This is a genomic window from Sphingomonas leidyi (assembly GCF_011761945.1).
Taxonomy (GTDB): domain Bacteria; phylum Pseudomonadota; class Alphaproteobacteria; order Sphingomonadales; family Sphingomonadaceae; genus Sphingomonas; species Sphingomonas leidyi.
Map to the genome: position 1 here is coordinate 1,803,020 of NZ_JAASQV010000001.1, position 112,388 is coordinate 1,915,407.

105 protein-coding genes and 2 tRNA genes (1 of these 107 cut by a window edge) are annotated in these 112,388 nt (G+C 67.6%); 55 read left to right on the top strand and 52 right to left on the bottom strand.

The genetic code is table 11. The annotated features are described in order from the left end of the window. Positions 1 to 192 precede the first annotated feature (192 nt). Complete coding sequence (locus tag FHR20_RS08650) at positions 193 to 354, top strand: hypothetical protein (RefSeq protein ID WP_167299124.1); 162 nt, start codon at positions 193 to 195, stop codon at positions 352 to 354. Positions 355 to 417: 63 nt separating this feature from the next. Continuing rightward, positions 418 to 2,181 (top strand): single-stranded-DNA-specific exonuclease RecJ, encoded by a 1,764-nt coding sequence (recJ, locus tag FHR20_RS08655; RefSeq protein WP_167299125.1) that lies wholly within the window; start codon positions 418 to 420, stop codon positions 2,179 to 2,181. A 58-nt stretch (positions 2,182 to 2,239) separates the two neighbouring features. On the opposite strand, the gene FHR20_RS08660 is transcribed toward recJ, so the two are convergent. The 3 genes from FHR20_RS08660 to FHR20_RS08670 all read right to left on the bottom strand — a co-directional run bounded on the left by FHR20_RS08660 (position 2,240) and on the right by FHR20_RS08670 (position 4,479). Beyond that, positions 2,240 to 2,314, bottom strand: a tRNA-Glu gene (locus FHR20_RS08660). A 60-nt stretch (positions 2,315 to 2,374) separates the two neighbouring features. After that, entirely contained in the window at positions 2,375 to 2,839 is a 465-nt protein-coding gene (locus FHR20_RS08665) for a YbaK/EbsC family protein (protein WP_167299126.1), read from the bottom strand. After that, complete coding sequence (locus FHR20_RS08670) at positions 2,836 to 4,479, bottom strand: MFS transporter (protein WP_167299438.1); 1,644 nt, start codon at positions 4,477 to 4,479, stop codon at positions 2,836 to 2,838. Before FHR20_RS08670 ends, FHR20_RS08665 begins: the two co-directional genes overlap by 4 nt. Before the next feature lie 269 nt (positions 4,480 to 4,748). Between FHR20_RS08670 and FHR20_RS08675 the strand changes: the two genes are divergently transcribed. The 3 genes from FHR20_RS08675 to hppD all read left to right on the top strand — a co-directional run bounded on the left by FHR20_RS08675 (position 4,749) and on the right by hppD (position 7,474). Then, on the top strand, positions 4,749 to 5,015 hold the full coding sequence (locus FHR20_RS08675; RefSeq protein WP_167299127.1) for a DUF6356 family protein: 267 nt from the start codon (positions 4,749 to 4,751) through the stop codon (positions 5,013 to 5,015). A gap of 1 nt (position 5,016) precedes the next feature. Continuing rightward, positions 5,017 to 6,363, top strand: coding sequence for an FAD/NAD(P)-binding protein (locus FHR20_RS08680; RefSeq protein ID WP_167299128.1), 1,347 nt, complete (start codon positions 5,017 to 5,019; stop codon positions 6,361 to 6,363). A gap of 73 nt (positions 6,364 to 6,436) precedes the next feature. After that, positions 6,437 to 7,474 carry a 4-hydroxyphenylpyruvate dioxygenase gene (gene hppD / locus FHR20_RS08685; RefSeq protein WP_167299129.1) on the top strand — a complete coding sequence of 346 codons (1,038 nt, stop codon included), beginning with the start codon at positions 6,437 to 6,439 and terminating at the stop codon, positions 7,472 to 7,474. Between the two features lie 75 nt (positions 7,475 to 7,549). On the opposite strand, the gene FHR20_RS08690 is transcribed toward hppD, so the two are convergent. Further along, positions 7,550 to 8,893, bottom strand: a complete 1,344-nt coding sequence (locus FHR20_RS08690) for a dicarboxylate/amino acid:cation symporter (RefSeq protein WP_167299130.1) — start codon at positions 8,891 to 8,893, stop codon at positions 7,550 to 7,552. A gap of 162 nt (positions 8,894 to 9,055) precedes the next feature. On the opposite strand from FHR20_RS08690, the gene hmgA reads away from it, so the two are divergent. From hmgA to FHR20_RS08710, 4 genes are all read left to right on the top strand, one after another. Then, the gene (hmgA, locus tag FHR20_RS08695) at positions 9,056 to 10,336 is read left to right on the top strand and encodes a homogentisate 1,2-dioxygenase (RefSeq protein WP_167299131.1); all 1,281 of its coding nucleotides are present in this window, start codon (positions 9,056 to 9,058) and stop codon (positions 10,334 to 10,336) included. Beyond that, positions 10,333 to 10,689: a Rieske (2Fe-2S) protein gene (locus tag FHR20_RS08700; RefSeq protein ID WP_341786421.1), complete on the top strand. Its 357-nt coding sequence runs from the start codon at positions 10,333 to 10,335 to the stop codon at positions 10,687 to 10,689. The genes hmgA and FHR20_RS08700 overlap by 4 nt, the downstream gene beginning before the upstream one ends. Positions 10,690 to 10,853: 164 nt before the next feature. Continuing rightward, positions 10,854 to 11,279: a hypothetical protein gene (locus FHR20_RS08705; RefSeq protein ID WP_167299133.1), complete on the top strand. Its 426-nt coding sequence runs from the start codon at positions 10,854 to 10,856 to the stop codon at positions 11,277 to 11,279. 133 nt (positions 11,280 to 11,412) lie between these two features. After that, the gene (locus tag FHR20_RS08710) at positions 11,413 to 12,564 is read left to right on the top strand and encodes an isovaleryl-CoA dehydrogenase (RefSeq protein ID WP_167299134.1); all 1,152 of its coding nucleotides are present in this window, start codon (positions 11,413 to 11,415) and stop codon (positions 12,562 to 12,564) included. Positions 12,565 to 12,630: 66 nt separating this feature from the next. On the opposite strand, the gene FHR20_RS08715 is transcribed toward FHR20_RS08710, so the two are convergent. Together FHR20_RS08715 and FHR20_RS08720 are read right to left on the bottom strand one after the other, a co-directional pair. After that, complete coding sequence (locus FHR20_RS08715; protein WP_167299135.1) at positions 12,631 to 13,821, bottom strand: SGNH/GDSL hydrolase family protein; 1,191 nt, start codon at positions 13,819 to 13,821, stop codon at positions 12,631 to 12,633. A gap of 50 nt (positions 13,822 to 13,871) precedes the next feature. Continuing rightward, positions 13,872 to 15,941 (bottom strand): M13 family metallopeptidase, encoded by a 2,070-nt coding sequence (locus FHR20_RS08720; RefSeq protein ID WP_167299136.1) that lies wholly within the window; start codon positions 15,939 to 15,941, stop codon positions 13,872 to 13,874. Between the two features lie 127 nt (positions 15,942 to 16,068). On the opposite strand from FHR20_RS08720, the gene FHR20_RS08725 reads away from it, so the two are divergent. The 7 genes from FHR20_RS08725 (at position 16,069) to FHR20_RS08755 (ending at position 23,123) form a co-directional block, all read left to right on the top strand. Further along, on the top strand, positions 16,069 to 17,670 hold the full coding sequence (locus FHR20_RS08725; protein ID WP_167299137.1) for a carboxyl transferase domain-containing protein: 1,602 nt from the start codon (positions 16,069 to 16,071) through the stop codon (positions 17,668 to 17,670). Positions 17,671 to 17,733: 63 nt separating this feature from the next. Continuing rightward, positions 17,734 to 18,507, top strand: a complete 774-nt coding sequence (locus FHR20_RS08730) for a hypothetical protein (RefSeq protein WP_167299138.1) — start codon at positions 17,734 to 17,736, stop codon at positions 18,505 to 18,507. 55 nt (positions 18,508 to 18,562) lie between these two features. Further along, on the top strand, positions 18,563 to 19,063 hold the full coding sequence (locus FHR20_RS08735) for a nuclear transport factor 2 family protein (protein WP_167299139.1): 501 nt from the start codon (positions 18,563 to 18,565) through the stop codon (positions 19,061 to 19,063). Beyond that, positions 19,060 to 19,368, top strand: a complete 309-nt coding sequence (locus FHR20_RS08740; protein WP_167299140.1) for a DUF3088 family protein — start codon at positions 19,060 to 19,062, stop codon at positions 19,366 to 19,368. Before FHR20_RS08735 ends, FHR20_RS08740 begins: the two co-directional genes overlap by 4 nt. Before the next feature lie 154 nt (positions 19,369 to 19,522). Next, positions 19,523 to 21,454, top strand: coding sequence for an acetyl/propionyl/methylcrotonyl-CoA carboxylase subunit alpha (locus FHR20_RS08745; RefSeq protein WP_167299141.1), 1,932 nt, complete (start codon positions 19,523 to 19,525; stop codon positions 21,452 to 21,454). A 2-nt stretch (positions 21,455 to 21,456) separates the two neighbouring features. Next, positions 21,457 to 21,912, top strand: a complete 456-nt coding sequence (locus FHR20_RS08750) for a MaoC family dehydratase (protein ID WP_167299142.1) — start codon at positions 21,457 to 21,459, stop codon at positions 21,910 to 21,912. After that, positions 21,870 to 23,123 carry a flavin monoamine oxidase family protein gene (locus FHR20_RS08755; protein ID WP_341786423.1) on the top strand — a complete coding sequence of 418 codons (1,254 nt, stop codon included), beginning with the start codon at positions 21,870 to 21,872 and terminating at the stop codon, positions 23,121 to 23,123. The genes FHR20_RS08750 and FHR20_RS08755 overlap by 43 nt, the downstream gene beginning before the upstream one ends. Here the strand turns inward: FHR20_RS08755 and FHR20_RS08760 are convergent. The 9 genes from FHR20_RS08760 to FHR20_RS08800 form a co-directional block, all read right to left on the bottom strand. Beyond that, positions 23,120 to 24,586: an NAD(P)-binding domain-containing protein gene (locus tag FHR20_RS08760; RefSeq protein WP_167299144.1), complete on the bottom strand. Its 1,467-nt coding sequence runs from the start codon at positions 24,584 to 24,586 to the stop codon at positions 23,120 to 23,122. The genes FHR20_RS08755 and FHR20_RS08760 overlap by 4 nt on opposite strands. A 53-nt stretch (positions 24,587 to 24,639) precedes the next feature. Next, positions 24,640 to 28,860 (bottom strand): translocation/assembly module TamB domain-containing protein, encoded by a 4,221-nt coding sequence (locus tag FHR20_RS08765; protein ID WP_167299145.1) that lies wholly within the window; start codon positions 28,858 to 28,860, stop codon positions 24,640 to 24,642. Continuing rightward, on the bottom strand, positions 28,860 to 31,127 hold the full coding sequence (locus FHR20_RS08770) for an autotransporter assembly complex protein TamA (RefSeq protein ID WP_341786424.1): 2,268 nt from the start codon (positions 31,125 to 31,127) through the stop codon (positions 28,860 to 28,862). The genes FHR20_RS08765 and FHR20_RS08770 overlap by 1 nt, the downstream gene beginning before the upstream one ends. A gap of 110 nt (positions 31,128 to 31,237) precedes the next feature. Next, positions 31,238 to 33,271, bottom strand: coding sequence for a malate synthase G (locus FHR20_RS08775; protein WP_167299146.1), 2,034 nt, complete (start codon positions 33,269 to 33,271; stop codon positions 31,238 to 31,240). A gap of 76 nt (positions 33,272 to 33,347) precedes the next feature. Then, positions 33,348 to 33,797, bottom strand: a complete 450-nt coding sequence (locus FHR20_RS08780) for a MarR family winged helix-turn-helix transcriptional regulator (RefSeq protein WP_167299147.1) — start codon at positions 33,795 to 33,797, stop codon at positions 33,348 to 33,350. A 248-nt stretch (positions 33,798 to 34,045) separates the two neighbouring features. Then, complete coding sequence (locus tag FHR20_RS08785; protein ID WP_167299148.1) at positions 34,046 to 34,387, bottom strand: hypothetical protein; 342 nt, start codon at positions 34,385 to 34,387, stop codon at positions 34,046 to 34,048. Positions 34,388 to 34,390: 3 nt separating this feature from the next. Then, the gene (locus FHR20_RS08790; protein ID WP_167299149.1) at positions 34,391 to 35,806 is read right to left on the bottom strand and encodes a coniferyl aldehyde dehydrogenase; all 1,416 of its coding nucleotides are present in this window, start codon (positions 35,804 to 35,806) and stop codon (positions 34,391 to 34,393) included. Further along, entirely contained in the window at positions 35,803 to 36,564 is a 762-nt protein-coding gene (locus tag FHR20_RS08795) for an SIMPL domain-containing protein (RefSeq protein WP_167299150.1), read from the bottom strand. The genes FHR20_RS08790 and FHR20_RS08795 overlap by 4 nt, the downstream gene beginning before the upstream one ends. Before the next feature lie 30 nt (positions 36,565 to 36,594). Further along, entirely contained in the window at positions 36,595 to 37,362 is a 768-nt protein-coding gene (locus FHR20_RS08800; protein WP_208413448.1) for a prepilin peptidase, read from the bottom strand. Positions 37,363 to 37,481: 119 nt separating this feature from the next. Here FHR20_RS08800 and FHR20_RS08805 point away from each other — a divergent pair, with 119 nt between their 5' ends. Continuing rightward, complete coding sequence (locus FHR20_RS08805) at positions 37,482 to 38,669, top strand: acetyl-CoA C-acyltransferase (RefSeq protein ID WP_167299151.1); 1,188 nt, start codon at positions 37,482 to 37,484, stop codon at positions 38,667 to 38,669. A gap of 121 nt (positions 38,670 to 38,790) precedes the next feature. Here FHR20_RS08805 and FHR20_RS08810 read toward each other — a convergent pair whose 3' ends face one another. Further along, complete coding sequence (locus FHR20_RS08810) at positions 38,791 to 39,186, bottom strand: lysozyme inhibitor LprI family protein (protein ID WP_167299152.1); 396 nt, start codon at positions 39,184 to 39,186, stop codon at positions 38,791 to 38,793. Between the two features lie 106 nt (positions 39,187 to 39,292). Next, a complete protein-coding gene (locus FHR20_RS08815) occupies positions 39,293 to 39,769 on the bottom strand; it encodes an SH3 domain-containing protein (protein ID WP_167299153.1) in 477 nt (158 codons plus the stop codon). A gap of 98 nt (positions 39,770 to 39,867) precedes the next feature. Here FHR20_RS08815 and FHR20_RS08820 point away from each other — a divergent pair, with 98 nt between their 5' ends. Next, a complete protein-coding gene (locus tag FHR20_RS08820; RefSeq protein WP_167299154.1) occupies positions 39,868 to 40,866 on the top strand; it encodes a 2-hydroxyacid dehydrogenase in 999 nt (332 codons plus the stop codon). Between the two features lie 162 nt (positions 40,867 to 41,028). Beyond that, complete coding sequence (locus FHR20_RS08825) at positions 41,029 to 41,469, top strand: PilZ domain-containing protein (protein WP_167299155.1); 441 nt, start codon at positions 41,029 to 41,031, stop codon at positions 41,467 to 41,469. Positions 41,470 to 41,522: 53 nt separating this feature from the next. Here the strand turns inward: FHR20_RS08825 and FHR20_RS08830 are convergent, their stop codons facing one another. The 3 genes from FHR20_RS08830 to FHR20_RS08840 form a co-directional block, all read right to left on the bottom strand. Next, positions 41,523 to 42,926, bottom strand: coding sequence for an NAD(P)H-dependent flavin oxidoreductase (locus tag FHR20_RS08830; protein WP_167299156.1), 1,404 nt, complete (start codon positions 42,924 to 42,926; stop codon positions 41,523 to 41,525). Between the two features lie 66 nt (positions 42,927 to 42,992). Next, on the bottom strand, positions 42,993 to 44,126 hold the full coding sequence (locus FHR20_RS08835; RefSeq protein WP_167299157.1) for a glycosyltransferase: 1,134 nt from the start codon (positions 44,124 to 44,126) through the stop codon (positions 42,993 to 42,995). Between the two features lie 200 nt (positions 44,127 to 44,326). Next, positions 44,327 to 45,202: an alpha/beta fold hydrolase gene (locus FHR20_RS08840; protein ID WP_208413449.1), complete on the bottom strand. Its 876-nt coding sequence runs from the start codon at positions 45,200 to 45,202 to the stop codon at positions 44,327 to 44,329. 18 nt (positions 45,203 to 45,220) lie between these two features. Here FHR20_RS08840 and FHR20_RS08845 point away from each other — a divergent pair, with 18 nt between their 5' ends. The 11 genes from FHR20_RS08845 (at position 45,221) to FHR20_RS08895 (ending at position 55,442) form a co-directional block, all read left to right on the top strand. Beyond that, the gene (locus FHR20_RS08845; protein WP_208413450.1) at positions 45,221 to 46,570 is read left to right on the top strand and encodes a protein adenylyltransferase SelO family protein; all 1,350 of its coding nucleotides are present in this window, start codon (positions 45,221 to 45,223) and stop codon (positions 46,568 to 46,570) included. 59 nt (positions 46,571 to 46,629) lie between these two features. Continuing rightward, a complete protein-coding gene (gene astD / locus FHR20_RS08850) occupies positions 46,630 to 48,045 on the top strand; it encodes a succinylglutamate-semialdehyde dehydrogenase (RefSeq protein WP_167299159.1) in 1,416 nt (471 codons plus the stop codon). Between the two features lie 223 nt (positions 48,046 to 48,268). Beyond that, positions 48,269 to 48,979, top strand: a complete 711-nt coding sequence (locus FHR20_RS08855; protein WP_167299160.1) for a Bax inhibitor-1 family protein — start codon at positions 48,269 to 48,271, stop codon at positions 48,977 to 48,979. Between the two features lie 2 nt (positions 48,980 to 48,981). Next, positions 48,982 to 49,260 (top strand): TFIIB-type zinc ribbon-containing protein, encoded by a 279-nt coding sequence (locus tag FHR20_RS08860; protein ID WP_167299161.1) that lies wholly within the window; start codon positions 48,982 to 48,984, stop codon positions 49,258 to 49,260. A gap of 151 nt (positions 49,261 to 49,411) precedes the next feature. Then, complete coding sequence (locus FHR20_RS08865) at positions 49,412 to 50,728, top strand: glycoside hydrolase 5 family protein (RefSeq protein ID WP_167299162.1); 1,317 nt, start codon at positions 49,412 to 49,414, stop codon at positions 50,726 to 50,728. A 162-nt stretch (positions 50,729 to 50,890) separates the two neighbouring features. Further along, positions 50,891 to 51,310 carry a hypothetical protein gene (locus FHR20_RS08870; RefSeq protein ID WP_167299163.1) on the top strand — a complete coding sequence of 140 codons (420 nt, stop codon included), beginning with the start codon at positions 50,891 to 50,893 and terminating at the stop codon, positions 51,308 to 51,310. Between the two features lie 84 nt (positions 51,311 to 51,394). Then, the gene (cobA, locus tag FHR20_RS08875) at positions 51,395 to 52,180 is read left to right on the top strand and encodes a uroporphyrinogen-III C-methyltransferase (RefSeq protein WP_167299164.1); all 786 of its coding nucleotides are present in this window, start codon (positions 51,395 to 51,397) and stop codon (positions 52,178 to 52,180) included. After that, the gene (locus FHR20_RS08880) at positions 52,177 to 52,473 is read left to right on the top strand and encodes a DUF2849 domain-containing protein (protein WP_086129961.1); all 297 of its coding nucleotides are present in this window, start codon (positions 52,177 to 52,179) and stop codon (positions 52,471 to 52,473) included. Before cobA ends, FHR20_RS08880 begins: the two co-directional genes overlap by 4 nt. A 150-nt stretch (positions 52,474 to 52,623) precedes the next feature. Beyond that, on the top strand, positions 52,624 to 54,255 hold the full coding sequence (locus tag FHR20_RS08885; protein WP_167299165.1) for a nitrite/sulfite reductase: 1,632 nt from the start codon (positions 52,624 to 52,626) through the stop codon (positions 54,253 to 54,255). Next, positions 54,248 to 54,673, top strand: coding sequence for a DUF934 domain-containing protein (locus FHR20_RS08890; protein ID WP_167299166.1), 426 nt, complete (start codon positions 54,248 to 54,250; stop codon positions 54,671 to 54,673). The genes FHR20_RS08885 and FHR20_RS08890 overlap by 8 nt, the downstream gene beginning before the upstream one ends. Beyond that, positions 54,666 to 55,442 (top strand): phosphoadenylyl-sulfate reductase, encoded by a 777-nt coding sequence (locus FHR20_RS08895; RefSeq protein ID WP_167299167.1) that lies wholly within the window; start codon positions 54,666 to 54,668, stop codon positions 55,440 to 55,442. The genes FHR20_RS08890 and FHR20_RS08895 overlap by 8 nt, the downstream gene beginning before the upstream one ends. A 30-nt stretch (positions 55,443 to 55,472) precedes the next feature. On the opposite strand, the gene FHR20_RS08900 is transcribed toward FHR20_RS08895, so the two are convergent. Beyond that, complete coding sequence (locus FHR20_RS08900; protein ID WP_167299168.1) at positions 55,473 to 57,944, bottom strand: ATP-binding protein; 2,472 nt, start codon at positions 57,942 to 57,944, stop codon at positions 55,473 to 55,475. A gap of 97 nt (positions 57,945 to 58,041) precedes the next feature. Then, the gene (locus FHR20_RS08905) at positions 58,042 to 59,535 is read right to left on the bottom strand and encodes a replicative DNA helicase (RefSeq protein WP_167299169.1); all 1,494 of its coding nucleotides are present in this window, start codon (positions 59,533 to 59,535) and stop codon (positions 58,042 to 58,044) included. A gap of 81 nt (positions 59,536 to 59,616) precedes the next feature. Between FHR20_RS08905 and FHR20_RS08910 the strand changes: the two genes are divergently transcribed. The 4 genes from FHR20_RS08910 to dcd are packed head-to-tail and all read left to right on the top strand — an operon-like array spanning position 59,617 to position 61,842. Further along, a complete protein-coding gene (locus FHR20_RS08910; RefSeq protein WP_167299170.1) occupies positions 59,617 to 60,099 on the top strand; it encodes a UPF0262 family protein in 483 nt (160 codons plus the stop codon). A 4-nt stretch (positions 60,100 to 60,103) separates the two neighbouring features. Next, positions 60,104 to 60,796 carry a GH25 family lysozyme gene (locus FHR20_RS08915; protein WP_167299171.1) on the top strand — a complete coding sequence of 231 codons (693 nt, stop codon included), beginning with the start codon at positions 60,104 to 60,106 and terminating at the stop codon, positions 60,794 to 60,796. Continuing rightward, on the top strand, positions 60,793 to 61,233 hold the full coding sequence (locus tag FHR20_RS08920) for a cytidine deaminase (protein ID WP_167299172.1): 441 nt from the start codon (positions 60,793 to 60,795) through the stop codon (positions 61,231 to 61,233). Before FHR20_RS08915 ends, FHR20_RS08920 begins: the two co-directional genes overlap by 4 nt. 57 nt (positions 61,234 to 61,290) lie before the next feature. Continuing rightward, on the top strand, positions 61,291 to 61,842 hold the full coding sequence (gene dcd / locus FHR20_RS08925) for a dCTP deaminase (protein ID WP_086129970.1): 552 nt from the start codon (positions 61,291 to 61,293) through the stop codon (positions 61,840 to 61,842). Positions 61,843 to 61,936: 94 nt separating this feature from the next. Here dcd and FHR20_RS08930 read toward each other — a convergent pair whose 3' ends face one another. The 5 genes from FHR20_RS08930 to FHR20_RS08950 form a co-directional block, all read right to left on the bottom strand. Continuing rightward, on the bottom strand, positions 61,937 to 62,302 hold the full coding sequence (locus FHR20_RS08930; RefSeq protein ID WP_086129971.1) for a tetratricopeptide repeat protein: 366 nt from the start codon (positions 62,300 to 62,302) through the stop codon (positions 61,937 to 61,939). A 186-nt stretch (positions 62,303 to 62,488) separates the two neighbouring features. Then, positions 62,489 to 62,911, bottom strand: coding sequence for an ExbD/TolR family protein (locus FHR20_RS08935; RefSeq protein WP_086129972.1), 423 nt, complete (start codon positions 62,909 to 62,911; stop codon positions 62,489 to 62,491). Positions 62,912 to 62,942: 31 nt separating this feature from the next. Beyond that, the gene (locus FHR20_RS08940) at positions 62,943 to 63,422 is read right to left on the bottom strand and encodes an ExbD/TolR family protein (RefSeq protein ID WP_137863851.1); all 480 of its coding nucleotides are present in this window, start codon (positions 63,420 to 63,422) and stop codon (positions 62,943 to 62,945) included. 95 nt (positions 63,423 to 63,517) lie between these two features. Next, positions 63,518 to 64,279, bottom strand: a complete 762-nt coding sequence (locus FHR20_RS08945; RefSeq protein ID WP_086129974.1) for a MotA/TolQ/ExbB proton channel family protein — start codon at positions 64,277 to 64,279, stop codon at positions 63,518 to 63,520. An 86-nt stretch (positions 64,280 to 64,365) separates the two neighbouring features. After that, positions 64,366 to 65,043 (bottom strand): energy transducer TonB, encoded by a 678-nt coding sequence (locus FHR20_RS08950; RefSeq protein WP_167299173.1) that lies wholly within the window; start codon positions 65,041 to 65,043, stop codon positions 64,366 to 64,368. Between the two features lie 231 nt (positions 65,044 to 65,274). Between FHR20_RS08950 and FHR20_RS08955 the strand changes: the two genes are divergently transcribed. Further along, positions 65,275 to 66,111 carry a hypothetical protein gene (locus FHR20_RS08955; RefSeq protein WP_243857161.1) on the top strand — a complete coding sequence of 279 codons (837 nt, stop codon included), beginning with the start codon at positions 65,275 to 65,277 and terminating at the stop codon, positions 66,109 to 66,111. Between the two features lie 35 nt (positions 66,112 to 66,146). On the opposite strand, the gene FHR20_RS08960 is transcribed toward FHR20_RS08955, so the two are convergent. Beyond that, positions 66,147 to 66,518 (bottom strand): dihydroneopterin aldolase, encoded by a 372-nt coding sequence (locus tag FHR20_RS08960; RefSeq protein WP_167299174.1) that lies wholly within the window; start codon positions 66,516 to 66,518, stop codon positions 66,147 to 66,149. 193 nt (positions 66,519 to 66,711) lie between these two features. On the opposite strand from FHR20_RS08960, the gene FHR20_RS08965 reads away from it, so the two are divergent. From FHR20_RS08965 to FHR20_RS08980, 4 genes are all read left to right on the top strand, one after another. Continuing rightward, positions 66,712 to 67,233, top strand: coding sequence for a GNAT family N-acetyltransferase (locus FHR20_RS08965; RefSeq protein ID WP_167299175.1), 522 nt, complete (start codon positions 66,712 to 66,714; stop codon positions 67,231 to 67,233). Between the two features lie 194 nt (positions 67,234 to 67,427). After that, positions 67,428 to 67,994, top strand: a complete 567-nt coding sequence (locus FHR20_RS08970) for a DUF1285 domain-containing protein (RefSeq protein ID WP_167299176.1) — start codon at positions 67,428 to 67,430, stop codon at positions 67,992 to 67,994. After that, positions 67,991 to 68,581, top strand: a complete 591-nt coding sequence (locus FHR20_RS08975) for a CoA pyrophosphatase (protein ID WP_167299177.1) — start codon at positions 67,991 to 67,993, stop codon at positions 68,579 to 68,581. The genes FHR20_RS08970 and FHR20_RS08975 overlap by 4 nt, the downstream gene beginning before the upstream one ends. Beyond that, on the top strand, positions 68,569 to 69,789 hold the full coding sequence (locus FHR20_RS08980) for a CCA tRNA nucleotidyltransferase (protein ID WP_425057375.1): 1,221 nt from the start codon (positions 68,569 to 68,571) through the stop codon (positions 69,787 to 69,789). The genes FHR20_RS08975 and FHR20_RS08980 overlap by 13 nt, the downstream gene beginning before the upstream one ends. Here FHR20_RS08980 and FHR20_RS08985 read toward each other — a convergent pair. Both FHR20_RS08985 and parC read right to left on the bottom strand, forming a co-directional pair. Beyond that, the gene (locus FHR20_RS08985) at positions 69,729 to 71,345 is read right to left on the bottom strand and encodes a putative bifunctional diguanylate cyclase/phosphodiesterase (protein ID WP_167299443.1); all 1,617 of its coding nucleotides are present in this window, start codon (positions 71,343 to 71,345) and stop codon (positions 69,729 to 69,731) included. The genes FHR20_RS08980 and FHR20_RS08985 overlap by 61 nt on opposite strands. A gap of 159 nt (positions 71,346 to 71,504) precedes the next feature. Next, the gene (gene parC, locus FHR20_RS08990) at positions 71,505 to 73,745 is read right to left on the bottom strand and encodes a DNA topoisomerase IV subunit A (RefSeq protein ID WP_167299178.1); all 2,241 of its coding nucleotides are present in this window, start codon (positions 73,743 to 73,745) and stop codon (positions 71,505 to 71,507) included. Between the two features lie 452 nt (positions 73,746 to 74,197). On the opposite strand from parC, the gene FHR20_RS08995 reads away from it, so the two are divergent. After that, positions 74,198 to 74,827, top strand: a complete 630-nt coding sequence (locus tag FHR20_RS08995) for an outer membrane protein (protein ID WP_167299179.1) — start codon at positions 74,198 to 74,200, stop codon at positions 74,825 to 74,827. Between the two features lie 38 nt (positions 74,828 to 74,865). Here the strand turns inward: FHR20_RS08995 and FHR20_RS09000 are convergent, their stop codons facing one another. Continuing rightward, positions 74,866 to 75,792, bottom strand: a complete 927-nt coding sequence (locus FHR20_RS09000) for a LysR substrate-binding domain-containing protein (RefSeq protein ID WP_167299180.1) — start codon at positions 75,790 to 75,792, stop codon at positions 74,866 to 74,868. 116 nt (positions 75,793 to 75,908) lie between these two features. On the opposite strand from FHR20_RS09000, the gene FHR20_RS09005 reads away from it, so the two are divergent. The 3 genes from FHR20_RS09005 to purC all read left to right on the top strand — a co-directional run bounded on the left by FHR20_RS09005 (position 75,909) and on the right by purC (position 78,287). Next, on the top strand, positions 75,909 to 76,229 hold the full coding sequence (locus FHR20_RS09005; RefSeq protein WP_167299181.1) for a UrcA family protein: 321 nt from the start codon (positions 75,909 to 75,911) through the stop codon (positions 76,227 to 76,229). A gap of 172 nt (positions 76,230 to 76,401) precedes the next feature. Further along, positions 76,402 to 77,343 carry a hypothetical protein gene (locus tag FHR20_RS09010; RefSeq protein WP_167299182.1) on the top strand — a complete coding sequence of 314 codons (942 nt, stop codon included), beginning with the start codon at positions 76,402 to 76,404 and terminating at the stop codon, positions 77,341 to 77,343. A gap of 164 nt (positions 77,344 to 77,507) precedes the next feature. Beyond that, positions 77,508 to 78,287, top strand: coding sequence for a phosphoribosylaminoimidazolesuccinocarboxamide synthase (purC, locus tag FHR20_RS09015; RefSeq protein WP_167299183.1), 780 nt, complete (start codon positions 77,508 to 77,510; stop codon positions 78,285 to 78,287). Between the two features lie 6 nt (positions 78,288 to 78,293). Here the strand turns inward: purC and FHR20_RS09020 are convergent, their stop codons facing one another. Continuing rightward, a complete protein-coding gene (locus tag FHR20_RS09020) occupies positions 78,294 to 78,539 on the bottom strand; it encodes a hypothetical protein (RefSeq protein WP_167299184.1) in 246 nt (81 codons plus the stop codon). Between the two features lie 88 nt (positions 78,540 to 78,627). Between FHR20_RS09020 and purS the strand changes: the two genes are divergently transcribed. Beyond that, positions 78,628 to 78,858, top strand: a complete 231-nt coding sequence (gene purS, locus FHR20_RS09025; protein WP_086129987.1) for a phosphoribosylformylglycinamidine synthase subunit PurS — start codon at positions 78,628 to 78,630, stop codon at positions 78,856 to 78,858. Next, positions 78,855 to 79,520 (top strand): phosphoribosylformylglycinamidine synthase subunit PurQ, encoded by a 666-nt coding sequence (purQ, locus tag FHR20_RS09030; RefSeq protein ID WP_167299185.1) that lies wholly within the window; start codon positions 78,855 to 78,857, stop codon positions 79,518 to 79,520. The genes purS and purQ overlap by 4 nt, the downstream gene beginning before the upstream one ends. An 18-nt stretch (positions 79,521 to 79,538) precedes the next feature. On the opposite strand, the gene FHR20_RS09035 is transcribed toward purQ, so the two are convergent. The 3 genes from FHR20_RS09035 to FHR20_RS09045 all read right to left on the bottom strand — a co-directional run bounded on the left by FHR20_RS09035 (position 79,539) and on the right by FHR20_RS09045 (position 82,660). Then, positions 79,539 to 80,882, bottom strand: a complete 1,344-nt coding sequence (locus tag FHR20_RS09035; RefSeq protein ID WP_167299186.1) for a methyl-accepting chemotaxis protein — start codon at positions 80,880 to 80,882, stop codon at positions 79,539 to 79,541. Between the two features lie 144 nt (positions 80,883 to 81,026). Further along, complete coding sequence (locus tag FHR20_RS09040) at positions 81,027 to 81,857, bottom strand: alpha/beta fold hydrolase (protein WP_167299187.1); 831 nt, start codon at positions 81,855 to 81,857, stop codon at positions 81,027 to 81,029. 53 nt (positions 81,858 to 81,910) lie between these two features. After that, positions 81,911 to 82,660, bottom strand: coding sequence for a queuosine precursor transporter (locus FHR20_RS09045; protein ID WP_167299188.1), 750 nt, complete (start codon positions 82,658 to 82,660; stop codon positions 81,911 to 81,913). A gap of 59 nt (positions 82,661 to 82,719) precedes the next feature. Between FHR20_RS09045 and FHR20_RS09050 the strand changes: the two genes are divergently transcribed. The 3 genes from FHR20_RS09050 to FHR20_RS09060 all read left to right on the top strand — a co-directional run bounded on the left by FHR20_RS09050 (position 82,720) and on the right by FHR20_RS09060 (position 84,851). Continuing rightward, positions 82,720 to 82,796: transfer RNA gene (locus FHR20_RS09050), tRNA-Arg, on the top strand. A 576-nt stretch (positions 82,797 to 83,372) separates the two neighbouring features. Next, positions 83,373 to 84,281 (top strand): NPP1 family protein, encoded by a 909-nt coding sequence (locus FHR20_RS09055; RefSeq protein WP_167299189.1) that lies wholly within the window; start codon positions 83,373 to 83,375, stop codon positions 84,279 to 84,281. Between the two features lie 75 nt (positions 84,282 to 84,356). After that, positions 84,357 to 84,851 (top strand): hypothetical protein, encoded by a 495-nt coding sequence (locus tag FHR20_RS09060; RefSeq protein ID WP_167299190.1) that lies wholly within the window; start codon positions 84,357 to 84,359, stop codon positions 84,849 to 84,851. A 246-nt stretch (positions 84,852 to 85,097) separates the two neighbouring features. On the opposite strand, the gene FHR20_RS09065 is transcribed toward FHR20_RS09060, so the two are convergent. Next, a complete protein-coding gene (locus tag FHR20_RS09065) occupies positions 85,098 to 85,328 on the bottom strand; it encodes a hypothetical protein (protein ID WP_208413452.1) in 231 nt (76 codons plus the stop codon). An 85-nt stretch (positions 85,329 to 85,413) separates the two neighbouring features. On the opposite strand from FHR20_RS09065, the gene FHR20_RS09070 reads away from it, so the two are divergent. Next, positions 85,414 to 86,574 (top strand): aminotransferase, encoded by a 1,161-nt coding sequence (locus tag FHR20_RS09070; RefSeq protein ID WP_167299191.1) that lies wholly within the window; start codon positions 85,414 to 85,416, stop codon positions 86,572 to 86,574. A gap of 230 nt (positions 86,575 to 86,804) precedes the next feature. Then, positions 86,805 to 87,497 carry a hypothetical protein gene (locus FHR20_RS09075; RefSeq protein WP_167299192.1) on the top strand — a complete coding sequence of 231 codons (693 nt, stop codon included), beginning with the start codon at positions 86,805 to 86,807 and terminating at the stop codon, positions 87,495 to 87,497. 67 nt (positions 87,498 to 87,564) lie between these two features. Here FHR20_RS09075 and mtnA read toward each other — a convergent pair whose 3' ends face one another. The 5 genes from mtnA to FHR20_RS09100 form a co-directional block, all read right to left on the bottom strand. Beyond that, complete coding sequence (mtnA, locus tag FHR20_RS09080) at positions 87,565 to 88,611, bottom strand: S-methyl-5-thioribose-1-phosphate isomerase (RefSeq protein WP_167299193.1); 1,047 nt, start codon at positions 88,609 to 88,611, stop codon at positions 87,565 to 87,567. Further along, positions 88,608 to 89,246 (bottom strand): acireductone synthase, encoded by a 639-nt coding sequence (gene mtnC / locus FHR20_RS09085; protein ID WP_167299194.1) that lies wholly within the window; start codon positions 89,244 to 89,246, stop codon positions 88,608 to 88,610. The genes mtnA and mtnC overlap by 4 nt, the downstream gene beginning before the upstream one ends. 117 nt (positions 89,247 to 89,363) lie before the next feature. Continuing rightward, the gene (locus FHR20_RS09090) at positions 89,364 to 89,906 is read right to left on the bottom strand and encodes a 1,2-dihydroxy-3-keto-5-methylthiopentene dioxygenase (RefSeq protein ID WP_167299195.1); all 543 of its coding nucleotides are present in this window, start codon (positions 89,904 to 89,906) and stop codon (positions 89,364 to 89,366) included. Then, entirely contained in the window at positions 89,903 to 90,520 is a 618-nt protein-coding gene (gene mtnB / locus FHR20_RS09095; protein ID WP_167299196.1) for a methylthioribulose 1-phosphate dehydratase, read from the bottom strand. Before mtnB ends, FHR20_RS09090 begins: the two co-directional genes overlap by 4 nt. A 44-nt stretch (positions 90,521 to 90,564) precedes the next feature. Then, on the bottom strand, positions 90,565 to 91,281 hold the full coding sequence (locus FHR20_RS09100; protein WP_167299197.1) for a L,D-transpeptidase family protein: 717 nt from the start codon (positions 91,279 to 91,281) through the stop codon (positions 90,565 to 90,567). Between the two features lie 261 nt (positions 91,282 to 91,542). On the opposite strand from FHR20_RS09100, the gene FHR20_RS09105 reads away from it, so the two are divergent. After that, complete coding sequence (locus tag FHR20_RS09105) at positions 91,543 to 92,256, top strand: murein L,D-transpeptidase catalytic domain family protein (RefSeq protein WP_086130001.1); 714 nt, start codon at positions 91,543 to 91,545, stop codon at positions 92,254 to 92,256. Positions 92,257 to 92,261: 5 nt separating this feature from the next. Here the strand turns inward: FHR20_RS09105 and FHR20_RS09110 are convergent, their stop codons facing one another. After that, positions 92,262 to 93,773, bottom strand: coding sequence for a hypothetical protein (locus FHR20_RS09110; protein WP_167299198.1), 1,512 nt, complete (start codon positions 93,771 to 93,773; stop codon positions 92,262 to 92,264). A 97-nt stretch (positions 93,774 to 93,870) separates the two neighbouring features. Here FHR20_RS09110 and FHR20_RS09115 point away from each other — a divergent pair, with 97 nt between their 5' ends. Continuing rightward, entirely contained in the window at positions 93,871 to 95,922 is a 2,052-nt protein-coding gene (locus tag FHR20_RS09115; protein WP_167299199.1) for an NAD(+) synthase, read from the top strand. Between the two features lie 235 nt (positions 95,923 to 96,157). Further along, entirely contained in the window at positions 96,158 to 98,377 is a 2,220-nt protein-coding gene (locus FHR20_RS09120) for a beta-glucosidase (RefSeq protein WP_167299200.1), read from the top strand. A gap of 44 nt (positions 98,378 to 98,421) precedes the next feature. Here the strand turns inward: FHR20_RS09120 and FHR20_RS09125 are convergent, their stop codons facing one another. The 7 genes from FHR20_RS09125 to FHR20_RS09155 form a co-directional block, all read right to left on the bottom strand. Beyond that, a complete protein-coding gene (locus tag FHR20_RS09125; RefSeq protein WP_208413454.1) occupies positions 98,422 to 99,444 on the bottom strand; it encodes an oxidoreductase in 1,023 nt (340 codons plus the stop codon). Positions 99,445 to 99,553: 109 nt separating this feature from the next. Further along, complete coding sequence (locus tag FHR20_RS09130; RefSeq protein ID WP_167299202.1) at positions 99,554 to 100,897, bottom strand: Gfo/Idh/MocA family protein; 1,344 nt, start codon at positions 100,895 to 100,897, stop codon at positions 99,554 to 99,556. Positions 100,898 to 100,916: 19 nt separating this feature from the next. Next, positions 100,917 to 102,062, bottom strand: a complete 1,146-nt coding sequence (locus FHR20_RS09135) for a Gfo/Idh/MocA family protein (RefSeq protein ID WP_167299203.1) — start codon at positions 102,060 to 102,062, stop codon at positions 100,917 to 100,919. A gap of 17 nt (positions 102,063 to 102,079) precedes the next feature. Continuing rightward, on the bottom strand, positions 102,080 to 102,523 hold the full coding sequence (locus FHR20_RS09140) for a cupin domain-containing protein (RefSeq protein ID WP_167299204.1): 444 nt from the start codon (positions 102,521 to 102,523) through the stop codon (positions 102,080 to 102,082). Between the two features lie 78 nt (positions 102,524 to 102,601). Next, positions 102,602 to 104,551: a glycoside hydrolase family 97 catalytic domain-containing protein gene (locus FHR20_RS09145; protein ID WP_167299205.1), complete on the bottom strand. Its 1,950-nt coding sequence runs from the start codon at positions 104,549 to 104,551 to the stop codon at positions 102,602 to 102,604. Further along, positions 104,548 to 105,267, bottom strand: a complete 720-nt coding sequence (locus tag FHR20_RS09150) for a GDSL-type esterase/lipase family protein (protein ID WP_167299206.1) — start codon at positions 105,265 to 105,267, stop codon at positions 104,548 to 104,550. Before FHR20_RS09150 ends, FHR20_RS09145 begins: the two co-directional genes overlap by 4 nt. A 251-nt stretch (positions 105,268 to 105,518) precedes the next feature. Beyond that, positions 105,519 to 106,850 carry an MFS transporter gene (locus tag FHR20_RS09155; RefSeq protein WP_167299207.1) on the bottom strand — a complete coding sequence of 444 codons (1,332 nt, stop codon included), beginning with the start codon at positions 106,848 to 106,850 and terminating at the stop codon, positions 105,519 to 105,521. Between the two features lie 200 nt (positions 106,851 to 107,050). Between FHR20_RS09155 and FHR20_RS09160 the strand changes: the two genes are divergently transcribed. Both FHR20_RS09160 and FHR20_RS09165 read left to right on the top strand, forming a co-directional pair. Continuing rightward, positions 107,051 to 108,553: a L,D-transpeptidase family protein gene (locus FHR20_RS09160; protein WP_286710882.1), complete on the top strand. Its 1,503-nt coding sequence runs from the start codon at positions 107,051 to 107,053 to the stop codon at positions 108,551 to 108,553. A gap of 20 nt (positions 108,554 to 108,573) precedes the next feature. Continuing rightward, positions 108,574 to 108,876, top strand: a complete 303-nt coding sequence (locus tag FHR20_RS09165) for a hypothetical protein (protein ID WP_167299208.1) — start codon at positions 108,574 to 108,576, stop codon at positions 108,874 to 108,876. Between the two features lie 100 nt (positions 108,877 to 108,976). On the opposite strand, the gene FHR20_RS09170 is transcribed toward FHR20_RS09165, so the two are convergent. The 3 genes in view from FHR20_RS09170 to FHR20_RS09180 are tightly spaced (at most 34 nt apart) and all read right to left on the bottom strand, a layout consistent with a single transcriptional unit that may run on beyond the window. After that, positions 108,977 to 110,182 (bottom strand): MFS transporter, encoded by a 1,206-nt coding sequence (locus FHR20_RS09170; RefSeq protein ID WP_167299209.1) that lies wholly within the window; start codon positions 110,180 to 110,182, stop codon positions 108,977 to 108,979. 34 nt (positions 110,183 to 110,216) lie between these two features. Beyond that, the gene (locus FHR20_RS09175; RefSeq protein WP_167299210.1) at positions 110,217 to 111,272 is read right to left on the bottom strand and encodes a LacI family DNA-binding transcriptional regulator; all 1,056 of its coding nucleotides are present in this window, start codon (positions 111,270 to 111,272) and stop codon (positions 110,217 to 110,219) included. After that, positions 111,272 to 112,388 carry the 3' portion of a tryptophan halogenase family protein gene (locus FHR20_RS09180; RefSeq protein WP_208413456.1) on the bottom strand. It continues 425 nt past the right edge of the window, so the window shows 1,117 of its 1,542 coding nt (coding positions 426-1,542); its start codon lies beyond the right edge, outside the window; it ends in the stop codon at positions 111,272 to 111,274. The genes FHR20_RS09175 and FHR20_RS09180 overlap by 1 nt, the downstream gene beginning before the upstream one ends.

The window sequence follows — 112,388 nt, forward strand, 5'->3', positions numbered from 1 at the left end:
GCGGTTTCGCGGGCCCCGAACGAGCCTGAACGAGGGCGTGCGGGAAATGCGACGAACCGAACCCGCAATGCCGCTATTCGCTCGCCACCGCAGAAAAAACCATGTAACTACAAAATATTGGCGCCCGACACCCCGAGCAAGGCGCGAACCGACAGCAACTGGAAAGCTGCCGCTTGAAGCCGGAGCTTCCCCATGTCATCGCAGAACGACCGAGAATATCTCGAATACCGCCAGCGCCTGAGCGCGGAGAAGGCGCGCACCACCGTCGATCCCGGCGTCGCCCGCGTCCATGATGCGTTCGCAAGGGCCTATGCCCGGCGCCTGCACCAGCAAGTGTCGACCCTGACGGAATAACCCGCCCGGAGCGAAACGGCGGAGGAATGGACAGGCCCCCGCCCCTGTTCCATAGCTGTTCCGATGTCCGCAGTCCTCAACATCCAGCGCTCGATCACCGGCCAGCCCTGGCACTGGCGCGGGCTCGCCGCCGATTCGCGCGGCGGGCTGGTGCCGGACGACCTGGTGACGCAATTGCTGATCGCCCGCGGCGTGGCGCGCGAGGAACTCGACATGCACAAGGCGCCCAGCATCCGCGCCTTCATGCCCGACCCCTCGATCTTCCGGGACATGGACAAGGCCGCCGCGCGGCTCGCCGATGCTGTCGAGCAGCGCGAACAGGTTGCGATCTTCGGCGATTACGACGTGGATGGCGCTACTTCCGCGGCATTGCTCATATTGCTTCTGCGGGATTTGGGCCTCGAGGCGCGCCCCTATATTCCCGACCGGCTGATGGAGGGCTATGGCCCCTCGGGCGAGGCGCTGGTGCGGCTCAAGCACGAAGGCGCCAGCCTGATCGTCACCGTCGACTGCGGCGCCCAGGCCTTCGAGGCGCTGGAGATGGCGAAGGCCGCCGGCGCCGAGGTGATCGTCGTCGACCATCACAAATGCACCACCGAGCTTCCGCAGGCGCTCGCGCTGGTGAACCCCAACCGGCTCGACGAGACCGAGGGCGCGGCGCATGGCCACCTCGCGGCGGTCGGCGTCGCCTGGCTGCTCGGCGCGGCCCTGATCCGTACGCTGCGCGGGCGCGGCTATTTCGCGAGCCGGGCCGAACCCAAATTGCTCGACCTGCTCGATATCGTCGCGCTCGGCACCGTCGCCGACGTGGCGGCGCTGAAGGGGCTCAACCGCGCCTTCGTCGCCCAGGGCCTCAAGGTGATGGCGCAGCGGCGCAACATCGGGCTGAATGCGCTGATCGAGGCCTCGCGCCTCACCCGCGCGCCGACCGCGACCGACCTGGGCTTCGCGCTCGGCCCCCGGATCAATGCCGGCGGGCGCGTCGGCCGCTCGGACCTGGGCGTGCGCCTCCTCACCACCCGCGATCCCGAGGAAGCACGGACGATCGCGGAGGAACTGAACCAGCTCAACGAGGAGCGCCGCGCGATCGAGGCCGGCGTGCAGGCCGAGGCGGAAGAGCTCAGCCTGCGCAAGGCGAACCACGCGGTCGCGGTGATTGCGAGCAAGGGCTGGCATGCCGGCGTGATCGGCATTGTCGCGGGGCGGCTCAAGGAGAAGCTCGGCCGGCCGGCGATCGTGATCGCGCTCGACGAGGATGGTATCGGCAAGGGTTCGGGCCGCTCGATCCCCGGCGTCGATCTGGGCGCCGCGGTGCTCGCCGCCAAGGATGCGGGGCTGCTCAGGGCGGGGGGCGGCCACGCCATGGCCTGCGGCGTGACGATCGATGCCGAGCGGCTCGATAGCTTTGCCGAGTTCCTCAAGGAGCGGCTTTCCGAACGCGTCACCCAGGCGATGGGCGAGCGCGCGCTGCTGCTCGACGCGGTGGTGGCCCCGGGCGGCGTCTGCCCCGAGCTCGTCAACGCGATGGAGGCCGGCGGCCCCTATGGCATGGGCTGGCCGGCGCCGCGCGTGGCGGCGGGGCCGGTGACGGTGATCAAGGCCGATGTGGTCGGCACGGGCGGGCATGTGCGGCTGATCGTGGCGGGGCCGGACGGGCGCAGCATCAAGGCCGTCGCCTTCCGACAGGCCGATACCGAGCTGGGCCAGGCGCTGCTCTCCGCCCCGCGCCACCGCAAGCTCTGGCTCGCCGGCCGTGCCAGGATCGACGATTGGGGCTCCCGCCCCGCGGCCGAGCTGCACGTCGAAGACGCGGCCTGGGCGGACTAGCCCCTGCTGCCGTCGGCGAACGCCAATCGATGTGGAAGACCACGCCGCGAGCGGCGGATGGTGACCCCTACGGGAATCGAACCCGTGTTTCAGCCGTGAAAGGGCCGCGTCCTAACCGCTAGACGAAGGGGCCATGCCGAAGCGTGGAGGCGGTCCGTTAGGGAAGGTTGCGCGGCGGGTCAAGCGCATTTGCTCACCCCGGCTTGCATACGTCCACCCAACGCCGCGAAACCAGCGCCGCCAGGCGTTCGGGCGCGATTTCCACCGATGCGGTGCGCGAGCCCGCCGCCGGAAACACCGTCGCGAATCCCCGGATCGAGACATCGCAATAGACCGGCAGCGGAGTTGCCAGCCCGAAGGGGCAGACCCCGCCCACCGGATGACCGGTCAGCGCCTCCGCCTCTTCGGCGCCGAGCATCGAGGCGCGGCCGGCGAACTCGGCCTTGATCCTGGGATTGTCGAGCCGCGCATCGCCACGCGCGACGACGAGCACGACAGCATCGCCCACCCGCAGCGCCAGCGTCTTGGCGATGCGCCCGGGCTCGACCCCGAGCGTCGCCGCCGCCTCCGCCACCGTGGCGGTGCTCGCCGCCTGCTCGATCAGGACAAGATCCGGCGCATGTTCGGCAAGCCAGGCGCGCACGGTTTCGACGGTCATTCCTCGATCTTCCGCCGGAAGGTTTCGGGGAGCAGCAACAGGCCGATGACAAGCGTCGCGGCCGCAGCCACCACCGGATACCAGAGGCCGTAATAGATGTCCCCCGTCGCCGCCACCATCGCGAAGGCGGTGGCGGGCAGGAAGCCGCCGAACCAGCCATTGCCGAGATGATAGGGCAGGCTCATCGACGTATAGCGGATGCGGCTGGGGAAGAGCTCGACCAGCATCGCCGCGATCGGGCCATAGACCATGGTCACCAGCAGCACGAGCGCGAACAGGATCGCCACCACCAGCGGCTTGTCGATCCGAGCATCGTCCGCCTTGGCAGGGTAGCGGGCAGCGGCGAGCGCGGCCTGGAGGTCCTTCTGGAAGGCAGCGATCGCTGCCTTGCGGGCACCCGTGCCCATGCCGGCAAGTGCGGTCGGCGCAGTGACCTTGCTCCCGCCGATCGCCACCTCGACCTGATCCTCCGGCACTGGCGACATCGTCACATCGTCCGACAGGCGGAGGACTTCATGCTCATAGGGAACGCCAGCCTTGGCGAGATAGGATTTGGCGACATCGCAACCACTCGCATCGAACTTGTTCTTGCCGATCGGATCGAACTGGAAGGAGCAATGCGCATTGAGCGTGGAGACGACCACCGGCGCCCGCGCCTGCGCCTCGGCCAGCGCGGGGTTCGCCGCCTGGGTCAGCGCATGGAACAGCGGGAAATAGCTGATCGAGGCGAGCAGGCATCCGGCCAGGATGATCGGCTTGCGCCCGATCTTGTCCGAGAGCCAGCCGAAGAACACGAAGAAGGGCGTGCCCAGCGCCAGCGCGATGGCGATCAGGACGTTCGCGGTCATCCCGTCGACCTTCAGCGTCTTCTCGAGGAAGAACAGCGCGTAGAATTGCCCCGTGTACCACACAACCGCCTGCCCCACGACCGCACCGAACAGCGCGATGAGGACGATGCGCAGGTTGCCCCAGCGCAGGAACGCCTCGGTGAGCGGCGCCTTGGACGTGTTGCCGCTCGCCTTCATCCGGGCATAGACCGGGCTCTCGTTGAGCTGGAGCCGCACCCAGAGCGATACGCCGAGCAGCAGGATCGAGGCGAGGAACGGCACGCGCCAGCCCCAGTTCGCGAACGCCGCCTCGCCCAGCCATGACCGCGTGCCGATCACGACAAGCAGCGAGGCGAACAGGCCGAGCGTCGCGGTGGTCTGGATCCAGCTGGTGTAGAGCCCGCGCTTATGGTTGGGCGCATGCTCGGCGACATAGGTGGCGGCGCCGCCATATTGGCCGCCCAGCGCCAGCCCCTGGAGCACCCGCAACGCCACCAGCAGGATCGGCGCGGCCACGCCGGCAGTGGCGAAATTGGGGAGCAGGCCCACGGCGAAGGTCGATCCGCCCATGATCCCCATCGTCACCAGGAACGTATTCTTGCGCCCCACCAGGTCGCCGATCCGCCCGAAGACGAGCGCACCGAACGGACGCACCGCGAACCCCGCCGCGAACGCCGCGAGCGCGAAGATGAATGCGGTGGTGTCGTTCACTCCGGCGAAGAACTGCGCCGAGATCGTCGTGGCGAGCAGGCCGTAGAGATAGAAATCATACCATTCGAACACGGTGCCCAGCGACGATGCCGCGATCACCATCTTCTCGTTGCGGGTGGCCGTATGATGTTCGCCCAAGGGCGCCGACGGGGTGTCGGACCGTGCATCCTCGCTCAAGCTGTCATCCCCTCATATTGTTAGCGCTAACCAACCACAGTCCGTCCGCGGTTGGAACCCCCGTCGCTGCGCGTGCTCTCCGGCTCGCCTCTTCCCCAGGTTCGGCCATGCGCCGTCGCATTGCAAACAAAGCCAGGCTTGGGATCGCAAAAGCTGTACTTCACAGTGCGGCCCGGGGGGCGTACAGGGCGCCCATGTTCGAGCGCATCTTCCTGTCCCATCCGCGCGCCGTCGGCGAAAGCTATGGCGAGCATGCCGCCACCGCCGCGCGATTCGGCTTCACCATGATCGTCGGGGGCGCAGCCTGTGTGGTCCATGCCGTCGTCCCGGCGCTGTTCGCCCGCACCGCCAGCGATGCGGTGAAGCGGCTTTACGGGCAGATGCTCGCCCGCCAGCCCGGCATGGCGGCACGCAAGCCGGCCTATGAACAGCCCGAGTGGCAGATCGAATACGAAATCTGACGTGATCGAGCATGTCGCAATCATCGGCGCCGGTTTCTCCGGCACCTTGCAGGCGGTCAACCTGCTTCGCCACGAGGGGCCCCGCGCCACGCTGATCGAGCGCGCGCCGGTGGCGGGCCTGGGCCTCGCCTATGGCGCCGCGCATCCCAGCCATGTGCTCAACGTGCGCGCCGCGAACATGAGCGCCTTCCCTGACGATCCCTCGCACTTCGTCCGCTGGCTCCAGGCGCGCGGCGTGGAGGATGCGCCGAGCGCCTTCATCCCCCGCGTCACCTATGGCGAGTATCTCCGCGAGCTGCTCGACGCCGCGCTGCTCGAGCATCCCGACCGGCTGAAGCTGGTTCGCGACGAAGTCGAGGACCTGGAATTCGGCGATGGCGTGAAGGTCCGGCTGAAGACCGGCACGATCGAGGCCGACGCCGCGGTGCTCGCGGTCGGCAACCTGCCCCCGCACGATCCGCCCGGCCTCGATCCCGAGAAGCTCTCCGCGGAGCGTTACAAGGGCGACCCCTGGGACGCCAGCGTGCCCGAAGGGCTCGGCCCCGACGATACCGTGCTGGTGATCGGCACCGGCCTGACGATGATCGACGTCGTGCTGCTGCTCGACGCGCGCGGGTTCAAAGGCAAGATCGTCGCGCTGTCCCGCCGCGGCCTGCTGCCGCGCGCCCATGCGCCGGGCAGCGACTGGAAGAAGCTGGCCGAGCGCCCCGCCACCACTGCCTCCGGGTTGCTGCACGCCGTGCGTGCGCGCGGCGCGGAAATCGGCTGGCGCAACGCGGTCGACGAACTCCGCCCCTTCACTCAGGCGATGTGGGGCAATGCCAGCGAGGCCGAGCGCGGCCGATTCCTGCGCCATCTCCGCCCCTGGTGGGACGTGCATCGCCACCGCCTCGCCCCGGAGGTCCATGCCCGGCTGATGGCCGTTGTCGAGCGCGGCCAGCTCGAAGTGATCGCAGGCAAGACGCTCGGCTTCGAGGAGAAGCCCGGGGGCATCGAGGTCAAACTCCGCCGCCGCGGCGCCGAGACGGCGGAGGCGATGCTCGTCCAGCGCATCGTCAACTGCACCGGCCCCCTTGGCGACCTCAACCGCACCGAGGAACCCTTGCTGCAGCAGCTCGCGGCACGCGGCGTCATCCGCCCCGACGCCGCGCATCTGGGCATCGATGTCGACAATCAGGGCCAGACGATCAACGCCAGGGGCCGGCCCAACGCCAATCTCTACGCGCTGGGTCCGATGACGCGCGGGGCCTTCTGGGAAATCGTCGCGGTGCCGGACATCCGCACCCAGACCTGGAGCGTCGCCCGGCGCCTCTCCAATGCGCACTGGGTGGGTGGCGAAGGACTCTGACCGCAACTAGTATCAATTGACACTAACTGCACTTCGGACTAGCCCGCGCGTTACCTTCTTGGAGCGTGCACCCATGACCGATCCTGCCAATCCGCTCGGCCTCAACGGCTTCGAATTCGTCGAATTCACCTCGCCCGATCCCGAGGCGATGGGGAAGCAGTTCGAAATGCTCGGCTTCGTGCCGACGCACCGGCACCCGACCAAGAACGTCACGCGCTACAAGCAGGGCCGCATCAACCTGATGCTCAACCGCGACGAGGCCGGCCGCGTCGCGGCCTTCCGCGGCGAGCACGGCCCCTCGGCCAGCGCCATGGCCTTTCGCGTCGCCGATCCGGCCAAGGCGATGGCCTGGGCGCTCGAGCACGGCGCCAAGCGCACCGACGAGGACGACACCGTCATCCTCGGCATCGGCGGATCCTATCTCTATTTCATCCAGGACGGCATCGACCTCTACGAGAACTGGGCCGAGTTCCCCGGCTGGCGGGAGGCCGAGGCGAAGAACAATGTCGGGCTCGACCTGCTCGATCACCTAACCCACAATGTCCGCCGCGGCCAGATGCGGGTGTGGAGCGAGTTCTACCGCACGCTCTTCGGCTTCGAGGAGCAGAAGTATTTCGACATCAAGGGCCAGGCGACCGGCCTGTTCAGCCAGGCGATGATCGCACCCGACAAGGCGATCCGCATCCCGCTGAACGAGAGCCAGGACGACAAGAGCCAGATCGAGGAGTTCATCCGCGAGTATAAGGGCGAGGGCATCCAGCACCTCGCGCTGACCACGCCGGACATCTACGACACGGTCGAGCGCCTGCGCGCCCGCGGCGTCAAGCTGCAGGACACGATCGAGACTTATTACGAGCTGGTCGACAAGCGCGTACCCGGCCACGGCGAGGACCTGGAGCGCCTGCGCAGGAACCGCATCCTGATCGACGGCAATATCGGCGACGAAGGCATCCTGCTCCAGATCTTCACCGAGAACATGTTCGGCCCGATCTTCTTCGAGATCATCCAGCGCAAGGGCAATGAAGGCTTCGGCAACGGCAACTTCCAGGCGCTGTTCGAGAGCATCGAGCTGGATCAGATCCGCCGCGGCGTGATCAAGGTCGACGCCTGACGGGTATCGGTTTGGAGAGGAAGCCGGGGGAGCGACGCCAGTCGCGTAGCGCGCCGCTCACCCCGGCCAAAACCCTCAGGCAAGGGCCGGCTCGCCCCTTGCCTCGCGTGCGCCTTCGCGGAACCGCGTCTCGTCGAGCAGTCCTTCCCGCTTCGCCACGATCACCGGCACCAGCATCTGCCCCGCCACGTTGGTCGCGGTCCGGCCCATGTCGAGGATCGGGTCGATCGCGAGCAGCAGCCCCACGCCGTCCAGCGGCAGCCCCAGCGTGGAAAGGGTGAGCGTCAGCATCACGGTCGCGCCGGTTAGGCCGGCGGTGGCGGCCGATCCCAGCACCGAGACGAAGGCGATCAGCGCATAATGCTCGATCCCCAGCGGGATGCCATAGAATTGCGCGACGAAGATCGCCGAGATCGCCGGATAGATCGCCGCGCAGCCGTCCATCTTGGTCGTGGCGCCCAGCGGCACCGCGAAGGCGGCATAGGCGCGCGGGACGCCGAGTGCGCGCTCGGTCACGTCCTCGGTCACCGGCAGCGTGCCGACCGAGGAACGCGAAACGAAGCCGAGCTGGATCGCCGGCCAGGCCGAGGCGAAGAAGCGCAAGGGGCTGAGACCATGCGCCGCCAGCAGCGCCGGATAGACGACGAGCAGCACCAGGGCGAGCCCAAGATAGACTGCCCCCGCATAGGTGCCGAGCGCCGCCAGCGACTCCCAGCCATAACGCACCACCGCGTCGCCGATCAGCGCCGCAGTGCCGATCGGAGTCAGCCGGATCACCCAGCGCAGCAGCAGCCGGAAGACCGCCAGCGCCGAGGCGTTGAAATCGAGGAAGCGATGCCCCGCCTCCCCCGCCCGCACTGCCGCCGCACCGATCGCGACCGCGAGCACGATGATCTGGAGCACATTGAACGAGAGCCCGGTAACGGCCCCACCCTCCGCCAGCCGGGTCGATGCCGCCAGCCCCAGGAAATTCACCGGCACCAGCCCCTTCAGGAAATCGAGCCAGCTCCCGGTGCTCGAAGGCGCCGCCGCCGCGGTGGCGGCCACGGCGCTGTGATGCCCCGGCTGGAGCACAAGGCCGAGCGCGATGCCGATCGCCACTGCGATCGCCGCGGTAATCGCGAACCACAGCAGCGTCCGCACCACCAGCCGCGCCGCATTGTTTAGGTCGCGCAGCGCCGCGATCGAGGCGACGATCGCCGTGAACACCAGCGGCGGCACCAGCACCTTGAGCAGCTGCACGAAGATCTGCCCGATCGTCTGCAACGCTTGGGCGAGGCCGCTGGCGGTCTCGCCGTCGCTGCCGATTGCCCGCGCGGCCAGCCCCAGCACCAGCCCTGCCGCCATACCGATGGCGACCTGCACGCCGAAGCTTGGCAGCTGGAACCGCCGGGGTGCGGCTGCGCTGATGATGGCCATTGGTTACGACTCCGGAATCAAACCCACTAAAGAAGTAGGAATTACTCCGCCGCCGCCCAACAAAGTTTAGGTTCGCACCCTGATAGGCAATCGCGCATCATATAGTATCATTTGACACTATTATGGGCAGCGCTACAGGGAGGCGAGCATAGAGAGGATGCGATGACCGACTATTTCCCCGGCTTCGGCAACCATGTCTCCACCGAGGCGGTGCCCGGCGCGCTGCCGGTGGGGCGCAACAGCCCGCAAAGGCCCGCCTTCGGACTGTATGCCGAGCAGCTCTCCGGCACGGCGTTCACCGCGCCCCGGCACGAGAACCGCCGCTCCTGGCTCTATCGTCTGCGCCCCACCGCGGAGCATGCGCCCTTCACCCATTATCGGGGAGCGAGGAACTTCGCGCCCGGCACGGTTGGCGATCCCCTGCCCCCCAATCGCCTGCGCTGGAACCCGGTCGAGGCTCCGCCGCCGGGCACCGATCTGATCGACGGCATGACCACCATGCTCGCCAACCGCGATCCTGCGGACCTGGAGGGCGTGGCGGTGCATGTCTATGCCGCCAACAAGGACATGGAGACCCGCGTCTTCTTCGACGCGGATGGCGAGCTGCTCTTCATTCCCCAGGCCGGCCGCCTCACCCTGCTCACCGAGCTGGGCCGCATCGACATCGCCCCCGGCCAGGTCGCACTCGTGCCGCGCGGCGTGCGCTTCCGCGCGCTGCTCCCGGACGGCGAGGCGCGCGGCTATGTCGCCGAGAATCACGGCGCATTGTTCCGCCTGCCCGACCTGGGCCCGATCGGCGCCAACGGCCTTGCCAACCCGCGCGACTTCGAGACGCCCGCCGCCTGGTTCGAGGATCGCGACGAGGATTTCGAGATCGTCCAGAAGCATCTCGGCGCGCTCTGGACCACCACCCTTCCCCATTCGCCGCTCGACGTGGTCGCCTGGCACGGCAATCTCGCACCCTGGCGCTACGACCTCGCCCGGTTCAACACGATGAACACGGTGAGCTTCGACCATCCGGATCCGTCGATCTTCACGGTGCTCACCTCGCCCAGCGACGTGCCGGGCCGCGCCAATGCCGATTTCGTGATCTTCCCGCCACGCTGGATGGTCGCCGAGGACACGTTCCGCCCGCCCTGGTTCCACCGCAACGTGATGAGCGAGGCGATGGGCCTGATCACCGGCGCCTATGACGCCAAGGCAGAGGGCTTCGCTCCCGGCGGCCTGTCGCTCCACAATCTCATGGCCGGGCACGGCCCCGACGTGACCAGCTGGCAGGGCGCAAGCAACGCGGACCTGAAACCGCACAAGATCGACGGGACCATGGCCTTCATGGTCGAGACATGCTGGCCCTATCGCCCCACCCAATATGCGCTGGACCGTGCGCAGCCGGATTACGACGCGGCCTGGGCAGGTTTCCCGAAGGCGCAGCTGCCGAAGTGAGCGAGCGCCTCACCGAAACGCCTCCCGACGTGACCCTCGGCCCGCTCGACCTCATCCCCGACGGCAAGGCGCGCAATTTCGTGCTCGAGATGCGCGCCGGCCGCTTCCACGGCTTCGTCGTGCGCCGGGGCGAGACGGTCCATGGGTATCTCGACCTGTGCGCGCACCTGGCACTGCCGCTCAGCAACAGGCTCGACGCGTATCTCACGCCCGATGGCAGCCATATCCAGTGCAGCTGGCACGGCGCGCTCTACCGGATCGAGGACGGCGCCTGTGTCGGCGGCCCCTGTGTGGGGGCAAAGCTGCGCCGCTGGCCCGTGATGGTTCGCGACGGGATGATCGTCACCGCCTGATCGCACCAGGCGGAAAATACTAATGCCGAGTTTTCCAGTACTTATTCACTATATCGAACATATCATGTTATTGTTCGGGAAATTCTCCAAGAAATCATGCAATAATGTCTTCGATATTTCCATATCGAGTCGAAATGCGTTTGTAGTCCATGGAGAATCGTAAAATGGCTGATTTACGCAAATTCATCAATCCGATGCTGCGCCCGCACGAGAAGATTGGTTTGTTCGTCTCGGGAGCCCGCCTCGGCAGTGGAAACACCCATGAGATCGAGCAGCTTCGCGCCAAGCTCAGCGGAGAGATATTCTTCTCCAAGATAGATATCGACATCGTCATGCCGGACACCAGCCCGTCAGGCGTCTGCAAGATGACGCTGAACGGCAAGTTGGAGGATTGCCCCTATGTCACGACGCCGGACAACAGGCTGAAGATCACGCGGAAGGACAAGACGGAGATCCTGATCCATATCGGCGACCGTGCCTACACGTTCGTCAACGTTACCGGCCGGCCGACCGTAGGGATCTGGCCCGACCGCATCCGTGGCCTCGACGAACCTGCCGAGCCCGCGGAAATCACCGAAGGCGCGGACTGACCCCCGCCCCCCGGGGTTCGGGATCGCCTCCGGGGGGCCTCCCCTCTCTCCCCTTGCCGCCTTGCCCGAAATCGGGGAAAAGCGCGCAGAAAAAGGTCAGCACTGCTGACGCGCATATTCCGGAGAGAGGCCCATGGATCCCACGCTCGATTTCAGCCTTGGCGAGACCGCCGACATGATCCGCGAGACGACGCAGCGCTTCGCGAAGGAGCGCATCGAGCCGCTCGCCGCGAAGATCGATGCCGAGGACTGGTTTCCCAAGGCCGAGCTCTGGCCGGCAATGGGCGAACTCGGCTTGCACGGCATCACCGTCGAGGAGGAATGGGGCGGCCTGGGCCTGGGCTATCTCGAGCATGTCGTCGCGCAGGAGGAAGTCGCCCGCGCATCGGCCTCGATCGGGCTCAGCTACGGCGCCCACTCGAACCTGTGCGTCAACCAGATCCGCCGCTGGGCCAATCCCGAGCAGAAGGCCAAATACCTTCCCAGGCTGATCTCGGGCGAGCATGTCGGATCGCTCGCCATGTCCGAGGCGGGCGCCGGCTCGGACGTCGTCTCGATGAAGCTGCGCGCCGAGAAGACCGATCGCGGCTATGTCCTCAACGGCACCAAGTTCTGGATCACCAACGCCGCCTATGCCGACACGCTGGTCGTCTATGCCAAGACGGGCGAAGGCTCGCGCGGCATCACCACCTTCCTGATCGAGAAGGACATGCCCGGCTTCTCGATCGGCCAGAAGATCGACAAGATGGGCATGCGCGGATCGCCCACCGCCGAGCTGGTGTTCGACGATTGCGAAGTCCCCGAAGAGCAGGTGATGGGCCCGCTCAACGGCGGCGTCGGCGTGCTGATGTCGGGCCTGGACTATGAGCGCACGGTGCTCGCCGGCATCCAGCTCGGCATCATGCAGGCCTGTCTCGACGTCGTGCTGCCCTATATCCGCGAGCGCCGGCAGTTCGGCCAGCCGATCGGCCATTTCCAGCTGATGCAGGCCAAGGTGGCGGACATGTATGTCGCGCTGAACTCGGCCCGCGCCTATGTCTATGCCGTGGCGAAGAGCTGCGACGCCGGCAAGACGACGCGCTTCGACGCGGCCGGCGCGATCCTGCTCGCCTCCGAGAATGCCGTGAAGGTGTCGCTCGAGGCGATCCAGGCGCTCGGCGGCGCCGGCTATACCAAGGACTGGCCGGTCGAGCGCTTCGCCCGCGACGCCAAGCTGCTCGACATCGGTGCCGGCACCAACGAGATCCGCCGCATGCTGATCGGGCGCGAGCTGATCGGCAACTAGGGTTGCTTCTCCCATCGGCGGGGAGGATGGGGAAACCCCTCGTCCTTCCCGCCCATGGAACTGGAGCTACTCGAACAGCGCCAGCGGGATCGCCTCGCCCATCCTGGTTTCGCCCGCACCATTGGGGTGGAGATTGTCCCCGCCCTGCAGCGCGGGCGCCAGGCGCTTCGGATTGGCGGGATCGGCGACTGCCTTCTCCAGGTCGACCACGCCGTCGAAGGTGCCCGAGCCGCGCATCCAGTCGTTGATCGCCACGCGCAGCGCCTCGCCGTCGGGCGTGTGATAGCTGGCGCCTTCATAAGGCAGGATCGTCGCCGCGATCACCTTGATCCCATGCGCATGCGCCCGCGCGACGATCTGGCGATAGGCCGCCTTCAGGTCCTCCGGCGTCACCACCGGATTCTGCACGCCGCCCCGGTTCTTGCCCGAGTTCCCGATGTCGTTGACGCCTTCGAGCAGCACGACATGGGAAACGCCGGGCAATGCGAGCACATCGCGATCGAAGCGGGCAAGCGCGGTCGGGCCCAGCCCTCCCTGCAGGATGCGATTGCCGCCGATCGCCTGAGTCACCACCACATGCGGCATCCCCGCCGCAGCGATGCGCCGGCCGAGCACGTCGCCCCAGCGGCATGCCGGCACCGCATCGTTCGCGCAGCCGACATTGTCGGTGATCGAATCGCCATAGGCGACGACCACCGGGCGCTGCTTCGCGCCGAGCACGTCGACCTCGGCAAGCAGCGGCCGCGGGTCCGACCGCCGGGCCGCCTCGAATGCCTCGCCGCTACGGTCGCCGGGCGCCGAGATGTCCGTCGGCGCGCCGCGCGCCATATGGACTGTCTCGATCTCGACCTTCTCCGGCAGGTATAGCGAGACCTCGAGCTGCTCGAACGCCTCGACCGGCATCGCGATCGCGTCGCTCACCAGCGGCGCCCCGGCGGGCAGCCTGGCGTCGCCGCGCCCGTCGAACGTCACGCGCACCGGCGCCCTCCCGGCGAGGCGCACCGTCGCCGCGCCGATCCGCATCGCCTGGCCATAGTCGTTCGCCAGCCGGATGCGGACCTTGCTCCCGCCCGCGCCGACGCGCACCTTCATGCGCAGCGTCGCATTCTCCACCGCCACGCGATCGTCGGGATCCGCCGCCCGCCACATGCTGGCGGTCCAGGCGGGCGTCCAGCCGTCCTGGACCGGGCGGGCATCGGCGGAAATGGCGGCAAACAGCAGCGGCGCAATCACCGCTCCCAAGGGCATCCAGCGCATGGCATCTCCCATTTGGCTATCTGCCGCCAGACTATCCGATCAGTCCGATATCACCATATCTTCACGCGCTTCTCGGGTGCCAAATACAGCTTCTCGCCCGGCTGCACGTTGAACGCGGGATACCATGCGTCGAGATTGCGCACGGTGAACGCGCGCCAGCGGCCCGGAGCATGTCCGTCGGTCGCCACTTCGGCGCGCAACGCCTCCTGACGCTGCTTCTCGCGCCAGCTCTGGGCATAAGCGAGGAAGAAGCGCTGGTCGCCGGTCAGCCCGTTGATAACCGGCGCTTCCTTGCCCTTGAGCGAGGCGTGATACGCTTCATAGGCGGCGGTCAGGCCCGCGACGTCGGCGATGTTCTCGGCCAGCACCTGCTTGCCGTTGAGGAACAGGCCGGGAAGCACTTCATAGGCGCTGTACTGCGCCGCCAGCGCCGCGCTCGCTTCCTGGAAATGCTTCAGGTCCTCGGGCGTCCACCAGTTGCGCAGCTTGCCGGCACTGTCGAAGCTCGAGCCGGTATTGTCGAAGCTGTGGCTGATCTCATGGCCGATCGTCGCGCCGATCGAGCCGTAATTGGCCGCCGCGTCCGATTTCGGATCGTAGAAGGGCGCCTGAAGAATTGCGGCCGGGAAGTTGAGCGCATTCTGCAGCGGCAGGTTCACCGCGTTCACCGTCTGCGGCGTCATCCACCATTCGCCCTTGTCGGCCGGCTTGCCGATCTTGGCGAGCTGGTGCCGGGTCTCGGCCTTGTCGGCGCGCTGCAGGTTGCCGACCGGGTCGTCCGCCTTCACGTCAAGCGAGGCATAGTCGCGCCAGGCCTCCGGATAGCCGACGCCCACGCGCATCGTCTCGATCTTCTTGCGCGCCTCGGCCTTGGTCGCCTCGTCCATCCAGCTGAGACCGGCGACGCGCTTGTCGAACGCGGCCTTGATGTTCGCCACCATATTCTGGATGTCGGCCTTGGACGAAGCCGGGAAATAGTCCTTCACATAGAGCTGGCCGACCGCGTCGCCGAGGTTGTTGTTGACGCTGGCGATGGCGCGTTTGTCGCGCGGGCGCATCGCCTGCTGGCCGCGCAACTGCTTCGAGAAGAAGTCGAAGCTCGCCTGGTCGAACTTCGCCGGCAGCACCGCGGTCACCTGGTTGATCTGGTGGAAGGCCAGCCAGTCCTGCCAGGCCTCGATCGGCTCGCTCTCGACCAGCTTGGCGAGCTTCACCGTGCTGTCCGGATGCCAGACGATGAATTCCTGCTGGCCGCCCAGCCCGGCGGCGTTCCAGAAGCCGTCCCAGTCGATCCCCGGTGCCTTGGCCGCGAAATCGGCCTTCTTCCACCAGTTGTCGGCCTTCTGCACGTCCTGGCTGGCGACGAGATCGGTGTGCGCGGCGGCGATCTTGGTCTCGAGGTCGAAGACCCGCGCGGCACGCGCCGCCGGATCGCTCATACCCGCCATGGTGAAGATCTTGAGCAGATACGCCTTGTAGCCCTCTCGCGCCTTGGCCATCGCCTCGGTCTTCGAGAGATAATAGTCGCGATCCTCCATCCCCAGGCCGCCCTGCAGCACATAGGGCACCGTCCGGTCGGGCTTGTCGAGCGCCTGGCTCACCCACAGGCCGAACAGATTCTCGGTGTGGAAATTGGTCGCGTTGAGTGGATCGACATCGGCGCGGACATTGCCGCCCAGCATCCCGGAGAGCGCCTTCTTGTCCTTGAGCGCGGCGATCGCGTCCAGCACGGGCTTGAGCGGCGCCAACCCGCGCGCCTCGATCCCCGCGGTGTCGGTATAGGCCTTGTACCAGTCGGCGATCCGCCGCTGGTCGGTGCCGGCAGCGGCATCGGCCTTCAGCGCCGCGTCGATGATCGCCTTGTTGTTCGCCTCGGCCTTGTTGAACACGTCGAGGAACATGCCGGTGATGACGCGATCGGCCGGGATCTCGGTCTTCGCGCGCCAGCCGCCATTGGCATATTCCTCGAAGTCGTCGCCCGGCTTCACCTGCTTGTCGAGCCCGACCAGGTCGACGCCGACGCCGGTGCCGGCCGCGGCCGTGGTCCCCGCGCCCGTGCCAGATGGGGTGCAGGCGGTGGTCGCGAGCAAGGCCGCGACGAGGAGCGTGTAAGTCTTCAAGCCGACTCTCCTGTATTACTGTATGGCTGGGGTGCTACTCCTGCTCGCTGCTTTGCGCCAGCACCTTCCCATGCCCGCCCGGCCAGTGTAGGGAAGGGAAAACTAGGACAGGAAGGATGCCCTATCTATGAGCGCCCCGGTGCTCGATTCGAGGGTTGCGGCGGATAGCGCGGATTTCCGCGCCCGCGCCGCGCACAATCGCACTTTGGCGGAGCGGCTTCGCGCCGATGTCGCCCGGGCGGCACTGGGCGGCAGCGAAGCCGCTCGCGAACGCCATGCCGGTCGCGGCAAGCTGCTCCCGCGCGAGCGCGTCGAGCATTTGCTCGACCCCGGCTCCCCCTTTCTCGAGATCGGCCAGCTCGCCGCCTGCGACATGTACGAGGGCGAGGTGCCCGGTGCCGGGCTGATCGCGGGGATCGGCCGAGTCTCCGGGCGCACCGTGATGATCGTCTGCAACGATGCGACGGTGAAGGGTGGCACCTATTATCCGATGACGGTGAAGAAGCATCTCCGCGCCCAGGAGATCGCCGAGCAGAACCGCCTGCCCTGCATCTACCTCGTCGATTCGGGCGGCGCCAACCTGCCTCACCAGGCCGAGGTCTTCCCCGATCGCGACCATTTCGGCCGCATCTTCTTCAACCAGGCCAACATGTCGGCCAAGGGCATTCCGCAGATCGCCTGCGTGATGGGCAGCTGCACCGCCGGCGGCGCCTATGTTCCCGCGATGAGCGACGAGACGGTGATCGTCCGCGCGCAGGGCACGATCTTCCTCGCCGGACCGCCGCTGGTGAAGGCTGCCACGGGCGAAGTCATTTCGGCCGAGGATCTGGGCGGCGGCGATCTCCATGCGCGCAAGTCGGGCGTGGTCGACCATCTCGCCGAGAATGACGAGCACGCGCTGACCATCGTCCGCGACATCGTCAGCCACCTGCCCGCCGATCGCACGCCCGACATTGCCCTGCTCGATCCCCGTGCACCCAGATATGACGCGGAAGAGCTGTACGGCATCGTCCCCGACGACGTCCGCGCGCCCTATGACGTGCACGAGGTGATCGCCCGCATTACCGACGGCAGCGAATTCCACGAGTTCAAGCCGCTCTACGGCACTTCGCTGGTCTGCGGCTTCGCGCATATCTGGGGCATGCCGGTGGGCATCATCGCCAATAACGGCGTGCTGTTTTCGGAAAGCGCGCAGAAGGGCGCGCATTTCATCGAGCTGGCCTGCCAGCGCCGCATCCCGCTGCTCTTCCTCCAGAATATCTCCGGCTTCATGGTCGGCGGTAAGTATGAGGCGGAAGGCATTGCGAAACATGGCGCGAAGCTGGTGACGGCGGTCGCCACCGCAACCGTGCCCAAGATCACGCTGCTGATCGGCGGCAGCTTCGGCGCCGGCAATTACGGCATGTGCGGCCGGGCCTATTCGCCCCGCTTCCTGTTCACCTGGCCCAACAGCCGCATCTCGGTGATGGGCGGCGAGCAGGCCGCCTCGGTGCTCGCCACCGTCCATCGCGACGCCGAGAAATGGACGCCTGAAGAGGCGGAGGCGTTCAAGGCCCCGATCCGCCAGCGCTACGAGGACGAGGGCAATCCCTGGCACGCCACTGCGCGCCTGTGGGACGACGGCATCATCGATCCGGCGCAGACCCGCGACGTGCTGGGCATCGCGCTCGCCGCGACGCTCAACGCGCCGATCCCGGAACGCCCGGCGTTCGGCGTGTTCCGGATGTGAGTTGTGCAATACTGAAATCGCTAACGGGGGGAGGCGAATTTGCAGCGAGACTATGCGCCCATCATGAACCTGGCACTCGAACTCGAGAATACCGATCCTGCCGATCACGCGCTGCGCGACGAGACTGAAGGCCGTTATCGGGCGGCGATCGACGGTTTCGTCGACCAGCTGGTCGCGGAACGCAGATCCGCCGATGCGGCAACGCGCGCGGTCAACGACGATCTGGACGAGATTTCCGCGCTCTCCGCTGCCGAGCTCCATTCGACCTACGACAAGATACGCTATGATCTGCTGAACCGGATCGAGGACGTGGCAGGCCCATCGCCCTGGCAGCGCGCTGCCCGGAAGCGCCTGGTGGGCCTTGGCGGCGTGGTGCTCGTCGTGCTTCTCGTCGCCGGCTATTTCGGCCTGCGCCAGTATAACCTGACTCCGGTGACGGCTCCGCTCGAAACTCGCGCCGGCCTGGAACAGCGGGCCAATGCCCTCGCCAAGGTGCTCCACTACGAGTCCTGGGCAAGCGGACGACGCGGCATGATCAAGAATATCCTGCTCTGGCCGTTCGAACCGCTCGCGGAAGAAGTCGCCGGTGCCCGCGAACTTTCCAGCGTTGCGCTCACCGGCGCAGCCAAGCTGATGGAGCGCGGCGAGGCGTGCGGCCTGCAGCTCGGCAGCGGGGATCAGGCACTGACGCCGCAGGAATATGGCGTGCTGAACAAGGTTTCCGATCATCTGCGCAACAAGGCATCGCAATGGCGTGACCCGCCTGTTTTGACCGTGCTCGATCCGATCCGGTCCGGCTATCCCTGCCCGGCATCCGCGGGGCAGACCGGGCGTTGACATGAAACCTCCTCCTCTCCGCGATACGCGCGGGAGGAGCCTTGAAGGATCCGCTATGAAGCAGCTTCTCCTCGCCGCCCTCCTTACCCCGCTCCCGGCGCTGGCCCAGACCACGCCCGCGCCCAAGCTGCCCCCGGCCAACCCGCTACCCTATGAGGATGCCGAGGCCGCGGCGGTGATGACGCCGATCAACGCGATGTTCGCCGGCCTCGCCGCGCATGACGGCGCTGCGATCCTCGCCCAGACGCGAGCCGAGGGCGGCGCCACCGTCGCGATCGAGAAGCCCGACGGCAGCCGCGCGATCCGCCATCTGAGCTGGACCGAATTCGCCGCCGGCATCAAGCCGGGCCCGGAGAAGCTCGAGGAGCGCATCTCGATGCCGGCGATCGAAGTCGATGGCGACATCGCCATGGTCTGGGCGCCCTATGTCTTCCTGATCGACGGCAAGGCGCACCATTGCGGGATCAACCATTTCGACCTGGTCCGCGAGAACGCGTCGTGGAAGGTGCTCAACGTCACCTGGTCGCAGCGCACCACCGGCTGCACCGCGCAATGAGCCGCGACACGCTCTTCCTGCTCGAGCATGAATTCGCCGATCCTGCCCTTGGCGGCAAGCGCGTCTTCTATTGCCGGGACTGCATGGTCGTCGAAGGGCTGCTGGCAACCTTCCCCGAGCGCGCCGCCAATATCGACGTGGTCCGCGTCCCCTGGCCGCGGCCGCGTGCCGCGGTGGTGGAGGCGATCGGGGAGGAAAACCAGAATCTGCCGGCCCTGCTGTGGGAGGGCGGCTTCGCCAACGAGATCGAGGCGCTGCTCGCCGCCCTGGCCCAGCGGCACGGCTTCCCGGAGCGGCATCCGTGATTTCCGCTTTCAACCTAGGATTTCGCATGTACCCGTCGGCCCCCATGCAGCGCAATCTTCGCCTCGCCGCCGCCCAGCCTTCACGGCCGGCGCATCGGAGGGGAAGTCGGGGCCCCCGCAGCGTAAACTTCGTAAACTTCCGCGAGGCCGCCCGATGATCCAGTCCCTGCTCATCGCCAATCGCGGCGAGATCGCCTGCCGCATCATTCGCACCGCCCGCGACATGGGCATCCGCACCGTCGCGGTCTATTCGGACGCCGACGCGAAGGCGTTGCACGTCCGGGAAGCCGACGAGGCAGTGCATATCGGCCCCTCTCCGGCCCGCGATAGCTATCTGGTCGGCGAGAAGATCATCGCCGCCGCCAGGCAGACCGGCGCCGAGGCGATCCATCCCGGCTATGGCTTTCTCTCGGAAAATGCCGATTTCGCCGAGGCGGTGATCGCCGCCGGCCTGACCTGGGTCGGCCCCCGGCCGGACAGCATCCGCGCCATGGGACTGAAGGACGCGGCCAAGGAACGGATGATCGCGGCCGGCGTGCCCGTCACCCCGGGCTATCTCGGCGAAAGCCAGGACCCCGCGCATCTCCGGGCCGAGGCGGACAAGATCGGCTATCCCGTACTGATCAAGGCCGTAGCCGGCGGCGGCGGCAAGGGCATGCGCCGCGTCGATGCGGCCGGCGACTTCGCCGACGCCCTCGCCTCCTGCCAGCGCGAGGCTGCCGCCTCCTTCGGCGACGACCGGGTGCTGATCGAGAAGTACATCCTCTCGCCGCGCCACATCGAAGTGCAGGTGTTCGGCGACACGCACGGCAATGTCGTCCACCTGTTCGAGCGCGACTGCTCGCTCCAGCGCCGCCACCAGAAGGTGATCGAGGAAGCCCCCGCGCCGGGCATGGACCCGGATACGCGCGCGGCGATCTGCGCCGCCGCCGTCCGCGCGGCCAGGGCGGTCGACTATGTCGGCGCCGGCACGATCGAGTTCATCGCCGACGCCTCGGAAGGCCTGCGCGCCGACCGCATCTGGTTCATGGAGATGAACACCCGTCTCCAGGTCGAACATCCGGTGACCGAGGAAATCACCGGTCAGGACCTGGTCGAGTGGCAGTTGCGCGTAGCCTCGGGCGAGAAGCTGCCGCTCCGGCAGGACGAGCTCTCCATCCAGGGCTGGGCGATGGAAGCGCGGCTCTATGCGGAGGATCCGGCCAAGGGCTTCCTGCCAAGCATCGGAGCGCTCGAGATATTCCGCCCGCACAGGGGCGTGCGGCTCGAGACCGGCGTCTATGAGGGCGCCGAGATCAGCCCCTTCTACGACCCGATGATCGCCAAGATCGTCGTGCACGAGGAGAGCCGCGACGCGGCTTGCGAGGCGCTCGCCCGCGCCTGCGCCGCCACCGACATCTATCCGGTCAAGACCAATGCGCCTTTCCTGTGGCGCGCGCTCGACGACGCGGATTTCCGTGCCGGCCGCATAGATACCGGCTTCATCGCGGCCCGGGGCGCCGCACTGCTGCCGCCCGCCGAGCCGACGGAGGACATGGTCAGGCAGGCCGCGGCCGCGATCCTGGTCCAGGAATATTATGGCGAGCCGACCATGCTGGCCTTCTGGGACGGCGACCTGCTTTCCGCGCCGCAGCCAAATCCGCTGCGGGGCGCGCTCGGCTTCCGCCTCAATGCTCCGGCAAACCGCAAGGTGGCGGTGAATGTAGAGGGCAAGCTCCACCATGCCGAGTTGCCCGTCGACTGGCGCAGCGCCGAAGTCGTCGGCGAGCCGGTCTCCGGCGGCGTGGCGATCAACGACGACGGATTGTCGTTCCTGGCGTCGCTCCCCCGCGCTGCGGTGTCGGCGGCCGGCGCCGCTTCCGACGGTGCGATCCTGGCGCCAATGCCCGGCCGGGTGACCGCCGTGGAGGTAGCGGCGGGCGACGCGGTCACCAAGGGCCAGCGGCTCGTCACGCTCGAGGCGATGAAGATGGAACATGGCCTCACCGCGCCGTTCGACGGCATTGTCGGCGAATTGCCGGTGGCGCAGGGCAGCCAGGTGAGCGAAGGCACGCTGCTGGTAAAGGTCGAGAAGACGGAAGGCTGACGATGGCGGGCAGGTATTTCGACGAGTGGCAGATCGGCGACGTCGTCGTCCACGAACTGCGCCGGACGGTGACGGAGACGGACAACCTCCTCTTCTCCACGATGACGCACAACACCCAGCCGCTTCACCTCGATGCCGAGGCGGCGCGGGCCAGCGAGTTCGGCCAGATTCTCGTCAACGGCACCTTCACCTTCAGCCTGATGGTGGGGATCACCGTGGGCGATACCACTGCGGGTACGCTGGTCGCGAACCTTGGCTATGACGCGCTGCGCATGCCGAAGCCCGTCTTCATCGGCGACACGTTGCGGGCGGAAAGCGAAGTGACCGAAGTCCGCCCCAGCAAGTCGCGCCCCGGCCAGGGCATCGTCACCTGGCAGCATCGCATGCGCAACCAGCGCGACGAGATCGTCTGCGAGTGCCTGCGCTCCGCCTTGCTCAAGAGCCGGCCGGCGACGTGAAGGATCATGCCGACATCGTCGTGATCGGCGGCGGTGCGGCGGGTATCGGTGCGCTTCGCACGCTCGCCGATGCCGGCAAGGACGTGCTGTTGCTCGAGGCGCAGGACCGGCTCGGCGGTCGCGCCCATACGGTGCACGTCGCCGGCTTGCCGATCGACCTGGGCGCGGGCTGGCTTCATTCCGCCCCCCGGAACCCCTGGGTCGCGATCGCGGAGGCGCGCGGCTTCGCGGTCTATCGCGCACCTCCGCTCTGGGACGAGCAATGGCGCGAACTTGGCCTCTCGAGAGCCGAGCAGGCCGAATTGTGGGAAGTGTTCGACGCATGCATGGCGGCGATGCGCACGCCCCCGCCGAGCGATCGCGCCTCGGACCTGTTGCCGCCGGACGGCGCATGGAACGCGGCGCTCGATGCGCTCTCCGGCTTCATCAACGGCGCGCCGATGCGCGAGATGTCGGTCACCGACTGGCATGCCTATGACGAAGCCTCGATCGACATGGATTGGCGCATCGAGCAAGGCTATGGGGCGCTGGTCGCTTCGCATGCCGCGGGGCTGCCGGTGGCGCTGGCGACGCCGGCGAGCGGGATCGACAGCTCGGCCAAGCGGCTCCGCATTGCCACGCCCCGGGGCACGATCATCGCCGATGCCGCGATCGTCACTGTCTCCACCAACGTGCTCGCAAGCGGCGCGCTGCGCGTGCCGGGCCATGATGCGATCTTCCACGCCGCATCCCAGCTGCCGCTCGGCCTTGCCGACAAGCTGTTCTTCACGCTGGAGGGCGGCGAGGAGATTGACGACAATGCCCATCTGGTCGGCAATCCCCGCAGCGCATGCACCGGCAGCTACACGCTTCGGCCCTTTGGCCGCCCGATCGTCGAGTGCATGCTCGGCGGCGAAGGGGCGCGAGCAATGGAAAGGGAAGGGCTGAACGGCGCCGCGGAATTCGCGATCGGCGAGCTGTGCCACCTGCTCGGCAGCGGCTGGCGCGGGAAGCTGCGCTTCGTCGCCGGTTCGGCCTGGGGGCGCGAGACGCACGTCCTCGGCAGCTACAGCCATGCCCTGCCCGGCCGGCACGGCGCGCGCGCGTTGCTGCGCACCCCGGTGGACCCGCGCATCCGCTTCGCCAGCGAGGCCTGTTCCGACGGCGAATTCTCCACCGTCCACGGCGCCTATAACAGCGGCGTCGCGGCGGCGCGGGCGTTGCTGGCCTAGGCGGCGGCCTTGTTCGCGGGCTCGGGGTTGGAGAATTCCATCTCCTGGTCGATCCCCCCGAACTTGAGCGCCATCACGTCGCGGGCGTAATTCTGGTTGAGCCGCCACGGCTTGCGCGTGCCCTGGCGCGGCAGTCTGTCCGCCGCGCGCTGGACATAGCCGGAAGTGAAGTCGAGGAACGGCACTTCCTCGACCGGCGCGGCCAGGCGGGGCGTCACTTGCCGCACGCGGCGCTTGCGCATCGCGTTGAGCAGGCGGGTGACGTAATTGGCGGTCAGGTCGCTCTTCAGCGTCCAGCTGGCATTGGTATAGCCAAAGGAGATCGCGAAATTGGGCACGTCGGAGAACATCATGCCCTTGTAGGTCATCGCCCTGGCAGGCTCGAAGGCCTTGCCGTCCACGCTGATCGGCATGCCGCTGAACAGCTGGATCTCGAGACCGGTCGCAGTGACGATCAGGTCTGCCCCCAGCGTCTTCCCCGAGCCGAGCGCCAACCCGGTCTCGGTGAACCGCTCGATCGTGTCGGTCACCACTTCGGCCTTGCCCTCGCGCAGCGCGGCGAACAGGTCGGCATCGGGCACCAGGCAGACGCGCTGGTCCCACGGATTGTAGCGGGGGGTGAAATGGGTGGCGACGTCATAGTCCGGCCCCAGCTCGTCGCGCGCCATCTGGACGATCCGCTCGCGAGTCTTTTCCGGGTTCTTGCGGGCAAGGCGGAAGAAGAATTGCTGGAGCAGCACATTCTTCCAGCGCGTGAGGCCATAGGCGGTCATCGACGGCATCCAGCCGCGCATCCAGTTGGCAAGCCTGTCCTGCGAAGGCCGCGAGACGATATAGGTCGGCGAGCGCTGGAGCATGACGACATGGCTTGCCTGCTTCGCCAGTTCCGGCACCAGCGTCACTGCCGTCGCGCCGCTGCCGATCACCACGACCCGCTTGTCCTTGTAGTCGATGTCGTCGGTCCAGAATTGCGGATGGACGATGCGGCCCTTGAAGTCGGCCGTCCCGGCGAAGTCGGGGGTGTGGCCGCGCGCGTAATTATAATAGCCGGTGCACAGGAACAGGAATGCGCAGGTGAAGGTCACCGCTTCCCCGCCCCGCTCGGCAGTGACGGTCCACAGCGCTTCCTCCGTCGACCAGCTCGCGCCCGTCACCCGCGTCGAATAGCGGATATGCTCGTCGATCCCATAGTCGCGCGCCGCTTCCTCCAGATAGTTGAGGATCGACGGACCGTCGGCGATCGCCTTGCTCGCCGTCCAGGGGCGGAAGGAGAAGCCGAGCGTGAACATGTCCGAGTCCGAACGGATGCCCGGATAGCGGAACAGGTCCCAGGTGCCGCCCAACCGCTCGCGGCCTTCGAGCACCACATAGCTGCGGTCCGGGCTGTTCGCCTGGAGATGATATGCCGCGCCCACGCCGGAGATGCCGGCTCCCACGATCACTACGTCGAAATGCTCGGCCACGCGCCTCTCCCGCCGATCTGTTTACACCACTGTAAGCAGGGAAATCGACAGGCTCAATAATCCCGGGAATATTTCAGGCTGACGCTCGATCCGCCGAAGGAGCCCGCCTGGGAAAGCAGGCTCAGCGTGCGGCTGAGCGATATTTCGAGCTGCGTGGCGGTGAAGCCCCGCGCATCGGTGATGATCTCCACATAGATGTCGTTGGTCAGATATTTGCCGGCCGCCAGCGCCGTGCCGCGGCCGGTCGCGTCGTCGGCGCCCAGGATGCGCAGCCGGTCGATGCCCGTGGCCGATTTGAGCTGACCGAGCGGATTGAGCCCGCCACCGGTGCCGCTCAGCGACTGGAGCGCGGCGGCAAGCTGGATCGCTTCGGTGGCGGAGAGGTTGGTCACGTTGGTGCCGAAGAACAGGCGCGAGAGCACTTCCTCCTGCGGCAGCGCCGGCGTCGAGCTGAACGCGATCTGCGGCTGCTGCGCGGTGCCCGAGACGGTGAGGATCGCAGTGATTCCCTCCGCGCTGGTATTCGCCTGGATGTCCACCGACGGATTGGTGAGCGCCGAGCCCTGGAAGCGGATCGTGCCGCGCGAGATGTCGAAGCGGCGGCTGGCGAAACTATAGGTGCCGCGCACGATCTCCATCGTGCCGCGGATGTCGGGCGCCAGCGTGGTGCCGCGCACCGTCACCTGGGTGCGCCATTCCGATTCCAGGCCCATGCCGGTGACGAACAGCCGGTTATCGGCATCGATGCGCAGGTTGAGATCGAAATCGCCGAACGAACGGCGGATCACGGGCGCCGGCCCCTGATCCTCGCCGGTCGCGCTCTTGCGGCGCACACCGGTGAGTTCGGGCACTTCGGCGGCGCCCTGGCGGATGATCTGGTAATGCGCCTCCGGGATCGTCAGCCGTCCCTCGATCCGGGAGACTTCCGGATTCTTGGTGATGCTGATCTTGCCCGTCGCGGTCGCGCCCAGCGCGTCGCTGCGGGCCAGGCGGGCATTGTTGAGGTCCGCGGTGATCGCGATCGGATAGCCGTTCGCCGAGGACAGGCTTACCCTGCCCTGCGCCGACACCGTGCCGTCCCCTGCCTTGGCGGTGAGCGAATTGAGGATGAACGCGTCGTTCGAGAAGGTGCCGTCCACTTGCATAGCGGTGAGCCGGGTGCCGAAATTCTCGTTCTCGTAATGGAGATTGGTCGCACGAACCACGCCGGTCAGCCTGGGCTCCTCGACCTTGCCGGAGAAATCCGCCGCGATGCCGATCGGCCCGTCGAGCTGCTGGCCGGAGAGCCCGGCCAGCGAGAAGGGCACCGCCGCCGGCCCATTGTAGCGGATGCCGCCCGAAAGCGGTGCGGCGAGCATGCGTTCGGTCCAGGGGCCCGCCTCCGGACCGAGCGGGCTCAGCGTCGCCACTACGCGGCCGATCGTGGCGTTGCCGCGGCGGATCAGCGCACGCGCATCGCCGCCATCGGGCAGCAGCTTGCCGACGAAGCTCACGCGCACCGGCGTCGAGACGCTGGCCAGGCCGGCGCGCGTGAAATCGGCGATCTCGAGCCGGGCATCGGCACTGGGGAAGGCCTCGAAGGAAGTCTGGGCGAAATCGAGGCTGCCCGTCGCGGTGCCGCCGATGCCGAGATCGGGCACGAAGGCATTGACCACTGCCAGGTCGAGGCTGTCGAGCCGCGCCTGCAGCACCATGCCCTTGCCATAGCTGCCCGCCACCCGCGCGCTGCCCTTGTCGAAATCGACCTTGGTCGGCAGCAGGTGGTAGACGCCCTCGCGGATCGCAACATGCGCCGGCTGGGCGGTGCGGAACTGCACGCCGCTGCCCTGCCCCTGCACCGCCACCAGCCACGCATCGGGCGCGAGCCGGGCATTGGCGGCGATCTGGAAGGGCACGCCGGTGGAACCATTGGCGAAGGCCTGCGCCGTCCCGTTGCCGCCGGCATAGGCGATCTTGGCCCGGGCAGTCTTGAGCACGAAATTGCCCTGGCGCAGGTTCGCGACCTGCACGTCGCCATGGATCTCGGGCGTGTCGGCCAGGACGACGCTGCCGTCGATCAGCGCACGGCCGATGGTGAGCCCGGCGGCACCCGGTATCTTCGCATTGGCGGCGGTCGCCTTCACATCGGCGCGCTGCAGCTTCCCTTGCGCCGAGAGCGTCGCCCGCCCCGTCACGCCCGATCCGTTGAACGCCAGCTCGCCGGCGAACGGTCCGTCCGCCGTCTGCTCGACCTTGCCGGTAACGTCCATGCCGGCGAAACGGCCCGAATTGACATCGATCGCGAGGCGGTTGCCGGTCCGCACCAGGACATCGGCATCGAACGGCCCGTAATCGGTATTGCCGTTCGCCACCACCGCCCAGGCATCGCCACGCCCGCGGACGCGCGCCTCGAGGTCGACCAGCCCGATGCCCAATCCGGGCCTGGGTGCCTTGAGCAACATGATCGGCGCGTTCAGCGTGCCCGTCACCCGCGCGGTGAGCGGGCCGTATCGATCGGAAACCGCATCGGCGTCGATCAGGATAGGGCCGGCCGGATCATAGCGCCCCGCTCCGCGCAGGACACGGAATTGCGGCGCCTTCATCTTCACGTCGCTGATGCTGACCACCCCCTTGGGATCGAGCACCAGGCGCGCCGAAGCGACGGCATTGCCCCCCAGGAACGCGCGCGCACCGTCGCTGAAGATCTTCCGCGACTGGCCGGCAATGTGTCCGCGAATGCCCCAGCCGCCGCCGGGTGCGGCGAACAGCTCGGCGTCGGTCCTGAGGTCGACGACGCCGACGCCGTCGATCCGATAGTCGTTCACTCGGCCCTTGAGCGCACCGGTATAGCGTCCGCGGCCGATATCGGCGGCGACGATCGCCGTTGCGTCGATCTTGTCCGAGCGGATGCGGAGATTGTCGGAAAGCAGCTGCTGGCCCGAAATCGCAAGGTCGCCGTCGACGACAAGGTTGGTGACCAGTCCCCCGGCCGCCGCGTTGAGACCGGAAACCCGTGCCGCCCGGGCTCTGACGGGCACCAGGATGCGCTTCGCATCCACCCGTGCCCGACCCTCGGCATAGAGGTTCTCGGCAACCGTCTCGCCGAAGCCGAGCGCGCCCGCGGCGAGCTTGTAATCCACCACCGGCCGATCGAACGCCCCGTCCAGTGCCAGCGAGGCGCGCACCGAGCGACCGACCAGATCGGGCGCGATCGCCCCGGCCTTGAGCAGGATCGCATCGACCTTCAGGTCGTGGAACCGATTATGGCCGAAATCGACCTTGCCCGCCGCCTCCACCGACAGCGCGGCGGAGCGCAGCTTGACCGATCCGTCCGCGGCGCGGTCCGCCCATTTCGCGTCGAGGTCGAAATCGAGCTGCGGCGCGGCCAGCCGCGCGACCGGCCCCTTCATCCACAGCCCGGGGTGCAGCGGCCCGCGCAGCTGGAAGCGGCCATTGGTCGCGATCAGGTCGAGATCGGCGAGCGCGGCACCGTCCAGCGTGCCCCGGGCCTTGCCCTGCCAGCGGGCCCAATCCCCCTTGCCCGCCACCGCGAAGCCGAGCGGCGCCTCCAGCCCGGCCAGTCCGGCGACCAGCCCCTTGGCCGGCGCGTCGAGCTTCACGTCGATGTCCAGCCGGTTCTTCCCGGGCGTCGCGTCGAGCCTGAGGGCCAGCCGGTCGCCCCCGGGCACGCCGCGCGCGGCGACCGTGCCGCCATCGAGCAGGATCTGCACGCGTCCGTCCGCGAGATGCGCGTTGCCGGCCAGCCGGCCGAGATAGCGGGCGCGACCGTCCACTTCCCTGGCGATGTCGATCCGGGCGACGTCGAGTCTGCCCACATCGATGTTGAGATCGGGCAGCAGCGGCGCATTGGGATCGCCCGAGGGCTTAAGCGCCGGCAGGCGCAGCAGCTTCACTTCGGGGCTGGCGAAGCTGCGCACGTCCACGCGATTGCCCAGATAGGCAAGGGGCCGCCAATCCATCCGGATCTCGCGCGAGGCGGCGAATACGCCCCTGGTGTCGCGCACCTGCACATTCCGCAGGACCATCGCGCCGTAGAGCGATCCGTCGATCCGGCCGATGCGGAAATTGAGGCCCGATTCCAGCGTGATCCCGGCGATCTGGTCGGCGACGAATCGGCGGCCCGCCTGAGTGTCGAGCCCCAGCACCAGCGCGCCGATCGCCAGCACGAGGCCGGCCAGCGCGATCCCCGTCCATTTCGCCACCCGCTGCCACAAGGGCCGGCCGACAGCCGCGGCCTCGCCATCGGGCTCGGGCGCAGGCGTATCTTCCGCCATCAGAACGCCTGCCCGATCGAGATGTAGAGCGAGACCTTGGATTCGCCCGGCTTGCGGTTGATCGGCGTCGCCACGTCGACGCGGATCGGGCCGAAATTGGTGTAGAGCCGGCCGCCGATGCCCGCACCGAAGCGGATGTTCTTGCCCGTGGGGTAGATGCCTTCATAGACTTGGCCGGCATCGATGAAGGGCACGATGCCGTAATTGCCGAAGCGATAGCGCGCCTCGATCGCGAATTCGTTGAAGCTGCGCCCGCCCACCGGCTTGCCGTCGGGGGAACGGGGCCCGAGCTCCTGATAGCCGAAGCCGCGCACCGATCCGCCGCCGCCCGAATAATAGCGCCGCGACGGCGGCAGGTCGTCGCGCGCGATGCCCATGATCGATCCGACGCGCGCGCGCCCCGCGATCACGATGCTGTCGGATACCGGCTGATAATAGGTGCCCTCGAGCATGAAGCGCGCATAGGGCCGCGCCGCGCCGCGCACCGACGTTTCCGGGCTGGCATTGGCCTTGATCCGGAAGCCGCGTGTGGGATTCAGCAGATTGTCCGAGCTGTCATAGCCCAGGAACAGCGGCGCCGCCGCGATCAGCCAGGTGCCGCGATCGCGCCGGTTGCTGTTGTAGTTCCAGCGATCCTCGTTCGCGCCGACCAGTTCGGCACCGTAGAAATAGGTCCACCGCTTCTGCCAGATCGGCGTCGAATCGCGCGAGAAGCGGAACGAGAGCGTGCCGGTATAGCTCTCATACGCGTCATAGTCCTGGTGGTTGAGCGCCGCGGCGATCTGGAAGGTCTTGTCGCGCTGCCCGGCGTTCGAGCGCCGGAAAGTGGTGGTAAGTCCCTGTTCCTGCGTGCCGAGCACGCCCGCGACGATCAGCGCCCCTTCGGGCGGGAACAGGTTGCGGTGCGTCCAGCTGCCGGTGAGCCGGATGCCCTGGCCGGTGGAATAGCCCAGTTCGGCCGCCAATGTGCGCGGGCGGCCGGGATTCTGGCGGACGAGCAAATCGACCACTTCGGTGTCGTCCGGCCCCGCCTGGCCCGTACGCACGGGCTCGACCGAGACGGTCGAGAACAGGCTGGTGGCGATCATCGCCTCGCGCAGATCGTCGACGGCGCGGATGTCGTAGAGCGCGCCCGGCTTGTAGCGGCGCAGCACCCGGATGTGATCCGCGTCGAATGCCGGCTGGCGCACGCGGCGCCGGCGCTCCTGTCGCCGCTCGCTGCGGCTCGCCCGCTCGCCCCGTCGCGCGCCGGAATCGCCCCCAACCTCGGTACGGATATCGCCGAACACCGCGCGCGGCCCCAGTTCGATCGGCAGCGTATAGTCGCCGACATGGGTTTCCCCATCGAGCAGAATGTCGCGCTGGCCGACCTTGACGAAGGGATAGCCCTGTTGCGGCAGCCGCAGCGCTACATTCGCTTCGGCACCCTGGACGCGCTCGGCCTCGATCGGATCTCCGGGATTGAGATTGAGTTCGTCGAGCAGGAGCCCCGGCGGCACGGTGGGGTCGCTCGCCACCTTCACATCGCCCAGGCGATAGAGCGGCCCGGCCGTTGCGCTGATCGTCGCGCGGACCGTGCCCGGGGTCTGCGGGTTCTGGTCGACGGTCGAGATCGCGGTGGCGTCGTAATAGCCGCGCGACTGCAGCAGGCGGATCGCGAGGCGCTCGTCTTCCCGCGCGCGCGCTGCGACCATCGCGGTGTTCGCCGCCCGCCCACCGCCATTCTTCAGTGCGGAGAGATCCTCGAACAGCCCCGCGAGGCCGACAGCGGAAAGCCCTTCCTCATGCGTGGTGTAGCGGATCGTCAGCGACTTCTTGTCGGCAACCTTGTCTTCCACCGGCGGCTCGACCTTGAACTCGGAAAGCGGCGGTAGCGGGCGGGCGAATTCGGGATCCTCGGCGGGTGCGGCCGCGAAACTCTCCTCGGCGTGTTCCCGCACCTGCTGCGCGGCCTGTCCCTGGGTGGCCGGGGCCGGCCCGGGCGTGGGCGAGCCGGTGGGCGACGGCATCGCCTCCAGCGGGGCGTTGATGTCGCCCTCGATCTTCGGCATCGCCGCTTCGAACTGGGCATCGGGAACGATCGGACTCTCGTCGACGGGCGGCATGCGCACCGTGCCGTCCTGTGCAGGCGCCGGCGCCGCGGAAGGCGCAGGCGCGGGGCCGGACGGCGGCGCGCCCTGCCCCGGCTTGGGGTCTGAAATCTGGGCATGCGCAAACCCCGGCACGCATGCCGTGCCGGCGAGCGCCGCCAGCCAAATCCGCTTCACCCCTCTACGCAACTGGCTCCCTTTCGAGCCGCATTCCTAGACCGGCCCTCTCGCGAGCGTAACGACCCAAATGCGCTTTGGGTCCGCACTTTTACGAAAGCCCAGGAATTTCAGCGTGCTATCGCCTTCGCTTCGGCACGAAACCTGTGGAGAAGTGGTTCGGTATAGCCATTTGGCTGCCCCAGCCCCTCGAAGATCAGCGCCCGCGCCGCCTGGAAGGCAAGGCTCGTCGCTTCGTTGCCCGCCATCGGCCGGTAGCGCGGATCCGCGGCATTCTGCGCATCGACCTTCGCCGCCATCCGCCGAAGCGCAGCGTCGATGTCGTCGGCACGCGCCACGCCGTGGAGCAGCCAATTGGCCATGTGCTGCGAGGAGATGCGCAAGGTGGCGCGATCCTCCATCAGGCCTATGTCATGAATGTCCGGCACCTTGGAACAGCCGACGCCCTGGTCGATCCAGCGCACGACATAGCCGAGAATGCCCTGGGCATTGTTGTCGAGCTCGCGCGCGACTTCCTCGCTCGACCAGTTGCGCCCCGGTGCCAGCGGCACCGTGAGCAGCGGCGCCAGGCCGGGGATCGCCTCGCCGGCAATCTCGCGCTGGCGGGCAAAGACGTCGACCTGATGATAATGGAGCGCGTGCAGCGTCGCGGCGGTCGGGCTCGGCACCCAGGCGGTGTTCGCGCCGCTCATCGGATGCGCGATCTTCTGGGCGAGCATATCGGCCATCCGGTCGGGCGCCGCCCACATGCCCTTGCCGATCTGCGCCTTGCCCGAGAGGCCGCAGGCCAGGCCGATGCGGACGTTGCGGTCCTCATAGGCACCGATCCACTCGGCCCCCTTCATCTCGCCCTTGGGCACCATCGGCCCGGCGCGCATGCCGGTATGGATCTCGTCGCCGGTGCGATCGAGGAAGCCGGTGTTGATGAACACGATCCGATCGCGCACGGCATGGATGCAGGCGGCGAGATTGGCCGAGGTCCGCCGCTCCTCATCCATCACGCCCACCTTGATCGTGTGGCGCGGCAGCACGAGCAGATCCTCGACCGCATCGAACAGCCGGTCGGTGAAGCCGCATTCCTCGGGCCCGTGCATCTTGGGCTTCACGATATAGACCGAGCCGGTCCGGCTGTTGCGGTACCGGCCCAGCCCGCGCAGGTCGTAGAGCGCGATGGTGCTCGTCAGGATCGCGTCGAGCACGCCCTCGGGCGCCTCGCCGCCACTTGGCAGGCGCACCGCCGGCGTGGTCATCAGATGCCCGACATTGCGGACGAACAGCAGCGCGCGGCCCGGCAGCGCGCCGCGATCCGGGGCGAGCCGCCGGGTGAGCGCCGTTCCGCCCTTGTCGAAACGTTCCTCCAGGTCGCCCCGCATCAGCCCCAGCCAATTGGCATAGGCCGCGACCTTGTCCTCGGCATCGACCGCCGCGATCGAGTCTTCCAGGTCGACGATCGTTGTCAGCGCCGCCTCGAGCACCACATCGGCGATCCCCGCCGGATCGTCGCGCCCGATCGGATGCGCACGATCCACGACCACTTCGATGTGCAGCCCGTGGTGCCGGAACAGCCAGGGCCCGACCTGTTGGGCCGGATCGGCGAGCACGGGCGCTTCCGCCAGCGTGGTCCAGCTCCCGCTCGCCAGCGGCACTGCCGCATCGAGGAATGCCTTGGCACGGGCAATCACCTGCGCCCCGCGCTCCGGATCATAGCCGCCCGGCCTGGCCGCTCCGGGCAACGCATCGGTGCCGTAGAGCGCGTCGTACAGGCTGCCCCAGCGCGCATTGGCGGCGTTGAGCACGAAGCGCGCGTTGAGCGCGGGCACCACCAGCTGCGGCCCGGCCATGCGGGCGATCTCGGCGTCGACGTTGCGCGTGCCGATCTCGAACGGCGCAGGCGGATCGACCAGATAGCCGATCTCGCGCAGGAACGCCGCCTCCCCCGCGCGCGCCGGCGCGGCGTCGATCGCCGCCTGCAGCGCGTCCCGCTTTGCCAGCAGCGCGCGATTCTCGGGCGCGAACCGTGCGAATATCTCCGCCACGCCCGCCCACCAGCCGGCCGCCTCGATGTCGAGCCCCGGCAGCACACGCTCCTCGACGAAGCGCGCAAGCGGCTCGGCGACGGACAGGCCGGAACGAATGACGGTCATGAAAAATCCTCCTGCGGCACGGTTCTGCGTTCGCCTGGGGAGGGCATCTCCGCTTAGGCGATAGCCGGGCCCGGGATCAAGGCCTGTCCTCGAGCGCTTCCACCGCGGCTTCGATCCGGTCCAGCATCTGCCTGAGTTGCAACCGCTCCTCACGCGTGAAATCGGCGAAGACCCGCCGCTCCAGCTCGATCGCCTTGGGCGCGACTTCCTCGTACAATTCCCAGCCCGCCTTGCTGAGCGTCAGCAGGTGCGAGCGCTGGTCGCCCGGATTGCTCGCCCGGCTGATCAGCCCTCGCTCGGACAGCGCGATCGCGGCACGGCTGACCGTCACCTTGTCCATGCGCGTGCGGCCGCACAGCGCCTGCTGGCTCATCGCCCCGCCCTCGGCGAGAATGGTAACCAGGCGCCATTCCGGAATCTTAAGGCCGAACAGCGCGCGATAGGCGCTCGCCACCGCATCCGACACCGCGTTCGAGGCGATCGACAGGCGATAGGGGAGAAAATCGTCGAGTTTCAGGGCCGTCATTCCATTACCCTGCGCAGCAATTCCGGCGCACGCAACTGACAACGTTGGACAGTTGCAATTTCTGCAATGATATCGTTATCATTTCGCACTTGCGATATTTCCCGCTGCGATGCACAAAGATCGGGCCTTTCAGGCATCCTCTCCTAAGACTTTCACGGCCGTCCTTCGGGGCGGCCTTTTTTTTGCGCGCGATCCGGGCGCTGGCAAGTATCGGCTTTCCCCGCCGGGTGCCAGGGGCCAAGGGCCTTCTAATTTGGTCGGCTCAGCGTCCAGGAAGCAGTGAAGTCGGGATCGATCACGCGATCGTCCGCATCCTTCAGCTCGTAGATGCCGGGACCGGCGGGCTCGAACGCGTCAAGCTGGGGCGGCAGCCTGACGATCTCGCCGCGCCGCCTTCCCTCGAGCCGCAGGGTGATCCCTTCGGCAGGGTCGACTTCCATCACCGTGCCGAAGAATTGCTCCCGCCGCTCACCCGCGGCTTCACGGTGCGTGAGCCCGACAAGCACGGTCGCGCCTTCGAGGCGTGCGGCAATGGCGTGATCCCAGTCATCGTCTTCCCCACTCACCTTCTCCCAGTGCTTGTCAGCCACCGCTCACCCCTTCATCTGGCGCGCGATCGCGGCGCGGGTCTTCCTGCCATAGGGCGGCTTGAGCCCGGCCAGCCCCGCCACGTCGAGCCCGGGCTGGCTGTACACCGCCTTTGCATGGCTGAACGTCCGGAAGCCGATCTCGCCATGATAGGCGCCCATGCCCGACGGGCCGATGCCGCCGAACGGCAGCTCTTCCTGGCTGACATGGAAGATCACGTCGTTCACCGTCACGCCACCGGAGATCGTCCGGTCGAGCAACTGGCGCCGCTCGGTCCGGTCGCTTCCGAAATAATAGAGCGCGAGCGGCCGGTCGCGCCGGTTCACTTCGCCGATCGCGTCCTCGATGCGGGCATAGCTGCGCACCGGCAGCACCGGCCCGAAGATCTCCTCCTGCATCACGATCATGTCGTCGGTCGGGTTGCGGATGATGTGCAGCGGCAGCTTGCGGGCATTGGCGCCGGCGAAATCCTCGTGCGCCGGGTTCACCGGGATCACCTCGGCTCCCTTGGCCCGGGCATCGTCGATCCAGCCGGTGAGGCGCTGATAATGCCGGTCGTTGATCACTGCGGTATAGTCCGGGTTCGACAGCAAGGTGGGATACATGCGCGAGGCTGCCGCGACGAGGCCCTCCACCACCGCGGCTTCCTTCTCCTCGGGCACCAGCATGTAATCGGGCGCGAGGCAGATCTGCCCCGCATTGAGCATCTTGCCCAGCGCCACGCGCTCGGCCGCCTGCGCGATGTCCGCCGAGCGCCCCACCACGACGGGCGACTTGCCGCCCAGCTCCAGCGTCACCGGCGTGAGGTTGTCCGCGGCGGCATGCAGGATGTGCCGCGCGATGCCGGTCGCGCCGGTGAACAGCAGATGGTCGAACGGCATTTCGGCGAACGCCTTGCCCGCCTCCGGCCCGCCCGCGACGAAGGCCAGCTCCGCGGGATCGAAATAGCGCCCCGCCAGCTCCGCCATCAACGCCGAGACCATCGGCGTATATTCGCTGGTCTTCACCATCGCGCGATTGCCCGCCGCGAAGACGCCGGCGAGCGGGCTCATCACCAGCTGCACCGGAAAGTTCCACGGCGCGATGATCCCCACCACCCCCTTGGGCTGATATTCGATGCGCCCACGCCCGCCCAGCAGCCCCAGCGGGAACAGCACCGGCCTGCGCGCGGGCTTCGACCAGTGGGCCACCCGCTTCAATGCATGCTTCAATGGCCCTACCGACGCGGCGATGTCGGTGATCATCGACTGGTCCCGGCTGCGATGGCCGAAATCCTCGCTCAGGGCATCGCACAACTGCCCGGCATTGTCCGAGATCATCGCGACTGCGCGCCTCAGTCGGTCGCGGCGCGCGTCGAGCGATACCGGCAGCTCGGCCATGAAGGCTGTGCGCTGGGCGTCGAGCAGGTCGCGCATGCTCATCGCGCGATCTCGTACACCAGGACCAGCCGCGCCGTGGTCGTGATCGCCTGCGGAGCGATCTCCACCGCCACCGGCGCGTCCATGGTGACGTTCCTCCGCGAGCCGGTTGCGGCAATTCTCTGCAACTGCTCGCCTATGACATAGCCGCCATTCGGATCGCTCACCCGCACCAGCCGGCCAAGCTTCGCGCCCGACGCAGCCGCGATCGCCAGCGCCTGCTCCTGTCCATTCGCCACCGCGGCCGCCATCGCGCGCTGCTGCGCCGCGCGCGGATCGGCGGTACGGAACCTCGAAAGGCGCACCTCGCTGGCGCCCGCTCTGCTCGCCAGCCCCGAAAGCGTGCCCGCGAGCGCGACGGGGCTGACGTCGACCGATGCCTCCATCGTCGCGACATAGCCCAGGACCGCGCATGCGCCGGTGGAAAGGCGCGGCGTGTCCTCGTCCTCGCTCGCGCCGCGGCAGTCGCGCCCGCGCACCTCATGGATCTCGACATCTCCGGTCTCGAAGCGGAACTTGGCCTCGGCCAGCCCGCCCATGTCGCGAGCCACCGCTTCCTTGCGCGCAACCAGGGCGCGCAGCGCATCATCCGATCCCTTGCCCTCGCCGCGCAGCTTGAACGAGATATGGGCGATGGTCGGCGCCTCCTCCACCGTGCCGACGCCAAGCACCTGGATCGTCGCGTCGTCCGACTTGTCCTGCGCCATCGCCCCATTCGCCGCGAACACGCCCAGAAGCACGCCCAGCATCATGTTCCGCATCGCCCTCTCCTCGCCTGTTCGGGCGCGAGCCTAACCCGGCATCGGCCCGATCGCCAAGCCGAGCCACACCGCGAAGGCAGCCGCCGCGAGCATCACCCCGAAGGGCAGCCGGTCCGTAGCGGTCACGCGCCGCCCGCCCAGCATCAGCCCCAGCACGCCCGCCAGCCCGATCAGGCAGGCGGCGAGCAGCACCAGCGGCAGCGCCTGCCAGCCCAGCCACAGCCCGATGCCGCCGAACAATTTGGGGTCGCCCCCGCCCAGCCCCTGCCGCCCGCGCAGCCGCTTGTAGCTCCAGGCGACCAGCCAGAGCACGCCGAAGCCGGCCACGCCGCCGATCAGGCGCGCATCGAGCGGCGGGTCGAGGCCGGCAAGCCCCGTCGCCAGCCCGGCCGCCGCCAGCAGCCCGGTCAACGCATTGGGCAGCCACAGCGCCGCCACGTCGAGCGCCGCCAGCGTCAGCAGCAGCCAGCCGAACGCCGCGCCCGCCGCACCCGCCGGATCCGGCGAAGCGATCGCCGCCGCCACGCCGATCGCGCCGCCGAGCAGCTCGGTCAGCACATGGCCCATCCGGATCGGGGCGCCGCAGCCCCGGCACCGGCCGCGCTGGAGGACATAGCTCATCACCGGCACCAGCTCGCCCGCGCGCAGCCCCCTGCCGCAGCTGTCGCATTCGGATCTGCCGCGGCTGATCGCCCGCCCCTCGGGCCAGCGGATCGCCAGCGTCGCGATGAAGCTGCCGAAGACGAGCCCCAGCACGCCGAGCAGCACTGCCCAGCCCCAGACCGGATCAATCGTCATGCGTCAGCATCCGGGAATCTCGATGAGGTCCATGGTCCCTCCGTCATGCCGGCGCGCGCGGCTTTTGCAAACCGTCGCGCGCGATACTAGATGCGCCCCAACCAACGAGAGGATCCACTATGTCCGCCGACGACATCGTCATCGCTTCCTATGCCCGCACGCCGATGGGAAGCTTCCAGGGCGTGCTGAGCGAGGCAAGCGCCACCGATCTGGGCGCCGCCGCCGTCGGCGCCGCAGTGGAGCGCGCGGGTCTCAAGGGCGATGCGATCGAGCGGATCTACATGGGCTGCGTGCTGCCGGCGGGCCTGGGCCAGGCGCCGGCGCGCCAGGCGGCGCTCAAGGCGGGGCTGCCCAACCATGTCGAGGCGACCACGGTGAACAAGATGTGCGGCTCGGGCATGCAGGCGGCGATCATGGCGGCCGAAGCGCTCGCCGCCGGTTCGGTCGACCTGCTGGTCGCGGGCGGCATGGAGAGCATGACCAACGCGCCCTATCTCTCGCTGCGCCACCGCGCGGGCGCGCGCATCGGCCATGACCGGCTGATGGATCACATGTATCTCGACGGGCTCGAGGATGCCTATGAGCCCGGCAGGCTGATGGGCAGCTTTGCCGAGGAAGTGGCGCAGGAATATCAGTTCACCCGCGCCGCCCAGGACGATTTCGCCATCGCCTCGCTCGAGCGTGCCAAGGCCGCCCAGGCGAGCGGCGCCTTCGACCGCGAGATCGTGCCGGTCGAGGTGAAGACGCGCAAGGGCGCCGTTTCCGTCACGCTCGACGAACAGCCCGCCAAGGGCGATCCCGCCAAGATCCCCACGCTCAAGCCCGCTTTCGCCAAGGACGGCACGATCACCGCCGCCAACGCCTCCTCGATCTCGGACGGCGCGGCAGCGCTGGTGATGACGCGACTGAGCGTGGCGGAAAGGCTCGGCCTGACTCCGGTCGCCCGCATCGTCTCGCATGCCGCCCATGCCCATGCCCCGGCGCGCTTCACCACCGCACCGGTCTTCGCGATGAAGAAGGCGCTCGCCAAGGCCGGCTGGGAGATCGGCGACGTCGACCTGTTCGAAGTGAACGAAGCCTTCGCCGCAGTCGCGATGATCGCGATGAAGGAACTCGGGCTCGACCACGCCGCGCTCAACGTCAATGGCGGCGCCTGTGCGCTCGGCCATCCGATCGGCGCCAGCGGCGCGCGCGTGCTCGCCACCCTTCTCTCGGCGCTCGAGGCACGCGGCGCGCGCCGCGGCCTGGCTTCGCTGTGCATCGGCGGCGGCGAGGCGACTGCGATGGCGGTCGAGCTGCTGGACTGAGCGAAGCTCCGTCCGCGCTCCAATCCGGCATCCGCTTCCCCTCTTGGGATGAGGCCTTGTTCAGCGAGCCCCGCCCTCCCCGCCCGTGCGGGGAGGACGGAAACGAATATGAATCCCCAACCTAGCGCCGCGCGAGCGCCTTGGAACGCGCGCGAGTCACGTCGACCCAGCATTGCGCAACCACCACGGGGGCCATCGTCCCGCCCTGATAGCGTTTCCCCTTGGCGATGCATCCGCGATCGCGCTCGGCCAGCCATTGGCGCTGCTCGGCCAGCAGCTTCTGACGCGCCACCGGCCCCAGCCGGGCACGCAGCGCCGTGTAGCGTGCGCTCATCTGCGCATCGGCGACGCGCAGGTCATGCGCCGCGCAATGCTGCATGTCGAAAGTCGTGTCGCATCTGGCCGGCGCCGGATCCTTGAAGGCTGGGTTCTGCATGAAGGCGCCCGCGGTCTGCGCCGAGGCGCTCGTCGCGAACAGGAAGCCCGCGAGAAGGAAAGGGCTGATTCGAAAGGTCATCCACGCATCTCCTTGTCCGTCGAACGCCCCGCTCCCCGCGCAGTTCAAGCCTGTCCGGGGGTGACGGCCATCGGATGCCCCTTGTCCCAAGGGAAGGACCGCCGGATCAGTTCACGGTCTCGCCCGGATCGGTGCCCCAGATATGGCTCTGCTCGATATAGCCGCCGCGCCCGGCGACGTCGAACCAGCACCAGTTGCTCGCGCAGCGGCTCACCCGCCCGACCACGCCCGGCGCCGCGCGCCAGCTCACCCGCGCATTGAAACGGGGGGCGTCGCGCATCTCGCTCACCGTGCCGATCACCATCGCAGTGCGCACGTCGTCGAGCAGATTGGCGAGCATCCAGCCCTGGGTGCCGTCGGGATCCTCGACCTTGCGCCACTCGCCATAGATGTCGACCACCTTCAGCGGCAGGCCGCGGCGCTGATAGAGCCAGTTCGAGGGATAGTTGCGCCCCGGGCCGGTGCGCATGCGCGCCTTCTCGGCCTTGATCGAAACGAAATAGGGCGTCTTGCGCTGCGCCGATGCGGGAACGGCCAACCCCAGCGCGACGACGCCGAGCACGGCCCATTTCCCAAAACGCATGCAACCCTCGTGAAATTGTGTCCGTGCTCGTTCTACGCCGAGCAGCGCCTCGTCATCAACCGTTGACTGGCGCCCCGCCACCGGCCAAGCCGCCCTTTATGGCACATGGCCCGCGCCCTTCCCGTCCCCGGGTGATCGTCACCCGCGCGCTGCCCGACGGCATCGAGGCGCGCATGGCCGAGCTGTTCGATGTCGTCACCAACGCCGGCGACACCCCGATGTCGCCCGAGGCGCTTGGCGCGGCGATGGCGGATTGCGACGTGCTCGTGCCGACCGTCACCGATCGGATCGATGCCGCCCTGCTCGCGGCCGCGCCCGGCCGGCTTCGCCTGATCGCCAATTACGGTGCCGGCATCGGCCATATCGACCTCGCGGCCGCCCGTGCGCGCGGCATCACCGTCACCAACACCCCTGGCGTGCTCACCGAAGATACCGCCGACATGGCGATGGCGCTGATCCTCGCCGTGCCGCGCCGCCTGGTCGAGGGCGACAAGCTAGTCCGCGCGGGCGGCTGGACCGGCTGGGCGCCCACCTCGATGCGCGGCCACCGGATCGGCGGCAAGACGCTCGGCATCCTGGGCATGGGCCGGATCGGCCAGGCGGTGGCGATGCGGGCGCGCGCCTTCGGCCTCCAGATCCATTATCACAACCGCCATCGCCTGCCGCAGGTGCTCGAGGCGCAGTTGGGCGCCACCTGGCATCCGGAGCTCGATTCCATGCTCGCGGCGGCGGACATCCTCACCATCCACACGCCCCATACCGCCGCCACCGGCGGATTGATCGACGCGCGCCGGCTCGACCTGCTCGGCCCGATGGGCTGGCTGATCAACACGGCCCGCGGCGAGATCGTCGACAATGAAGCAATGATCGCCGCGCTCGCCCAGGGCCGCATCGCCGGGGCCGGGCTCGACGTCTATGTCAACGAGCCCGCCGTCGATCCGCGCCTCGTCCAGCTGGGCAATGTCGTGCTGCTCCCCCATCTCGGCTCCGCCACGTTCGAAGGGCGGGAGGACATGGGCATCAAGGTGATCGCCAACATTCGCGTCTGGTCCGACGGCCATCGGCCGCCCGACCAAGTTCTCGACGGCTGGCTATAGGCTCGTCTTGCCGATACTTTGCGTATTCTGGCACGATACCTCCGATCCGGAGCATCTTCCACACGGTTAACCACGGCCGGCAAGGTGGCGGTAAGCGCGATACTGCGTAACTCCACCCGCGCGATGCCGTCCATCGGGGTAGCCGCGCCGGGGGATCATCAGATGCAACCGAGAGAATCGCGGCGGGAAGTCGTCATTCCCGCCCAGATGCGCAGCAAGAGGGGATGGTGCGACGTGACCATCCGCAACATCTCGCCGCACGGAATGATGCTGCTGGCGCCGTTCCCGCCCAGGCCGGGAACCTATGTCGAGGTCCGCAAGGCCTCGCTGGCGCTGGTCGGCCGGGTCGTGTGGGTGAAGGGCAAGACGCTTGGCATCCAGCTGCTCGAGCGGCTGAACTTCAATGCATTGCTGCGCGCCGCCAATGAAAGCTGGGCTGCCGGCCAGGGTGGCGCGCCGCAGGTCGGCCGCGGCCAGGACGAGCCAGCCGCCGCCGCTCCGCCCGCCCGCGAAACACGCTATCCCCTGCTCGGCTGGCTGCTCGCCGGCGCCGCGATCGTCTTCGCCGGCACCTGCGCCGCGATCATCCTCACCCACATCTGACCGACGCTTCCCGACGCCCTCCGAGATGCGGCCCGAGCCGCGCCGGAAACCCCTCAGTCGCCCGTCAGGATCCGGTCCACCAGCTGCTTCACCGTCGGCACGAAGCCGTTCGAATAGAACGGATCGCGCTTGAAATTGTAGGCGGCATGCCCCGCGAACATCAGATTCTCGTCGGTCGGGCCGCCATGGGCGATGTCCTGAAGCGTCTTCTGGATGCAGAAGCTGCGCGGATCCGCCAGCCGGCCGGTCGAGTTGGTCTCGGTATCAGCCCAGGACGAGAAGGCGCACTGGCTCAGACAGCCCATGCAGTCCGCCTGGTCCTTGCGGATGATGCCCTTTTCCTCGTCGTTGACGAACACCAGCGTATTGTCCGGCGTCTTGAGCGCCGAGGTGAAGCCATGGCCGAACCATTGGCGGGCCCGCAGCAGGTCGTTGCGCGTCACCCAGAAATTCTTGCCCTTCACGCCCACGTCGAGCTGGAAGGTGTGGTCGCCCGCCTCTTCGGTCGAATAGGGGATCTGGCGCTCGGAGCGCGCCTCGAGGTTGCGCAGGAACGGATTGCGCACCGCCGACGAATAGAAGCCGGTCGGCGAGAAGCGGTGGAGGAGCACCTCGCCTTCCTCGATCTCCATCAGCTTGGCCTTCCAGCCATCGGGGATCGGGCTTTCCTGCGTGAGCAGCGGGCGCGTGCCGAACTGGAAGGCGATGCGGCCGAGCTCGGGATTGTCGATCCAGTCGTTCCAGTCGCGCAGATACCAGACGCCGCCGGCCATCACGATCGGCACTTCGTCCGAGATGCCGCCCTCGCGCATCACGTCGCGCAGTTCCTTCACCCGCGGATAGGGGTCCTGCGGCTTCAGCGGATCCTCGGCGTTGGACAGGCCGTTATGGCCGCCGGCGAGCCAGGGATCCTCATAGACCACCGCCGCCAGCCATTCGCTCGCCTTGGAATAGGCGCGCTTCCACAGCGCGCGAAAGGCGCGGCCGGAGCTGACGATCGGCAGATAGTTGACGTTGTACGACGCCGCGATCTCGCTGAGCTTGTACGGCATGCCCGCGCCGCAGGTGACGCCGGCGACCATGCCGCGGGTGCGTTCCAGCACGCCGTGCAGCACCCGCTGCGCGCCGCCCATCTCCCACAGCACGTTGATGTTGATCGCGCCCTTGCCGTCGCCGATCTCGAAAGCCTTCTTGACCTGCTGGACCGCGCCCTCGATCGCGTACTGGATCAGTTCCTCGTGCCGCTCGCGGCGCGTGAGCGCGCGATAGATCTGGGGGATGATCTTGCCTTCGGCATCATAGCTGTCGGCGTTGACCGCGGAGACCGTGCCGATGCCCCCCGCAGCAGCCCAGGCGCCCGCGCTGGCATGGTTGGTGGCAGCCACCCCCTTGCCCCCCTCGACGATCGGCCAGACCTCGCGGCCGTTGTACAGGATGGGCGACAGACCCTTGAACACAGAACCTCCAGATTAAAAATTCGCGCGACGCTAGACGGATCGGACGCAACAAGCGAGCAACAATCGTTATTGCAGTGCGTCAGGCCGTCCCATCGCCGCGCCATAGAGCCGTGCGTAGGCGGCAATCATTTCCCCCTCGTCGAACAACGCACGGGCGCGCGCGCGGTTCTCCTCGCCAACCATGGCGCGTTCCTCGGGATGCCGGGCGAACATGTCGATCCGGTCGCGCAGCACCACTTCGGTGCGCTCGGGCGGCAGGAAATGCTGGTTGCGCTCGCCGACCATCCTGGGAATGTCGCCCACCGGGGGCGCCACGACCGGCAGGCCGGCCGCCATCGCCTCGAGCACTGAGATCGGCGCCTGCTCGCTCTTCGACGAGAGCGCAAACACGTCGAACAATCCCATGTAGCGGTGCGGCTCGCGCAGGAATCCGGGCAGGATCACTTCGTCCTCGATCGCCATGGCCTCGGCGGCATCGAGGATGTTCTGCCGCTCCGGTCCCTCGCCCACGATCACCAGCTTGAAACGGGTGTTGAGCCCGGCCACCGCGCGGACCAGCATCGGCAGGTCCTTCACCGGCCTGAGGCCCGCGACGCAGCCCACCACCAGCGTCCCCGGCTTCTTCTTCCTGAGCTCGGGGATCAGATCGATGTCGGGCTTGCCGGCATAGAGCTTGGTCGGGATGCCGTTGGCGACGCGGAACAGGCGCTCGCGCGGCTGGCGCCACTGGTTCAGCGCGATCCGCTCGAGCACTTCGGAAGGCACGACCAGCGCATTGGCGGCGGGCAACGCGATCCGGCGATACATGTTGCGCACCGGGTTGAGCTTCTCGGCCTCGTCCTGGTTGAAGCCGTCCTCGTGATGGATCACCGGCGGCAGGCCCTTGCCGAACACGCGCGCGGCCATCACGCCGTCGATCGCGCCCCAATTATAGGTGAGCACCAGGTCGAAGCGGCGCATGTGGCGCGCGATCGCCTCGTAGCGCTTCACCGAAGGCCGGCCCGAGAGCGGCGGCGGGTCCTGGGCGATCTCGTACTTGATCCCCTTGGCGATCATCGCCCGCGCCTCGAGCTGATCGGGCATGGCCGAGACGATCGTGTGCCGCGCCCTGTCGCCGAACGCATTCATCAGCCGCACGGCGCGCGTTTCCTTGCCGCCGAGGTTGAAAGTCGAGTGGAGGTGGAGGATGTGGATGGGCATCGTTGGGAAGGCTCGATAGCCAATCCGTCATCCCGGCGAAAGCCAGGATCTCAGGCGGCAGGGCCCCTTGGCTCTCGTCGCACCGACCCGGGGCTGGATCCGTGATCAGGGTCCGGTTCCCCGCGGGGAATGGACCGGAAGCCCGAGCGGCGTCGCCCGCGGCACCTTGGATGCCGAAAGGAGTTCAGCATGACGGTTGGCTACTGCGCGCTCGCCACCCTGGCCAGCAGCCGCTCGATCCCCGCCACTGCCTCGGGCTCCTCCAGCGTCGGCGCATGGCCGACCTGCGGCACGGTCACCAGCTCGGCGCCCTTGACCCGCCCGATCATCTTCGCGGCGGTCTCCTCGCTCAATATGTCGGAGCGTTCGCCGCGCACGATGAGCAGCGGCAGGCCCTGCATCGCGTCGATCGTCGGCCACATGTCCGGCCCCGCCTCGTTGCCCGGCACCCGGAACGGCTCGGCGATCTTCATGTCGTAATCGAGCACGATGCGGCCCGAGCTGTTCACCCGGTAGAGGCGCTTGGCCATGCGCAGCCAGTCCTCGATCTCATAGTTCGGATAGACATCGGCATTGCCCTCCGCGAGACCGCGCGCGGCGTGCATCCAGGTCGGATACCAGACCGCCTTGCCGACATAGGTGCGGATGCGCGCCAGGCCGGCGGGGTTGATCTCCGGCCCCACGTCGTTGAGCACCACGCCGGCCAGCTTGTCGCGCTCGGTCGCGGCGAGCAGCATCGTCACCAGTCCGCCCAGCGACGTGCCGATCGCGACGAACTTCCCGATCTCCCGTTCCTCGAGCAGCGCCTCGACATCCTGGAAATAGGTGAGCGGCACATAGCTCATCGGGTCCTTGGCATAGCCGCTCTCGCCGCGCCCGCGGAACTCGATGCAGAGCACCCGCCACTGGGCCGCCAGTCGCTCGGCCAGCCCCTCATAGTCGCGCGCGTTGCGCGTCAGGCCGGGGAAGCAGAGTAAGGGCGGCCGGTCCGCCGGCCCTGCATATTCGCGATAGTGGAGACGGATGCCGTCCCGCGACCACCAGAAACCGTCGGAATAGTTGCGCCGATCACCCATCCTTCCCCATATCGCCGCATGGACTTCACTCCGCAACAGGCGATCCTCGAACTGGGCGACGCCTTCTACGATCCGGTCGCCGCGGCGCCGTTCCCGCAGACGATCCTGCGCTTCCGCAACGATCGGGCTGCCGCGGAAGTGGGGCTGGACGGAATGTCCGACGCGGAATGGATCGCGCATTTCGGCCGGTTCGAACCACTGCGGGACTCGCTCGCGACGCCGCTCGCGCTGCGCTATCACGGCCACCAGTTCCGCGTGTACAATCCCGAGATCGGCGACGGCCGCGGCTTCCTGTTCGCGCAAATGCGCGATCGGGGCGGCCGGCTGATGGATCTCGGCACCAAGGGATCGGGGCAGACACCCCATAGCCGCTTCGGCGACGGGCGCCTCACCCTGAAGGGCGGCGTGCGCGAGATCCTCGCCACCGAGATGCTGGAGGCGCTGGGCGTCGAGACTTCGCGCAGCTTCTCTCTCATCGAGACCGGCGAGGCGCTCCACCGCGGCGACGAGCCGTCCCCCACGCGCTCGTCGGTGCTCGTCCGCCTCAGCCACGGCCATATCCGCATCGGCACCTTCCAGCGCCTCGCCCATCTTCAAGACCGGGACGCGCTCCGCCAGCTGACCGCCTATGTGCTGCGCCACTATCATGGCGAGGAATATGGCGAGGACGGCCCCGCCCGGCTGCTCGCCCATGTCACCCGGCGGACCGCGCGGATGGCGGCGCGCTACATGGCAGCCGGCTTCGTCCACGGCGTGCTCAACAGCGACAATATCAACGTCACCGGGGAAAGCTTCGATTATGGCCCGTGGCGTTTCGCGCCGTTCTGGGACCCGGGCTTCACCGCCGCCTATTTCGACCATGCCGGGCTCTATGCCTTCGGCCGCCAGCCCGAAGCGATCTACTGGGACGCGATGCAGCTCGCCATCTCGCTCCGCCCCATCGCCGAGGAGGAACCGCTGATCGAGGCGATGGACCTCTTCCCCGAGGCCTATAGGCGCGAAGTGACCGACGCGCTGCTCTGGCGCCTCGGCGTCCTGCCGCGCGGCACCGAGGCGGATCGCGTGCTGACGGCCACGCTCGAGAAGGCGCTCGCCGAGACGCTGACGCCGCTGGACGAATTCTTCTTCGACGCCTTCGGGGGCGAGCTCCCCACGCAATATGGCGAGGCGTTCGACGATCTGCGCGGCCAGCTCGAACACTATCGTCCCCGCAAGGGGCGCGACCATGACCATTGGTCCGGCGCTCCCTGCTCGATGCTGATCGACGAGGTGGAGGCGATCTGGGCGTCGATCGCCGACTCGGACGATTGGGGGCCGCTCCACGCAAAGGTCGCCGCCATCCGGCGCATGGCTCAGGCACTGGCCTAGCCGCCAAAATTCGTGCAAGAGCGCTTGATCCTTCCTGAAAGTGCATCCCCCGACATCGAATGCCCGGCACGGAAATCATCTCGACCGAACCCGCCACCGGCGCCGTTCTCTGGCGCCAGGCCCGCGGAGACGCCGACAGGGAAGTCGCCTCCGCGCGCCAGAGCTGGGCCGCATGGGCCGCACATCCGCTCGCCTATCGCATCGAGGCGCTGCGCCGCTTCGCCAATGTCGTGCGGCAGAAGGCGGACGCCTTCACCGATCTGCTCGCCCGCGAGACCGGCAAGCCGCTATGGGAGGCGCGCAGCGAGATCGAGACGGTGATCTCCAAGGTCGACATCTCGATCACGGCCTTTTCCGAGCGCACCGGCCAACGCCGCATCGACGCGCCGATGAACACCCGCCTGGCGCTGCGCCACAAGCCGCATGGCGTGCTGGCGGTGCTGGGCCCGTATAACTTTCCCGTCCACCTGCCGAACGGCCACATCGTCCCCGCGCTGCTCGCCGGCAACGCCGTGGTGTTCAAGCCCTCGGAGAAGACCCCCGCCTCGGGCGCCTTCCTGGTCGATTGCTACCGCGCCGCCGGCATTCCCGAGGGCTGCATCCGCCTGCTGATCGGCGGCCCGGACGAAGGCAAGGCGCTGGCCGGCCATCCGGACATCGACGGGCTGCTGTTCACCGGTTCGGCCAATACCGGGATCGCCCTCAACCGCCAGTTCGCCACCAAGCCCGAGAAGATCCTCGCGCTGGAGATGGGCGGCAATAATCCGATCGTGGTGTGGGATACGCCCGATCTCTATTCGGCCGCCGTCCTCGTCGTGCAGTCGGCCTTCACCACGGCTGGCCAGCGCTGCACCGCCGCCCGCCGCCTGATCGTCGACGAGAAGCTCCACGAGCCGCTGATGGCCGAGCTGAACAAGCTGATCGGCCGGCTGATCATCGGCGAACCGCATGCCGACCCCGCTCCCTTCATGGGCCCGGTGATCGACAATGACGCGGCCGACATGCTCACCGAGAGCTTCCTGGCGCTGCTCACCATGGGCGGCCGTCCGATCCGCCACATGGAGCGCCCGATCGAGGGCCGCCCGTTCCTTACGCCCGGCGTGATCGACATGACCGGCGCGAACGAGAAGGTGGACGTCGAGCTGTTCGGCCCGATCCTCCAGGTCTTCCGGGTGAACAGCTTCGAGGAAGCGATCGCCGAGGCGAACGACACGCGCTACGGCCTGTCGGCCAGCCTGGTCGCGCAGAATCCCAAGCTCTACGACCAGTTCTGGGCGAACATCCGCGCCGGCATCGTCAACTGGAACCGGCCGACCAACGGCGCTTCCTCCGCCGCGCCCTTCGGCGGCGTCGGCTGGTCGGGCAATCACCGGCCCAGCGCCTATTACGCAGCCGATTATTGCGCCTATCCGGTGGTCTCGTCGGAAAGCGACTCCGCCCGTGCCTCGATGGGCGTGGGCCTGCGCGACGCCTGAGCAATACTTTGTTACAGCAGCGTTATTGAAGCGGACATGACCGCCGCCTAGATTGTGCTCTGCGGACCGGGCCCCTCTGGCGAGGGCTTCTACAAGCCCTCGTGATGTCGGACCGCATCGAGCGCGCTCGGTGCAGGTTTCGGACGGCCAGTCCCCCTTCCCCACCGAGACCGGACCGAGTGGCGCTCGATCGAATGCCTTGCTTCGATTGGAGTTTTCACACGTGAACCCTCTCTACCAGATCCCCCGCACCGGCGCCGCCGCCGCGCGCTTCGACGGGGGGCTGCGCCAGCACATGCTGGGCATCTACCGCAACATGGGGATCGGTCTGGCGATCACCGGCCTCGTCGCGCTTGCCGTGGCGAACACGCCGGCGCTGGTCGCGCTGATCTTCGGCACCCCGCTCAAATGGGTCGCCATGTTCGCGCCGCTCGCCTTCATCTTCTTCTTCCAGTTCCGCATCGAGCGGATGAGCGTCGCCGGCGCGCGCACGGCCTTCTTCGCCTTTGCCGGCGTGATGGGCGTGTCGATGGCGAGCATCTTCCTGGTCTTCACCGGCCAGAGCATCGCCATGGCCTTCTTCGCTGCCGCCGCGATGTTCCTGGCGCTCAGCCTGTTCGGCTATTCGACCAAGCGCGACCTGACCGGCATGGGCACCTTCCTGTTCGTCGGCCTGATCGCGGTGGTGCTGGCGAGCATCGTCAACGTCTTCCTCGGCTCGTCGATGCTGCAGATGCTGCTTTCGGTCGTCGGCGTCGTGGTGTTCGCCGGACTCACCGCCTGGGACACGCAGCGCCTGAAGAGCGAATATGCCCATTACGGCCGCAGCGAAGCGGCCGACAAGCTCGCGATCATGGGCGCGCTGTCGCTCTATCTGAACCTGATCAACATGTTCCAGCTGCTGCTCGGCCTGATGGGCCAGCGAGAGGAGTAACCATGGCCAGCTTCACCTGCCCCGTCGACGGCACCGTGCTGGTGCCGGTCGAGCGCTCGGGGATCGAGATCGACCATTGCCCCAGCTGCCGCGGCGTGTGGCTGGACCGCGGCGAGCTCGACAAGATCATCGAGCGCAGCGCTGCCCCGGCCGCGGCCCCGCCGCCCCAATATCGCGAGGAGCGGCCCCGCCATGACGAGCGCGGCCACGGCTATGGCCATGGCGGCAGCCACTATCCGCAGAAGCGCCGCAAATCGTTCCTCGAGGACCTGTTCGACTGATCCGTTCCCGCCCGCGTGCAGGCGCATTACACGCGGGCAGACGGCGGCGCGGCCCTTCCCCCTCTCTCACCTGCGAGGGTCGCGCCCCGTCACTCACTTCCTCCCCGCGCCGTTGCGGCTATGGTGTGACCGCTAACAGGGGAGGAAGACCATGTTCACCCGCAGGTCCGTGCTCGGATCGGGTGCCGCCGCGCTGGCCGGCACCGCGCTGCCCCTCCCCGTCGCCGCTGCCTCGCCCGGCGATTTCGTCACGCGCCGGGGCACGGGCCTGTTCCTCGGCGGCAAGCCCCATCGCTTCGTCGGCGCGAATATGTGGTACGCCGCCTGGCTGGGCGCCGATGCCCCCTGGGGCAATCGCGATCGCCTGCGCCGCGAACTCGATGCCCTTGCCGCGATGGGCGTCCGCAACCTGCGCATCGCCGCTTCGGCCGAGGATTCGCCGCTCCGGAATTCGGTGAAGCCCGCCTTCCGCACCCGGGGCAGCGCCTGGAACCCGGCACTGGTCGAAGGCCTGGCCTTCGCGCTCTCGGAACTCGTCCGGCGCGACATGAGGGCGGTGCTCTACCTCACCAATTTCTGGGAATGGTCGGGCGGGATGATGACCTATCTCAGCTGGGCGAATGGCGGCAAGTATCTCGACATGAACGATCCCGCGCACCCGTGGCCGGCATTCCCGGACATGGCCGCGCAATTCTATGCCAATGCCGAAGCGGTGGGCCTGTATCGCGACTATGTCCGCGCCACGGTGGAGCGCCATGCCGGCGATCCGGCGATCATGGCCTGGCAACTCGCCAACGAGCCGCGCCCCGGCGGCAGCGCCAAGGCGGCCGAACCGCTGCTTTCGGCCTATTATGGCTGGATCCAGGGGACAGCCAGGCTGATCAAGTCGCTTGCGCCGCGGCATCTCGTCTCGACGGGCAGCGAGGGCTTGATGGGCTCGATCGAGCGCGCCGATATCTACAGGGCCGCCCATGGCTTCCCCGAGATCGACTATCTGACGGCGCATATCTGGCCGCTCAACTGGGGCTGGGTCGATGCCGGGAACCTGGCCGGCACCAACGAGGCGAGCCTCGCCAGGGTACGCGAATATATCGCCCGCCACATCGCGCTGGCCACCGAGCTGGGCAAGCCGCTGGTGATCGAGGAGTTCGGCTATCCGCGCGACGGCGGCGGCTATGACCCGGAGTCGGCGACGCGGTTCCGGGATCTGTATTACAAGCTGATCTACGATGCGGTCGAAGCCAGCGCGAGGGCTGGCGGGCCGATCACGGGCTCGAACTTCTGGGCCTGGAACGGCGAAGGCCGGCCCGCACGCGGCGATCACCGCTTCCGCCCCGGCGACACCGCCTGGCTCGGCGATCCGCCGCACGAACCGCAGGGCTGGTACGGCGTGTTCGACGGCGACGCGACTACGCGGGCCGCGATCCAGGCGCATGCCCATGCGCTCGCGGCAACGCATGGCGACTAGATCGCGCAAGATCGGCGCGTCAAAGCCATTTCGGACCCGATAAATTCCCGAAAAACGAAAGTTGAATATAGTATATCTCACAGTCGCATGCCGCCAATGACCGGCACTTCCTGTATGAACCCTCGCATATTGCGAGTTTCATGAAATATATGGAGATTTCACATGGAGCTAGTTCTCGAGAAATCAGCCGACATCAAGGAAGTATCGCAAGGATTCTCGGATGTTGTCGATTGGAGGAAATATGATGGTCAGCGCGTGAAGGGATCCAGCGGACCTAATATTTACCTTATGCTGAACGGAATTCTCCGGATAATTCCGAATCCCCAAACCTACGTCCAGCTCTTCCGCAATTGGGACGGCATCTCGGTGAACGATTATCTGGTGGACAATGCCCCCTCCGGCGAACCGTTGACCAACGGGTCCGTCCTCATCAACGACGGCGGCCGGATCTATCTAGTCACCCTGTCCCACAAGATGTGGGTGCCGGATATGCCCACCTACAACAGGTTCAACTTCGGCATGGCGATCGCCGTGCCGCCGATCGTCGCGCAATATATCCCGACGGGGCCGAACGTCGGCTGATTCCGGGGGCCGGGATAGTTTCGCTAGCCCGGCCCCAATCAAGCCTCGGTTGTCGCGAACGTCTGCGGGGGCCATTTGCCGCAAATGGCAACGCTCCTCGATCCTACCGCGCGCGGGCGCGTGATCCTTGTCGGCGCCGGCCCGGGTGATCCGGGCCTGCTCACCGTGCGCGCCGTCGAAGCGCTGGGCCAGGCCGATGTGCTCGTCCATGACGGGCTGGTCGATCCCCGCGTGCTCGATCTGGCGCCCCAGGCGCACCGCATCTCGGTCGCCAAGTCGCGCTCGAAGCACACCCTGCCACAGGATGCGATCAACGCCCTGATCGTCGCGCATGTGAAGACCGGCGCGATCGTCGTCCGCCTGAAGGGGGGTGACCCGTTCATCTTCGGCCGCGGCGGCGAGGAAGTCGAAGCCGTGCGCGCCGCCGGCCTGCCCGTCGAAGTCATCCCGGGCATCTCCGCGGCGCTGGGCGCGGCCGCCGAGGTCCACCTGCCCCTCACCCATCGCGACTGGTCGAGCGCGGTCAGCTTCGTCGCCGGCCAGTGCAAGGGCCTGAGCGCGCAGGACTGGTCCGGGCTGGCGGGCAAGGGCCGCACGCTGGTGATCTATATGGGCGTCGCCACCTGCCCGGACATCTCCGAGAAGCTGATGAATGACGGCGTCTCGCCCGACATGCCCGTTGCCGTGCTCGAGCGCGGGACGCTGGAGGGCAGTCGCGCCATGCGCACGCTGCTCGCCGATCTCGGCCCGATGGTCGCGCGCGAGAAGGTGCGGAGTCCCGCGATCATCATCGTCGGCGAGGTCGTGATGCTCGCCGACGCCGAGGACAAGCTCGCCAACTGGGCGAATGCGGCGGAGGCGCTGGCATGAAGCTGCTCACCGGAAACGACCTCCCCACCGGAGACGTCACCTGGTGGACCGGCACCGGCTGGTCGCGCCATGTGGAGGATGCCGTCGATGTCGGCGACCAGGGCGAGGCGATCGCGCATGCCGAGGAAGGCGCGCGACGCGTCAACGGCCCCTATGTGATCGACGCCACCGCGACGCCCGAGGGTCCGCGCCCCGCGCACATCAAGGACCGCATCCGCGCGCTCGGCCCCACTGTCCGCCCGGACCTGACCCTCAAGCCGGCGGATCCGAATGCCGGAAGCTGGGTAATATGAGCGCGATTTTCAGCTCCTCCCCGGAACGGGGAGGAGAACCGCTCGCGCCGCGAGTGGTGGAGGGGGCCCTGCCCCAGGCGAGACATGCGTGGCGGACCCCCTCCACCATGCTTCGCATGGTCCCCCTTCCCGTTCCGGGGAGGAACTAACATGTACAAATACGACGAATACGATCATTCCATCGTCGCATCCCGCGTCGAGGAGTTCCGCGACCAGGTGCAGCGCCGCCTCGCCGGCCAGATCACCGAGGACCAGTTCAAGCCGTTGCGGCTGATGAACGGCCTCTATCTCCAGCTCCACGCCTATATGCTGCGCGTCGCGGTGCCCTATGGCACGCTCGACAGCCGCCAGATGCACATGCTGGCGCACATCGCCCGCAAATATGATCGCGGCTATGGTCATTTCACCACGCGCCAGAACCTGCAGTACAACTGGATCAAGCTCGAGGACGCGCCGGATATCCTCGCCGATCTCGCCACGGTCGAGATGCATGCCATCCAGACGAGCGGCAATTGCATCCGCAATATTTCGTCGGACCAGTTCGCCGGCGCCGCCGCGGACGAGTTGACCGATCCGCGCCCCTGGGCGGAGCTGTTGCGCCAGTGGAGCAGTTTCCACCCGGAATTCAGCTATTTGCCGCGCAAGTTCAAGATCGCGGTGATCGCTGCCGAGGAAGACCGCGCGGCGATGCGCCTGCACGATATCGGCCTGCGGATCGTCGAGCGCGACGGCCGGCTGGGCGCCGAGGTCTATGTCGGCGGCGGCATGGGGCGCACCCCGATGATCGCGCCGCTGATCAAGGATTTCGTGCCCTTCGACGATTTCGTCAGCTATCTCGAGGCGTGCCTGCGCGTCTACAATCGCTATGGCCGGCGGGACAACATGTACAAGGCGCGGATCAAGATCCTGATCCATGAACTGGGCGCGGAGCAATACGCCGCCGAGGTCGAGGAGGAGTTCCGGGCCGTGAAGGCGCTGGGCATCGATCCGCCCCAGGCCGAGTTCGACCGCATCGCCGCCCATTTCGCCCCGCCCGCCTATGATGCGCGCGCGGCGGACGAGCTCGACCGCAGCGACCCCGATTTCGCGGTCTGGCTCGACCAGAACGTCTCGGCGCACAAGCAGCCCGGCTATGCGGTGGTGACGATCAGCCTGAAGCCGATCGGCGGCATCCCGGGCGACGCCAGCGCCGACCAGATCGACCTCATGGCCGATCTCGCCGAGCGGTTCAGCTTCGACGAACTGCGCGTCACCCATGCCCAGAACATCGTGCTGCCGCATGTCCGCAAGGCCGATCTCCACACGATCTGGCAGCAGCTGCGCGACGCCGGGCTGGCCGAGGCCAATCTCGACCTGATCAGCGACATCATCGCCTGCCCGGGCCTGGACTATTGCTCGCTGGCCAATGCCCGCTCGATCCCGCTTGCGCAGAAGATCGCCACCCGCTTCTCGGATATCGGCCGCCAGCGCGAACTGGGCGAGCTGAAGCTCAAGATCAGCGGCTGCATCAACGCCTGCGGCCATCATCACGCCGGCCATATCGGCATCCTCGGCGTCGACCGTAAGGGCGTGGAGAACTACCAGCTGCTGCTGGGCGGCTCGGGCGCGGAGGACGTCTCGCTCGGCACGATCACCGGTCCCGGCTTCAGCGAGGACGGCATCGTCGACGCGATCGAAAGGGCCACCGACGTCTATCTGCGCGAGCGGGACGAAGGCGAGCGCTTCCTCGACACCTATCGTCGCCTCGGCATGGCCCCGTTCAAGGAGGCGATCTATGGGTGACCTGCTGCGTTACCGTACCGACGAGGCGCATGAGGAACCCGCGGTCACGCTCGACGGCTTCCTCGGCCAGTCCAACGCCACCGCCGTCCGCATCGAGGCGGGCGAGGATGCGCGCGCGCTCCTGCCCCATCTCGATCGCCTCGCCCTGGTTGAAGTGAGCTTTCCCAAGTTCCGCGACGGCCGCGGCTATTCCACCGGCCGCATCCTGCGCGAGGCGGGCTATACGGGCGAGCTGCGCGCGCAGGGCGACGTGCTGGTCGATCAGATTCCGCTGATGCGCCGCTGCGGCTTCGACAGCTTCGCGCCCGAGGCGCCGGTCGACGAAGCCGTGCTCGCCGCCAGCCTCGCCCGGTACGAATATCACTACCAGGCCGCCGCAGACGCCGCGATGCCGGTGTGGAAACACCGGCATGGCTGAGGCGGCACGCAAGCTGGAACGGGAGATCGATCGCCTCGATATCGCCCCGCGCTGGACCGCGGCGGACGCGATCCGCCTCAACAACCTGTTCCGCGGCACCGACACGCCGGAGATGCTGCGCGAGGTGCTGGGCAACCACATGCTCGGCGACGCCGCGCTCGTCTCCTCCTTCGGCGCCGAGAGCGCGGCGCTGCTGCATCTGGTGGCCCAGGCCGACCCGAATACCCCGGTGATCTTCCTCGATACCGGCAAGCATTTCCCCGAGACGCTGGCGTATCGCGACCAGCTCGCGGCCCATCTCGGCCTGAACGATCTCCGGATCGTCGCCCCCGATGCGGAAGCGATCGAGAAGCGCGACTCCACCGGCCTGCGCTGGTCCTATGATCCGGACGGCTGCTGCGAGATCCGCAAGGTGATACCGCTGGAAAGGGCCCTGGCGGGTTTCGACACCAGCATCACTGGCCGCAAGGCGTTCCAGGCATCGACCCGCAATGCCCTGCCCCGCTTCGAGCTCGACGGCGACCGGCTGAAGTTCAACCCGCTGGCCACCTGGACCAAGACGGATATCGAAGCCTGGTTCGAACGGCACGACCTGCCCCGCCACCCGCTGGAGGCGCAAGGTTATCTCTCGATCGGCTGCGCTCCGTGCACCAGCGTGGTCAAGGCGGGCGAGGATCCGCGCTCGGGTCGTTGGCGCGGTTGGGACAAGACCGAATGCGGCATCCACACGCCGGTAGAGGATGGCGATCCCAACCAGCCGAGCTTCTGATTCCCTCTCTTCCCGGGAACGAGAATTCCATCACCGCTCGCGCATGATCCGCTCGACGCGGGCGGTGAGGTCGTCGACCGCGAAGGGCTTGGTCAGCACTTCCATGCCATGCTCGATATGGCCGTGGTTGAGCACGGCATTCTCGGCATAGCCGGTGATGAACAGCACCTTGAGGCCGGGTCGCCCCGCCCGCGCCGCGTCCGCCACCTGTCGCCCGTTGAGCCCGCCCGGCAAGCCGACATCGGTGATCAGCAGGTCGATCCGTTCGGCACTCTCCAGCAGCTTGAGGCCCGCCGGACCGTCCGCCGCTTCCAGGCAGGAATAACCGAGCTCGCCCAGCGCATCCACGATCAGCATCCGCACCGTCGGCTCGTCGTCGACCACGAGCACGATCTCGCCTTCATGGCTGGCAGGCGCCGCGACGCTGCCCGGCGCCGGCCCCGGCTCGTCTTCGTCGCCCGGATAGCGCGGCAGGTAGACGCACACCATCGTCCCCTGGCCCAGCTCGGAATAGATCCGGACCTGGCCATGGCTCTGCCGCGCGAAGCCATAGACCATCGACAGGCCCAGCCCCGTCCCCTCGCCCAGCGGCTTGGTGGTGAAGAAGGGATCGAATACCCGGTCGAGTATCTCCTTCGCGATGCCCGTGCCGGTGTCGCTCACGCAGACTGCGACATATTGGCCCGGCTCCAGCCCCCGCTCGCGCGCGGTGCGGTGGTCGAGCCACTTATTGCCCGTCTCGATGGTGATCTTGCCGCCGCCCGGCATCGCGTCACGCGCGTTGATGCAGAGGTTCAGGATCGCGTTCTCGAGCTGGTTGGCGTCCACCAGGGTGGGCCAGAGCCCTCCTGCCGCAACCGTCTCCACTTCGATCGCCGGTCCCACGGTGCGGCGCACCAGCTCGACCAGGTCGGAGAGCAGCCGGTTGATCACCACTGCCTTGGGCGAAAGCGTCTGGCGCCGCGAAAATGCGAGCAGCCGATGCGTCAACGCCGCGGCACGCCGGGTCGCCCCCTGGCCCGCCGCAAGATATTTCTCCACCTCGCGGCCGCGCCCCTGCGACAGCCGCGTCCCGATCATCTCGAACGCCCCCGATATGCCGGCGAGCAGATTGTTGAAATCGTGCGCGATCCCGCCGGTGAGCTGGCCCACCGCCTCCATCTTCTGCGCCTGGCGCAGCGCCTCCTCGGCGTGACGGAGCCGCTCCTGCTCGCGCAGCCGTTCGCTCACATCGTAGACGAAGGAAAAGGCGCCGATCTTGCGCCCCTCGGCATCGCGCAGCGAGCTGAAGCGCTGCTCGTAGAAATGGAGCGCACCGTCGGGCGCTTCATATTCGACGATGTTCGAATAGCCGTCCTCGGCCAGCGCGCGGTCCCATACCCCGCGCACCTTGTCCTGGTGCGCATGGCCCTCGAGCAGATCGACCTGCCGCGCGCCGATCTGCGGCTGCACCCCGAAGATCCTCTCGAACTCGACCATCGCCGCGTTGTTCACCGCAACCCAGCGCCCTTCCATGTCGACCACCTGGACAAAGGCTTCGCTGCCGTTGACGATATCGGCAAGTACCGCGCGTTCGGCCAGCGCCTCGGCCACGCGCGCTTCCAGCGTGCGGTTGAGCGCAAGCAGGTCCCTCTCCGCCCGGCGCCGCCCGGTCACGTCCTGGAACAGCACCGCAACCTGCCTGCGGCTGGGCGGTTCGATCCGGAAGGCCGATAGCGAAAGGTAGCGCCCGGTCGCCTCCAGCTCGCGCTCGAAGCGGATCGGATTGCCCGTGCGCAGCACGTCGCCATAGCGCGCGATCCAGTCGTCCGCCTCGTCCGACACCATTTCCCGCAGCCGCTGCCCCACCACATCGGGTATGCCCGCGTGCAACGCATAGGCGGCGTTGGCCTCGACATGGACATAGTCGCTCATCGGCCCGTGCGGTCCGTCGAGGAACTCGATGATGCAGAATCCCTCGCCCATGGTGTCGAACAGCGTGCGGTAGCGCAGGTCGCTCTCGTCGCGCAGCTTGAGCTCGCGCCGGAGGTTGAGCTGGTGCATCACCTGATGCCCGAGCACTTCGAGCGTGCGGCGCTGGAGGTCGTCGAGGCCACGGGGCTTGGCATCGAGCACGCACAAGGTTCCGATCGGCAGCCCCTCGGCGGTGCGCAACTGGGCACCCGCATAGAAGCGGATGTGCGAATCGCCAGCCACCAGCGGCGTTTGGGCGAAGCGCGGATCCTGCGAGGCGTCGGGGACGAGCATCAGCTCGTCCTGGAGCAGCGCGCTCTCGCAGAACGACATGTCGCGATCCATGCCGAGCAGGTCCACGCCATGCGCCGCCTTGAAGAACAGCCGGTCGTTGCCGACGAAGCTCACCAGCGCGATCGGCGCCTCGCAAATGTCGGCCGCCAGCCGCACGACCTCATCGAACGCCGGCTCGCGCGGCGTATCGAGGATCTCATATGCCTCCAGCGCTTGCAGCCGCAGCCGCTCGCGATCTTGCCGCTCCTCCGTCATCAGGCCGGATCGCCGCCCTCCTCTCCGCGCTGCCCGTCGGCTTCGCGTTGCTAGGACGCATCTTGCCCGATTTTGTTTCGTCGCGCGAACGAAAGCGTCAATAGCCGCCGGGTGCCAGGTCGCTGAACTTGGTGAACTGGCGATCGAAGCGCAGGTCGACCGTGCCGGTGGCGCCGTGGCGCTGCTTGGCGATGATCACGCTCGCCTTGTTCGCCACCTGGAGCTGATGGTCGTGCCAGGCCTGGTATTTGGCGATCTCGTCGGGCGTCGAGTTGCCGTCGGGGGCCTTGGGCGCCTTGAAGTCGTGATAATATTCGTCGCGGTACACGAACAGCACGATATCGGCGTCCTGCTCGATCGAGCCCGATTCGCGCAGGTCCGAAAGCTGCGGCCGCTTGTCCTCGCGGCTTTCCACCGCACGGCTGAGCTGGGAAAGCGCGAGCACCGGCACGTGCAGTTCCTTGGCCAGCGTCTTCAGCCCGCGGCTGATCTCCGAGATTTCCTGCACGCGCCCGTCGCCCGATGCCTTGGCCGAGCCGGTGAGCAGCTGGAGATAGTCGACCACCACGAAGCCGATCTTGTGCTGGCGCTTCAGCCGCCGCGCCCGGGTGCGCAGCGCGGCGATGGTGAGGCCGGGCGTGTCGTCGATATAGAGCGGCAGCCGCTCCAGATCGCCTGCCGCACGCGCGAACTTCATGAACTCGGGGCCCGAGATATTGCCCGTGCGCAGCTTCTCCGAACTGACTTCCGACTGTTCGGACAAGATACGCAGCGCCAGCTGATCGGCCGACATTTCGAGGCTGAAGAATGCGACCGGCGCACCGATCGACTTCTCCTCGGGGATGCCGGCCTCCATGTCGTCGAGATAGCGCTTGGCCGCATTGAACGCCATGTTGGTGGCGAGCGAGGTCTTGCCCATGCCCGGGCGCCCGGCGAGGATCAGCAGGTCCGATCGGTTGAGGCCGCCGGTCATCGCGTTGAAGTCGGTCAGGCCCGAAGTGATGCCCGAAACGCTGCCGCCCGAGTTCATCGCCCGCTCGGTATGGCGCACTGCCACCGTCGCGGCGCGGGTGAAGCTCTTGGCGCCGGTATCCTCGCCGCCCTTTTCCGCGACTTCATAGAGCTTGAGCTCGGCCTGCTCGATCTGCTTGGCCGGATTGATCTCCTGGCTGGTGTCGAGCGCATTGTCGACGAGCGCGCGGCCGACGCCCACCAACGCGCGCAGCATGGCGAGATCGTAGACCTGGTCCGCGAACGCACGCGCACCGATCAGGCTGGCCGGATTGCCGGTCAGCTGCGCCAGATAGGCGGGGCCGCCCAGTTCCTTCATCGCCGCGTCGGCCGCGAACAGCGGCTTGAGCGTCACCGGCGTGGCCAGCCGGTTGTCGCCCACCAGCGTCGCGATCGCATCGTAGATCCGGCCGTGCAGCGGCTCGAAGAAATGCTCGGGCCGCAGCTTCTGGAGAACATCCTCCGCGACTCGGTTGTCGATCATCATCGCGCCGAGCAGCGCCGCCTCCGCCTCCACGTTCGCAGGCAGGCTCAGGCCCTCGGGAGAATCGGGAATCGGAAGGGGGATAGGCTGCGCCATGACTCTCCTGTGACGCGCTCGTCCGGCGGCATCAACGTTGCGTGCTTGTGGATAACGGGCATGACCGGATAGGAGCCGGTCATGGCCGATCCGCGCATCATAGACGTGACGCTCGACGAACGCACTATCCTTTGGCGCTCGGCGGACATCGAGCAGGAACGCCGGATCGCGATCTTCGACCTGCTCGAGGAGAACAGCTTCGCGCCGCAGCGCCCGCAGGCGGACGGCTATGCCGGCCCCTACAAGCTCCACCTCGCCGTGCAGGAGGGGCGCCTGGCGCTGGAGATCAAGCGCAAGGACGGCGCCCTGCAGGAGGCGCTGATTCTCGGCCTCGCTGCCTTTCGGCGCCCGATCCGCGATTACTTCGCCATCTGCGACAGCTATTATGCCGCGATTCGCAACGCCACGCCCGCTCAGATCGAGACCGTCGACATGGCGCGGCGCGGCATCCACAACGACGCGGCGTCGCTGCTCAAGGAACGGCTGGAAGGCAAGATCGAGGTGGATTTCGACACTGCCCGCCGCCTGTTCACGCTGATCTGCGTGCTTCACATCAAGGGCTAGACAGGTGCACCTCCGCGTTCTCGCGCGCCGGCTGCGCTTCGTCGTGCCGGGGCTGATCCTTCTGGGCCTGCTCGGCTGGAGCGCATGGCTGTTCGCCTCGCGCTGGCGCCCCTCGCCCGGCGATTTCCCCGTGCAAGGGGTCGACGTGTCCGAAGAAGCCGGGCCGATCGAATGGTGGACCGCCAAGAAGGCCGGTATCGACTTCGCCTATATCCGTGCCACCACCGGCGCCGATGCACGCGACCTGCGCTTCCCGGAAAACTGGCGCTGGACGTTCGAGGCCGGTATCCGCCGCGGGGCGCTTCACGTCTATTCGCTGTGCCGACTCGCCGCCGACCAGGCAGGCAATTTCATGACGACGGTGCCGCGTTCGGACGATCAGCTGCCGCCCGCGGTGGAAGTCGATTTCCAGCCCGATTGCCCGGCCCGGCCCGAGCGCCAGGTCGTGCTCGGCGAGCTGGGGCGCTTCCTCCACGATGTAGAGACGCATATCGGCAAGCCTGCGATCCTGATGGTCTCGAGCCGCTTCGAGAGCCAATATCGCCTCGGCGATGCCTTTCCGCGCCTGCTCTGGGCCCGCCAGGCCTTCTTCCCCCCCTCGTATTTCGTGCGGCCATGGTCGATATGGCAGGCATCGCGCCACCGCCGCATCGAAGGCATCGGCGCACCGGTCAATTGGGACGTGATGGCGAAATGAGCGAAGTGAACCCCAGGGCGCTGATCGAGGCCGCGCGCGCGGCGTCGAAACATGCCTATGCCCCCTATTCCAATTTCGCGGTCGGCGCCGCGGTGCTGCTCTCGGACGGGACCATGGTTACCGGCGCCAATTTCGAGAATGCGAGCTACGGCCTGTCGCTCTGCGCCGAGACGGTGGCGCTGGCCAAGACGAGCAGCGAGGGGCGCCTGGCGGAGGTCGTCGCGATCGGCGTGATCGGCGGCCGGATGGGCCATGCGGACACCGCGCCGGTGAGCCCGTGCGGTCGCTGCCGCCAGATCATCAACGAAGCCGCGCAGCTCGGCGGCCACGACCTGCCGGTATTCTGCGGTGGTGCCGCGGGCGACGAGATCGCCGCGTACACGCTCTCGCAGCTGCTCCCCGCCGCGTTCGGGCCGCGCGACCTCGGCATGGTCTGAGCCGGGCCGGCGCGACGGGGACTTGCCCTGTCGCGCGCTTCCGGCAAAACCGGCGCCATGATCCTTTCAGACCGCTGGATTCGCGAACAGGCCCTCTCCACCGGGATGATCGAGCCCTTTGTCGAGGCGCAGCGCCGCGAGGGCTGCATCAGCTACGGCCTCAGCTCCTATGGCTATGACGCGCGCGTCGCCGACGAGTTCAAGATCTTCACCAATGTCGATTCGGCGGTGGTCGATCCCAAGGATTTCGCGGCGAACAGCTTCGTCGATCGCAAGACCGACGTCTGCATCATCCCGCCCAACAGCTTCGCGCTGGCCCGCACCGTCGAATATTTCCGCATCCCGCGCGATACCCTGGTCATCTGCCTCGGCAAGTCGACCTATGCACGCTGCGGGATCATCGTGAACGTGACGCCGCTCGAGCCCGAATGGGAGGGGCACGTCACGCTCGAATTCTCGAACACCACGCCGCTCCCCGCCAAGATCTATGCGAACGAGGGCGCGTGCCAGTTCCTGTTCCTCAAGGGCGATCAGCCCTGCGAGACCAGCTATGCCGATCGCGCGGGCAAATATATGGGCCAGCGCGGCGTCACGCTGCCGCGGCTCTAGGGCTTTCCCGAAAATGAAATCGGCGCCGCGATGGGGCGGCGCCGCTTGTTGGCCGCCGGCCGCGCATCACGCAGCCAGGCGGCGGGAAATGGGCTCAGCGCGCGCTCAGCTGGAGCGTGCGGATATATTGAAGCCCCTTGTTGGCGATCGCATGCGAAGTCGACACGCGGTCCGCCGAGAGGTCCATCTCGAAGTCGCGCTGCTCGAGCACGCGCAGATAGAGCGCCCGCGCTTCGGACGTGCGTCCGGTCTGCGCATAGACCGCGGCTAGATTGAGCAGCAGTTCGGGCTGGTCGGGATCGAGGCGAAGCCGGCTGTTGAGCTGCTGCTCGGCCTTCGAGAAATTGCCGTCGAAGATCGCGGCACTGGCGACAGGATCCCCGTTGCCACGCTGGGCCTGCGCCGGAAGCGCGGCGAGCGCGAACGGGGCGGCGGCAAGGACAATGAGCGCGATGCGCATAACTCCTACTCCTTCTATTACGCCACAAAGACAGTTTTGTGACTCTTTGAAGTCAGTAGTGTTACACTTCCGCGTCAGGCATACAAGCCACTTGTCGCATGCGTCCGGGCTCCGGAGCAAAAAAGAAAGGCGGCCCCGAAGGACCGCCTTCCCTTGTCTCAAATCCGGCCCCGCTGGGACGGCGGATCAGAAATCGTTGCGATACTGCTCGTTGCCGACAAAGCCGAGCTTGTTCACGTTCGCGCGCTTGATGATCGCGAGAACCCGGTCGACGACTTCGTAACGCGTCTGCGGGTCGGGCTGGAAGTGCAGCTCCGGCTCCGGCGACATCTGCAGCGTCTGATCCAGATACTGGCGCAGCGTCACGTCGTCGATCGGCGCGCTGTTCCAGTAAACCTGGCCCTGCGCATCGATATAGACCTTGTTCTTCTCCGGCTCGACGATGTTCTGCGGCTTGCTGTTCGACTGCGGAAGGTCGACCTTCACCGCGTGCGTCTGAATCGGGATCGTCATGATGATCATGATCAGGAGCACCAACATGACGTCGATCAGCGGCGTCGTGTTGATTTCCATCATCGGGCCGTCGTCACCGCCGCCGCCCACGCTCATACCCATAGTCTAAACTCCTTTGAGCAGGCCGTCAGAGACGGACCGTGGCCGAGCCGGCGGGCGGTTCGGAAATGAAGCCGACCTTGACGAAACCCGCCATCTGCATGGCGAAGATCGTGCCGCCGATGCAGCGGTAGGGCGTGTTCACGTCGCCGCGGATGTGCACTTCGGGAAGCTCGAGGCCGGCAGCGTTGATGCCGCCCTGCCTGTCGATTTCCTTCCGCAGCTTCTCGACCGCCTTGTCGACCAGTTCCCTGCTCGTCACCGGGGTCATGCCCCAGAACACTTCGCACCTGCCGCCATTGGCCGTGACCGAGAGCGAGACGTTCTCGGGCTTGGTGGTCGTCGGCTCGAACTGAACCTTGGGGAGCTCCAGCTTCACCGTCTGGATCACGACCGGAACCGTGATCAGGAAGATGATGAGGAGCACCAGCATCACGTCGACGAGCGGCGTGGTATTGATGTCCGACATGGGAGCGTCTTCACCGCCCCCGCCTACGCTCATCGCCATTGCGCGCTATCCTATCCTTCTAATCCAAGCTCCGGCCGAAGCCGGAGCCGGACCGCGCATCCCGGGGAATGCGCGGCCCGCATATTCCAGATCGCTTAGGCGCGCGGCGCGGTGCTGGTCGTCGCGGCCGGAGCGGCCTTGGCGGGAGCAGCCTTGGCGGCGGCCGGACGGACGCGGCCGTCCGAAGCGAGATAGCCGAGCAGATCGTTCGAGAACGCGTTCAGGCTCTCCGAGATCTTCTTGTTGCGGGCCTGCAGCCAGTTGAAGGCGAGCACGGCCGGCACGGCGACGGCGAGACCGACGGCGGTCATGATCAGCGCTTCACCGACCGGACCGGCGACCGCGTCGATCGACGCCTGGCCAGCGGCACCGATCTTCACGAGCGCGCGGATGATGCCGATAACGGTACCGAACAGACCGATGAACGGCGCGGTCGAACCCACGGTGGCGAGGAACGACAGGCCGCTCTTCAGCTGCGAGTTGATCAGGTCCTCCGAGCGGGCGAGCGAGCCGTGCAGCCAGTCATGCGCCTCGACCGGATCGGTCAGCTTCGAGTGCTGCTCCTGAGCGGCCAGGCCGTCGTCGACCAGCTGGCGATAGGCCGAGTTCTTCTCGAGCTTCGCCGCGCCTTCGCGCAGGCTGTTGGCGTTCCAGAAGCCGGCGCGGACGCGCTTGGCCTGGTTGAGGATCTTCTGCTGCTCGAACAGCTTGGTGAACAGGATGTAGAGCGAGAAGAACAGCATCAGCACCAGGATGCCGAACACCGTCTGCGAGATCAGGCCGCCCTCACGGAGCGCCGGAATCAGGCCGTACGGATTTTCCTTGGGCGCCGCGGCGGCGAGAATGGTCGTGAGCATTGTCGGTTCTTTCCTCTAACTAAATAGCGCTTTTTATCCAATCGCCCGGCGCGCCCCGCGGGGAGCGCGCCGGTGAAACACACGGGCTAGCTCGGGATCTTCCAGGTGAAGCTGCCGTTATAGGGTGCAGGGATCTTGTTCCCGCTCTCGTCCTCGGCCGGATTGAACCGGGCGCGGCGCTTGAGCAGCGAGCAAGCCGTGCTGTCGAGAACGGACACGCCGCTCGAACCCGTCACGGTGCAGTTGGTCACCTTGCCCGTCGCGTCCACGTCGAGGCGGAAGCGGACGGTGCCGGCCTGCTCGGCGCGCAGCGCCGCGGCAGGATAGTCGTCGTCCGTCACCCAGCCCTGCGGCGAGCCACGCGGCGTGAGCTTCTTGGCGATCCGCGGCGGAGCCGGCGGCGGCGGCGGAGGAGCCGGCTGCGCAGGCGGAGCCGGCGGCGTGATCGGCGGCGGCGGCGGGATGATCGACGTGGTCGGGATCGGCGGCGCCTGGGTAGGCACCGGAACCGCGGCCGGCGGCACGACGATCTGGGTGGGCGGCGGCGGCACCGGAGTATCCGGCGGCGGCGGCGGCGGCGGCACTTCCTCGGGCGGGGGCGGCGGCTCTTCCACGTCGAACGTGTTCAGCTTCTCCGCCTGCTTCTTGATATATTGATATGCAAGGCCCGTGACGAAGGCGTACCCCATGCCAGCCACGATGATCGCGACCAGTATGATCGCGATGACGCGACTGCCACTTGTATTACGGTCAGCGTAAGACATCCGGCAACGTCACTTCTCTAATCCTGACATGCAACCCCGTGCGGCGGGATTCTGCGACCCGTGCACAAGCCTGCCCGCCGTGCGCTATATGCGTCATGATCGGCAGCGGGCGAGTCTCTATCGCGCGCACCGGGTGGACGCAAACCCTTTGTCGGACAATCAGGGCGTACGGTCGCCCAACGGCAGAATTATTTCTGTATAGCCGTGGCACAATCCGGTAATCCGAACGATATGAACCGCACCTTTCCAGCCATGTTTTCTTGCGCGATTGCGCTCGGTGCACCCTTAGGTGCAGCCGCTAAGCCCCAGCAAACGCAGGCACAAACCGCCGCCGTTTTACCCAGCTACGCCACCTTGGCGCGGCAAGTGACCACGGCCCCGCTGATCATTGACGCGCACATCCGCAAGGCCGACCGGCTGAAGCCCGAAGAATCGCCCGGTCTGGCCGCCGGCGCGGCCCGTTTCCTGGTCGAAGCCGATGTTTCCGCCCTGATTCGGGGCAACCAGGCCATGGCCACGCGCATCACCTACACGGCCGATGTTCCGCTCAATGCCAGGGGCAAGCCGCCCAAGCTCGCCAAGCTGCGCGTGCTCCTGTTCGCCCGCCCCGTTCCCGGCCGCGCCGGCATGGTGCAGCTCACCGGATTGCAGAGCCAGATGAACTGGTTGCCCGAGCTGGATGCCCAGATTCGCGCGATCACCAAGGACGCGCTTGCAGCCGACGCGCCCCCCGCGATCACCGGCGTCGGCAATGCCTTCCACGTGCCCGGTTCGCTGCCCGGCGAGGGCGAGACCCAGGTCTTCCTGCAGACCGCGAGCGGCGCGCCCGTATCGCTCCAGATACTCCGCCGTCCGGGCGAGGCGGCGCGCTGGAGTGTTTCATTGGGGGACATTGTCGACGAATCGGCGGGCGCGCCGAGCGCGAACAGCTTCCTCTGGTACCGTCTCGCCTGTGGTCTGCCGCGCAGCCTGCCGGCCGAAAGCGTCGAGTCGGATGATCCCCAGAACGCCGCGAAGGCGCGGGAGGACTATCAATTCGTCCTGCGCTCGCTGGGGCCTTGCGCCTGAAATCGAGCGTCGCCCCGGCAAGGGCCGGGGCGACGCTATTTCCGGTCGCGCACCAGCGTGATGCCGATCGATTCGCCCTGCTCGGCAATGGCGAGCTTGACGATGCGCACCTCGACCCGCCGGACCCGCGCATCGCCGACGAACAGGGTGTCGCAGATATGTTCGGCCACGGCCTCGACCAGCGTGAAGTGCACGTCCTTGGGCAGCGCGTCGGTCGCCGCGTGCTTCACGTCCATATAGTTCTTCGAAGCCTTGAGCGGCGTGTCGGGTTCGAAGCGCTCGGGCATGGCGATGTCCACCGTTACCGAGATGCGCAGCGGCTGCGGCAGGTGCGTCTCTTCCGAATAGACGCCGGTGAGGACTTCGACTTCCAGGTCATGCACCTGGAGCTGGAGGGAATCGGACAAGTGGCCTGGGCCTTTCAGGGAGGACAGGCCGCGCCCAATAGCAGATGCGCGCGCCCGCGAAACCCCGCCCCTCCGCGCGTGCGTGCGGCGCAACATGCGGCGCAGATATATTCAGTATTGCGAAAGCGCCGATCGGCGCTATCTCGCGCGGCCCCGAGTTCGATCTCGGGGCGTTACGAAAGGAATATATGAAGTGATCGCATTGCTGCCGCTCGAGACCGTGGACCCTCAGGCCGTCGAGACTCTGCTCGACCGTGCTTTTGGTCCGGGCCGACGCGCGCGCACTGCGTACCGGGTCCGCCTGGGCACTTCCGAGATTCCCGAGCTCAGCTTCGCCGCGGTGGCGGACGATGGCAGCCTGATCGGCACGATCCAGTGCTGGCCGGTCGCGCTCGAATGCGATGGCGGCGGCAGCGCGCCGATGGTGATGGTGGGGCCCGTCGCGGTCCAGCCTGATCGCCAGCAGGGCGGCATCGGCCGCATGCTGATGGAGCGGATGCTCGAAGCTGCGGAAGGCTCGCCGCTTCCCGGCGCCGATGCGCTGATGCTGGTCGGCGACCCCGAATATTATGGCCGTTTCTTCGATTTCACTGCGGAAAGGACCGGCGGCTGGCGCCTGCCCGGCCCGTTCGAGCCCCGCCGCCTGCTCGCGCGCGGCGCCGGCGTACCGGCGGGCCCGGGCATGGTCGGGGCCCGTCTTCGACGTGCCGCCTAAGCGTTGAGTGCCGCTTCCGGGGCTTCCAAAACAGGGCTTTGTCTGCTTGGGTCCCCGGCATGGCTGATCGTCCGCCACGCCGCCTTCATGCCCTTCGCTCCCCGGATCGTCGGGCATGCGGGAAACGGGGCCTCTGCGGCGTATGTTTCGTAAACTTCCGCGGCCCCGTCCGCCCTGCCGGCTGAAGCGAATCGATGCCTTCCCCGCCTCCACCCGACTTCGCCAGCCTCTCGCTCGCCGAGATCGCACGCCTGGCCCAGGAGAACCGGCTGCCGCCGGTCGACAGCTGGAACCCGGCGCATTGCGGGCACAGCGACATGCGCATCGCCCGCGACGGCACCTGGTTCCACCAGGGCTCGCCGATCGGCCGCATGCCGATGGTACGGCTGTTCTCGACAATCCTGCGCCGCGAAGCCGATGGGCGTTTCGTCCTCGTCACGCCCGTCGAAAAGCTGGATATCGACGTTGAAGACGCGCCCTTCGTCGCAGTCGAGATGAAGCGCGAGGGCGAAGGCCCGGGCATGAAGCTCGCCTTCCGCCTGAACACCGGCGAACTGGTCGCCGCCGGCCCCGATCGCGGCCTGCGCTTCGAGGAGCGCGAGGACGGCCCTCGTCCCTATCTCCATGTCCGCGGCGGGATCGAGGCGCTGGTCGCGCGCAGCGTCTATTACGAACTGGCCGAGCTCGCCCTGGCCAATGGGAGCACGCCCCCCGGCATATGGAGCAACGGCAGCTTCTTCGCGCTGGAGCCCGGTGCATGAGCCTGGCCGATCGCCTGCGGGCCGCGCTTGCGGCCGATCACTCGCCGCTGCTGCTGCCGGGCGACCATTACGACTTCGACCCCGCGGTACAGGGCAACCCCGCCGCGGTGCTGATCGCAGTCACCGATCGCCGCGTCCCTGGCGTGATCCTCACCCAGCGCACCGAGACGCTGCGCCGCCACGCCGGCCAGGTCGCCTTTCCCGGCGGCCGCATCGATCCGGGCGACGACGGCCCGATCGGCGCGGCGCTGCGCGAGGCACAGGAGGAGATCGCGCTGCCACCCGATATCGTCGACGTGGTCGGCGTCGCCGACAGCTACCGTACCGTCACCAACTATGTCGTCACGCCGGTGATCGGCGTGGTCCCGCCCGACCTGCGGCTCACGCCGTCCGAGGCGGAAGTCGCCAGCGTCTTCGAGGTGCCGCTCGATTTCCTGCTCGATGCCGCCAACCAGCGCGAACAGGTGACCGAATATCAGGGCCGCGAGCGACACTATTACGAAATACTCTGGCAGGATCGCCGGATCTGGGGGGCGACGGCTGCGATGCTGGTCAATCTGTCGAGGCGGCTGCAATGGGCGGTATGACTCTTCCCGACGCCCAATGGCGCCATCGCGCCGGGCTGGCGCAGCTGGTCGAGGTGCTTGCCGACGTGCGCTTCGTCGGCGGATCGGTGCGCGATACCCTGCTCGGCATCCCCGTCTCGGATCTCGACGTCGCCACGCCGCTCGCGCCCGAACGCGTGGTCGAGCTGCTCAAGGGCGCCGGCATCCGCGCCGTTCCCACCGGCATCGGCCACGGCACCATCACCGCGGTGCTGGAGAGCGGCCCGGTCGAAGTCACCACGTTGCGCCGCGACGTCTCGACCGACGGGCGCCGCGCCACCGTCGCCTTCACCGACGATTGGCGCGAGGATGCCGCCCGCCGCGACTTCACGATCAATGCGCTCTATGCCGATCCGGCGACCGGCGCGATCTTCGACTATTTCGGCGGCCTGGCCGATCTCGAGGCGCGGCATGTCCGCTTCATCGGCGATCCGCTCCAGCGCATCGCGGAGGATCACCTGCGCATCCTCCGCTTCTTCCGCTTCCTCGCCCGGTTCGGCGACGTGGCGGACCCGGCGGGGCTGGCGGCCTGCACGGCCCGCTCCAGGGACCTGATGGCACTCAGCCGCGAGCGGATCGCCGACGAGCTGCTGAAGCTGCTCATCGCGCGCGACGCCGTGCGGGTGGTCGAATTGATGATCGCACACGGCATCTTCGCGCCCGTGCTGCCCGAGATCGTGTCGGCGGCGCGCTTCACCCATCTCGCCGCCCGCGAAACCGCAGCCGATGTCGCGCCCGATGCGATCCGCCGCCTCGCCGCGCTGATCCCGGCCGATCCCGTGGTGGCGGAGCAGGTCGCGGCACGGCTCAAGCTCTCCAATGCCCAGCGCCGGCGCCTCGCCGCCGCCGCGGTGGCCCCCCAAGGCACGCCGCATGCCCTTGCCTATCGCGCCGGTGCCGAGGCCGCGCTCGACCAGCTGCTCCTGTCGGACCGTCCGCTCGCCGATGCGCTTGCGGTTCGCGACTGGCAGCCGCCGCGCTTCCCGCTCGGCGGCGGCGCCATCGTCGCGCGCGGGATCAAGGCCGGGCCCGAAGTGGCGCGGCTGATGAAACAGGTCGAGCAGGCCTGGATCGCCGAGGGTTTTCCCGACGCGGACCGCGTGTCGGCCCTTGCCGACGAAGCAGTGGCTCAGGCCTTGGGTTCGCCGAGCAGCGCCCAGGCCTCGTCGCGTTCGAGCGCGCGCGAGTAGAGAAAGCCCTGGCCATAGGTACAGCCCAGCGCCGCCAGGGTCTGGGCGAGCTCGTTGGTCTCGATGCCCTCGGCGGTGGTCTGCATGCCCAATGCCTGGGCGAGGCTGAGGATGGCGCGGACGATCGCGATCTTGTCGCGGTCGGCCAGCATGCCGGAGACGAAGCTGCGGTCGATCTTGAGCAGGTCGATCGGCAGCTTCTGGAGATAGGCGAGATTGGAATAGCCGGTGCCGAAATCGTCCATCGCCAGCGTGGCGCCCATGTCCTTGAGGGCGTGCATCGTCTGGGCGATGCGGTCGGGATCGGTGACGATCGCGCTCTCGGTGAGTTCGAGAGTCAGGCGTTTGCCGTCCACTCCGTGCCGCTCGAGCGCGCCCCTGACCATGGCGGGGATATGATCGCGCTGCAGCTGGATCGCGGACAGGTTGACCGCCACCTTGATGTCGCAATCGCCGCCCGAGGCGCGGTCCCAGGCCGCGATGGTCTGCGCCGCTTCCTCCATGGCCCAGCGGCCCAGCGGAATGATCAGGCCCGATTCCTCGGCGACCGGAATGAAATCGTTGGGCGATAGGCGCACCCCATCTTCGGTGGTCCAGCGGGCCAGCGCCTCGAACGACGTGATCTTGCCGGTCGCGAGGTCGCAGATCGGCTGGTAGCAGAGCGTCATCTGCCCGTTCTCGATCGCCCGACGCAGTTCGGTCTCGATGCCGAACTGTTCCCGGGCGATGTCGAAGGTGTGGGTCTGGTACATCTCGGTACGACCGCTCTTCTTCGCCCGCTTCACCGCGAACTGGGCGTTGCGCACCAGGTCCTCGGGATCGCCGTCATTGTCGGCGCCCAGGGCGATGCCGATCGAACAGTCCACCCGGATCTCGAAGTCCGAGAGGCGAAACGGGTTGGCCAGCGCCGCCTGGATGCGCTTGGCCACGTGCAGCGCATCGCCCGGCCCCTCGTCGAGCGTGAGCAGCACGCCGAACTCGTCGCCGCCCATCCGGGCCAGCGTGTCGCGGCTGCGCAGCGCACCCTTCAGACGGCGCGCCACCGTGATCAGCAACTCGTCGCCCGCCAGGCCGCCCATACAGGCGTTGACGCGGCTGAACCGGTCGAGATTGACCACGAGCACCGCGAAGTCCCGCGCATTCTCCGTGGTGATCGCGTGCTCCAGCGCATCCGAGAATCCGGCGCGATTGGGCAGGCCGGTGAGGCTGTCGGTCGCCATTTCCCGGCGGAGGCTGTATTCCGTGCGCAGTTCCGAAGTATGGTCGACCAACGTGACCATGCACCGCGGAAAGGCCCGGCGGTCGGCACGCTTGGCGAGCATCACCCGGAAGTGGCGGGCATCGACTTCGTCGCCGAACTGCCAGCTGATCTCGCACTGGATCTCGCTCGATTCGATGAAGCGGCGCAGGCGCGGACCAAGCAGGCGAATGAGCGGCGATTCGCCGGCGACGGTGCCGAGCCCGGCGAGCCGGAAGGGCCGGTTCACCGCATCGAAGACGAAGCCGTGCTCCTGCAGCTCGATGATCGCGGCCGGCACCGGCAGCATGTCGAGCATCATCGCGGAAGCGCCCGGACCGAAGGCAAACGAATCCGCCGGCTGCGGCAAGGGCAGCGGAGCCGCGACACGGCTTTTCTTCGTCCTGGCGAAAACCATCGCCTCCGGCCTAGCCCCGATTGGTTAAAACCGCCTGAAACAACAGCGATTAGAACGAGATCAGAAACGATTGTCGCGCGGAAAACCGTTGGGTGCCATCCGTCCCGCCGCGCCCCGCGCCGCCCGCCAGGGCGAGAGGTCGGTTTCGGTGCGCGTCCGGCCGCTCTCGCCGCCCATCGCCCAGCTCAACCCCTCGGCCATCCGGAACGTCCGCACGTCGCTCAGGCCGCCGTCACGGTAGCGCTGCAGCTGCACGCCCTGCCCGCGCGCCAGCTCGGCGACTTCGCCGAGCGGGAAGACGAGCAGCTTGCGATTGTCGCCCACCACGGCCACCGCATCGTCCTCGATGCCGACCGGCCTGACCAGCTTCAGATGCGCGCCGGCCCGCGGCGTCACTACCTGCTTGCCCTTGCGGGTCTCGGCGACCACGTCCTCGGCCTTCACCACGAAGCCGCGCCCGTCGTCCGCCGCGACCAGCAGCCTGGCCGCCGAGCTCGCCGGCAGCAGGGCGACGATGTTCCGCTCGCCCTCCAGGTCGATCATCAACCGCACCGGCTCGCCAAAGCCGCGTCCGCCGGGCAGCTTGTCCGCCGCCAGCGTGTAGAAACGGCCATTGTCGGCGGCGAGGAGCAGCTTGTCGGTCGTCTGGGCGTGGAAGGCGAGATAGGCGGCGTCGCCTTCCTTGAACTTCAACGCCTCGCCCGACAGGTCCTCGACATGCCCCTTCATCGCGCGGATCCAGCCGCGCGCCGAGAGGATCACGGTGATCGGCTCGCGCTCGATCATCGCCTCCAGCGGAATCTCGCGCGCCGGCGCCGCTTCCTCCACCAGGGTGCGGCGCTTGCCGAGCGGCGTGTCCGATCCGTAGCGCTCGATCATCTTCGTCAGGTCGCGCTTCATCCGGGTCCGCTGACGCGCATCGGACGAGAGCAGCAGCTCCAGCTCGGCCTTCTCCTTCTCCAGGGCCTCCTGCTCGCGCTTGAGTTCCATTTCCTCGAGCTTGCGCAGCGAGCGCAGCCGCATGTTGAGGATCGCCTCGGCCTGGCGATCGGTGAGCTGGAATTCGGCGATCATCACCGGCTTGGGCTCGTCCTCGGTACGGATGATCTCGATCACCCGGTCGAGGTTGAGGAAGGCGACGATATAGCCGCCGACCAGTTCCAGCCGGTCGGCGATCTTCGCCACCCGGTGCTCGGACTTGCGGCGCAGCACCACGAACTGATGCTCGATCCAGGCGAGCAGCGCTTCCTGCAGGCTCATCACCCGCGGCGTGCGATGCTTGTCGAGCACGTTCAGGTTGAGCGGCACGCGCGTCTCCAGGTCGGAGAGGCGATAGAGGCTGTTGATCAGGTCCTCGGCCACCACGGTGCGGCTGCGCGGCTCGAGCACGATGCGGATATCGTCCGCGCTCTCGTCGCGCACGTCCGCCAGGATCGGCAGCTTCTTCTCGTTGATGAGCTCGGCGATTCCCTCGATCAGCTTGCCCTTCTGGACGCCGTACGGGATCTCGGAAACGACGAGGTGCCAGCCCCCGCCCTTCTCGGTCACCTTCTCGATCTTGGCGCGGACCCGGAAGCCGCCGCGGCCGGTATTGTACGCCTCCGCGATCGCCGCCGGGCTGTCGACGATGATGCCGCCGGTCGGCAGGTCCGGGCCCTGTACATAGTCGAGCACATTCGCCTGGGGATTGTCGATCAGCGCCACTGCGGCGTGCATCAGCTCGGCGGCGTTGTGCGGCGGGATGCTCGTCGCCATGCCCACCGCGATGCCGGCGGCGCCATTGGCGAGCAGGTTGGGGAACAGCCCCGGGAAGAGCTCGGGCTCCTCGTCCTCGCCATTATAGGTGGGGCGGAAATCGACGGCATTCTCGTCGAGCCCGTCCATCAGGTCGATGGCGACCTGCGTGAGCCGCGCCTCGGTATAGCGATAGGCGGCCGCGTTATCGCCGTCGATATTGCCGAAATTGCCCTGGCCGTCGACCAGCGGATATCGGAGGGCAAAGGTCTGGGCGAGGCGGACCATCGCGTCATAGACCGACTGGTCGCCATGCGGGTGGTATTTGCCGATCACGTCGCCGACGACCCGGGCGCATTTCTTGTAGCCGCTTGCCGGATCCAGCCGCAGCAGCCGCATCGCCCAGAGCAGGCGGCGGTGCACCGGCTTAAGCCCGTCCCGAACGTCGGGCAGCGAGCGCGCGGTGATCGTCGAGAGCGCGTAGACGAGGTAGCGCTCGGAAAGCGCGCTGTCGAAGGGAACGTCGGAAGGCGTGCCGGGGTCTTGGAGTTCGGTATCGAGGCTCATTGCCGCACCCGGATAGCAGCAGCCGAAGCAAAGCGCCAAGCCGGACGATCCGATCGCGTGCATTCGCCGAGGCGACATTCAACCACCTGGTTTCGCATTCCGATGCGCAACCATCCGGTTGCGGCACGCGCCAGGGACGGCCGGCGCGCGCGATGATTTTCGAAAGGGAGGGCCATTCCGGAACTAAAGCAGAACATGCACGGCTTTTCCAGAGGCCCCGGGTCGCGCCCTCCTGAGCAATTTCACACCCGCGCCCAAGTCAGGCACATAGTTTGGACGCCAACCATCCGATATTCGCCGTACACTTGCCAATATCTTGCCATAAATCGACACTTCGCAAGAATATCTCAGGAATACAGGCGGCGGAGGCAATTTTTTTTGAGGGATATATACGGGTTCTTCGAAACCGTTCCGTCTCCGAAACACAGGGGAATTCGAACGAAAGTAAGATCATGCGTAACTCATTCCTGATTCTCGCCGCCATGACTTGCCTCGGCGGTGCGCAGACTGCCTTTGCTCAGGAAACCGAAGACCGGGAAACCGGACGGGCTCCCGCCCAGGCCTTTGCGGGCCCGCGGGTCGAAGCCACGATCGGCCTCGACCAGAGCGGCGACGATGCCTTTTTCGGCAAGGAACTGACCGGCATGCGCGCCGGCGGCGCGATCGGTTATGACGTCGCCGTCGGCAAGCGCGTCACGATCGGCGTCGAGGCCGGCATCGGCTGGATGGTCGCCGGCAACACCAAGCTCGGCCCCTTCCCGCCCCGCGACACGAACACCTACGCGATGAGTGCCGGGCGCGACATCGATGTCTCCGGACGCATCGGCTACGCGTTCAGCCCGAGCACGCTGCTCTACGGCAAGGTCGGCTGGGCGGACCAGAGCTATGGCGCGCGCTCCAGCGCGGGCAAGGACTATGGCGACAAGAAATCCAACGGGTTGCGGCTCGGCGCCGGTCTCGAGCAGAAGCTCACCTCGAACGTCTATGCCAAGGCGGAATATCGCTACACCCGATATGGGGACGTCGGAAACATCAAGAACGATCGCCATCAGCTGCTGACCGGCATCGGCGTGCGCTTCTGAGCGCATGCGGGGGACGGGGCGCGCGCCGTCCCCCGATTTCAACGCTCCGGCGGCACCAGAGCGCCCCAGGGATCGTCGCGCAGCGACGTGCGGACCTCCTCCAGCAGCCAGTCGCGAAAGGCGCGGACCTTGGGCTGGTTGCGCTTGCCTTCGGCATACATCAGCCAGAACGCATTGCGATATTGCGCGACCTGGGGAAGCGGCTGGACGAGTTGCCCCGAATCGAGTGCGGCCTGCCACATCGGCGGGCTGAGGATCGCGACGCCGTGTCCGGCGATCGCCGCATTGCCGTCCAGGATTTGCGAATCGAAGCGGATGCCCGCCGCCTGGCTGGTGTCTGGCGCCTCGCCCAGCGCCGCCGCGAACCACAAGTCCCACCAATCGTCGCGATAGGTGAGTCGCGGCAGTTCGAGCAGGTCCTTCGGCGTGCGGATCGGCGGATGCTCGGCGAGGAAGGCAGGATTGGCGAGCGGCGTGATCGGCATCCGCATCAGGAAATGGCAGCTATGCCCAGGCAGCGGGCCCGGCGCGCCGCGCAGCGCGACGTCAGCCTCGCCCGCCAGCAGATCGATCATCTCGTCGCCGACATGAAGGCGGACGGCAAGGTCCGGGCGCGCGAGCTGGAACGAGCCCAGCCGGCTCGCCAGCCAGTTGGTGGCAAGGGTGCGCGGCGCGGTGATGCTGATGACGCTTTCCGTCTCGGCATGGACCGCGGCGAAGGCCTCTCCCATCGCGTCGAACGCGCCCGTGACCTGCGGCGCGATCCGCCGCCCCAGATCAGTGAGCACGATGCCGCGCCCGCTGCGCGCGAACAGCGGGGCGCCCAACCGCTCTTCGAGCAGCTTCATCTGGTAGCTCACCGCCGCCTGGGTCATTCCCAGCTCCTCTGCGGCGCGCGTGAAATTGCCGTGCCGGGAAGCGGCTTCGAACACGCGGACGGCAGCGAGCGGAGGAAGGCGGCGCATCGCAATATACAAGCACAGCTTATGGTATTTGGCCAATGATTTGTTGGCCCGCCGGCGTGTTCGGGCGCAGATGGACGGGGTGCCGGACATGGCGCGACATCCAAGGGAACCAAGCCATGATGAAGACCCTGATCCCGCTCCTGCTGATCCTCTCCCCGGCCGCCGTGCCGGTGATCGCCCAGGCCCAGCGTGGCGATGCGAGCGTTCGCGTCTCCTATGCCGATCTCGACCTGTCGCGCGCTGCGGGTCGCCAGGCACTCGACCGGCGCCTCGCCCGGGCGCTCGACCAGATCTGCCCGGCCGATCGGCCTGGCTATCTGACTCCGGCGCCCGATGCGCTCCGCTGCCAGGCAAATGCCCGCGAGCAGATCGCGGCGGCGCGCCGGCACGCACTGGCGCAGCGCGGCGGCGTGGTCCGGATCTCCGCCGTTCCCTGATCGATCCCTCGGAACCGCGAAGCGGCGGGCGGCCTGCAACGCCGCCCGCCAACCATAAGCATTGCTGATAGCGCAAACCCATATCCCGAAAAGGGATGCGCGGCGCGGTCCATTCGGGTTGGGCCCGTCACAAAATATGGTTACTCCTTGGGCAAGGAACAGGGAGGAACCCATGCGAGTCGTTTGGGCATTGGCGGCGCTTGCGCTGCTCGCGGGATGTGGGCTGCTCGCGGGATGCGACGATCTCAATCGACCGCCTGCGGACGGCAAGGGCGGTTCCGAATTCGGGTCGGCGGCCAATGCCGAAGCCTTCGCCTCGACCGGCACCGGCTTCGACTATCGCTATGCCTATCGCCTGCCCGCCGCCAAGGTGAAGGGCGTCCTCCAGTCCAACGCCGATGCCTGCGACCGGATGGGGCCGGCGCGTTGCCGCATCCTCGCGATGCGGTATCGCGTGGATGACGGCAATCACACGCGCGCGGTGCTCACCATCCGCATCGACCCGTCGATCGCGCGCCGGTTCGGCGATGCCGTCACGGCGAATGTGGCGACTGCCTATGGCGTGCTTACCGATACCGAGATCAGCGGCACCGATGCCACTGCCTCGGCCCGCAGCATCGCCGTGGTGAAGCGGCTGCAGGACCAGCTCCAGAATGCGCGCGCCAGCACGACGCCGGATGGCCAGGCCCGGGCCGCTCGCCTGCAGAACGCACTCGCGCTGATCGCCGAGGTGGAGGCGAGCCAGGGTCAGACGCTGGCCAACGCGCCGATGCTGTTCACCTATGAATCGAGCAGCGCGCTGAGTGGCCTGGGGTCGTCCGAAGCCAATTTCCGCACTGCGGGCCAGACGCTCGAGAATTCGGTCGCCCAGCTCGTCCAGCTGCTCGCCAGCGTCGGGCCGTGGTGCCTGCTGATGCTGGCCGTGGTGCTGGTCCTGCGATGGATCATCCATGGCCGCGCCGTGGGTCCCGATGTCGAGCCGCGTCACGACGATGGCTATGACGATGGCCATGAGGGGAGCCATGACGGCCGGGACAATCGCGGCCGCAGCGACAATCGCAACCTCATCCAGCGCTGGTTCTCCCGCGACGACGCGGAGGAGCATACGCACTGACCCCGCGCGCCCGCGGGTGGCAAAGTGGCGGATTGGCATCCGCGCGCGAGGATGCATGATTGCACCCCTCCCCCCCTTTGGGTATAGCGCCACCTCTCGCCCCGGCAGGCCAGCGGATTCCCCGCGCCGCCGGGGCAATGACTTTCCAGGGGAACGAGCACCCGATGGCACGCCGCCGGCAGATCTACGAAGGCAAGGCTAAGATCCTCTACGAGGGTCCCGAACCCGGCACGCTGATCCAGTATTTCAAGGATGACGCGACTGCCTTCAATGCCCAGAAAAAGGGCACGATCAACGGCAAGGGCGTGCTCAACAACCGGATTTCCGAGCACGTCTTCACGCTGCTCGCCGGCATCGGCATCCCGACGCACTTCATCCGCCGCCTCAACATGCGCGAGCAGCTGATCCGCCAGGTCGAGATCGTGCCGATCGAAGTGGTGGTGCGCAACGTCGTCGCCGGCTCGCTTTCGAAGAAGCTCGGGATCGAGGAGGGCACGCCGCTGCCCCGCACGATCGTCGAATATTACTACAAGGACGATGCGCTGGGCGACCCGATGGTCACCGACGAGCACATCCTCTGCTTCGGCTGGGCGAGCCAGGAAGAGCTGCACGACATGGCCGACATGGCCATCCGCGTGAACGACTTCCTGTCGGGGCTCTTCGCCGGCATCGGCATCCGCCTGGTCGACTTCAAGCTCGAGTTCGGCCGGATCTGGGACAACGACTATAGCCGCATCATCCTGGCCGACGAGATCAGCCCGGACGGCTGCCGCCTGTGGGACATGGCCACCGGCGAGAAGCTCGACAAGGACCGCTTCCGGCGCGACCTGGGCGGCGAAGTCGAGGCCTATCAGGAAGTCGCGCGCCGGCTCGGCCTGTTCCCGGAGGGCGAGGATTCGGCCGTGCTGGACCTGGAGAGCCACCGGAAGCGTCGCGGCAAGTAATCCCGGTCAGGGTCGCCGGCGCCGCCCGGCACGGCGCATCGCGACCAACAGCAGGCCTGCAACGACAAGCAGGAACAACGCACCGCCAATGGCCAGCGTCTCGTTCGCCTGCGCCGTTCGCGCGGACGCACCGATCGCGCAATCGGGCCCGTGGCAATATTGCAGGGCGAGGGCGTGGAAGCCCAGGGCCACCCAATAGGCCGCCGCCAACCCGGAAACCAGCCACAAGGCGACGCGGCGCGTTCTCGACATCCGGGATGCCTAGCATTGCCTGCCAGATCGCCCGGTGGCTGAACTCCAGCCTTGCAGCGAGGCGCCGGGGGCGCCATAGGCCCTGCCCATGAAGCTCCGCATCATCGTCACCTTGAAGAACGGCGTGCTCGATCCCCAGGGCAAGGCCATCCAGCATGCCTTGGGCGGCCTCGGGTTCGAGGGCGTGGAGGACGTCCGCGCCGGCAAGATCTTCGAGCTCGAGCTCGCCGATTCGACCAGCGACGCCGCAGTCGACGAGATGTGCCGCAAGCTGCTCGCCAACACCGTCATCGAAAACTACCGGGTGGAAAAGCTGTGAAGACCGCGGTCATCGTCTTTCCGGGCTCCAACTGCGATCGCGACATCGCAGTCGCGCTGGAGGCGGTGACGGGGACGAAGCCCCACATGGTCTGGCACGGCGACAGCGAACTGCCCCAGGGCCTGGGCCTGATCGCCCTTCCCGGCGGCTTCTCGTACGGCGATTATCTCCGCTGCGGCGCGATCGCGGCACGATCGCCGGTGGTGCGGGCCGTGGTCGAGGCGGCGGACAAGGGCATGCCGGTGATCGGCATCTGCAACGGTTTCCAGGTGCTGACCGAGACCGGGCTGCTGCCCGGCGCCCTGATGCGCAACTCCGGCCTCAACTTCGTGTGCCGCGACGTGCCGCTGACGGTCGACAATTCGCAGTCGATCTTCACCTCGGCCTATCGCTCGGGCGAAGCGATCACGATCCCCGTGGCGCATCATGACGGCAACTACTTTGCCGACGCGGAGACGCTCGACCGGATCGAAGGCGAAGGCCGTGTCGCCTTCCGCTACGCCGCCGATATCAACGGCTCGGCCCGCAACATCGCCGGCGTGCTCAACAAGGCCGGCAATGTGCTCGGCATGATGCCCCACCCCGAGCGCCGCATCGAAGCCGCGCATGGCGGCACCGATGGCCGCCGCCTGTTCGAGGGCCTGCTCGAGGCGGTGGCGTAGGCCGCACACCGCCCCGGCTCAGTGCAGCGCGGAAGCCGCCTGTTCGCCGCGTGACGACGCTGCGAGCCCCGGGGCCGGGAAAGACAGCGGACGACCGCTGCCCGCCACCCGGAAGCGCCCGGCCTGCTCGGCAAGCGTGGCGATCTCCACGGTGAGGTTGCGCGCCGCCGCCGAAGTCTCTTCGACCATCGCGGCATTCTGCTGGGTCGACTGATCCATTACACCGATCGCGGTGCTGATCTCGCCGATCGCGATCGATTGGGCCTGGTTGTCCTCGGCCATCTGGTTGAGCAGCGTGTGCACGTCGCCCACATCCTCGGCGATGTTCGCCAGCGCGCCATCCACCTTCTCGACCATCTCCACCGCGGCAAGGATGTCCACCTGAGTCGCGGTGAGTTGTTCGCGCGCACGGCCCGCCTCCTCCTCGGCCCGCATGGCCAGCGCCGAGACGAGATCCGCGACCACGGCGAAGCCCCTGCCCGCCTCGCCCGCGCGGCCGGCCTCGACCGCCGCATTCATCGCGAGCACGCGCGTCTGGAAGGCGATCTTGTCGAGCCCCTCGATCACGGAGTCGATTCCCTTGGCGCTGTCGTTGACCCGGTTCATCGCCTGCACCGCCTGATCGACCACTTCGCGACCGCCCGAAACGGTCGTCGTGGCACCGTCGGCGCGCGCCACGGTGCGGCTCGCCGCGGCAGCGGTCGCCTTCAGGCGCTGATCCATCTGCGTGATCGCGGCCGAGGTCTGCTCGAGGCTGGCGGCATTCGCTTCGGTGCGACGCGCAAGATCTTCCGACGCCTGGGCGATCTCGCCCGATCCGGTACGGATCGCGGCACTGCTCTCGCCCACGGCGCCAAGCAAGTTGCGCAGCGAGGCGAGCGCGGCGTTGAAATTGTCGCGCAACTTCGCATAGGTGGCGGGATATTCCTCGACGATGTCGGCGGTCAGGTCCCCCTCGGCCAGCCGCTCGAGATTGACGGTCATGCCCCGCACGATTTCGCCGTGATGCTCGGCTTGCTCGTTCTGCTGGATCTGTGCGGCGGCGGTGTCGCGGAACGAGAACATCGCCTTGGTCAGCCGGCCGACACAGTCCCGATAGTCGGTGAACTGGATCGGGCTGGCGAGATCGCCGGCCGCCAGCGCCTCCATGCGCACCACGGTCGTCACATAGGGCGTGGCAATCGCGTGGCGATACCAGACGGCCAGCACCGCGGCGACCAGGGTAGCGAGCACGCCGGTGGCGAGTGCAAGCCTGGGCGCGAGCAGCAGCGCCAGGGGCGAGAGCCCGACAAGCCCCACCATGGAACCGAACGACGCGAGCAGCTTCTTGCGAATGGGCGCGTTGGCGACGAACCAGTGCATGGCAAATCTCTCAGCGGAGGCAACAATATGGTTGCCGCTTCCTCGCTATAGAGAGTTCCCGCGCCGAACCGGTCGTTTCGGCAAATATACGTAACAATAATCTACAATATTAGCCACAAATGCGTAACTTCCGTAAATTCGCCCCTATACGCGCGCCTCGATCCAGTCGAGGATATCACCCATCACGCCCTCCCTGCCGAGATCGGCGAGCAGGTCATGATAATGGCCTTGGTAGATCTTCAGCGTCTTGTCGCCGGATCCGGCGGTCTCGTGGAAGAACGCGCTGCCATGGCAGACGGTCGCATGGTCGTCGGTACCATGGAGGATGAGCAGCGGGATCGTGATCGCGGGAAAGCTGTCGTGCAGCCGCTCGTCGGCGCGGGCCAGCGCGGCGACGGTGGCGGCGGGCTGCGTCTCGTCCCTGATATAGGGGTCGGCATTGAGCGCGGCCACCGCGGCCGGATCCCGCGAGAAGTCCTCGTTCTTGAGCTTGAGCACGCCGAGATGGGGCGCGATGTGCGCGAGCCCCTTGATCGCGGTGATCAGGAAGCCCGGCGCCGGCACCTGAAAGGCGAAGCTCTCGCAGATGAAGCCGGCAAGTTCCGCCTGGTTGTCGAGCGCATAGGTGGCGCCGGTTACCCCGCCCGCGCTGTGGCCGAGCAGAAACGTCTTGAGCCCGGGGTGGCGCGACTTGGCGATCGCGATCGCGCCGCCAAGGTCGTGGACATAGTCGGCAATATCCTCGACGTAGAAGCGCTCGCCGCCCGAACGCCCGCGCCCGCGCAGGTCAGGAGCGTAAACGGCGAAACCGCGCTCGGCCAGCCGCTCGGCGACCCAGGCATATTGGCCGCTATGCGCATTGAAGCCATGGCAGATGACGACCACGGCCCGCGCGGCGCCCTCGGGCAGCCAGGAGCGGAAGAAGATGTTGACGTGCCCGGTGCTGCCGAAAGTCTCTTCCGTCGTCGCAGTCATGCCCTGTCTCCCCGGAGATCGTTGCAGTGAAGATGTCCGCAATCCCGCACGCCTCACACCCGCATTGCGAACGGAGTGAAATCGGTCCCCTTGTCGAACACGTCCACGCCCTCGCGGCGCTTGAGGAAACCGACGACGAGATAGGTGACCGGCGTCAATATCACTTCCCATGCCACCTTGAGCGCCCATTGCGTGAAGAGCACCTGGAGGACGAGCGTGGCGGTCCACCCCTCCGCGCCCAGGAAGGCGAGCGGATAGAAGATCAGGCTGTCGACGCCTTCGCCGGCAATCGTCGAGCCGATCGTGCGGGTCCACAGCATCTTGCCGTCGGTCAGGATCTTCATCCGGGCGAGGACATAGGAATTGACGAACTCGCCGGCCCAGAAGGCGCAGACCGAGGCCAGGACGATGCGCGGCACCTGGCCGAAGATCGTCTCGTACGCGGCCTGGTTGCCCCAGCTCGGCGCCGGCGGCAGCGCCACGACCACCCAGGACATGAACGCCATGAACAGCACCGCAGCGGTGCCGGCCCAGATCACGCGGCGGGCCCGGGCATAGCCATAGACCTCGGTCAGGACATCGCCGATCACATAGGAGATCGGGAAGAACAGGATACCCGCGCCGAACGGCCAATAGCCATTGTAGAGCGGCAGCCAGACCTGCGAAACCTTGCCCGCGCCGAGCACGTTGGAGAGCAGGATGATGGCGACGAAGGCAGCCATCACGAAGTCGTAATAGCGGAAATGCCCACCCCGCAGCGCGTTCGCGGCGATCTGCGCCGGCTTTGCGTCCCCCTGGCTCATGCAAGGACTATGATCCCGGTTCCGCTGCCGCGCAATCCACGCTAGGGGCAGCGCTACGCGCGCCCGTAGCTCAGTTGGATAGAGCACGTGCCTTCTAAGCTCGTGGTCGCTGGTTCGAATCCAGCCGGGCGCGCCATTCTTGTCTTTGGGGCCTCGCATAAGCTCGGGCGGCCGTTCGGCCTTGCGAACCCTGGCGGGTTCGATGTCGCTCCCTTCGGATGTGCCATTCTTGTTCCGGGGCCTCGCATAAGCTCGGGCGACCGTTCGGCCTTGCGAACCCTGGCGGGTTCGATGTCGCTCCGGTCGAGTGTGCCAGCCCGTCGCGGGTGCAGGATTCCCGCGCCCATAGAATCTTTGTCCGGATATTCGCGATCCCGCGTCTCCTCCCTTGAGGCAGCATGTGCACGTCAGCACCAGCACGATGTGGAAAGGCACCGGACGTTGCGCGCATGCCCACCACGTCCTGAGCGCAAAGGGAAAAAGAAGTTTACCAGGCTTCCGCCCGTTTCAGGTGATAATTTCAATATAAACCTCGGCCACGTCGAAGAAAATTAACGAAACACGCGGATATTCGAAATATTTCTTTCACAAAAGAATCAAATAATTCTCCATGCGAATCGCATTAATAAGAGGAATTACTTTCGCAATATTCAAATTGCGGAGGTGTTATTGCGATGCGCGGTACAAACCAGACTGTACAACGGGAGATTGTATGGAAAACCAACTTCAGACGCTGAACGGATCGCATGAAGACAAGCCAGGTGCGCGCATCGGCTTCGGCACGCTGCCCGTTCGCTCCCTGGCCATCGCGGCGTTCGGAGCGCTCATGATGCTGCAGCCAAAGCCCGCACAGGCGCAGGGCTGGCCCGCCCCGGTCGCGCCGCTGCCGGAGCTGGCCACCGCGCTCGACAAGCGGTTCCAGCCGGCGATCGATTTCGACACCGATGTCTGCTTCAACGTGCCGGCAGTCAACGCGGCGGGCGCGATCAGCGCGGGTGCGTCGACCTATGCCACCCGGCCGCCGGCGTCGTGCCGCAACCCCAGCTACCGGACGACCAGCAACGTCTATGTGCGCGCCCGCTGCAACAACGGCTATTGCGCGCGCGTCTACAGCTATTTCTGGCAGTCGGACTTCTCGCACGCCTATGACTGGGAATCGGTCATCGTCTGGACGACCGACCAGGGCACCAGCAGCACCGTGGTCGGCGTCACGCGCGGCGATCATGGCGGCTGGGAAACCCGCGCCACCAGCGGCGGCCAGCTGCGCTTCCAGAGCGATTCGACCGGCCAGCACGTCAAGATGGTCTATCACTACGAGACCTGGGGATTCTCGCACCTGTGGCGTTTCTCGAAGACCGACAATGGCGACGAGCCGCCCGAGAACGGCACCGGCCAGTGGCTGATCCAGCCGCTGATCAGCTGGAACGGCTATCCCTCGGCCAGCGTTCGCAACGCGATCTCCAACTATAATTTCGGCAGCGGCAATTTCGACAACAAGGATGCCCGCTTCTCGGGCGTGCTCGCCGCCACGGTGAACACCAGCATCACGCCGGGATTCAACCCCAACCTGGATTCGGGCCCGAACTCGCCGGGTTGCCCGGCCGGCTCCACCCTCTGCTGACCGACTCCGCCCCGCGCCGCCAAACCCCCGCGGCGCGGGGCGGAACCCTGGCGAGGCTCCGCCGACGAGGTGCACATGGCAAGAAATCCCAAGGTCGCATGGCAGATGCTCCTGCTGGGGTGCGCGGCAGTGATCGTTGCCGGCTGGGCCTGGCTGGCGCTGCGGAGCGCGAGCGGCGGGGGCAAGCCCGCCGCCGAAGGCCTGGTGCGCGTGGACATGCCGGCAACCGCAGCGCGCAACTCCCCGATCGCCGCGCCTGTGGCCATGGCGAACCTTCCTGCCCTGCCCGACAGGGTGATCGCGCATGTCCACCAGGACTATCCGCTGCTCACGGAGGTAGACTTTCGCTGCGATGCCGGCGGATGCGCGGTGACCGCCACGATACCGCCACCCACGGACGACGCGTTCCTGAAGCAGCGCCAGGAGATGCTGCTCGGCGGCCTTGCCAGGACAGTCGCGGCGGATGGCTATACGATGCTCGGGCCGGTCCGGATGGACGAGGTCGCGTTCAATGTCTTCCATATCCGCGCATCGGTGACACCGGCGCAGGGGCAGGAGCAGGCGCGATAGGACGCCCCGCCATCGGGAGCCGCCGGGCGCAGGCCCAAAACGGGCGCCCCGGCAAGCAGGGCGCCCGTCAGGCACCGGCTCGGGCGTCGATCCGGACCGGCACAGGGATGTATGCCGGCGCAACTGTCGGGTTCAGGTCGCGTCGGCACGCAGGCCCTGTGGCCGGGCGCGCCGGGCATGACGAGGCAGGTGCGACGTAGGACGAAGATCGAGCGACGAATCCGGTTCGCCGTCGGTCAGCCGAGATTACTTCTTGCCGCCGCGCCAGTAGAGCAGGCCGGCGACGATCGCCGCCGAGCCGATGCCGATGGCGGCGCCCATGCCGATCTGCTTGGCATCGGGCTTCCAGCGCTTCTTGGCCTCGACGATGTCCTTGACGGCCTGCAGCGCTTCGCTCCCCGCATGGTGATCGTGCGGCGCCTCCTCGACCGGATGGGGCGACGGGGCATCCTCGGGCAGTGGCGGCTTCTTGCTCATGGTCTTCCTCTATTGGCGCAAGCCTGAACGTCAGGCTAATGCGGCGGTTGCACCCAAAGATGCAAGCCGCCACAAGCTCGGCCCCATGAACCCGCTCTACGCCCGGATGGGCACCACAATCTTCGAAGCCATGTCCGCTCGCGCGCGCGAGACCGGGGCGATCAACCTGGGCCAGGGCTTCGCCGACGGGCGCGGGCCGGAAGCGGTGCTGCAGGCAGCGGCGAAGGCGGTGGTCGAGCGGTCGAACCAATATCCCCCGATGCTCGGCCTGCCCGAGCTGCGCCATGCCGTGGCCGACCATTATGCCCGTCACCAGGGGCTGAACCTGGCGGCAGAGGAAGTGGTGGTCACCTCGGGCGCGACCGAGGCGCTGGCCGCCGCGATCTTCGCCTGCGTCTCCCCCGGCGACGAGGTGATCTGCTTCCAGCCGCTCTACGACGCCTATGTGCCCCTGATCCGCCAGGCCGGCGGCGTGCCGAAGTTCGTGCGCCTCCAGCCGCCCGAATGGAAGATCGACCGGGCGGCGCTCGAAGCCGCGGCATCGGGCAGGACGCGCGTGCTGATCCTCAACAACCCGCTCAATCCCGCCGCGACCATGTGCGGCGCGGACGAGCTGGCGATGCTCGCCGATTTCTGCGTCGCGCACGACCTGATCGCGATCTGCGACGAGGTGTGGGAGCACGTTACCTTCGACGGCGCCCGCCACCTGCCGCTGATCGGCTTCCCCGGCATGCGCGAGCGCACGGTGAAGATCGGCTCGGCCGGCAAGATCTTCGCGCTGACCGGCTTCAAGGTCGGCTGGATGTGCGCCGCCCCCGCCATCGCCCGCGTGCTTTCCAAGGCGCATCAGTTCCTCACCTTCACGACGCCGCCCAACCTGCAATGGGCAGTCGCCGAGGGCCTCGCCACCCAGGACGGCTGGGTGCAGGAGGCGCGCCACCGCTTCCAGCATGGCCGCGACCGGCTGCGCGCCGGGCTCGCCGCCGCCGGCTTCGCCGTGCTGCCGAGCGCCGCGACCTATTTCCTCTCGGTCGACCTCGCCGCCTCGGGCATCCCCCTGGACGACGTCGCCTTCGCCAACCGGCTGATCGACGAGGCCGGCGTCGCCTGCATCCCCGTCTCTGCCTTCTATGCCGAGCAACCAGTGACCAGCGTGGCGCGCTTCTGCTTCGTCAAGGAAGACGCCACGCTCGACGCCGCGATCGCGCGAATCGCCGAGGCCCGGGACCGGCTGGCGAGCGGCTGACCGGCCGCACGCGGATATGCGGGAAACATACGCTGCGGCCCCCTTTCCGCTCCTCCGCAAGAGACCCGCGCGACCGAAGCCGGCGTTCCGGTGATAGGGAAGACTGCCCATGCCCGGCGACTCGGCCGCGGGGCGGTTCGCCTATGGAAGCGCCCGCTTCGCCGTGTGGCGTGCAACTCGTCTCGTTTGCGGCACGTTCGCCGGGCCGCGGGACAGATTGGAGTTGTACCATGCGTAACATGAAGTTCCTGATGCGTGGCGCGGCGGTGACCGCGCTGCTCGTCGCGACCCCGTCGCTCGCCCAGAGCCGTATCGACCGGGCACGCACCGCCGTGACCGAAGCCGCCGCCAAGGTGGAGGCGGCACAGACCGCCGGCGCCCAGACCTATGCCGGCGAGACCATGGCCAAGGCCGAGGAGGCGCTGCGCGTCGCCAAGGACCAGCTGGCACGCGACCATCGCGATTCGACGATCAGCGAAGCGCGACGCGCCTCGGGCCTGGCCGATCAGGCGCTGGCCGAGGCCGAACACAACAAGGACGCGCGCATGGCCGCCGAGCGCGACGCGCGACGCGACGCCCAGGCTGCCGCAGCCTCGGCTTCGGCGGATGCCGCGGCAGAGGCCAGCCAGCGCGAGGCCGCGCAGAATGCCGCGGCGGTAGCCCAGGGCAATGCGGCGGCGGCGAATGCCCGCGCCGACATGGCCGCCCAGGCGGCGCAATCGGCGGCGGCGGACGCGGCGGCAGTGCGCGCCGCGGCAGTCCAGTCGGTCGCGACGACGATCGAGACCACCACCACCCAGCCGGCAGCGCGCAAGGCGACGACGGTGAAGAAGGCGCCGGTGCGCAGGACCACCCGCACCACCGTGTCGCGCCCGGCAACGACGTCGACGACCACCACCACGGTGAAGACCGAGCCGCGCTGACGCGGAGTCCTGCGATCGGCGGCGATAGCGCGAGGCGCGCGCTCCACGCCACCGCGCACGCCCAGGGTCAGATCCTGTCCAGCACCCCGCGCTCGGTGATGTAGCCCGTCACCAGCCGCGCGGGGGTCACATCGAATGCTGGATTGGCGGCGGGGGAGTCGGTGACACGGACAGTTCCGATTTCCCCGCTTGCGCCCGGCCCGCTCAGCCGGGTCAGTTCCTCGGCGCTGCGCTCCTCGATCGGGATGTCGGCACCGCTTTCGGTGTCCGGGTCGAACGTGGTGTAGGGCAAGGCGACATAGAAGGGCACATCATTGTCGTGTGCGGCGAGCGCCTTCAGATAGGTGCCGATCTTGTTGCAGACGTCGCCGTTGCGCGTGACGCGATCGGTGCCGACCACCACGGCATCCACCTGCCCCTTCATCATCAGCAGGCCGCCGGCATTGTCGGCGATCACCGTATGCGGCACGCCGTGGTTGCGCAGCTCGAACGCGGTAAGCAGCGCGCCCTGGTTGCGCGGGCGCGTCTCGTCCACCCAGACATGGACCGGGATGCCGGCATCGTGCGCGAGATAGATCGGCGCAGTGGCGGTGCCATAGTCGACCGTGGCGAGCCAGCCGGCGTTGCAATGGGTGAGGATGTTGAGCGGACGATCGGGATTCCGCGCATGGAGTTCGCGGAACAGCTCCAGGCCATGCTCGCCGATCGCGCGGCAGAGCTCGGCATCCTCGTCGCAGATCTCGTCGGCGCGCCGGAACGCCGCCGCGGCGCGCTCGCGCTCCGGCAGCTCGGCGACCGCCGCGCGGACCGCATCGAGCGCCCAGCGCAGGTTGATCGCGGTCGGGCGCGTCTCGAACAGCGTCTCGTAGGCCGCCTGGAGGTTCGCGTCGCCCGGATCGGCCGCGAGCGCCATGGCATAGCCATAGGCGGCCGTGGCGCCGATCATCGGGGCGCCGCGCGTCCACATCTCGCGGATCGCCACCGCGGCGGCATCGACGTCGCGCAGTTCGACCCATTGCACGTCCCAGGGCAGCTTGCGCTGGTCGAGGATGACCACGCCCTTGCCGTCTTCGGTGCGGCGGATCGAGCGCGTGGGACGGCCTTCGAGGATCATGGGAGCACTTCCGCCAGAGAATGGATGTCGGCCGGGCCGCCTTCGCGGTCGATCAGCAGCGCCTGGAGTCCCGCTTCGTGCGCGGCATCGACTTCGGCGGCCATGTCCGAGACGAAGAGCAGCTCGGAGGGCGCGAGATCGAGGGCATCGACGATCCTGGTATAGGAATCGCTGTCGCGCTTGGGACCGGTGGTCGTGTCGAAATAGCCGCTGAGGAACGGTGTCAGGTCGCCGGCGATCGAATGGCCGAAGATCAGCTTCTGCGCGGCGATCGAGCCGGAGGAATAGATGCTCACCATGAGGCCGGCGGCCGTCCAGCGGCGCAGCGCCTCGGGCGTGTCGGGATAGACATGCCCCTTGAGCTCGCCATCGGCATAGCCCCGGGCCCAGATCAGGCCCTGCAGCGTCTTGAGCGGCGTTTCCTTGCGGTCCTCGTCGATCCAGGCGAGCAGCGTGGCGACGGGATCGTCGCCCGGCACCTGGGCCAGTATCGGCGCGGCGACTTCGGGATTGTTCGCGACGAATTCCGCCAGATGCCTGCGCGCATAGGGAAAGAGCTCGTCGGCGACGAAGCGGATGCTGCTCGTCGTGCCTTCGATGTCGAGGAGGATGGCTTTGGGCGGGGTGTGGGTCATTCTTCTCTCGTCATCCTGCCCCTTTCGTCATCCCCGCACAGGCGGGAATCCGGGACAACAGGGCGGCGTCCTTCATGATTCTCGATCCCCGCCTGCGCGGGAACGACGGGGATTGGCTCAGACCAGCTCGTGCCGCGGGAAACGATCGGCAATCGTGTCGCCGGTGAAGTTGGCGATCCAGCCGTCCGCATTGGTGAACAGACGGATCGCAGTGAAGCGCGGGCTCGGCCCCATGTCGAACCAGTGGCGGGTGCCGGCCGGCACCGAGATCAGGTCGCCTTCCTCGCAGAGCACGGCATAGATTCTCTCGCCATCGCGCAGGGTGAACAGCCCCTCGCCTTCGACGAAGAAGCGGACCTCGTCCTCCGAATGGCGATGCTCGGAGAGGAACTTGCTGCGCAACGCCCCCCTTTCGGGGTGGTCGGGCACCATGCGGATCACGTCGACGGACCGATAGCCCTTCTCGGCCTTGAGCCGCTCGACCTCCGGGGCGAAGGCCTCGAGCACTTCCTCCTGCCCGGCATCGGCGGCAAGCGGGCGCGACGGCCATTGCTCGAAGCGGACGCCGATCGGCGCCAGCGCCGCCGCGATCGCCCCGGGATCGCGCGTCTCGGTGAGCGGCGCGCCGCCCGTTTCGTCGAAGACCCTGAGATGCGTCATCGCTTCCATGCCCTTTCGGCCAGCTCGGCGGCGATCAGCCATTCGGTGCCCTCGAGCACGCGCTCGGCCTCGGCCAGGTCCTTGCCCCAGGCATAGAGCCCGTGGCTGCGGATAAGATAGGCCGGCGCCGCGCCCGGCGCCAGCAGCGCGGGCGTCACCGCAGCCTCGATCACCGCCATGTCCTGGCTGTTGTCGACGATCGGCAGGCGGATCTCCGCCTCGTGCGTGGCGTTGCCCGGAAAGACCTTGAGCATCTCATGGCCGGCGAATACCCATTCGCTGGCGTCGGCGGCGGCGCGGCTCATCCCCACGGCCTCGGGCGAATGCCCGTGGAGCACGGCGCCCGTGTCGGGGAACAGGCGATAGATGGCCAGGTGCAACGCAGTCTCGGCCGAGGGCTTGCCGGGCGTGAGCCCCTTCCCCTCCAGGTCGACCCGCATGATCCCCGCGGGCGTCAGCCGGCCCTTGTGCCAGCCGGACACGGTGACGGCGACGCTGCCGTCGTCGAGGCGAACGGAATAGTTGCCGGCGGTAGCGGGGGCCCAGCCGCGCGCGTCGAGCCGGCGGCCAACCTCGACCAGTGCGTCGGCGGCATCTGCGAAGGACATCGTCATGCCCGCGGCCTTAGCCGATCCGCGGGCACCGAGGGCAACAGATTTTATTTGTAGCCGCGGCGCGGAAGCGGCTGGACGATCTCGCTGGTCGGCCCCGTGACCCAGCTCGCCGGCTGGGGCTGCGGACGGGGCGCCATACCGGGCATGGTCACCATGTTGAACGCCTCGCCGCCCAGGTTGCGGGCGTCGGCCATCAGGATCGGCGTGGAGGGCCCCGAGCGCTCGGGATTCGTCACCGGCTCGTCCGTCACCATCACGTCGCCGCCGATCTCCGTCAGCGCGTAGAGCTGCTTGGCGAAGGCCGCAGGGAAGCGGATGCAGCCATGCGAGGCGGGATAGCCGGGCAGATGGCCGGCATGCAGCGCGATCCCGTCCCAGGTGAGCCGCTGCATATAGGGCATCGGCGCGTTCGAATAGAGGTTCGAACGGTGGAAGACTTTCTTCTGGAGGATGGTGAAGGCGCCGGCCGGCGTCTCGTGCCGGTCCGAACCGGTCGACACCGTGCTCGCCCCCACCAGCTTGCCGCCGCGATAGACATAGGCGCGCTGGTCCGGAATGCTCACCACGATCGAGACGGGATCCCAGTCGTTCGTGCTCGCGCGGATGATCTGCGGCTGCTCGTACCAGACCCATTGGCCGTTGCGCAGCCCCTCGGGCGCGACCTGCATCGTGTCGGACGCGATCCCCTGCGCGGCGGCGGGAGCGGTGGGAAGAATGGCGGCCAAGGCCAGGAAAAGGACGGCAAAGGTGCCGGAACGCATCGAACAGCTCTCCGAATCCGACGAGCCAGGACGGCTCAGGGCGATTCCTTAACGAAATTAACCTAATTTCGTGCCGCTGCCGAATCGGCGATATTCGCACGGCCAAATCGCTGGCAACGTTCCGGATTTCGGGAAGGCTTCGGCGAACCGGGCGAACGATGCGGCGAGTCGCGCAACTTGGGACAGATGTTGAGCAACGCGCTTACCATCTGTCTGGTATAGGTTCCCCTTGGGGACGAGCAGCGGGCTTTTTGGATAGTGATGGATAGTCTCGATACGATTCAGTCGCGTCGCGCCTTGTTGAGGACGGCGCTGGTGATGGCGAGCGGCGCGGCGGTTTCGGCCTGCGCCTCGCGCACGATCGGAACCGCGATGGCACCGGCGCCGCTGCCGGTCCCGGCGCCGATCCCCGAAATTCCCAAGGCGCCCGAAGTGGCCGCCGCCAAGGTGCCCGGCGTGCCCGCCGGCATTCGCCCGGAACTGTTCAAGAAGGCGCTGGCCGCGCTCAACCGCCATTCGATGCGCATCCCGTCGCACGACCGGATCGCGATCGCCGACTTCGCCTCGCCTTCCTACAGCCCGCGCTTCTTCGTGGTGAACCTGGGAACCGGCCAGGTCGAGCGCTTCCTGGTCGCGCACGGCATCGGCTCGGATCCGCAGCATACCGGGCTGCTCCAGCGCTTCTCGAACGAAGTGAATTCGGAAGCGACCTGCGAGGGCGCGTTCCTGACCGCCGACTATTATGTCGGCAAGCATGGCGACTCGCAGCGCCTGCTCGGCCTCGACCCGACCAACAACAACGCGCTCGACCGCGCGATCGTGGTCCATTCGGCCTGGTATGCGAACACCGACATGATCGGCCGGCACGGCAAGCTCGGCCGCAGCCAGGGCTGCTTCGCGGTGGGAGAGAACGAGCTGGCCAAGCTGTTCGAGCGGCTCGGCCCGGGCCGGATGATCTACTCCGCCAAGGTCTGATCGCCTCAATTCCTCGGCAGTGCGGGCCCCGGCCCCGTTCCGCAGGGAAATGGCGGCGCCCAGCAGGGATAGCCGAATTCGAGCTTCGTCGCATAGCGGGCGACCGGCCTTTGCGGCCAGCTGCCCGGCAGCACCACCTCCGCCTTGCCGCTGCCCCTGGGCCAGGTCGCGACGCTGGCGGGCGTGACGCCGTACCACAGCGCCTCGCCCTCGAACCGCCGCTTGAAGGCGATCGCCATCACCCGGTTCCCCATCCATAGCTGGTGATAGTCGGCCGGGCTGCGCTGGGGCCCCTTCGCATCCACCACTGCCGAGCGGGCGAAATAGATGTCCTGCCACGGCGCTGCCGGCGCGGCGAAGGCGAGCGCCTTGGCCGGCTCCTGCGGCATGGCGGGGCGCGGCACGATGCGGAAGCTGGCGAGCAGCACCAGTGCGGCCACCACCACCAGCCCGCGCAGGTCGCGCCAGGTGAGGAGCAGCCAGGTGAACAGCGCCGCCATCGGGAACAGCCATTTGAAATAATGGGCGTTGAAGAAGCGCCACATGCCGCTGGGCACCAGATCGACATAGGCAAGCATCATCGCGGTGTAGATCAGCGCGGCCAGCGCCATGCAGAGCGTGAGCCAGCGCGCCGGGCCCCGCAGGCGCATGACGCCCAGGATCAGGCCCGCCGCGCCGGTGAGCAGCCAGGGCAGTTCGCGCAGCAGGCCGGTCTCGCCGGGGAACCAGGGTGCGGGATCGACCAGCAATATGCTCGCCTTCCAGCCGAGATCGGCGAAGGCGAAGCCATAGTCGCCCGAGAGCAGGGTATAGTCGGTGAGGCGCCAGCCATAGATGGCGAGATAGAGCGCCGCATAGGGAAGGAACGCCGCCGCCGCGCCGCCGGTCGCCCGGGCGAGATCCGGCCAACGCCGCTCCATCAGCACCGGGCGCCACAGGGCGAAGCCGCCGATGACGACCCCCACCACGACGTCCGCCGGGCGAACCAGCGCGATTCCCGCCAGCAGTGCCCCGAGCAGCCAGGGGCGGCGGCGCGCGCCGGACATCATGTCCGCCGCCTCGGCAAAGGCGAGCCAGATAAGGGCCGCCGACATGGTGGTGGTCCAGGGCTCGAGCCAGAATTTGGAGATGCGCAGGTCGCCGATCGTCGCGGCGAGGAACAGCAGCCCCGCGGCGAAGCTCCCGACCCCGAGGCGCGCGCAGACGCGGTGGAAGCCCCAGAAGGCGAGCGCATAGCAGGCCAGGTTGATCGGCACGAAGGGCGTCGGCGCCCAGGCGAAGGGCGCGCCCGCGAGCGGATAGAGCAAGGGGTACCAATGCTGGTCCGGGCTCAGGTCGAGGCGCAGAAAGGCCCTGGCCGACAGCAGATACTGCTTCTGGTCGTGCCAGCCGCGCCACCATGGCCCTTCCGGCGCGAAGAACTTCAAGTTGATCTTGAAGACCGTATAGGCCGCGAAGACGATCATGACCGCCCGCACCGGATGCGCGTCGAACTGGCGGCGGATCCAATGGAGCATGGCCTGCGGGTATCCTCTGCGCGGGGTTGGCACAAGCGCGCCCGAGCGACTAGGTGTGTGGCGTGATCGAAACATAACCGGTTGCAAGACGGAGACGATGAGCCAGTCCCACCCCTTTTATTCGATCCACCGCCAGGGAATGATCCGCGCGGGCCTGTGCACGCCGGCGGTGGTGGTGGGCGATCCCGCCGCCAACGCGCAGGCGGCGATCGCGCTGGCGCGGCAGGGCGACGAACAGGGCGCCGACCTGCTCGTCTATCCCGAACTCAACGTCACTTCCTATGCGATCGACGACCTGCACCTGCAGGACACCATCTGCGAGGCGACCGAGGCGGGGATCGCGGCGATCGTGGCGGCGAGCGCGGAGCTGAAGCCGGTATTGCTGGTCGGCGCCGCGCTCAGGCGCAACGGGCGGCTCTACAATTGCGCCGTCGCCATAGCGCGCGGACGGATCCTGGGCGTGGTGCCCAAGAGCTACCTGCCCAATTATCGCGAATATTACGAGAAGCGCTGGTTCGCGCGCGGGGCCGGCCTGGCGGGGCTGGAGATCGTGGTGGCCGGGCAGAGAGTGCCCTTCGGCACCGACCTGATCTTCGCGGCCGAGGAGCTTCCCGACTTCGTCTTCCATGTCGAGATCTGCGAGGATTACTGGTCTCCCCTGCCCCCCTCCACCGAAGGCGCGCTGGCCGGGGCGCTGGTGCTGTGCAACCTCTCCGCCTCGAACATCGTGGTGGGCAAGGCGCGCGAGCGGGCGATGCTGTGCGCGGCCCAGTCGGCGCGGGCGGTGGCGGCCTATGTCTATTCCGCCTCCGGCCCCGGCGAGAGCACCACCGATCTTGCCTGGGACGGCCAGGGCATGATCCACGAGCTGGGCGAACTGATCGCCACCACCGAGCGCTTCGAGCTGACCACCGAAGTGGTGTGCGCCGATATCGACCTGGAGCGCCTGCGGCTCGAGCGGATGCGGATGGGCACGTTCAACGACTGCGCCGCCGACAATGGCGATCCGGAGACGCGCTTCCGCCGGGTGACCTTCCAGCACCGGCCGGACCATGCCGACAGGGGACTGCTCCGCAAGCTGCGCCGCTTCCCCTTCGTCCCCAACACCCCCTCCCGACTGGAGGAGGATTGCTACGAGGCGTTCAACATCCAGGTGGAGGGGCTGCGCAAGCGGCTGGAAGCCACCGGCGCCAGGCACATCGTCATCGGGGTCTCGGGCGGGCTCGATTCCACGCACGCGCTGATCGTCGCGGCCAAGGCGATGGATCGGCTCGGCCGTCCGCGCACCGATATTCTCGGCTTCACCATGCCGGGCTTCGCGACCAGCGAGGGGACCAGGGCCAATGCCTGGGCGCTGATGGACGCGCTGGGCGTGACCGGCGCGGAGATCGACATCCGCCCGGCGGCGCGGACGATGCTCGAGGGCATCGGCCATCCCTTTGCCAGCGGCGAGCCCGTCTATGACGTGACGTTCGAGAACGTCCAGGCGGGCCTGCGCACCGATTATCTGTTCCGCCTGGCCAACCAGCGCCACGGCTTCGTGCTCGGCACCGGCGACCTCAGCGAGCTGGCGCTGGGCTGGTGCACCTATGGCGTGGGCGACCATATGAGCCATTACGGCGTCAATGCCGGCGTGCCCAAGACGCTGATCCAGTATCTCATCCGCTGGACGGTGCAGACCGGCCAGTTCGCCGGCGCGGCGGCACGCGTGCTGACCAGCATCCTCGATACCGAGATTTCCCCCGAGCTGGTCCCCGCCGATGCGGATGGCAAGATGCAGAGCACGCAGGAACGGATCGGCCCGTACGAGCTGCACGATTTCTTCCTCCACTACACGATCCGATACGGCCTGCGCCCCTCCAAGATCGCCTTCCTCGCCTGGCACGCCTGGAAGGATGCCGCGACGGGGCAATGGCCGATCGGCTTTCCCGAGGATGCACGGCACCATTATGACCTGGCGACGATCGCGAAATGGCTGGAGGAGTTCCTGTTCCGCTTCTTCCAGACCAGTCAGTTCAAGCGATCGGCGCTGCCCAACGGGCCCAAGGTCTCGGCCGGCGGCGCCGTAAGCCCGCGCGGCGACTGGCGCGCGCCCTCGGACGGAGTGGCGCGGCCCTGGATCGACGAGCTGAAGGCGAATCTGCCCTAGGTCGAGGACTCAAACAAGTATCTGATTTTCCTCCGTCATCCCCGCGCTCTCTTTCGTCACCCCGCCTGCGCGGGGATGACGGGGTTCGCCGAATGAGTCCTCGGCCTGGGTTTCCGTGTCATGGTCACCTCCGCCTCGTCCGGAAAGGCCATAGCCATCCGGGCGATAGCGTTACCAGCGCTTGACCTGTATATCCTTCCCGACAACGCTGACAAAAATAGCGAGAGAGGGAATCATGCACGTCCGCCGTCACGCCTTCACGGCGCCGTTGATCGCACTGGGCATCGCTCTCGCGGCCGCGGCCCCCGCCGCCGCACAGGACCAGCCCCGGCCCTGGATGGATGCCGGCCTCGCTCCCGATGCGCGGGTGAAGGCAGTGCTCGCACAGATGAGCGAGGACGAGAAGCTGACGCTGGTCTTCGGCTATTTCGGCACCGATTTCGCGCCGAAGAACGGCTATAAGGCCCACGCGGAAGCGCGGCAGGGCTCGGCCGGCTATGTGCCGGGCATTCCCCGGCTGGGCATCCCCGCCCAGTGGCAGACCGATGCCGGCATCGGCGTGGCCACCCAGGGCGGCGCGGCGCGAAAGCGCGGACGGACCGCCCTGCCCTCGGGCCTCGCCACCGCCGCGAGCTGGGACGTCGACCTCGCCCATGCCGGCGGCGCGATGATCGGCGCGGAGGCGCGCGCGTCGGGCTTCAACGTGATGCTCGCCGGCGGCGTCAACCTGATGCGCGAACCCCGCAACGGCCGGAACTTCGAATATGGCGGCGAGGACCCGCTGCTCGCCGGCACGATGGTGGGCGCGCAGATCGCCGGCATCCAGTCCAACCACATCATCTCCACCGTGAAACACTATGCGGTGAACGATCAGGAAACCGATCGCGATACCGGCAACTCGATCATCGACCAGGGCGCGGCGCGGACCAGCGACCTGCTCGCCTTCCAGATCGCGATCGAGAAGGGCGATCCGGGTTCGGTGATGTGCGCATACAACCGGGTGAACGGCATCCATGCCTGCGAACACCCCTGGCTGCTGACCGACGTGCTGCGCCGCGACTGGGGCTATAAGGGCTATGTGATGTCGGACTGGGGGGCGACGCACTCCACCGCGCCGGCCGCGAATGCCGGGCTCGACCAGGATTCGGGCTTCCCGTTCGACAAGGAGCCCTATTTCGGCGCGCCGCTGAAGGCGGCGGTGGCGAAGGGCGAGGTTTCGGCCGCGCGGCTCGACGCGATGGCGGGCGCGATCCTGCATGCGATGTTCGCCAACGGGCTGTTCGAAAGGCCGATCGCCGAGGCGCCGATGGACCTGGCCCCCGCGATGCTCGCCAGCCATGCCGAAGCGACTCGCCGGGATGCCGAGGGCGGCGCCGTCCTGCTCAAGAACCGGGACGCGATCCTGCCGCTCTCGCCTACGGCAAGGAAGATCGTCGTGATCGGCGGGCGCGCCGACAAGGGCGTGCTCGCGGGCAGCGGCTCGTCGCTGGTCTATCCGGTGGGCGGCAATGCCGTGCCCGGCCTGAAGCCGGCGACCTGGCCGGGGCCGGTGATGTACTATCCCGATGCGCCGTTCGCGGCGATCAGGGCGCAGGCGCCCAATGCCGAGATCGTGTTCGCCGATGGCGGCAATGCCGGCAGCGCCGCGAAGCTCGCCCGGGATGCGGATGTCGCGATCGTCTTCGCCACGCAATGGGCGGGCGAGGCGTTCGACGTGTCGCTCACGCTCGAGGACGGCCAGGACAAGCTGATCGCGGCGGTGGCCAAGGCCAATCCGCGAACGGTGGTGGTGCTCGAGACCGGCGGACCGGTGCTGACACCATGGCGCGACCAGGTCGCCGCCATCCTCGCCGCGTGGTATCCGGGCACCCAGGGCGGCAACGCGATCGCCAACCTGCTGTTCGGCAAGGAAAATCCTTCAGGCCATCTGCCGGTCAGCTTCCCGGCGAGCCTCGACCAGCTGGCCAAGCCCGCCGCGCCCAACAAGGGCGACACGAGCTATGGCGAGGGCGCGACGGTGGGCTATAAATGGTATGACGCCAAGGGGCTGACGCCCGCCTTCGCCTTCGGGCACGGGCTCAGCTACACCACGTTCGCCTATTCGGGGCTGCGCGCGCGCGCCGATGGCGGAACGGTCTCGGCCAGCTTCACCGTGCGCAACACCGGCAAGGTGAAGGGCAAGGCCGTGCCGCAGCTCTATGTCGCCGGCGCCGGCTGGGAAGCGCCGAAGCGGCTGGGCGCCTTCGACAAGATCGCGCTGGCGCCGGGCGAAGCGAAGCAGGTTTCGCTCAAGATCGATCCGCGCCTGCTCGCGACATGGGACGCGGCGGGCAATGGCTGGAAGATCGCGGGCGGGACGGTGCAAGTGATGCTGGCCACCTCGGCCAAGGATATCGTCGCGACGGTGCCGGTGACGCTCGAGGCGCGAACGATCGCGGTGGGGTGGCGGCCCTAGGCCGTAATCGTCGCCTGGATGACGGGTGCGGTGCGCGACCGCGGTCAAAGGGTCAATCGCCGCCCTTCCCGCGCGCTTTCCCGCGCCATCTCCATGATCCGCAGCCCCAGCACCGCGTCCTCGCCGCTGACCGGCACGGGCGCTCCCTCGGTGATCGCCCTGGCGATGCCGGCATAATAGCCGCGATAGTCGCCGGTTTCGGTCGGCACGATCTCGCTGCCGCCATCGGCGCGCGTGAGGGTGCCGTGGAATTGCGGCTCCTCGTCGCCCATGGCGGGATCGGTGTAGCGGGCGCCATCCTTCACCCGCGCCTCCTGCGGATCGAGGCCGTGCTTGGCGAAATCGGCCCGGGTGCCGTGCAGCCAGAAGCGCGGACGCGGCGTGACGAACAGGCGACCGGCGGAAAGCGTCACCCGGCGCGGGCCATGGAACAGGGTGATCTCGAAATAATCGTCGGTGCGCCCGCCCTGGCGCTGGACCGCGAGATCGGCCTGGAGCGCCTCCGGTACGCCGAAGAGCTGAAGCGCCTGGTCGATCAGATGCGGACCGAGATCGGCGAGGATGCCGGCCCCCGCTCCGGGATCTTCCTTCCAGGCCTGGGCAAGCGCGGGGCGGAACCGGTCCCAACGCAGCTCGGCCAGCATCACCTCGCCCAGCACGCCGCTGTCCAGCAGCTTGCGGACGGTGCGGAAATCGCCGTCCCAGCGGCGATTGTGGAAGGCGCTGACCAGCAGGCCCTTCGCCTTGGCGAGCGCGACCAGCGCTTCGCCGTCGGCAAGGCTGGTCGCGAAGGGCTTGTCGATCACGACATGCTTGCCGGCCTCCAGCGCCCGGCGCGCAAGCGGGGCGTGGGTGTCGTTGGGCGTGGTGATCACGACCAGCCGGATGTCGGGATCGGCAAGCAGCGCCTCCGGCGTGGTGACGGGCACGTCGGGATGGCGCTCACGCACCAGGTCGGCGCGCGAAGTGGCGATGGCGGCGAGTTCCAGCGCCGGCACGGCGGCCACCAGGGGCGCATGGAAGGCCATGCCGCCCAGGCCATAGCCAATCACTCCGGTGCGGATCATGCGACGCTCCCTCATATCCTGCTGCCACCGCCCCTTAGGGCCAGGCAGGCGGCCGCGGGAAGAAAAAGCGTGGCCCCGGCCGTCAGCCGGGATCACGGAGGGGACCTCTTCAGATCGCGTATTTCGCCCGCTGCGGCCGGTTGAGCATCGCATTGGCCGCATCGTCGCCGATGAACCGCTCCGACACGGGATCCCATTTGAGCCGCCGCCCGGTCTTCATCGCGATGTGATGGAGCAGGCAGGTCGAGCAGGCACGGTGGCCGATCTCGGCGGGCGCGCTGACCGGCACGCCCTTCAGGATCGCGTCCAGCCAGTTCCGATGTTGCTCGGGCGCCTTGTAGAGCCGGACCTCGTTCGGGCCGATCACGCTGTCGAGGATTCCCGGATCGCTCGCGGTCAGCGGCACGTCGGCAGGCTTGGAGGGATCGGAGGAGGAGACGGCGCCCGTGCGCTGGACGAAGACCCAGCCCTTGTCGCCGATGAACTTCACGCCATTGGGCAGCGCGCCCGAGATCGTCATCGTCACGCCATTGGCATAGCGGGCATGCGTCTCGAACAGGCCGTGCACGTTCCATAGCCCGGACTTGGGGAATTCGGCGCTGCCCCAGATCTCGACCGGGCCGCTATGCTCCATGTCCATGCCCCAATGGGCGATGTCGACGTGATGGGCGCCCCAGCCGGTGATCATGCCGGCGCCGAACTGCTCCATGCGGAGCCAGCCGGGCCGATCCTCGAAGCTGTTCTGCGGGTGGACGCGGGTCTCGGTATAATAGACTTCGGGCGTGGTCCCCAGCCAGGCGTCGTAATCGAGGTTGGACGGAATCGGCATCCGCGGCGCTTCCGGTCCGGAGGGATCGCCGGGCAGGCCGATCTCCACATGCTTCAGCCTGCCGATCCGGCCGTTGCGGACCAGCTCGCAGGCGCGGTGGAATTGCGGCCAGGGGTCCTGCCCACGCTGCTGCGACCCGATCTGGAGGATCCTGCCGGATTGCTTGACCTCGTCCGCCATCCGCCGCCCCTCGGCGATAGTGAGCGAGGCGGGCTTCTGGAGATAGACGTGCTTGCCCGCCCGCACCGCATGCACGGCAAGCGGGGCGTGCTGGTGATCGGGCGTGGAGATCAGCACCGCGTCGATGTCCTTCGCGGCAAGCAGTTCGCGATAATCGGAATGGCCGCGCGTGCCCGAATAGGGTTTGCCGGTGCTTGCGGCATAGCGATCGTCGACCAGCTGCATGCCGGCGCCGAGCCGCTTGGTATCGACATCGCACACCGCGACGATCTGGGCATCGGCGTGCTTGTGGATCTCCTTCATGTCGTGGACCCTGCTGATCCGGCCGACGCCGATCGCGCCGATCGTCACCCGGTTCGACGGCGCGTTCCTGCCGAACACGCTGGACGGCACGATCATCGGCGCCGCGATGGCCCCGAGCGTCTGGCGTCTGGAAAGCCGCATGCCCCTCTCCTTCCCTGGTTCAGGCCGAAACCGGCCGCGTGGCGTTCTTCTGCGCGGTGAGCACCAGTTCGGCCGCGAGCAGCGCCTGGTCCTGATCCTGTGCGACGCTGCTGCGCTCGACGACATCGGCGATGAACTGCGGGCCGAAGGGGAGATGGACCCTGGAGCAATCCATGTACTGCACGCCCTGCCTGTCGCAGATCAGCAGATGGTTGCCGCCGGGCCGGCCGGCGATGTCGACATATTTGCGCAGCTCGATATAGCCCTCGGTGCCGAGGATGAAGAGCCGGCCATCGCCCCAGGTCGGCAGCCCGTCGGGCGTGAACCAGTCGACCCGGACATAGCCGGTGCCGCCGTCGCCGGTGAGCATCATGTCGCCGAAATCCTCGAAGTCCGGCTTGCCCGGCCACTTCAGGTTGCCGGTCTGCGCGGCGACGACATGCGCGGTCTTCGAGCCCGTATAGAACAGGAACTGATCGGCCTGGTGGCTGCCGATATCGGTGAGGATGCCGCCATAGCGCGCCTTGTCCCAGAACCAGTCCGGACGACCCGAGCCAATGCGGTGCGGCGCGAGGTTGACGGTCTGGATCACCTTGCCGATCCGGCCCTGCCGCACGAGTTCGCCCGCCTGGACGGCGGCGCGCACCTCGAGCCGTTCGGAATACATGATCGCGAACTTGCGGCCGGTTTCCTTGATCGTACGGCGGACTTCGGCAAGCTGGTCGAGGCTGGTGATCGCCGGCTTGTCGCCGAGATAGTCCTTGCCCGCCTTCATCGCCCGGATGCCGAGGGGCGCGCGGAGATCGGGGATCGGCGCGCCGGCGATCAGCCCGATCGTCTTGTCGCCGAGGATCTCGTCCTCGCTGCGGGCCAGCTTCACGGCATTGCCGTAGCGCTTGCGGAAGGCATCGATCTGCCTCGGATCCGTGGCGTGGAACGCCTTGAGCACGCCGCCGCCGCGGATCATCGCGTCGGTCATCGAATAGATGTGCGCATGATCGAGGCCGATCACCCCGAAATCGACCTTGTGCCGCACGCCCGGCTCGGGGCCGATGGGCGCGGCATTCTCGGACGGGGCGTTGCCCGAGCTCTGCGACTGGGCGAGAACTTCGGGCGGCAGCATCGCGGCGATGCCTGCAATGCCGAGGATCGAACGACGGTCCATTCTGGTGAAGCTCCCTGTCACTGTGCCGGCGTGGCGGCGGTCTTCCAGTTGATGACATGATAGGTGGCCGGGATCCCGCCCACATTGCGCAACGCATGTGGCGCATTCGACGCATTGAAGATCACCGAGCCGGGCCCGAGCCGCTCCCATTTGCCACCCGAGAGCGCTTCGACCGTCCCCTTGTCGATGATCACGAGTTCCTCGTTCGGATGCTGGTGCGGCGGGTGCGAGGACAGGCCCGGGTTGAGCGTGGTGACGTGCATCTCGAGCTCGGCCAGCGTCGCGGTGGGCTGGCGGACGAGAGTGCGCAGCGCGCCGACATCGGTCTTCTGCACGGCCAGCCGGTCCCAGTTCCACACCGCCGGCCCGAGCACATCCTGCCGCTGCGCCAGGGCGCTGGCGCCCCAGCCGAGCAGCACCGCGACCGCCGCGACGGCCAGATCCCTTTGCGTGATTCGCATCGCCACTCTCCTCGCCCGCGCGATCGCTCGCCGCGTCGGACGGGAGGGTGTTATCTGCAATTGTCCGAGTTTTGAACCCTATTTTTCGAATATCGCGGCGGCGCCGCCATGCGCGGCGAGATCGAGCGTCAGCGCCTCTCCCTCCACCACCCGCCTCTCGGTGAGGACCGGGGCGTCGGGCTTGTCGCCGTCGGCCCATAATCGCATCGTCGCACCCCGCCGGCCGAGGAAATCGAGCGGCACGGCGATCTTGCGCGCGGTCTCGCTGTTCAGCGCGCCGAGGAACCAGCGCGCGCCCTTGCGGCGGGCAAGGACGATATATTCCCCCGTCTCCCCGGCCAGATAGCGCGTCTCGTCCCAGCTCGTCGGCACCGCCTTGATGAAATCGAAGCCGGCGGGGCTGGCGGCATAGGTGTCCGGACTGTCGGACACCGCGGCGACCGGCGACAGAAAGGCGATGTACAGCGCCAGGCCATGCGTGCGCGTCGTCTGGACGAAGGGCAGGTCGCCGCGGATGCGGAAGGCCTCGGGCGTCACGTTGCGGAAGCCGCCCGGCGTATAGTCCATCGGGCCGATCAGGCCGCGAGTGAAGGCGAGCATGACGTTGTGGCGCGACGTCACCCGGCGCGACCATTTATTGTACTCGGCGCCCATCACGCCTTCCTGCGTCATGAAATTGGGCCAGGTGCGCGCGAGCCCGCGCGGCGGATAGGCGCCGTGGAAGTCGACCATGATGTGATGGCGCGCGGCCGCCGCCAGCGTGCGCGCATACCAATTGACCATCCACTGGTCGTCACGGTCCATGAAATCGACCTTGATCCCGGCGATGCCGAGCTTCTCATATTCGGCGAGCGCGTCTTCCTGCTGCTCGTCCAGCGCCTGCCAGTGCATCCAGAGCCAGAGGCGGATCTTCTTCGACCTGGCATAGTCGACCACTTCGCGCAGGTTGAGCGCGTCGGTCCATTTGGTGATGTCGACGCCCGGCCGGCGCACCCCGCCCCCGCCGGCCCCCGCATACCAGCCCTCGTCGATCATCGTATAGGGCAGGCCATTGTCGGCGGCGAAGTCGATCAGCGCCTTGGCCACCGCGGTGGTGCTGCGCTGGCCGGGCAGCGCCGCGATCACGGGGCCGCTCCACCAGTCCCAGCTCGTCAGGCCGGGCCGTATCCAGCCCGTATCCTCGATCCGGCTCGGACTGGAGAGGTCGAGGACCAGCGTCGACTCGTTGAGCTTGCCCAGCTGGTCCGCCAGCATAACCACGCGCCACGGCGTGACGATCGGGCTGCCGATCCGCGTGTGCACGGCGATGCGATAATCGTCGAGCGAGGGCGAGAGCTTGACCTGCAGCCCGGGCCCGCCGTCACCGCGCCCGGTGAGGTACATGCCGGCAAAGTCGAGCAGGTCCGCCTCGGTCAGCGCGAAGGCGGCCTTGCCGGTCTCGCAGGCGAAGGGCAGGCTGAAAAGGTTGTGGTCGCGCAGGCGCGGCACGTCGACGGGATCGAACTCGCCTTCATGGCTGGAGCCGAACTTGCCGACGTTGAAGCCCCAGCATTTGTAGGTCGGCGGGAAATAGAAGCCGGTGCGCTCGTAGCGGACGATCGCGGCCGCTGTCTGCGGCTGGACGGGCACCACGGTGCGAAAGGCGACGCCGTCGTCATAGGCGCGCAGCACCACGTCCATCCGGCGCTTCGCCCCGCCCTTCTCCTGGAAATGCACGGTGAGCTGGTTGTAATGGTCGCGCCCTTCGGCGGCATTGCCGGCGACGATCGGATAGCGGGCGTCGGCGCTGGCGGTCTCCGACCCGGTGATCGCCAGGCCATAGCCGAGCGTATCGGCATCGAGGTCGAGCAGGATCGGCGACGGCGCGAGCACCAGACCGCCGCCGCGCGACACCGCATAGACCGGCGTGCCCGAACCGTTCAGCTGGAGCGAGATGCGGTTGCTGCCGTCGGGCGACACCGCGGTGAGGACCTGCGCGCCGGCAGGCGCCGCGACGAGCAGCGCCAGCGCCGCAAGGAACGCCCTCACGCCTTGTGCGCCTTCAGCACCGGGGCGAGCTCGCTCTCCATCGCGGCAAAGCCCTGCGCGGTCGGATGAACGCCGTCAAAGGCCATGCCGGGCTTCATCGCGCCCGTTTCGGTGGCCAGCACGCCGGTATAGTCGATGAAGGTCGCGCGGGCGCGGCGGGCATAGTTCTGCAGGAAGAGGTTGGTCAGCCGGATCGGCTCGACCGGGTTCACCCCCGGCCGCCAGGGGAAACGATCCGCCGGCGGCACCGCGCCGAGCAGCACCGCGATACCGTGCGCCTGGGCGAGCTCGGTCATCGCCTGGAGATTGTCGCAGCTCTGCTGGACCGTGATCTTGCCGGTGTTGCCGGCAACGTCGTTGGTGCCCGCCATGATGTGGACGAGGCGCGGGCGCAGCCGGATCACGTCGGCCATCATGCGGAGCACCATCTGCGGCGTGGTCTGTCCGCCGATGCCGCGGCCGATGCGCCCGGGGGTGAAGAAGCCGGGCCGGCTGTCGGCCCAGATCTGGGTGATCGAATCGCCCATGAAGACGATGTCGACCTTTCGGCCCGAGGCGATCAGCTTTTCGTTGTCGGCGGCATAATGGCCGAGCCAGGGCCAGTCCTCCTTCAACTGGCGCTGGCGCTTCTCGTCCCCGCTCTCCTGCATCTTGGCGGCACAGGCGGCAGGAATGAGCAAGGTCCCGGCAAGGAACCCACGACGGACCATCGACATCACGGCGCCTCCAGCATCGTACGGACGGCGCCGACACTAGCGCCCGGCCGGCCCCGGCGGAAGCGCCCCGGAACGGGACAGGTTTTCGGAACAAGAGCCCGCAAGTTCCCGCAGACAGGGCCGTTTAGGGGGTTGGCCCGGCATTGTGCGCGGATGACGGGACCGCGTTGGACGGCGTTACGCGCACCAGTTCGTTCCTTGCCGCCGGAAGGGGATCTTCCCCCGAGTCCGGCGGCAAGCGAACGGCCTTCTCAGTGCACGGACGCAGTCTCGCCCTCGGCCCGGACCACGGGGGCGCGGCCGGCGGCGAGCGCGAACGCGCACAGCGCGACATAGCAGGCCGCGGGCAGGATCAGCGCGAAGCCATAGCCATGCGCGCCCGAGACGAGGCCGACGAGCAGGGGGAGGACGGCGCCGCCGACGATGGCGGTGCAGAGGAGGCCCGAGGTTGATTCGGCGCTGGCGGTGGAGCGTTCGAGCGTGAGAGTGAAGATGACGGGGAACATGATCGAGTTGAACAGGCCGATGCTGAGCGCGACGAAGCCGGCGGTGACGCCGCCGACCGCGAAGACGTAGAGGCACATGGCGGCAGCGATGGCGGTGAACAGCGCGAGCAGGCGGTGCGCCTTGACCCTGGTGAGCAGGAGCGAGCCGACGAGGCGGCCGACCATCGCGCCGCCCCAATAGAAGGCGACGGCCTTGCCGGCTTCCTGGAGCGAGACGCCCGGGATGCCGTCGCTGCCCATCGCATAGCCGAGCAGCGGCACGCCGAAGGCGGCATCCGAATGGCCCCAGATCGCATCCGAATTGAGGAACAGCGCCATCTGCGTGCCGATCGACACCTCGGCCCCGACATAGAGGAAGATTGCAAGCCCGCCGAGCAGCGCCCATTTGGACGAGAAGGCCGAGAGCAGCCCCGCAGTCGAGGCCGGCGGCGGCGCGGCTTCGGTGACGACACGGCGGCTGAGCCAGAAGAACACCGCGAGCGCGGCGATCAGGCCGCAGATCCAGAAATAGGCGGAATCGATGCCGGCCAGCGCCTGCGCGCGGATTTCCGGCGTGATTGCCGTGCCTTCCTTCACCTCGACGCCCTTCAGGAACAGGTGCGCGCCGAGCAGCGGGCCGAGAAAGGTGCCGACCGAGTTGAAGGTCTGGCTGAGCACGAGGCGGAAATGGCTGCCCCTGGGATCGCCCAGCGCCGCGGCGAGCGGGTTGGCCGCCACCTGCAGGATGGTGATGCCGCTCGCCAGGACGAACAGGCCGAGCAGCACCAGCCAGTAGTTCGCCACATTCGCTGCCGCGAGCATGATCAGGCAGCCCGCGATCATGGTGCAGAGCGCGGCCAGGATCGAAGGCACTGCCTTCAGCCGCCCGACCAGCGCCGCCGCCGGGAACGAGACGACGCAATAGGCGAAGAAGAACGCGAATGCGCTCGCCTGGGCCTGGAAATCCGTCAGCGTGAAGATGCCCTTCACCGCGGCCACCAGCGGGTCGACCAGCGAGGTGATGAAGCCCCAGGCGAAGAAAAGCGTGGTGACGGCGGCGAAGGCCAGCGTCGTCTGCGTGGAACGTGCGGATGCCAAGATATCTCTCCCCTGCGGACGTCGCCCGCTTCTTCCCCTGGCGGGCGTTTATCGGAAACTGGTCCGACAACGTTGCCAATGTCAAGGCACGTCGTCGCATCGTGTAAATTCGACGCTCGCCACGTGCGCCCGGTTTGGCTTAATAGCAGGTGGCGATTCAGGTCGCCCGGCCTCAGGGCGGCCGCGGAGGAGATTTGCGAGTGACCAAAGTGTTTTCGGGCCGGGTGGCCCGCCGGGCCGCATGGACTGCGGCGCTTGCCGGGATAGCGGCGCCCGTCGTCGCGCAACAGGTCGCTCCCGCGCCGCAGACCACGCCGACCCCCACGCTCCAGGCGGTGCCCGTGCCGCCGTTCGTCCCCAATCCGCCGGTGGTGCTGCCGGTGCTGACGGCGGCGCAGGCGGCCGAACTCGCGCCGATCCTCAACGAGGCCGGCTTCGCCCAGGGCCTGCGCCGGGTCGGCGATCCCGCGCCCGGCTTCAAGGACAGCGAGACGCTGGTGCGAGCGGCGCTCGACTATGCCCGCGCGGTCCATTCGGGCCGCCTGGCCGAGAGCGACTTCGATCCGAACTGGGGCCTGCGCCCCGCCGCCTATGATCCCCTGCCCGCCTTTGCCGAGGCCGTGAAGCAGAACCGCGTCGGCGCCTGGCTGCGCGACCTGCCCCCGCCCTGGGCCGGCTATGACACGCTGCAGAAGGGCCTCGCCACCTATCGCAAGATCGTGGCGGCCGGCGGCTGGCAGAAGCTCGCCGCGGGGCCGGACCTCGCGGTGGGCGCGAGCGGCGCGCGCGTGGCAGCGCTGCGCAAGCGGCTGGCGGTGGAGGATCCGCAGGCGATCGCCACCGGCGACAAGTTCGACGCCGAGCTGAAGGACGCGGTGGTGCGCGCCCAGCGCCGCTACGGGCTCAACCCCACCGGCGTGGTCTCGTCGGGCACGCTTGCTGCACTCAACGTGCCGGCGCAGGACCGGGTCGGCCAGATCATGGCGAACATGGAGCGCTGGCGCTGGCTGCCGAGCGAGCTGCCCGCCAAGCGCATCCAGGTGAACATCGCCGCCGCCGTGCTCACCGTGTTCGAGGGCGATGCCCCGATCGCGTCGATGAAGGCCGTCACCGGCCGCCCCGGCAACGAGACGCCGATGCTCCAGTCGAAGATCCACTCGATCGTGCTCAATCCGCCCTGGAACGTGCCCACCGGCATCGCCGCCAAGGAACTGTGGCCCAAGGGCGAGGCCGCGCTGAAGGCGCAGGGCTACAAGATCATCGGCACCGGCGCGAACCGCCGCCTGCAGCAGCAGCCCGGCCCGAAGAGCGCGCTCGGCCGCTACAAGTTCGACTTCCCGAACAATTATGCCGTGTATCTGCACGACACCCCGTCGCAATCGACCTTCGCCAGCTTCAGCCGGCTGGCCAGCCATGGTTGCGTGCGGCTGGAGAAGCCGGGCCCATTGGCGCAACTGCTGCTGCGCAACGATCCGAACTGGCAGCCCGACCAGATCAACGCCGCGCTCGCCAAGGGCGACACGCTGCGCGTGACTCTGCAGGAGCAGGACCAGGTCTCGGTCTATCTGCTCTACTGGACCGCCTTCGCCAATGCGAACGGCACGATGAACTTCCGCGGCGATCCCTATGGCTGGGACAAGGATCTCGCAGCAAAGATCGAGAAACGATCCGCGATTACGGCTGCCGCCGTTTCCGCACGTTGAGAAAAGGGGAAATGACCGAAATGAAGACCCGTACCCTCGCACTGATCGCCGTTGCCGGCCTGGCGCTCGCCGCCTGCTCGGGCAGCAAGCCGGAAGACACGAGCGCGAACGAGACCATCGTCGCGAATATCGGCGAGCCCGAGACGTTCACCAACGTCACGATCGACCAGCCGGTCGAGACCCCGGCAGTGACCAACGTCGCCACCAATCCGCCGCCTGTCGCCGACCTCTCTCCCGATGCGCAGACCCAGGACGACGCCGATGCGACGGGCATGACCGCCAAGGTCGACCGCAATTCGAGCGCGGGCGAGCCGGCGCACTGAGCGACGGGAAGGGCGGGTGCCGCCGGTGCCCGCCCCTCATTGTCGTCCACCGCCGCCCTCGCCCTTGCGGGGATGACGGAAGCGAATATGCGGCCCCGGCCTAGTCCTGCGTCCGGATGCAGAGCGACACCGCGCCGCCGGCCAGCGTGCCGAGCGCGAGGATCAGCAGCCACAGCGTATAGCCGGTCTTCTCCGGCGCCAGCGCCAGCGCCAGCAGCGGCGCGACCATCGCCGGCAGGGTGTTGGTGAGGTTGAGGATGCCCAGGTCGCGGCCGCGATGCCCCGGATTGGGCAGCAGCTGCATCGCGATCGCCGAATGGATCGCCAGGAACACGCTGAGCCCCGACAGCGCCAGCGCATGCCCCGCCGCCGCCACGCCCCAATTGCCCGCGAACGCCATGACGCCGAGCCCCGCCGCCATCGCCAGCGCTCCGGCGGCGAGGAAGGGCTTGCGCCGCATCATTCGATCCGAAAGGCGCCCCGCCAGCACCGTCAGCAGCACCGCGACGATGGTGGAACCGGTCATCGTCGCGACGATCGGATTGGCCTCCACGCTGGTCTTGCTGATGTCCTCCCGGTCCAGCACCGAGAGGAAATAGTAGAAGCCATAGGTGGACAGGCCATTGCCGGCGACCTGGAACAGGATGCGCGAGGCCCAGGCGAGGATGAAATCGAAACGGCGGAGCTCGCGCTGCGGCCCGGGCGGCGGCGGCGGCAGGGCGGCGCCTTCGCGGGCGAGGAGCAGGAACGGCGCGGTGAGCCCGACGAACAACAGGCAGAGCAGCGCATAGCGCATGGCATCGCCGCCCAGCCCGGGCAGCGTGATCAGCACCGCCGACATCGCGCCGATCGGATGCGAGACGCCGGTGAGGCCGGCGACCATGCCCTTCTGCGCATCGGGTATCTCGTCCGCCATCACCGCGGCGATCGGCGCGAACATCATGTTGATCCCGATCTGGATGCAGGCGACGGCGAACAACAGGCTCACTGGATCGGCCGCGACCAGCAACAGGCCATAGGAGGCGCTGAGCACCCCCAGCCCCATCGTCACCCAGGGCCGCCGGGTGCCGCGTAACCGCCGCGTGCGGTCGCTCAGCGCGCCGAACAGGATATTGGCGAGGCTGGCCACCGCCGCGCCGCCCAGCGCGCCGGCGCTGAGGAGCTGCACCGCATGGCCGCCCCCCGCCTGCGCCGCCTTCAACGGCAACAGCACCATGACGAACGGCATGAAGCTGACGAACATGCCCGCATAGGCCAGCGCATAGAGCAGGATGAAACCGCGGCCGGGCGAGACGAAGCTGCGCATGGACGGCGGAGCATCGCCGCCGGCCGGAGCCAAGTCAACGCCGCGGCGGCGCGGTAGAGGCACGGACGACGAAATCGAAGGGAAGCAGGAAGCGACCATTGCCGGGCGGGTCGCCGCGGGTCTTGCTTTCGATCAGCAGCTCGGCGGCCTTGGCCGTCATCGCCGCGATCGGCTGGCGGATCGCAGTGAGCGCGGGCACGCTCATCCGCACTGTCGGCGTATCGTCGAAGCTCACCACCGAGAGATCGCCGGGAACCGACAGGCCGAGCGGCCCGGCGGCATGGAGCACGCCCAGCGCCATTTCGTCGCTGCTCGCGAGCACCGCACTGGGCGGCGATGCGAGCGCGGCGAGCGTGTTGAGCGCCGCAATGCCGGCTTCGTAGGTGAAATCGCCGGGCTGGAGATAGGCGGGATCCACGCTCAGCCCGCGCGCCTCGATCGCATCGGTGAAACCGCGCAGGCGATCCGGGCTCATCGCATATTCGGGATGCCCCTGGACATAGGCGATGCGCGTATGGCCAAGGTCGAGCAGATGCTCGGTCGCGCGGCGCGCTGCCGCCTCGTCGTCCATGTACACTGCAAAACCCTCGCCTTCGCGGTGCGAGCCCAGCCGCGCGAAGATTAGGCCGCCCTGGTGGAGGAGATCGGTGATCCGGTCGTCCTCGCTGTGCGGCGGCGTCAGGATCACGCCATCGGGGTGAAGCGCGGAGAGCGCGGCCCGGACCTGTGCCTCGAGCTGGTCGGAATGCGAATCCACCAGCTCGAACAGCATGCGATAGCCATGCTCGGCGCATTTGAGCATGCCGCCATAGAGCATCTGGTCGACCCAGTCGTTGCCGCGCCGCGACTGCCAGCCCTCGAGTGTCGGCCGCTCGTCGTTGAAGGCGAGGATCAGATAGGAACGCGAGCCGCCCAGCCGCCGCGCGGCGAGGCTGGGGACATAGCCCAGCTTGTCGATCGCCGCCCGCACCCGATCCTGAACCGGCGCAGTGACATTCGGGCCCTTGTTGATGACGCGGCTCACCGTCTGCAGCGAGACTCCCGCCTCGGCCGCCACGTCCTTGATCGTGATCGCGCGTTTCTTCTGCATCAGGCCCCGGCCATGACGGGACGGGCCAGATCCACCTTCTCGGCACGGCAATGTGCGTCGATGAACTGCTGCTGGGTCGGCAGTTGCCGGACGAAGCCGGCAAGCTGCTCGCGCGCCTTGTCGAGCCCCGCATAGAGCATCGCCTCGTCGATCCGGTCGACCAGCGGGTGATAGGTGCGCGGGCGAATGCCCATGCCCTCCAGCACGGAGAACCAGCTGACCGAGCGGAACAGCTCGTCGAGCCCCTCGCGAAGCGTGCCGTTGCTGCGAAACAGCTCCACCCGTTCCTTCAGGCTGTCCGGCCAGTCCATGTCGCGGCATTTGCGCCAGAAGGGCGTGTCGTCGCGCGCGGTGGTGCAATAATGGAGCACGATGAAGTCGCGGATCTCGGTATAGTCCGCCACCATGCGGCGGTTATATTCGTCCGCCAGCGCCGGATCGCAGTGGCGATCGGGCAGGAAGCGGAAGAAGAAGTCCATCCCGCGATAGATCAGGTGGATCGCCGTCGATTCCAGCGGCTCGATGAAGCCCGAGGACAGGCCGATCGCCAGCACGTTGCGATACCAGATCCTTTCGCGCACGCCGGTCCTGAACGGCACCACCATCGGCCCGGCGACCACTTCGCCCTCCACCTTCTCCAGCAGGATCCGCGTCGCCTCCTCGTCGCTCATGAACTCCGAGGAATAGACATGGCCGTTGCCGGTGCGGTGCTGGAGCGGGATGCGCCAGCGCCAGCCGGCGTCCTGCGCCTCGGCCAGCGTATAGGGGCGCGGCGGACCGACATTCTCCGTCTGCGCGGCGATCGCGCGGTCGCAGAACAGATAGTTCGACCAGTCGGTATAGCCGCTGCCGAGCGCCTTCTCGATCAGCAGCGCCCGGAAGCCGGAGCAATCGATGAAGAAGTCGGCGTCGATCGTGCGACCGTCCTTGAGCGTCAGCGTCGAGACGAAGCCGCGAGCGTCGAGCGCGACATCGGTGACGATCCCTTCGGTGCGCTTCACGCCGCGCGCCTCGGCATGGCCGCGCAGGAACTGGGCGACGCGCTTGGCATCGACGTGCAGCGCATAGGATGCGCCGGCGATCGGCGTGTTCCGCGCCTTGAACGGCAGCATGAAG

Coding starts and splice junctions, on each gene's coding strand:
- FHR20_RS08650 (WP_167299124.1), top strand. CDS start 193: ATGTCATCGCAGAACGACCGAGAATATCTCGAATACCGCCAGCGCCTG.
- recJ (WP_167299125.1), top strand. CDS start 418: ATGTCCGCAGTCCTCAACATCCAGCGCTCGATCACCGGCCAGCCCTGG.
- FHR20_RS08665 (WP_167299126.1), bottom strand. CDS start 2,839: ATGACCGTCGAAACCGTGCGCGCCTGGCTTGCCGAACATGCGCCGGAT.
- FHR20_RS08670 (WP_167299438.1), bottom strand. CDS start 4,479: ATGGTGATCGCGGCATCGTCGCTGGGCACCGTGTTCGAATGGTATGAT.
- FHR20_RS08675 (WP_167299127.1), top strand. CDS start 4,749: ATGTTCGAGCGCATCTTCCTGTCCCATCCGCGCGCCGTCGGCGAAAGC.
- hppD (WP_167299129.1), top strand. CDS start 6,437: ATGACCGATCCTGCCAATCCGCTCGGCCTCAACGGCTTCGAATTCGTC.
- FHR20_RS08690 (WP_167299130.1), bottom strand. CDS start 8,893: ATGGCCATCATCAGCGCAGCCGCACCCCGGCGGTTCCAGCTGCCAAGC.
- hmgA (WP_167299131.1), top strand. CDS start 9,056: ATGACCGACTATTTCCCCGGCTTCGGCAACCATGTCTCCACCGAGGCG.
- FHR20_RS08705 (WP_167299133.1), top strand. CDS start 10,854: ATGGCTGATTTACGCAAATTCATCAATCCGATGCTGCGCCCGCACGAG.
- FHR20_RS08710 (WP_167299134.1), top strand. CDS start 11,413: ATGGATCCCACGCTCGATTTCAGCCTTGGCGAGACCGCCGACATGATC.
- FHR20_RS08715 (WP_167299135.1), bottom strand. CDS start 13,821: ATGCGCTGGATGCCCTTGGGAGCGGTGATTGCGCCGCTGCTGTTTGCC.
- FHR20_RS08725 (WP_167299137.1), top strand. CDS start 16,069: ATGAGCGCCCCGGTGCTCGATTCGAGGGTTGCGGCGGATAGCGCGGAT.
- FHR20_RS08730 (WP_167299138.1), top strand. CDS start 17,734: ATGAACCTGGCACTCGAACTCGAGAATACCGATCCTGCCGATCACGCG.
- FHR20_RS08735 (WP_167299139.1), top strand. CDS start 18,563: ATGAAGCAGCTTCTCCTCGCCGCCCTCCTTACCCCGCTCCCGGCGCTG.
- FHR20_RS08740 (WP_167299140.1), top strand. CDS start 19,060: ATGAGCCGCGACACGCTCTTCCTGCTCGAGCATGAATTCGCCGATCCT.
- FHR20_RS08745 (WP_167299141.1), top strand. CDS start 19,523: ATGATCCAGTCCCTGCTCATCGCCAATCGCGGCGAGATCGCCTGCCGC.
- FHR20_RS08750 (WP_167299142.1), top strand. CDS start 21,457: ATGGCGGGCAGGTATTTCGACGAGTGGCAGATCGGCGACGTCGTCGTC.
- FHR20_RS08765 (WP_167299145.1), bottom strand. CDS start 28,860: ATGGCGGAAGATACGCCTGCGCCCGAGCCCGATGGCGAGGCCGCGGCT.
- FHR20_RS08775 (WP_167299146.1), bottom strand. CDS start 33,271: ATGACCGTCATTCGTTCCGGCCTGTCCGTCGCCGAGCCGCTTGCGCGC.
- FHR20_RS08780 (WP_167299147.1), bottom strand. CDS start 33,797: ATGACGGCCCTGAAACTCGACGATTTTCTCCCCTATCGCCTGTCGATC.
- FHR20_RS08790 (WP_167299149.1), bottom strand. CDS start 35,806: ATGAGCATGCGCGACCTGCTCGACGCCCAGCGCACAGCCTTCATGGCC.
- FHR20_RS08795 (WP_167299150.1), bottom strand. CDS start 36,564: ATGCGGAACATGATGCTGGGCGTGCTTCTGGGCGTGTTCGCGGCGAAT.
- FHR20_RS08800 (WP_208413448.1), bottom strand. CDS start 37,362: ATGACGATTGATCCGGTCTGGGGCTGGGCAGTGCTGCTCGGCGTGCTG.
- FHR20_RS08805 (WP_167299151.1), top strand. CDS start 37,482: ATGTCCGCCGACGACATCGTCATCGCTTCCTATGCCCGCACGCCGATG.
- FHR20_RS08810 (WP_167299152.1), bottom strand. CDS start 39,186: ATGACCTTTCGAATCAGCCCTTTCCTTCTCGCGGGCTTCCTGTTCGCG.
- FHR20_RS08815 (WP_167299153.1), bottom strand. CDS start 39,769: ATGCGTTTTGGGAAATGGGCCGTGCTCGGCGTCGTCGCGCTGGGGTTG.
- FHR20_RS08820 (WP_167299154.1), top strand. CDS start 39,868: ATGGCACATGGCCCGCGCCCTTCCCGTCCCCGGGTGATCGTCACCCGC.
- FHR20_RS08825 (WP_167299155.1), top strand. CDS start 41,029: ATGCAACCGAGAGAATCGCGGCGGGAAGTCGTCATTCCCGCCCAGATG.
- FHR20_RS08835 (WP_167299157.1), bottom strand. CDS start 44,126: ATGCCCATCCACATCCTCCACCTCCACTCGACTTTCAACCTCGGCGGC.
- FHR20_RS08840 (WP_208413449.1), bottom strand. CDS start 45,202: ATGGGTGATCGGCGCAACTATTCCGACGGTTTCTGGTGGTCGCGGGAC.
- FHR20_RS08845 (WP_208413450.1), top strand. CDS start 45,221: ATGGACTTCACTCCGCAACAGGCGATCCTCGAACTGGGCGACGCCTTC.
- astD (WP_167299159.1), top strand. CDS start 46,630: ATGCCCGGCACGGAAATCATCTCGACCGAACCCGCCACCGGCGCCGTT.
- FHR20_RS08860 (WP_167299161.1), top strand. CDS start 48,982: ATGGCCAGCTTCACCTGCCCCGTCGACGGCACCGTGCTGGTGCCGGTC.
- FHR20_RS08865 (WP_167299162.1), top strand. CDS start 49,412: ATGTTCACCCGCAGGTCCGTGCTCGGATCGGGTGCCGCCGCGCTGGCC.
- FHR20_RS08870 (WP_167299163.1), top strand. CDS start 50,891: ATGGAGCTAGTTCTCGAGAAATCAGCCGACATCAAGGAAGTATCGCAA.
- cobA (WP_167299164.1), top strand. CDS start 51,395: ATGGCAACGCTCCTCGATCCTACCGCGCGCGGGCGCGTGATCCTTGTC.
- FHR20_RS08880 (WP_086129961.1), top strand. CDS start 52,177: ATGAAGCTGCTCACCGGAAACGACCTCCCCACCGGAGACGTCACCTGG.
- FHR20_RS08885 (WP_167299165.1), top strand. CDS start 52,624: ATGTACAAATACGACGAATACGATCATTCCATCGTCGCATCCCGCGTC.
- FHR20_RS08890 (WP_167299166.1), top strand. CDS start 54,248: ATGGGTGACCTGCTGCGTTACCGTACCGACGAGGCGCATGAGGAACCC.
- FHR20_RS08895 (WP_167299167.1), top strand. CDS start 54,666: ATGGCTGAGGCGGCACGCAAGCTGGAACGGGAGATCGATCGCCTCGAT.
- FHR20_RS08900 (WP_167299168.1), bottom strand. CDS start 57,944: ATGACGGAGGAGCGGCAAGATCGCGAGCGGCTGCGGCTGCAAGCGCTG.
- FHR20_RS08905 (WP_167299169.1), bottom strand. CDS start 59,535: ATGGCGCAGCCTATCCCCCTTCCGATTCCCGATTCTCCCGAGGGCCTG.
- FHR20_RS08910 (WP_167299170.1), top strand. CDS start 59,617: ATGGCCGATCCGCGCATCATAGACGTGACGCTCGACGAACGCACTATC.
- FHR20_RS08920 (WP_167299172.1), top strand. CDS start 60,793: ATGAGCGAAGTGAACCCCAGGGCGCTGATCGAGGCCGCGCGCGCGGCG.
- dcd (WP_086129970.1), top strand. CDS start 61,291: ATGATCCTTTCAGACCGCTGGATTCGCGAACAGGCCCTCTCCACCGGG.
- FHR20_RS08930 (WP_086129971.1), bottom strand. CDS start 62,302: ATGCGCATCGCGCTCATTGTCCTTGCCGCCGCCCCGTTCGCGCTCGCC.
- FHR20_RS08935 (WP_086129972.1), bottom strand. CDS start 62,911: ATGAGCGTGGGCGGCGGCGGTGACGACGGCCCGATGATGGAAATCAAC.
- FHR20_RS08940 (WP_137863851.1), bottom strand. CDS start 63,422: ATGGCGATGAGCGTAGGCGGGGGCGGTGAAGACGCTCCCATGTCGGAC.
- FHR20_RS08945 (WP_086129974.1), bottom strand. CDS start 64,279: ATGCTCACGACCATTCTCGCCGCCGCGGCGCCCAAGGAAAATCCGTAC.
- FHR20_RS08950 (WP_167299173.1), bottom strand. CDS start 65,043: ATGTCTTACGCTGACCGTAATACAAGTGGCAGTCGCGTCATCGCGATC.
- FHR20_RS08955 (WP_243857161.1), top strand. CDS start 65,275: ATGAACCGCACCTTTCCAGCCATGTTTTCTTGCGCGATTGCGCTCGGT.
- FHR20_RS08970 (WP_167299176.1), top strand. CDS start 67,428: ATGCCTTCCCCGCCTCCACCCGACTTCGCCAGCCTCTCGCTCGCCGAG.
- FHR20_RS08975 (WP_167299177.1), top strand. CDS start 67,991: ATGAGCCTGGCCGATCGCCTGCGGGCCGCGCTTGCGGCCGATCACTCG.
- FHR20_RS08980 (WP_425057375.1), top strand. CDS start 68,569: ATGGGCGGTATGACTCTTCCCGACGCCCAATGGCGCCATCGCGCCGGG.
- FHR20_RS08985 (WP_167299443.1), bottom strand. CDS start 71,345: ATGCTCGACATGCTGCCGGTGCCGGCCGCGATCATCGAGCTGCAGGAG.
- parC (WP_167299178.1), bottom strand. CDS start 73,745: ATGAGCCTCGATACCGAACTCCAAGACCCCGGCACGCCTTCCGACGTT.
- FHR20_RS08995 (WP_167299179.1), top strand. CDS start 74,198: ATGCGTAACTCATTCCTGATTCTCGCCGCCATGACTTGCCTCGGCGGT.
- FHR20_RS09000 (WP_167299180.1), bottom strand. CDS start 75,792: ATGCGCCGCCTTCCTCCGCTCGCTGCCGTCCGCGTGTTCGAAGCCGCT.
- FHR20_RS09005 (WP_167299181.1), top strand. CDS start 75,909: ATGATGAAGACCCTGATCCCGCTCCTGCTGATCCTCTCCCCGGCCGCC.
- FHR20_RS09010 (WP_167299182.1), top strand. CDS start 76,402: ATGCGAGTCGTTTGGGCATTGGCGGCGCTTGCGCTGCTCGCGGGATGT.
- purC (WP_167299183.1), top strand. CDS start 77,508: ATGGCACGCCGCCGGCAGATCTACGAAGGCAAGGCTAAGATCCTCTAC.
- FHR20_RS09020 (WP_167299184.1), bottom strand. CDS start 78,539: ATGTCGAGAACGCGCCGCGTCGCCTTGTGGCTGGTTTCCGGGTTGGCG.
- purS (WP_086129987.1), top strand. CDS start 78,628: ATGAAGCTCCGCATCATCGTCACCTTGAAGAACGGCGTGCTCGATCCC.
- FHR20_RS09035 (WP_167299186.1), bottom strand. CDS start 80,882: ATGCACTGGTTCGTCGCCAACGCGCCCATTCGCAAGAAGCTGCTCGCG.
- FHR20_RS09040 (WP_167299187.1), bottom strand. CDS start 81,857: ATGACTGCGACGACGGAAGAGACTTTCGGCAGCACCGGGCACGTCAAC.
- FHR20_RS09045 (WP_167299188.1), bottom strand. CDS start 82,660: ATGAGCCAGGGGGACGCAAAGCCGGCGCAGATCGCCGCGAACGCGCTG.
- FHR20_RS09055 (WP_167299189.1), top strand. CDS start 83,373: ATGGAAAACCAACTTCAGACGCTGAACGGATCGCATGAAGACAAGCCA.
- FHR20_RS09060 (WP_167299190.1), top strand. CDS start 84,357: ATGGCAAGAAATCCCAAGGTCGCATGGCAGATGCTCCTGCTGGGGTGC.
- FHR20_RS09065 (WP_208413452.1), bottom strand. CDS start 85,328: ATGAGCAAGAAGCCGCCACTGCCCGAGGATGCCCCGTCGCCCCATCCG.
- FHR20_RS09070 (WP_167299191.1), top strand. CDS start 85,414: ATGAACCCGCTCTACGCCCGGATGGGCACCACAATCTTCGAAGCCATG.
- FHR20_RS09075 (WP_167299192.1), top strand. CDS start 86,805: ATGCGTAACATGAAGTTCCTGATGCGTGGCGCGGCGGTGACCGCGCTG.
- mtnA (WP_167299193.1), bottom strand. CDS start 88,611: ATGATCCTCGAAGGCCGTCCCACGCGCTCGATCCGCCGCACCGAAGAC.
- mtnC (WP_167299194.1), bottom strand. CDS start 89,246: ATGACCCACACCCCGCCCAAAGCCATCCTCCTCGACATCGAAGGCACG.
- FHR20_RS09090 (WP_167299195.1), bottom strand. CDS start 89,906: ATGACGCATCTCAGGGTCTTCGACGAAACGGGCGGCGCGCCGCTCACC.
- mtnB (WP_167299196.1), bottom strand. CDS start 90,520: ATGACGATGTCCTTCGCAGATGCCGCCGACGCACTGGTCGAGGTTGGC.
- FHR20_RS09100 (WP_167299197.1), bottom strand. CDS start 91,281: ATGCGTTCCGGCACCTTTGCCGTCCTTTTCCTGGCCTTGGCCGCCATT.
- FHR20_RS09105 (WP_086130001.1), top strand. CDS start 91,543: ATGGATAGTCTCGATACGATTCAGTCGCGTCGCGCCTTGTTGAGGACG.
- FHR20_RS09110 (WP_167299198.1), bottom strand. CDS start 93,773: ATGCTCCATTGGATCCGCCGCCAGTTCGACGCGCATCCGGTGCGGGCG.
- FHR20_RS09115 (WP_167299199.1), top strand. CDS start 93,871: ATGAGCCAGTCCCACCCCTTTTATTCGATCCACCGCCAGGGAATGATC.
- FHR20_RS09120 (WP_167299200.1), top strand. CDS start 96,158: ATGCACGTCCGCCGTCACGCCTTCACGGCGCCGTTGATCGCACTGGGC.
- FHR20_RS09125 (WP_208413454.1), bottom strand. CDS start 99,444: ATGATCCGCACCGGAGTGATTGGCTATGGCCTGGGCGGCATGGCCTTC.
- FHR20_RS09130 (WP_167299202.1), bottom strand. CDS start 100,897: ATGCGGCTTTCCAGACGCCAGACGCTCGGGGCCATCGCGGCGCCGATG.
- FHR20_RS09135 (WP_167299203.1), bottom strand. CDS start 102,062: ATGGACCGTCGTTCGATCCTCGGCATTGCAGGCATCGCCGCGATGCTG.
- FHR20_RS09140 (WP_167299204.1), bottom strand. CDS start 102,523: ATGCGAATCACGCAAAGGGATCTGGCCGTCGCGGCGGTCGCGGTGCTG.
- FHR20_RS09150 (WP_167299206.1), bottom strand. CDS start 105,267: ATGTCGATGGTCCGTCGTGGGTTCCTTGCCGGGACCTTGCTCATTCCT.
- FHR20_RS09165 (WP_167299208.1), top strand. CDS start 108,574: ATGAAGACCCGTACCCTCGCACTGATCGCCGTTGCCGGCCTGGCGCTC.
- FHR20_RS09170 (WP_167299209.1), bottom strand. CDS start 110,182: ATGCGCAGCTTCGTCTCGCCCGGCCGCGGTTTCATCCTGCTCTATGCG.
- FHR20_RS09175 (WP_167299210.1), bottom strand. CDS start 111,272: ATGCAGAAGAAACGCGCGATCACGATCAAGGACGTGGCGGCCGAGGCG.